The organism is Streptomyces diastaticus subsp. diastaticus (assembly GCF_011170125.1).
GTDB classification, from domain to species: Bacteria; Actinomycetota; Actinomycetes; order Streptomycetales; family Streptomycetaceae; genus Streptomyces; species Streptomyces diastaticus.
The window spans coordinates 57,672-173,014 of sequence record NZ_BLLN01000003.1; the positions used below are offsets into that span (position 1 = coordinate 57,672).

84 protein-coding genes, 4 tRNA genes and 3 pseudogenes (2 of these 91 cut by a window edge) are annotated in these 115,343 nt (G+C 72.0%); 64 read left to right on the forward strand and 27 right to left on the reverse strand.

Annotation, left to right across the window (positions count from 1 at the left end; translation table 11 throughout):
- Positions 1-2,289 carry the 5' portion of an FG-GAP-like repeat-containing protein gene (locus tag Sdia_RS08765; protein ID WP_229831544.1) on the reverse strand. The gene continues 720 nt to the left of window position 1, outside the view, so only the first 2,289 of its 3,009 coding nucleotides appear in the window; the start codon lies at positions 2,287-2,289; the stop codon falls past the left edge of the window.
- 212 nt (positions 2,290-2,501) lie between these two features.
- Between Sdia_RS08765 and Sdia_RS08770 the strand changes: the two genes are divergently transcribed.
- Both Sdia_RS08770 and Sdia_RS08775 read left to right on the forward strand, forming a co-directional pair.
- Positions 2,502-9,515: an RHS repeat-associated core domain-containing protein gene (locus tag Sdia_RS08770; protein ID WP_258057168.1), complete on the forward strand. Its 7,014-nt coding sequence runs from the start codon at positions 2,502-2,504 to the stop codon at positions 9,513-9,515.
- Complete coding sequence (locus tag Sdia_RS08775) at positions 9,512-9,772, forward strand: hypothetical protein (RefSeq protein ID WP_124287166.1); 261 nt, start codon at positions 9,512-9,514, stop codon at positions 9,770-9,772. Before Sdia_RS08770 ends, Sdia_RS08775 begins: the two co-directional genes overlap by 4 nt.
- A 103-nt stretch (positions 9,773-9,875) precedes the next feature.
- On the opposite strand, the gene Sdia_RS08780 is transcribed toward Sdia_RS08775, so the two are convergent.
- From Sdia_RS08780 to Sdia_RS08800, 5 genes and pseudogenes are all read right to left on the reverse strand, one after another.
- On the reverse strand, positions 9,876-11,144 hold the full coding sequence (locus tag Sdia_RS08780; RefSeq protein WP_100452701.1) for a tyrosine-type recombinase/integrase: 1,269 nt from the start codon (positions 11,142-11,144) through the stop codon (positions 9,876-9,878).
- Positions 11,141-11,326 (reverse strand): helix-turn-helix domain-containing protein, encoded by a 186-nt coding sequence (locus Sdia_RS08785; RefSeq protein WP_100452702.1) that lies wholly within the window; start codon positions 11,324-11,326, stop codon positions 11,141-11,143. The genes Sdia_RS08780 and Sdia_RS08785 overlap by 4 nt, the downstream gene beginning before the upstream one ends.
- Positions 11,319-12,666 (reverse strand): annotated as a pseudogene (locus Sdia_RS08790) (replication initiator). The gene Sdia_RS08785 and the pseudogene Sdia_RS08790 overlap by 8 nt, the downstream one beginning before the upstream one ends.
- Positions 12,667-12,803: 137 nt before the next feature.
- Complete coding sequence (locus Sdia_RS08795) at positions 12,804-14,132, reverse strand: FtsK/SpoIIIE domain-containing protein (protein ID WP_115069893.1); 1,329 nt, start codon at positions 14,130-14,132, stop codon at positions 12,804-12,806.
- Complete coding sequence (locus Sdia_RS08800; protein ID WP_223282222.1) at positions 14,132-14,458, reverse strand: SCO3933 family regulatory protein; 327 nt, start codon at positions 14,456-14,458, stop codon at positions 14,132-14,134. Before Sdia_RS08800 ends, Sdia_RS08795 begins: the two co-directional genes overlap by 1 nt.
- Positions 14,459-14,717: 259 nt before the next feature.
- Here Sdia_RS08800 and Sdia_RS08805 point away from each other — a divergent pair, with 259 nt between their 5' ends.
- Positions 14,718-15,563, forward strand: a complete 846-nt coding sequence (locus tag Sdia_RS08805; RefSeq protein ID WP_101280491.1) for a GntR family transcriptional regulator — start codon at positions 14,718-14,720, stop codon at positions 15,561-15,563.
- A 70-nt stretch (positions 15,564-15,633) separates the two neighbouring features.
- Here Sdia_RS08805 and Sdia_RS08810 read toward each other — a convergent pair whose 3' ends face one another.
- Entirely contained in the window at positions 15,634-16,356 is a 723-nt protein-coding gene (locus Sdia_RS08810) for a GntR family transcriptional regulator (RefSeq protein WP_115069894.1), read from the reverse strand.
- 156 nt (positions 16,357-16,512) lie between these two features.
- Here Sdia_RS08810 and Sdia_RS08815 point away from each other — a divergent pair, with 156 nt between their 5' ends.
- From Sdia_RS08815 to Sdia_RS08825, 3 genes are all read left to right on the forward strand, one after another.
- A complete protein-coding gene (locus tag Sdia_RS08815; protein WP_115069895.1) occupies positions 16,513-16,710 on the forward strand; it encodes a hypothetical protein in 198 nt (65 codons plus the stop codon).
- The gene (locus Sdia_RS08820) at positions 16,707-16,937 is read left to right on the forward strand and encodes a DUF7848 domain-containing protein (RefSeq protein WP_100452708.1); all 231 of its coding nucleotides are present in this window, start codon (positions 16,707-16,709) and stop codon (positions 16,935-16,937) included. Before Sdia_RS08815 ends, Sdia_RS08820 begins: the two co-directional genes overlap by 4 nt.
- Positions 16,938-18,031: 1,094 nt before the next feature.
- On the forward strand, positions 18,032-18,280 hold the full coding sequence (locus Sdia_RS08825; RefSeq protein WP_143676540.1) for a hypothetical protein: 249 nt from the start codon (positions 18,032-18,034) through the stop codon (positions 18,278-18,280).
- Between the two features lie 88 nt (positions 18,281-18,368).
- Here Sdia_RS08825 and Sdia_RS08830 read toward each other — a convergent pair.
- A pseudogene (locus tag Sdia_RS08830) lies at positions 18,369-19,255 on the reverse strand (tyrosine-type recombinase/integrase); the annotation flags it as partial.
- 628 nt (positions 19,256-19,883) lie between these two features.
- Between Sdia_RS08830 and Sdia_RS30715 the strand changes: the two are divergent.
- From Sdia_RS30715 to alc, 7 genes are all read left to right on the forward strand, one after another.
- Complete coding sequence (locus Sdia_RS30715; protein WP_371874261.1) at positions 19,884-20,240, forward strand: deaminase; 357 nt, start codon at positions 19,884-19,886, stop codon at positions 20,238-20,240.
- Positions 20,241-20,243: 3 nt separating this feature from the next.
- Positions 20,244-20,636 (forward strand): hypothetical protein, encoded by a 393-nt coding sequence (locus Sdia_RS29995; RefSeq protein WP_223282219.1) that lies wholly within the window; start codon positions 20,244-20,246, stop codon positions 20,634-20,636.
- Positions 20,637-20,879: 243 nt separating this feature from the next.
- Positions 20,880-21,359 carry a hypothetical protein gene (locus Sdia_RS08845; RefSeq protein ID WP_100452710.1) on the forward strand — a complete coding sequence of 160 codons (480 nt, stop codon included), beginning with the start codon at positions 20,880-20,882 and terminating at the stop codon, positions 21,357-21,359.
- A gap of 140 nt (positions 21,360-21,499) precedes the next feature.
- Positions 21,500-22,030: a HEAT repeat domain-containing protein gene (locus tag Sdia_RS08850; RefSeq protein WP_100452711.1), complete on the forward strand. Its 531-nt coding sequence runs from the start codon at positions 21,500-21,502 to the stop codon at positions 22,028-22,030.
- Entirely contained in the window at positions 22,027-22,410 is a 384-nt protein-coding gene (locus tag Sdia_RS08855; RefSeq protein ID WP_262417686.1) for a hypothetical protein, read from the forward strand. The genes Sdia_RS08850 and Sdia_RS08855 overlap by 4 nt, the downstream gene beginning before the upstream one ends.
- A 123-nt stretch (positions 22,411-22,533) precedes the next feature.
- Complete coding sequence (locus tag Sdia_RS08860; RefSeq protein WP_229831508.1) at positions 22,534-22,935, forward strand: hypothetical protein; 402 nt, start codon at positions 22,534-22,536, stop codon at positions 22,933-22,935.
- A 135-nt stretch (positions 22,936-23,070) separates the two neighbouring features.
- Positions 23,071-24,231 carry an allantoicase gene (gene alc / locus Sdia_RS08865; protein WP_100452713.1) on the forward strand — a complete coding sequence of 387 codons (1,161 nt, stop codon included), beginning with the start codon at positions 23,071-23,073 and terminating at the stop codon, positions 24,229-24,231.
- A gap of 95 nt (positions 24,232-24,326) precedes the next feature.
- On the opposite strand, the gene pepN (Sdia_RS08870) is transcribed toward alc, so the two are convergent.
- The 4 genes from pepN (Sdia_RS08870) to pepN (Sdia_RS08885) all read right to left on the reverse strand — a co-directional run bounded on the left by pepN (Sdia_RS08870) (position 24,327) and on the right by pepN (Sdia_RS08885) (position 35,092).
- Positions 24,327-26,903 (reverse strand): aminopeptidase N, encoded by a 2,577-nt coding sequence (gene pepN / locus Sdia_RS08870; protein WP_189500395.1) that lies wholly within the window; start codon positions 26,901-26,903, stop codon positions 24,327-24,329.
- A 150-nt stretch (positions 26,904-27,053) separates the two neighbouring features.
- Positions 27,054-28,082, reverse strand: a complete 1,029-nt coding sequence (locus Sdia_RS08875; protein ID WP_100452715.1) for an aspartate-semialdehyde dehydrogenase — start codon at positions 28,080-28,082, stop codon at positions 27,054-27,056.
- A 339-nt stretch (positions 28,083-28,421) separates the two neighbouring features.
- Complete coding sequence (locus tag Sdia_RS08880; RefSeq protein WP_124287163.1) at positions 28,422-31,745, reverse strand: S8 family serine peptidase; 3,324 nt, start codon at positions 31,743-31,745, stop codon at positions 28,422-28,424.
- Between the two features lie 770 nt (positions 31,746-32,515).
- Positions 32,516-35,092: an aminopeptidase N gene (gene pepN, locus Sdia_RS08885; RefSeq protein ID WP_185392980.1), complete on the reverse strand. Its 2,577-nt coding sequence runs from the start codon at positions 35,090-35,092 to the stop codon at positions 32,516-32,518.
- A gap of 151 nt (positions 35,093-35,243) precedes the next feature.
- Between pepN (Sdia_RS08885) and Sdia_RS08890 the strand changes: the two genes are divergently transcribed.
- Positions 35,244-35,888, forward strand: a complete 645-nt coding sequence (locus Sdia_RS08890; protein ID WP_100452717.1) for a mycothiol-dependent nitroreductase Rv2466c family protein — start codon at positions 35,244-35,246, stop codon at positions 35,886-35,888.
- Positions 35,889-36,080: 192 nt separating this feature from the next.
- Here the strand turns inward: Sdia_RS08890 and Sdia_RS08895 are convergent, their stop codons facing one another.
- The 3 genes from Sdia_RS08895 to Sdia_RS08905 form a co-directional block, all read right to left on the reverse strand.
- Positions 36,081-36,719: a superoxide dismutase gene (locus Sdia_RS08895; protein WP_100452718.1), complete on the reverse strand. Its 639-nt coding sequence runs from the start codon at positions 36,717-36,719 to the stop codon at positions 36,081-36,083.
- Between the two features lie 157 nt (positions 36,720-36,876).
- A complete protein-coding gene (locus Sdia_RS08900) occupies positions 36,877-38,325 on the reverse strand; it encodes an amino acid permease (RefSeq protein ID WP_100452719.1) in 1,449 nt (482 codons plus the stop codon).
- A 158-nt stretch (positions 38,326-38,483) separates the two neighbouring features.
- Positions 38,484-39,953 (reverse strand): amino acid permease, encoded by a 1,470-nt coding sequence (locus tag Sdia_RS08905; RefSeq protein WP_100452720.1) that lies wholly within the window; start codon positions 39,951-39,953, stop codon positions 38,484-38,486.
- A gap of 326 nt (positions 39,954-40,279) precedes the next feature.
- Between Sdia_RS08905 and Sdia_RS08910 the strand changes: the two genes are divergently transcribed.
- Positions 40,280-40,873, forward strand: coding sequence for a biotin transporter BioY (locus Sdia_RS08910; RefSeq protein ID WP_100452721.1), 594 nt, complete (start codon positions 40,280-40,282; stop codon positions 40,871-40,873).
- 311 nt (positions 40,874-41,184) lie between these two features.
- Here Sdia_RS08910 and Sdia_RS08915 read toward each other — a convergent pair whose 3' ends face one another.
- Positions 41,185-42,624 (reverse strand): amino acid permease, encoded by a 1,440-nt coding sequence (locus Sdia_RS08915; protein ID WP_124287160.1) that lies wholly within the window; start codon positions 42,622-42,624, stop codon positions 41,185-41,187.
- Positions 42,625-42,914: 290 nt separating this feature from the next.
- Between Sdia_RS08915 and Sdia_RS08920 the strand changes: the two genes are divergently transcribed.
- Together Sdia_RS08920 and Sdia_RS08925 are read left to right on the forward strand one after the other, a co-directional pair.
- Entirely contained in the window at positions 42,915-43,406 is a 492-nt protein-coding gene (locus Sdia_RS08920) for a ribose-5-phosphate isomerase (protein WP_100452722.1), read from the forward strand.
- Complete coding sequence (locus Sdia_RS08925) at positions 43,406-44,287, forward strand: Fpg/Nei family DNA glycosylase (RefSeq protein WP_100452723.1); 882 nt, start codon at positions 43,406-43,408, stop codon at positions 44,285-44,287. The genes Sdia_RS08920 and Sdia_RS08925 overlap by 1 nt, the downstream gene beginning before the upstream one ends.
- Here Sdia_RS08925 and Sdia_RS08930 read toward each other — a convergent pair.
- A complete protein-coding gene (locus Sdia_RS08930; RefSeq protein WP_115069902.1) occupies positions 44,230-45,462 on the reverse strand; it encodes a GNAT family N-acetyltransferase in 1,233 nt (410 codons plus the stop codon). The genes Sdia_RS08925 and Sdia_RS08930 overlap by 58 nt on opposite strands.
- Before the next feature lie 159 nt (positions 45,463-45,621).
- Between Sdia_RS08930 and Sdia_RS08935 the strand changes: the two genes are divergently transcribed.
- Positions 45,622-46,737, forward strand: coding sequence for a PP2C family protein-serine/threonine phosphatase (locus tag Sdia_RS08935; protein WP_100452725.1), 1,116 nt, complete (start codon positions 45,622-45,624; stop codon positions 46,735-46,737).
- A 119-nt stretch (positions 46,738-46,856) separates the two neighbouring features.
- On the opposite strand, the gene Sdia_RS08940 is transcribed toward Sdia_RS08935, so the two are convergent.
- Both Sdia_RS08940 and Sdia_RS08945 read right to left on the reverse strand, forming a co-directional pair.
- On the reverse strand, positions 46,857-48,068 hold the full coding sequence (locus Sdia_RS08940) for a cation:proton antiporter (protein ID WP_100452726.1): 1,212 nt from the start codon (positions 48,066-48,068) through the stop codon (positions 46,857-46,859).
- A 349-nt stretch (positions 48,069-48,417) separates the two neighbouring features.
- A complete protein-coding gene (locus Sdia_RS08945; RefSeq protein ID WP_100452727.1) occupies positions 48,418-49,620 on the reverse strand; it encodes an acyltransferase family protein in 1,203 nt (400 codons plus the stop codon).
- A 771-nt stretch (positions 49,621-50,391) separates the two neighbouring features.
- On the opposite strand from Sdia_RS08945, the gene Sdia_RS08950 reads away from it, so the two are divergent.
- A complete protein-coding gene (locus Sdia_RS08950) occupies positions 50,392-50,586 on the forward strand; it encodes a hypothetical protein (RefSeq protein WP_003948050.1) in 195 nt (64 codons plus the stop codon).
- A gap of 167 nt (positions 50,587-50,753) precedes the next feature.
- On the opposite strand, the gene Sdia_RS08955 is transcribed toward Sdia_RS08950, so the two are convergent.
- Positions 50,754-50,827: transfer RNA gene (locus Sdia_RS08955), tRNA-Gly, on the reverse strand.
- Between the two features lie 149 nt (positions 50,828-50,976).
- Here Sdia_RS08955 and Sdia_RS08960 point away from each other — a divergent pair.
- The 5 genes from Sdia_RS08960 to clpX all read left to right on the forward strand — a co-directional run bounded on the left by Sdia_RS08960 (position 50,977) and on the right by clpX (position 55,800).
- Positions 50,977-51,053 (forward strand) — tRNA-Pro (locus Sdia_RS08960).
- A gap of 183 nt (positions 51,054-51,236) precedes the next feature.
- The gene (gene tig / locus Sdia_RS08965; RefSeq protein WP_100452728.1) at positions 51,237-52,646 is read left to right on the forward strand and encodes a trigger factor; all 1,410 of its coding nucleotides are present in this window, start codon (positions 51,237-51,239) and stop codon (positions 52,644-52,646) included.
- A gap of 354 nt (positions 52,647-53,000) precedes the next feature.
- Positions 53,001-53,618, forward strand: coding sequence for an ATP-dependent Clp protease proteolytic subunit (locus Sdia_RS08970; RefSeq protein WP_008411883.1), 618 nt, complete (start codon positions 53,001-53,003; stop codon positions 53,616-53,618).
- 67 nt (positions 53,619-53,685) lie between these two features.
- Complete coding sequence (locus tag Sdia_RS08975) at positions 53,686-54,357, forward strand: ATP-dependent Clp protease proteolytic subunit (RefSeq protein ID WP_100452729.1); 672 nt, start codon at positions 53,686-53,688, stop codon at positions 54,355-54,357.
- A 156-nt stretch (positions 54,358-54,513) separates the two neighbouring features.
- Positions 54,514-55,800 (forward strand): ATP-dependent Clp protease ATP-binding subunit ClpX, encoded by a 1,287-nt coding sequence (clpX, locus tag Sdia_RS08980; protein ID WP_100452730.1) that lies wholly within the window; start codon positions 54,514-54,516, stop codon positions 55,798-55,800.
- An 89-nt stretch (positions 55,801-55,889) separates the two neighbouring features.
- On the opposite strand, the gene Sdia_RS08985 is transcribed toward clpX, so the two are convergent.
- The gene (locus Sdia_RS08985; RefSeq protein WP_115069903.1) at positions 55,890-56,879 is read right to left on the reverse strand and encodes a hypothetical protein; all 990 of its coding nucleotides are present in this window, start codon (positions 56,877-56,879) and stop codon (positions 55,890-55,892) included.
- A 137-nt stretch (positions 56,880-57,016) separates the two neighbouring features.
- Between Sdia_RS08985 and Sdia_RS08990 the strand changes: the two genes are divergently transcribed.
- The 16 genes from Sdia_RS08990 to obgE all read left to right on the forward strand — a co-directional run bounded on the left by Sdia_RS08990 (position 57,017) and on the right by obgE (position 80,739).
- Positions 57,017-59,638 carry a valine--tRNA ligase gene (locus Sdia_RS08990; RefSeq protein WP_100452732.1) on the forward strand — a complete coding sequence of 874 codons (2,622 nt, stop codon included), beginning with the start codon at positions 57,017-57,019 and terminating at the stop codon, positions 59,636-59,638.
- A gap of 114 nt (positions 59,639-59,752) precedes the next feature.
- A complete protein-coding gene (folC, locus tag Sdia_RS08995) occupies positions 59,753-61,279 on the forward strand; it encodes a bifunctional tetrahydrofolate synthase/dihydrofolate synthase (RefSeq protein ID WP_100452733.1) in 1,527 nt (508 codons plus the stop codon).
- 8 nt (positions 61,280-61,287) lie between these two features.
- On the forward strand, positions 61,288-61,638 hold the full coding sequence (locus Sdia_RS09000) for a DUF4233 domain-containing protein (protein WP_100452734.1): 351 nt from the start codon (positions 61,288-61,290) through the stop codon (positions 61,636-61,638).
- Positions 61,639-62,146: 508 nt separating this feature from the next.
- Positions 62,147-62,560, forward strand: a complete 414-nt coding sequence (ndk, locus tag Sdia_RS09005) for a nucleoside-diphosphate kinase (protein ID WP_189500396.1) — start codon at positions 62,147-62,149, stop codon at positions 62,558-62,560.
- A 395-nt stretch (positions 62,561-62,955) separates the two neighbouring features.
- Positions 62,956-63,975, forward strand: coding sequence for a rod shape-determining protein (locus Sdia_RS09010; RefSeq protein ID WP_100452736.1), 1,020 nt, complete (start codon positions 62,956-62,958; stop codon positions 63,973-63,975).
- A 165-nt stretch (positions 63,976-64,140) separates the two neighbouring features.
- Positions 64,141-65,130, forward strand: coding sequence for a rod shape-determining protein MreC (mreC, locus tag Sdia_RS09015; protein WP_100452737.1), 990 nt, complete (start codon positions 64,141-64,143; stop codon positions 65,128-65,130).
- Between the two features lie 10 nt (positions 65,131-65,140).
- A complete protein-coding gene (gene mreD, locus Sdia_RS09020; protein ID WP_100452738.1) occupies positions 65,141-65,815 on the forward strand; it encodes a rod shape-determining protein MreD in 675 nt (224 codons plus the stop codon).
- Positions 65,816-65,855: 40 nt separating this feature from the next.
- Positions 65,856-68,036, forward strand: a complete 2,181-nt coding sequence (mrdA, locus tag Sdia_RS09025; RefSeq protein ID WP_100452739.1) for a penicillin-binding protein 2 — start codon at positions 65,856-65,858, stop codon at positions 68,034-68,036.
- Positions 68,036-69,226, forward strand: a complete 1,191-nt coding sequence (rodA, locus tag Sdia_RS09030) for a rod shape-determining protein RodA (protein WP_100452740.1) — start codon at positions 68,036-68,038, stop codon at positions 69,224-69,226. Before mrdA ends, rodA begins: the two co-directional genes overlap by 1 nt.
- 164 nt (positions 69,227-69,390) lie before the next feature.
- Entirely contained in the window at positions 69,391-71,337 is a 1,947-nt protein-coding gene (locus Sdia_RS09035; protein WP_100452741.1) for a TIGR03960 family B12-binding radical SAM protein, read from the forward strand.
- 131 nt (positions 71,338-71,468) lie between these two features.
- Positions 71,469-72,458, forward strand: a complete 990-nt coding sequence (locus Sdia_RS09040; RefSeq protein ID WP_207205697.1) for a tellurite resistance/C4-dicarboxylate transporter family protein — start codon at positions 71,469-71,471, stop codon at positions 72,456-72,458.
- Positions 72,459-72,700: 242 nt separating this feature from the next.
- Positions 72,701-73,492 (forward strand): TIGR03936 family radical SAM-associated protein, encoded by a 792-nt coding sequence (locus Sdia_RS09045; RefSeq protein ID WP_100453334.1) that lies wholly within the window; start codon positions 72,701-72,703, stop codon positions 73,490-73,492.
- 237 nt (positions 73,493-73,729) lie between these two features.
- Positions 73,730-78,223: an Rne/Rng family ribonuclease gene (locus Sdia_RS09050; RefSeq protein ID WP_189500397.1), complete on the forward strand. Its 4,494-nt coding sequence runs from the start codon at positions 73,730-73,732 to the stop codon at positions 78,221-78,223.
- Between the two features lie 271 nt (positions 78,224-78,494).
- A complete protein-coding gene (rplU, locus tag Sdia_RS09055; protein ID WP_003948029.1) occupies positions 78,495-78,815 on the forward strand; it encodes a 50S ribosomal protein L21 in 321 nt (106 codons plus the stop codon).
- Positions 78,816-78,829: 14 nt separating this feature from the next.
- Positions 78,830-79,084, forward strand: a complete 255-nt coding sequence (gene rpmA, locus Sdia_RS09060) for a 50S ribosomal protein L27 (protein WP_003948028.1) — start codon at positions 78,830-78,832, stop codon at positions 79,082-79,084.
- A 209-nt stretch (positions 79,085-79,293) separates the two neighbouring features.
- A complete protein-coding gene (gene obgE, locus Sdia_RS09065) occupies positions 79,294-80,739 on the forward strand; it encodes a GTPase ObgE (RefSeq protein WP_115069906.1) in 1,446 nt (481 codons plus the stop codon).
- Positions 80,740-80,873: 134 nt separating this feature from the next.
- On the opposite strand, the gene Sdia_RS09070 is transcribed toward obgE, so the two are convergent.
- The 3 genes from Sdia_RS09070 to Sdia_RS09080 form a co-directional block, all read right to left on the reverse strand.
- Complete coding sequence (locus tag Sdia_RS09070; RefSeq protein WP_100452744.1) at positions 80,874-81,956, reverse strand: CDP-alcohol phosphatidyltransferase family protein; 1,083 nt, start codon at positions 81,954-81,956, stop codon at positions 80,874-80,876.
- Positions 81,957-82,236: 280 nt separating this feature from the next.
- Positions 82,237-83,397, reverse strand: a complete 1,161-nt coding sequence (locus Sdia_RS09075) for an acyltransferase family protein (RefSeq protein WP_115069907.1) — start codon at positions 83,395-83,397, stop codon at positions 82,237-82,239.
- Positions 83,398-83,611: 214 nt separating this feature from the next.
- The gene (locus tag Sdia_RS09080) at positions 83,612-85,627 is read right to left on the reverse strand and encodes a hypothetical protein (protein WP_100452746.1); all 2,016 of its coding nucleotides are present in this window, start codon (positions 85,625-85,627) and stop codon (positions 83,612-83,614) included.
- A gap of 688 nt (positions 85,628-86,315) precedes the next feature.
- Here Sdia_RS09080 and proB point away from each other — a divergent pair.
- From proB to Sdia_RS09105, 5 genes are all read left to right on the forward strand, one after another.
- Positions 86,316-87,443, forward strand: a complete 1,128-nt coding sequence (gene proB, locus Sdia_RS09085) for a glutamate 5-kinase (RefSeq protein WP_185392974.1) — start codon at positions 86,316-86,318, stop codon at positions 87,441-87,443.
- A 232-nt stretch (positions 87,444-87,675) separates the two neighbouring features.
- Entirely contained in the window at positions 87,676-88,179 is a 504-nt protein-coding gene (locus Sdia_RS09090) for a DUF8830 family protein (RefSeq protein WP_100452748.1), read from the forward strand.
- A 90-nt stretch (positions 88,180-88,269) separates the two neighbouring features.
- Positions 88,270-89,547 (forward strand): glutamate-5-semialdehyde dehydrogenase, encoded by a 1,278-nt coding sequence (locus tag Sdia_RS09095; protein WP_124287154.1) that lies wholly within the window; start codon positions 88,270-88,272, stop codon positions 89,545-89,547.
- A gap of 57 nt (positions 89,548-89,604) precedes the next feature.
- Positions 89,605-90,129, forward strand: coding sequence for an SCO2584 family spore wall biosynthesis protein (locus Sdia_RS09100; protein WP_100452750.1), 525 nt, complete (start codon positions 89,605-89,607; stop codon positions 90,127-90,129).
- 73 nt (positions 90,130-90,202) lie between these two features.
- Positions 90,203-91,348, forward strand: coding sequence for an SCO2583 family membrane protein (locus Sdia_RS09105; protein WP_100452751.1), 1,146 nt, complete (start codon positions 90,203-90,205; stop codon positions 91,346-91,348).
- A gap of 266 nt (positions 91,349-91,614) precedes the next feature.
- Here Sdia_RS09105 and Sdia_RS09110 read toward each other — a convergent pair whose 3' ends face one another.
- On the reverse strand, positions 91,615-92,736 hold the full coding sequence (locus Sdia_RS09110) for a M48 family metallopeptidase (RefSeq protein ID WP_100452752.1): 1,122 nt from the start codon (positions 92,734-92,736) through the stop codon (positions 91,615-91,617).
- 192 nt (positions 92,737-92,928) lie between these two features.
- Between Sdia_RS09110 and Sdia_RS09115 the strand changes: the two genes are divergently transcribed.
- The 8 genes from Sdia_RS09115 to Sdia_RS09150 all read left to right on the forward strand — a co-directional run bounded on the left by Sdia_RS09115 (position 92,929) and on the right by Sdia_RS09150 (position 97,884).
- On the forward strand, positions 92,929-93,078 hold the full coding sequence (locus Sdia_RS09115; RefSeq protein ID WP_181844155.1) for a hypothetical protein: 150 nt from the start codon (positions 92,929-92,931) through the stop codon (positions 93,076-93,078).
- Between the two features lie 126 nt (positions 93,079-93,204).
- Positions 93,205-93,366 (forward strand): hypothetical protein, encoded by a 162-nt coding sequence (locus Sdia_RS09120; RefSeq protein WP_003948016.1) that lies wholly within the window; start codon positions 93,205-93,207, stop codon positions 93,364-93,366.
- 86 nt (positions 93,367-93,452) lie between these two features.
- Positions 93,453-94,094 carry a nicotinate-nucleotide adenylyltransferase gene (nadD, locus tag Sdia_RS09125; RefSeq protein WP_100452753.1) on the forward strand — a complete coding sequence of 214 codons (642 nt, stop codon included), beginning with the start codon at positions 93,453-93,455 and terminating at the stop codon, positions 94,092-94,094.
- 16 nt (positions 94,095-94,110) lie between these two features.
- Positions 94,111-95,886, forward strand: coding sequence for a LytR C-terminal domain-containing protein (locus tag Sdia_RS09130; RefSeq protein ID WP_185392972.1), 1,776 nt, complete (start codon positions 94,111-94,113; stop codon positions 95,884-95,886).
- Positions 95,887-96,036: 150 nt separating this feature from the next.
- A complete protein-coding gene (rsfS, locus tag Sdia_RS09135; RefSeq protein WP_100452755.1) occupies positions 96,037-96,468 on the forward strand; it encodes a ribosome silencing factor in 432 nt (143 codons plus the stop codon).
- A complete protein-coding gene (locus Sdia_RS09140) occupies positions 96,465-97,112 on the forward strand; it encodes a histidine phosphatase family protein (RefSeq protein ID WP_100452756.1) in 648 nt (215 codons plus the stop codon). The genes rsfS and Sdia_RS09140 overlap by 4 nt, the downstream gene beginning before the upstream one ends.
- A gap of 93 nt (positions 97,113-97,205) precedes the next feature.
- A tRNA-Ala gene (locus tag Sdia_RS09145) sits at positions 97,206-97,278 on the forward strand.
- A gap of 372 nt (positions 97,279-97,650) precedes the next feature.
- Positions 97,651-97,884, forward strand: a complete 234-nt coding sequence (locus Sdia_RS09150; protein WP_100452757.1) for a hypothetical protein — start codon at positions 97,651-97,653, stop codon at positions 97,882-97,884.
- Here the strand turns inward: Sdia_RS09150 and Sdia_RS09155 are convergent.
- The gene (locus tag Sdia_RS09155) at positions 97,863-99,221 is read right to left on the reverse strand and encodes a glycosyltransferase 87 family protein (protein WP_189399612.1); all 1,359 of its coding nucleotides are present in this window, start codon (positions 99,219-99,221) and stop codon (positions 97,863-97,865) included. The two genes, Sdia_RS09150 and Sdia_RS09155, sit on opposite strands and share 22 nt — an antisense overlap.
- A gap of 129 nt (positions 99,222-99,350) precedes the next feature.
- Here Sdia_RS09155 and Sdia_RS09160 point away from each other — a divergent pair.
- The 10 genes and pseudogenes from Sdia_RS09160 to holA all read left to right on the forward strand — a co-directional run bounded on the left by Sdia_RS09160 (position 99,351) and on the right by holA (position 113,866).
- Positions 99,351-99,423: transfer RNA gene (locus Sdia_RS09160), tRNA-Ala, on the forward strand.
- A 348-nt stretch (positions 99,424-99,771) separates the two neighbouring features.
- Positions 99,772-102,669 (forward strand): leucine--tRNA ligase, encoded by a 2,898-nt coding sequence (gene leuS, locus Sdia_RS09165; protein ID WP_189500398.1) that lies wholly within the window; start codon positions 99,772-99,774, stop codon positions 102,667-102,669.
- A 212-nt stretch (positions 102,670-102,881) separates the two neighbouring features.
- Positions 102,882-103,634: a hypothetical protein gene (locus Sdia_RS09170; RefSeq protein ID WP_189500399.1), complete on the forward strand. Its 753-nt coding sequence runs from the start codon at positions 102,882-102,884 to the stop codon at positions 103,632-103,634.
- A gap of 151 nt (positions 103,635-103,785) precedes the next feature.
- Positions 103,786-104,634, forward strand: coding sequence for a DegV family protein (locus Sdia_RS09175; RefSeq protein WP_100452761.1), 849 nt, complete (start codon positions 103,786-103,788; stop codon positions 104,632-104,634).
- 804 nt (positions 104,635-105,438) lie between these two features.
- Positions 105,439-106,068: a ComEA family DNA-binding protein gene (locus tag Sdia_RS30600; RefSeq protein WP_258565740.1), complete on the forward strand. Its 630-nt coding sequence runs from the start codon at positions 105,439-105,441 to the stop codon at positions 106,066-106,068.
- Positions 106,069-106,247: 179 nt separating this feature from the next.
- A pseudogene (locus Sdia_RS09185) lies at positions 106,248-108,854 on the forward strand (ComEC/Rec2 family competence protein); the annotation flags it as partial.
- 232 nt (positions 108,855-109,086) lie between these two features.
- A complete protein-coding gene (locus Sdia_RS30000) occupies positions 109,087-109,908 on the forward strand; it encodes an arylamine N-acetyltransferase family protein (protein ID WP_229831510.1) in 822 nt (273 codons plus the stop codon).
- Between the two features lie 994 nt (positions 109,909-110,902).
- Entirely contained in the window at positions 110,903-111,790 is an 888-nt protein-coding gene (locus tag Sdia_RS09190; protein ID WP_115069912.1) for a YceI family protein, read from the forward strand.
- Between the two features lie 119 nt (positions 111,791-111,909).
- Positions 111,910-112,137: a hypothetical protein gene (locus Sdia_RS09195; protein ID WP_115069951.1), complete on the forward strand. Its 228-nt coding sequence runs from the start codon at positions 111,910-111,912 to the stop codon at positions 112,135-112,137.
- Positions 112,138-112,876: 739 nt separating this feature from the next.
- A complete protein-coding gene (holA, locus tag Sdia_RS09200) occupies positions 112,877-113,866 on the forward strand; it encodes a DNA polymerase III subunit delta (RefSeq protein ID WP_100452764.1) in 990 nt (329 codons plus the stop codon).
- A gap of 459 nt (positions 113,867-114,325) precedes the next feature.
- Here the strand turns inward: holA and rpsT are convergent, their stop codons facing one another.
- Positions 114,326-114,592 (reverse strand): 30S ribosomal protein S20, encoded by a 267-nt coding sequence (rpsT, locus tag Sdia_RS09205; protein WP_100452765.1) that lies wholly within the window; start codon positions 114,590-114,592, stop codon positions 114,326-114,328.
- A 304-nt stretch (positions 114,593-114,896) separates the two neighbouring features.
- Between rpsT and lepA the strand changes: the two genes are divergently transcribed.
- Positions 114,897-115,343, forward strand: the 5' end (the start) of a protein-coding gene (gene lepA, locus Sdia_RS09210; RefSeq protein ID WP_100452766.1) for a translation elongation factor 4. 1,425 nt of this gene lie beyond the right edge of the window; 447 of the gene's 1,872 nt are visible here — the first part of the coding sequence; it begins with the start codon at positions 114,897-114,899; its stop codon lies off the right edge, out of view.

Below are 115,343 nucleotides of genomic sequence, written 5' to 3' on the forward strand. Positions count from 1 at the left end.
CGCGGGCAGGGCCGCCGCGGTGCCGACGGTGCCGCCGCTGCCGGCACCGGGGTGCAGCCGCAGCCCGCCGGAGGCGTCGAGCGAGTACAGGTCGGGGAAGCCGTCGCCGTTGGCGTCGCCGGGCTTGTCGGGTGTGCCGGGACTGTCCGCGTAGAAGGAGTACGCCTGGGTGTCGGACTTGTTGCCGGCGCGGTCGGTGCTGAAGACGTACAGGGTGTGCGGTCCCGCGTAACCGGGGGTCAGCCGGACGGTGACCGGGCCGCCGGCGGTGGCGGGTTCCGCCTTGGTGGTGGGCGGGGAGACGTTCAGGCCGTAGGTGTAGGAGACGACGTCGGGGACGCCGCCGGAGGTGATGGTGAAGGAGCCGGGGGTACGTGCGGGCGCGCCGACCGAGCCGTCACCGCTGCCGGGGAACTCCGTGGAGCTGACCTGGGGGAGGGCGGAGGGCCGGGCCGAGTCGAAGCCGAACTGGCAGCCGGGTGCGCCCTTGGTGGGCAGCCAGTCCGAGGCGCTGTGCGCGTCCCGTGCCTGCACCTTCCAGGAGAAGCGGCCGCCGCTGCCGAACCCCTCGTACTTCTTCAGGGTGTCCTTGCTGACGATGTGCTCGGCCCAGCCGCCACTGGTGATGTTGGTCTTGTCGACGTTGACGACGAGGACGCCGTCGGCCGCGTCGTTGGGGTGCTTGCCGGTGGGCCAGAGGTGGAAGCGGGCGGTGACCTTGTCGCCGTCGGGGTCGCTGACGCGGGCCCGCAGGGTCACGTCGGTGTTGCCGACGAAGACGTAAGGGGCCACGGCGCAGGCGGTGTCGTTGGCCGTGCTGGGCCGGGTCTCCATCGCCAGGGCGGTGTTGGGGGTGCGGTTGTAGCTGACGATGATCTTCGGGTTGGAGTTGAACCGCTTCCAGGTGAAGGTGTCCGTCTCCGAGCTGGCGCGCAGGCCCACGGTGATGTTGGCCCAGCCGTTGGCGGCGGAGCGCTTGGCGGCCTCGGTGGCGTTGAAGTCGACGGACTTCGCGCCGCAGCCGGTGTAGCCGTGGGCGAAGGACTTGGTCTGGAGGTGGGTCGCCCAGGAGGGCTGGTTGCTCCAGGTGGTGGAGGCGGAGATGCCGCCGGTCAGCCAGAGTTCGACGTTGCGGGCCTGGCAGGACCACGAGTAGGTGTTGGTGATCTGGAACTGGGCGGAGAGCACCGTGGCCCCCGCCAGCTCCTTGGAGTTGAGGCGGAAGAAGGCCCGCGAGGTGCCCTTGGTGTCGCTCTCGTAGCCGACCCGGGCCTCGTTGGCGTAACTCCCCGTCCAGTTGGTGCCGTTCCAGAAGGACGAGCTCTTGTGGCGGTCGTAGGCGATCGTCCAGGCCAGCTTGGAACCGCTGAAGTTGGGGTCGATGTAGACCGGGTAGCTGGTCTCCTCGCCGCGGAGCAGCTCCGGGTCCGGGGTGAGGGTCAGGGTGGACGCGGAGGTCTCCATGCCGACCTCGGCGGAGCGGACGTCGGGGGCGAGCGGGTCGACGGGGGAGAGCGTGTCGGCGGACCGGGCCCCCTGGGACCGCTGGGCCGGGGCGTCGCCCGAGTCCCACATGCGGGGTGTGGCGGTGGCGAAGAGCTCCTGGCCGGCCGGGTTGACGGCGCGCAGCGTGTTGGACTCCGCATCGCGCTCGACGGTGACGCCCTTGCCCTTCAGGCCGTAGGAGATCTCCTTCAGCGCGGGGTCGGCGGCCGCCTCGGCGCTGTGCACGACGAGGACGTGCGAGAAGCCGTCGACCTGGGCGGTGACCGCGAGGTCGACGCCGTCGAGGACGTTCCGGTACGTGGCGGTGTTGCCCTGGAGGACCGGCGCGGGGAGTGTTTTCGGCCAACTCAGCTCGACACTGCGGCCCTGGTCGGTGAGGACGGCGAGCGGTCCGTCACCGCCGCCGGAGAAGCTCACGTCGCCGGCGGCCGAGCGGGGGGCGACGCGGCCGTCCTGGGTGGAGAGGGTGGTGTCGATGTCCTTCCACACGCCGTCCCGCTGGGTGCGGACCGGGGCCGCGTGCTGGGTGAGACGCAGGGTGCCGTCCGGCATGGCGTGCACCTCGCCGGTCTCGGTGCGGGCGGAGGCCACCTCCACCGGTGTCCCGGAGTCCTGGGCCCGGACCATCGCCCGTGACTCCTCGGTGAGTTCGCCTCCGGTGCTCGGCGGGGGCGCGGTGGGCGGGGCCGCCTGGGCGGGGGCGGCGGTGATCAGGCAGGCGAGCGCGGCGACGGCGGCTGGTATCGCGAGCCGTCCGCGGCGCGGCGCGCCGGGTCTCTTCATGACCGGCATGGCACGTCTCTCTGTTCGGAAGGAGCCGGACCCCGGGCGGGCACGCCCGGGGCGGAGCGGTACGGAAACGAGCTGAAGTGACTGACGTGTGGTCAAGTTTTAGCCAAGCATGACCATTTGATGAAGCTGATCACACCTTGCCATTACACAATCATCACTCTTAAGGTGCGTCCGTTCCGGTCGGATCGAACAAGGGCGCACCCGTGTACGTGGACCACACCCTTCCGAAGCTCAAGCACGTCGCGAGAGTGCTGGTCTCCGTGGCGGTCCTCACCGCCGTGGCGCTCCTGGTCGCCCTCATCCCGTCCACCGACGTCGCGTACGCGGCCTCGCTGAAGGACGAGCGGCCCGAACTGGTCGACGACAAGTCCGTGCCCGGCACCGACCACGTCCCGAAGAAGCGCTCCAGACCCGACGACGCCGCGCGCCCCCACACCCCCGGCGCCACCAGCTGGCCCGCCGGCCGCACCGTCACCCCCGTCACCCCGGCGGGCGAGACCCCCGCGAAGGAGCAGGCGCCGCTCCTCGGCGAGAAGGCCGACCGCGTCCCCGGCCTCCGCACCGACCTGCCCGTCGCCGCCCGTCCCGCCGGCAAGGCCGCCGCCCGCGCCGCCGCCGAGGGCCCCGCCGCCCACGTCGCCGTCGAGATCGCCGACCGCGCCGCCGCCCGCAAGGCCGGGGTCCCCGACGGCCTGCTGCTGACCGTCGCCCCCGCCGAGCCCGGCCTCCTGGCCCGCTCCGCCGACCCCGAGGCCACGCCCGCCGAGGGCAAGGTCCGCCTCGAACTCGACTACTCCGCCTACGAGAAGAACTTCGGCGCCGACTGGGGCAGCCGCCTGGGCCTGGTCGACCTCGCCACCGGCGAAGAGGTCACCACCGCCAACGACACCGCCGACCGCACCCTGACCGGCGAGATCACCCTCCCCAAGTCCGCCTCGGCCGCCCCCGCCACCCTCGCCGCCGTCGCCTCGGCCGGCGGCGCGGGCGGCAACTACGGCGCCACCTCCCTGTCACCCTCCGGCTCCTGGATGGCCGGCAGCTCCTCCGGCGGCTTCTCCTGGAGCTACCCGGTCGACGTCCCCGAGACCCCGGGCGGCCCGGCCCCCGACATCGAGATCGGCTACTCCTCGCAGGCCGTCGACGGCCGCACCGCCTCCACCAACTCCCAGTCCTCCTGGATCGCCGAGGGCTGGGACTGGGAGCCCGGCTTCATCGAGCGCCGCTACCGCCCCTGCGCCGACGACCAGGGCAGCGGCGCCAACAACCCCGGCGAGAGCGGCAAGACCGGCGACCTGTGCTGGGGCACCGAGCAGATGGTCATGTCCCTCGACGGCTCCAGCAACGAGCTGGTCAAGGACGACAAGACCGGCGTCTGGCGCCCCGCCGACGACGACGGCACCCGGCTGGAGCGCAAGACCGGCGCCGACAACGGCGCGTACAAGGGCGAGTACTGGGTCCTCACCACCACCGACGGCACCCAGTACCACTTCGGCCTGAACAAGCTGCCCGGCGCCGGGAGCCAGCGCACCGACTCCGTGCTCACCGTCCCCGTCGCGGGCAACCACCCCGGCGAGGACTGCCACGCCTCCGCCTTCGCCTCGTCCTTCTGCACCCAGGGCTGGCGCTGGATGCTCGACCAGGTCGTCGACCCGCTCGGCGACGCCATGACGGTCTGGTGGACCAAGGAGACCAACCGCTACGGGCAGAACGACAAGCCCGCCGGCGTCACCTACGACCGGGCCGCGTACCCCCACCGCATCGACTACGGCCAGCGCGCCGACAAGCTCTTCACCAGCGACCCGGCCGCCCGCGTCGAGTTCGGCGTCACCGAACGGTGCGTGCCCACCGAGGCGTTCGCCTGTGCCGAGGCAGACCGCAAGGCCGCCAACGCCAAGCACTGGCCCGACACCCCGCTGGACCAGCAGTGCCTGCCCGGCGAGGAGTGCAAGAACAAGAACACCCCGACCTTCTGGTCCACCAAGCGGCTCGCCAAGATCACCACCAAGGTGCTGGCCGGCTCCACCCTCCGCCCGGTCGACACCTTCACCCTCGACCAGAACTTCCCCGCCACCGGCGACGGCACCTCGCCCGCCCTCTGGCTCAAGTCCATCGGCCGCACCGGCCACGCGGCCGACGGCGCCACCGCCGACATGCCGAAGGTCACCTTCCGTGGCCAGCAGCTGGACAACCGCGTCGACGGCTTCGAAGGGCTGGAGCCCTTCTCCCGGCTGCGCGTCCAGGCGGTCGACACCGAGACCGGCGGCACCATCGGGGTCACCTACTCCGACGCCGAGTGCAGCGCCCGCGCCCCCGTGAAGCTCCCGGCCTCGCCGCACACCAACACGATGCGCTGCTACCCGCAGTTCTGGACCCCGAAGGGCGCCACCGACCCGGTCCAGGACTGGTTCCATAAGTACGTCGTCACCAAGGTCCGCGAGGAGGACAACGTCGCGGGCGCCCGCGCCACCGTCACCTCCTACGAGTACCTGGGCGGCGCCGCCTGGGCGTACGACGACAGCGAGCACACCGCGGCCAAGGAGCGCACCTGGTCCCAGTACCGGGGCTACGAGCGGGTCCGCACCCGCGTCGGCGACGCCAGTGACGGCGACCCCCAGCAGCTCACCGAGCACCGCTACTTCCGCGGTATGCACGGCGACAAGCTGCCCTCGGGCACCCGCACCGCCTCCGTCACCGACTCCGAGGGCGGCACCCACCCCGACCGCACCGAGTTCCAGGGCCAGCTGCGCGAGGAGATCACCTACGACGCCGTCGGCGGCTCCGTCGACTCCGCCGTCAAGGTGACCCCCTCCGCCGTGAAGACGGCTTCCCGGGCCCGTACCGGCACCACCGCGCTGGAGGCGTGGATGGTCCACCCGGTCACCTCCGAGACCCGCGAACTGGTAAAGGGCGACACGTACCGCCGCTCCACCGAGACCACCGCCTACGACAGCTACGGCATGCCCACCGAGGTCGAGGAGAAGACCGCGGGCGGCCGTCTGGTCTGCACCCTGACCAGCTACGTCCGCGACACCGACGCGTACATCGTGGACACCGAGTCGCGCGAGGTGACCAGGAACGGCGCCTGCGACGACGCCTCGGCCACCGTCATCGACGACACCCGCTCCCTCTACGACGGCGGCGCCTTCGGCGACAAGCCCACCAAGGGCCTGGTCACCGAGGTCCAGGAACTGGACGTCGACGGCAAGAGCTACACCACCACCGACCGCACCTCCTACGACCTGCACGGCCGCGAGACCGCCACCTGGGACGCCGAGGGCAACAAGACCACCGTCGCCTTCACCCCGGCCACCGTCGCCGTCCCGCACACCCAGGTCACCACCGACCCGCTCGGCCACACCGAGACCACCGAGTTCGACGTCCAGCGCGGCCTGAGCACCGCCGACATCGGGCCCAACGGCGAGCGCGTCGACATGGAGTACGACCCGCTGGGCCGCCTGCTCAAGGTCTGGGACATCGATCGCGACAAGACCAAGGCGCCCAACGCCCGCTACCAGTACGCCATCACCAAGACCAAGCCCACCGTCGTCACCAACGAGACCCTCAAGGACGACGGCAGCTACGCCGTCAGCCACGAGATCCTCGACGGCCACCTGCGCGTCCGCCAGACCCAGGACCCCGCCGTCGGCGGCGAGGGCCGCATCGTCAACGACACCTTCTACGACTCCGCCGGCCGCGAGGTCGTCACCAACGACGGCTACTACAACGACCAGCCCGTCAGCACGACCATCCTGGTCGTCGGCGACAACGTCGTCCCCAGCCAGAATCGCGTCACCTACGACGGCTCCGGCGAGGCGGTCCGCGAGGTCTCGTACGCCTACGGCGAGGAGACCACCCGCACCACCCTGGAGAAGGACGGCGACGCCTCCACCGTCGTCCCGCCCGACGGCGACACGGTGACCACCACCTACACCGACGCCGAGGGCCGCCAGTCCCGCCTGCGCGAGTACACCAAGAAGGACCGCAGCGCCTGGCGCGACACCACGTACCACTACGACGCCCTCGACCAGCTCACCAGGATCGTCGAGCCCGGCGGCGCCGAGTACACCTTCAGTTACGACGCGCGGGGCCGCCAGACCGCCACCACCGACCCCGACGGCGGGCGCACCACCTACGAGTTCGACGCGACCGACAACCTCGTCGCCACCACCAACCCCAACGGCGAACGCCTCGTCACCACCTACGACAAGGCCGGCCGCCCCACCTCCCTGCGCGAGGACTCCGCCGACGGCAAGAAGCGCCTGGAGTGGACCTACGACACCCTCGGCAAGGGCCTGCCCACCGCGGCGATCCGCTACGACGACGAGGGCAACGCCTACCGCGAGGAGATCACCTCCTACGACAAGGCCAACCGTCCCCTCGCCACCCGCACCACCGTCTCGGCGGCGGCGGGCAAGGTCGCCGGCACGTACGACTACCGGTACGACTACACCGACACCGGCAACCTCGCCTGGGTCCAGCTCCCCAAGGCCGGCAACCTCGCCTCCGAGCGCCTGGTCTTCCGCTACACCACCACCGACGACCTGCCGCTCTCCATCACCGGCAACACCACCTACGTCGCGAACGTCACCTACTCCCGCTTCGGCGAGGTCCTGCGCACCGAGGCCGGCCCGGCCGGCCGCAAGCTCTTCTCCTCGTACTACTACGACGAGTTCAGCCGCCAGCTCACCCGCACCGTGCACGACCGCGGCGTCCAGCCCGCCCTCATCGACGACACCGGCTACACCTACGACGACGCGGGCAACCTCACCTCCATCAAGCGCACCCCCGGCCAGGGCATGCCCGACGGCCAGGCCGGCCCCGACACCCAGTGCTTCGTCTACGACCAGCTCCGCCGGATGACCTCCGCCTGGACCGCCGCCGACGACACCTGCACCGGCGGCCCCAGCAAGGCGACGGTCGGCGGAGACCAGCCGTACTGGCACAGCTACACCTTCGACGACTCCGGCAACCGCACCGCCCTCACCGAGCACGACCCCGCCGGGGACACCGCCAAGGACATCAAGCGCACCTACTCCTACGGCGGCGAGGCCGGCGGCCCCAACCGCCTGGCCGAGGTCGCCTCCGAGGGCCCGGGCGGCACCACCCGCTCCGTCTACGGCTACGACAAGGCCGGCAACACCACTACCCGCCAGCACAAGGGCACCACCCAGACCCTCAAGTGGGACCCCGAGGGCGCTCTCACCGAGGTCAGTGAGCCCGTCGAGGGCGGCGGCACCAAGACCACCAAGTACCTCAACGACGCGAGCGGCGAACGCCTCCTGCGCCACGGCCCCGACGGCTCCACCACGCTCTACCTCGGCGAGACCGAGCTGACCGCCAAGCCCGACGGCACCACCACGACGGAACGCTTCTACTCCCACCCGGACGGCTCGACCACGGTCCGCAGCAGCGACGGCGGACTCCAGGTCCTCCTCGCCGACCACCACGGCTCCACCCAGACCTCCGTCGACATGACGCAGGCGTCCATGCCGGTCACCCGCCGCCAGCTCACGCCGTTCGGCGAGGACCGGGGCGAGGCGCCGTCCCGGTGGCCCGGCGGACGCGGGTTCGTCGGCGGTCTGAAGGACGAGGACACCGGCCTCACTCAGCTCGGAGCCCGCCCCTACGACCCGGCCACCGGCCGCTTCCTCTCCGTCGACCCCATGGTCGACTTCACCGACCCGGCCACCATCAACCCCTACGCCTACGCCAACAACGCGCCGGCCACCTTCTCCGACCCCGACGGCCTGTTCTTCCCGATCCTGGTCGGCATCGCCGCCCGCATCGCGATCCGCGCCGCCATCCGTGCTGCCGCCCGCGCCGCCGCCAAGCGCGCCGCCCGCATCGCCGCCCGCAAGGCGGCCCAGCGCCGCGCCCGCGCCCTGGCCAAGGCCCGCGCCCGGGCCGCCGCCAAGGCCCGGGCGAAGGCCCGCGCCAAGGCCCGCCGTGAGGCGGCCCGCAAGCGCGCGGCAGCCGCCCGCGCCGCGGCCAAGCGGGCAGCGGCCCGCGCGGCGGCCAAGCGGGCAGCGGCGAAGCGTGCCGCCGCGGCGGCACGCCAGCGGGCCCAGCGCGCCGCCGCCAAGCGCGCCCAGGCGGCCCGCGCCGCCGCCCGCAAGGCCCGCGCCAACAAGGCCCCCAAGGCCAAGGCCAAGCCCAAGTCCCAGCCGAAACCGAAGTCGAAGCCCTCCCAGAAGTCCAAGCCGACCCAGCGCAAGACCAACAAGGTCAAGGAGGAGGCCCGAGAGCAGGCCAAGGACGCGGTCGGTGAGGAGGCACAGGCACAGAGCTGCGAGGTCAACAGCTTCGTCCCCGGCACCAAGGTCCTGATGGCCGACGGCTCGAAGAAGCCCATCGAGGACGTCAGGACGGGCGACAAGGTCCTCGCCACCGACCCGAAGACCGGCGAGACCAAGCCACAGCCGGTCGCGGCCACCATCATCGGCAAGGGCGACAAGACCCTCGTCACCGTCACCATCCGCACCTCCACCGAGCGCGCCCCGACCACCCTCACCACCCCACCGCCCGACAGCTCGGTCCCGGTCGACGCCACCCAGCTCGCCCCCGACGAGGACGGCGAAGCCACCTCGACCATCGTCGCCACCGACGGCCACCCGTTCTGGGTCCCGGAACTGAACACTTGGCTCGACGCCGGCCAACTCCAGCCGGGCCAGTGGCTCCACACCTCGGCGGGCACCTGGGTCCAGATCACCGCGGTCTCCAGCACCACCCAGCGCGCGACCGTCCACAACCTGACGGTGGCGGACGTCCATACGTACTATGCGGTGGCGGGGGCTACGCCGGTTCTGGTCCACAACTGCGGAGTTACGCGTGGTGGTAACGAAAGCACATACTCTATCTCGCATGATGCGAGTGGAAGTGGCGTGATTGCCGACCTCGATAGTGACGGCATTCTGACCATGATGATGCACAACAATCCCGACAAGGGTTCGCCGTTGCGGGGTAAGGCAATGTTCGACGAAGTTATGGGCCACTTCGGGGGCCGAGTTCAGGGCATCCAGGGGATCTGGGTCTACGGAGATAACCTTGGAGGCTTCAATGAAGCTGTCCGGGGTGGCGCGGGCCTTGTGTCGGCAGCCAAGGGAACCTGGACTGGAAGACAGGCAGCCAGATATGGCTTCACTCGCGCGAGGATCGATGAAGCAGTTCCGAGGCTCGACGGGGACTTCCAGCAAGTTCTTGCCACATTTCGAAGATGAGAGAACTGATGGACGAGGAAATTGAACGATTGGCGCGCTTGGCCGTCGAATACCACGGAATTGGGTGCAGCGTCGCAGAGATCGCTGATCTCCTAATCGATAAGCATCCGAACTTGAGGCTGGCGCCGTTCCGGCTGGCCCAAGTGCTTCGATCGGCCTTCGGTCTTTCGGTTCATGACCTGCAATACGTCACGGCATGGGTGCAAGGTGAGATTTCACTGGAAACACTGGAAGAGCGCCTTCAGGTGACTCGGTAAGTCAGCCTCAGCCCCTAACATGCTGTGCAAATTTCGAGAGGCCCCACCGAATGGATATTCGGTGGGGCCTCTCGGGCGTTTGACGGCAACGCTGACGGCAACGTCAGCGGCCGCCTGCCGCGGCGGGTGGGTCGTCGGGGTTGTCGTTGACGGGGCCGAGGGCGCCGTCCAGGGTGTCGATGGCTTGCCGTTGGAGGCGGAGCCTTACGTGGGCGTACACGCCAGCGGTGACACCGATGTGTGCGTGGCCCAACAGCTCCTTGATCACGACGAGGTCCACGCCTTGCTCCAGGAGTAGCGTCGCGGTCGAGTGGCGGAGGTCGTGGAAGCGGATGCGGCGGAGTCCGGTTCGGTCGAGGAAGCTGCGGAAGCGGCGGGTGAGGTTGGCCGGGTCGAGCGGGCCGCCAGTCGGGGTGGTGAAGACGAGGCCGCTGCCTCTCCAGTCCGGTCCTGCCGTCTCACGCTCCTTGCCCTGCCGCTTCTTGTGTTCCTTGAGGGAGTGGAGGCATTCGGTGGGGAGGGCGATGCGGCGTTCGGAGGCGCGGGTCTTGGTGGGCAGGTGGGTGAGGCCACCGCTGCGGGTGCGCTGGAGCGAGCGGCGGATGCTGGCGGTCCCACTGTTGAGGTCAAGGTCTTCCCAGCGGAGGCCGAGTAGTTCGCCTTTGCGGAGGCAGGTGCGCAGAGCGAGTTCGTACAGCGCGTGGAGCCGGTCGCCGCGGGCTGCGTCGAGGAACCGGCGGGCTTCTGTCGCGGTGAGGGGCCGGAAGCGCCTGGGCCGGGGTGCGGTGGCCTTGACGTTCCGGGCGATGTTGCGGGGCAGTTCGTCTTCGCGGACAGCGTGTTCGAGGGCGGACTTGAGGACCGAGTGCACGTACGTCACCGTCGAAGGGGACAACTGCTTCTGGCAGCATTCGCCGATGGCGCAGCACTGCTTCCATTCGGTGTCGAGTCCCTGGGTGCAGCACTGGCAGGTGGTGCGGAGCCGGTCGAGGAAGGTGCGGATGTCCTTGGCGGTGAGCCGCGCGATCTTCTTGGTGCCGAGGCCGGGGATGAGGTGGAGGCGGATGCAGGCGGCGTAGCGGGTGTGGGTGTTCTCGCGGAGCTGGTGGACCGCGACACTGCTGAGCCAGTACGTCAGGTAGTCACCGAGCGTGCTGTCGGCGGTGGCGACCGGCAGCCCGCGGTTGCTGTCGGCGATCTTCTCGGTGAGCTTGTCAGCCGCGTTCTTGCGCGTGGTGCCGTAGACACGGACACGCTTTCGTCTGCCGTCGGCGGCGAGGACATAGCCGGCGGCTTCCCAGCGGCCGTCCCTTCGCTGGTAGATGGTGCCTTCGCCGTTGGCGCGAGCCTTCTTTCGCTTGGGGGCGGTCATCGGGCGGCTTCTTCCAGGTGGCGCTGGCCGTAGTCGTCCAGGGCGTGGGCGGGGATGCGGCGGGCGCGGCCGATGGTCAGCGAGGCCAGGCGGCGGGTTCGTAGGAGGTCGTAGAGGGCGGAGCGGCCGATTTTGAGGCGGGCCATTGCCTCGGGGACGGTGAGGAGTTCGTCGTCACGCATCGGCTGTCACCGCCTCTGCTCGTGTCAGGCCGCCGTTGATGAGGGCGGAGAGGCGTTCGAGGTCGGGGGTGAGGCCGGTGCCGTCGTATGCCCAGTGGGCGAGGACGAGGGTGGTCGGGGAGGGCGGAGGTGTGTGGGGGCGGTGCCAGGCGGCGCGGGCGGCCCGGAGGGCGCTGAGGGTGGTGGAGTAGGCGCGGGTCTTGGTGGAGAAGTGGCCGCGGAAGCCGAGCATGTGGGCCCACTTGCGCAGGTTCAGGTGCTTGAGGTCGTCGCGGGCGCCGAGGGCCCAAGCGGTGCGGATCATCTGGGCGGCGTGCTCGGGTACGGACTCGAACCAGAGGTCGGTGATCCTCTTCAGTCGGTGGTAGAGGCTGCCGGTGGCGGCTTCGGTGCCCTTGGTGGCGTACTTGGCGACGTATCCGGCGACCTTGCCCTCGGTGATCGTGGTCCCGCCCTGGAAGGCGGAGGACCGGATGATCCTGGTGTCGATCTGCTCGCCGAAGGCGAAGGAGCGGGCGCAGCCGTTGATTTCGGGCCCGTCGATGTGGGCGCGGGTGGCCGCGATCCGGATGGCATCGGCGAGGAGTTCGGGGGTGGCCCAGGCGGGCGGTGGGGTGTAGGGGCCCGCGCGGCCGTCGAGGCGGATCACGGCGTGGAAGTGGATCATTCCGCGCTGCTGGTACTCGGCGACCTTGGCGTACGAGACCCGGACGACCTTGGAGAACAGTCGTTGCGGGAGACCGGCTGCCGCGGCGATGGTGCGGCGCAGGTGGAGCATGAAGCGGGCCCACAGGGCCGGGGGCGTGGGCGTTCCACAGGACGGCGCCGGTGTAGTCGTAGCGCTCGGGGTCGAGCGGGGTGCCGAGGCGCGGGTCGCCCTTGGTGTGGGTGCGCCCGCAACGGCAGCGCGCGGTCCCGCCCACGCGTCGCCCGTGGACGGGGCCGTATGAGGGTGCGGTGAGGGTGGCGAAGACGCGGGGGTGGGTGGCGACCTGTTCGGGGATGTTCTTGCCGCCGCGCAGGCCGGCGGCGATGAGGTGGTAGGTGTCCTGGCGGTAGAGCTCGGCGCAGGAGGGGCAGCGGGTGGTGCGGCGGTTGCCGCAGCGCACCAGGAGATGTCCGGCGGGCAGTTCCTTGGATTTCAGTTCGCGCAGGATCTCGCCGGTGAAGGCGTCGATCTCGGTGCGCTGGCCTTCGAGCCGGATCGGCTGGGCGCAGCCACCAAGGGAGGACAGTTGCCGTACCAGGCCGAGCAGGTTCCGGTACCCGGTGAACGTGGGCAGCGCGGCCGTGGCGGGTTCGGGGCGGGGGATTGTGGTGGCGGGGTCGTGCGGTGGCATGCTGGCGGGACCTCTCTGCGCTGCGGCACACGCGTGTGTCGTGGATGGATTGGGGAGGGAGGCCCCGGCAGGGCGAGGGTTTGGCGACTACACGCCCTTGCCGGGGATTACTGCGAAGCGGGACCAGGAGGCGGCGGTCACGCGGCCTTGTCCAGGTCGATGTGGTCGGGCAGGTCGCGGACCTTGAGCCCTTCGGCGCACATGAGGTCGTTGATCTGCCAGCAGGCTTCGGTGGGCAGGTAGACCGAGCGCAGCCGGACGGGGGTGCGCATGTCGCCGACGGAGGCGATGGACACGCCTTGGGGCATGGTGCGGTCGGCGGCGGTGATGTCGAGTTCCCGGCCGTCGGGGAAGAGGTGCAGGAAGTCCTCGACGGTGTCGACGCGGTGGCAGATCCGGGCGGAAAGGTTGGTGCGTACGGCGGTGGTGAGCACGTCGGCGGAGGGTTTCTGGGTGAGGAGCCACAGGCGTATGCCGAACTTGGCGCCCTGGCTGGCGATGGCGAGCAGTTCGGCCTCGAAGCGTTCGCGGGCCTTGCGGTCGGGGTGGCGGGTGTAGTTCGCCACCTCGTCGATCACCACGAGCAGCAGCGGCAGCTTGGGGCTGAATTCGGTGATGCGGTCGGTACGGCCGGACCAGAACAGCCGTTCCCGGCGTTGCATCTCCTCGCGGACCCAGCGCAGGATCTCGGTCGGCTCGTCGGGGTGGGTGGCGTCGGAGACCTTGTAGGCGGTACGCCACCAGGGCGCGACCGCACCGAGGTTGGGGTCGATCACGATCAGACGCACGTCCCGCATGAGGGAGGCGTAGGCGAGGAGGGTGTTGACGGTGATCGACTTACCGGAGCGGGTGAGGCCGGCGACCAGGGCGTGCGCGGAGTAGGCGAGGTTGAGCACGACGGGGGTGCCGTCCTCGTCCCAGCCGAGCAGCACATCATCGGTGGAGACGAACTGACCCGGTCGGCACACCGGGGAGCCGTCCGGGCCGAGCAGTGCTGAGCGGATCACCGCCTCCAGCGGCTCACGGCGGAAGCCGCGCGCGACGATCACTCCAGGCTTGGGCTGGCTGATCCGGATGCGACGCATACCCCAGGCGTCGCACAGGCCCTCGTTGGCGTCCTGCCAGGCGCTGAGCCCTACCTGCGGCAGGGCATCGGCGGTGACGGTGACGCCGAAGGCGTCGGTGCGGGTGCGCAGTCGCGGGACCAGCACGCGCGGCTTGGCCGGTTGCTCCTGGGGGCCGTACTGCTGGAGCACGGTGGGAGTGGCGTCCTTGACTGCCAGGCCGAGCATCGGGGCGAGCCGGTTCCAGCCCCACCGCAGCCGCCGCGCCTGCCGCAGGCTGATCCGGGTCTCGGCGTCGGCCCGGTACCAGCGGGTGAAGCAGAACGAGGCCCAGCCCAGCAGTCCGAGCAGGCCGAGGCCGACCACGGCGAGGAACGCGAGCCCGAGGGGGTTGCCGGTCATCAGGCGCCTGCCTTGGCGGTGACGGCGTCGGCGCGCAGGGAGATGCCGTGCCGGTCCTTGCCGTTGATCTCGTTCTCCCAGGCCGTGGCGACCAGGCCGGTGAAGACGACGGGCATGCCGACCTTCAGGCCCTTGCCGAGACCCGGCTCGGGGACGTTCACGGTGATCACTTCTGCGCGGCCGTTGAAGGCGAACATCACGTCCACCAGGTGCAGGTGGGCGCCGGTGGCCCGGTCGATCGCGGGCTGCTGGCCGTCGCGGTCCTTGAACCGCTGGCGGGACTCGGAGGCCAGGATCACCAGGGCCGGGGCCTGGTCGATGGGCATGGTCTTCACGGCAAACCTCCAGGTAGAGGGGTGCGAGTCACCCGTGTGGGCGATCGTGTGCCGCAACCATACATTCATTCCATCCGAAGTCCATCCCTATTGAGTTCCATCCGATCCTGCGGTGGTCCATCCATCCGGCGGCTACGCTGACCCCGTGAGGCCGCTGAGCTGGTGAAACACGACAGGCAGCGGGCGGCCTGCGGCGGATGGAATCGGACTCGAACTGGGGATGGGCATGGCTGCTGCTGACGAAGCGCGCTTGACGTTCGAGCGCATCGCGGACGACCTGCGGCAGCAGATCCGGGACGGCGAACTACGGCCCGGCCAGCTCCTGCCGACACAGAGCCAGCTCATGCAGACCTACAAGGCATCGAGCCTGACCGTGCAGAAGGCGATCCGGCTGCTCAGGAACGAGGGCTGGGTCATCGCCCGCCAGGGGCGCGGCACATTCGTCACGCGCTCGGCCGACTTCGAGGACGCCTTCGAGAAGGTCGCCGGCGATCTCACACAGCAGATCTACTCCGGCACCCTGGCACCCGGGGCCAGGCTCCCGGCCCGCGAGGTCCTGGCGGAGCACTACGCGGTGCCGCTCAACGTGGTCACCAACGCCATCTCTCTGCTTGCCGGCAACTTCCTCCTGCGCTACCCCGGCGAGCTGCCCGGCGACGAGGTCTACGTACGCGACTGGGACGACCACGGCTTCGCCACCCAGCTCACACACGGCCGCCTGGTCCACAAGATCAGGGACGGATCACTCGCCAGGGGAGCCACGGTCACCGTGGACGACGTGGTCGACACGATCGGCGGCGACCCGGAATCCGCAGACCAGGCCCTGACCTTCCTCACTCTGGAGGGCAGGATGAAGAAGGCCCACCAGCGCAACGGGTCGATGGCGTATGTCGTCGTGGGAGGCGAGTTCGGTACGGAGGTACCGGTAGCGGTGCAGCCGGTGGACGAGCCGGACGAAGGGCCGACTGCCCCGCAGAAGGAGTTCCCGGCGGTGGCCGGAGTGGCGGATCTGGCCTACAGGCTGGAACGAGCCCTGGAGCGGATCGAGGAGCTTGAGGAGCGTGTCGAACGCCTCGAAGGCCGCGGCGCTAACTGAGGCAGATACGTGAACGACGGCGTCCCCGAAGGCCGCAGGCTGGCATTCGGGGACGCTTCGCGTGGATCGGTCAGGGCTGGTACTCGTAGCCGATCGTGAACCGGGGCGGCAGGCACCACTCCCCGTACTCGATGATCCCCTCCGCGTCCGACCAGCGATGGGCGCCGGCCAGGGCCGGAGAGCCGACCGGCAGACCCAAGGCGCTCGCCTCTCGGGCGTCAGCGGGGCGGGCGTGCATGTCGTCGCGAGCGTGGGTGATCGTGCGACCCGTGGCTTCCAGAACCCGGGCGGACAGTCCGTGATTGCGGCCCGGGGCGGTGTTCAGCAGGTCCGGCACGAGTGCGGCGAACGGGGCCGGGTACCAGGTCACCGCGAACACGGTCCGGGTCTTGCCCCGTCCGGCCAGCCACTCGCGCCGCACCACCTGGTCCCCGGCCTCCAGGTCGAAGATCTCCGCCACATACAGCGGCGGCGTGATCAGTTCGGCAGCCGTCACACGGCTCGTCTCACCCTCGGCCAGGAACGACTTCACCCGCTGGACCCGGGCCAGCCGGTCCCGCGCCGACAGCGTCCAGCGCGGGTCGTCAGCGACGTAGGTGCCGCGCGGGGTGGTGCGGATGAAGTTCTCCACCTGGAGAGCCTGCAAGGCGCGGGAGACGGTGGCGGCCGCGGCCTGCCACTGCCCGGCGATCTCCCGGTTCGTCGGCAGCTTGGCGCCCGGCTCAAGCTCTCCCGACAGGATGCGCTCCCGGAAGTGATCCGCGATCTTCGTGAACGTCTTGGGACTGGGCATAAGGCGTGCCCCTCCGTTGAGTTGACGTGATGTCAGTGAAAGCACACTAGTGCACTGCGAACCGAAGCGGGAGTGCTTCGGCCACTCGAATACTGAACTAGAGCACCGACCTGTCAAGAGGTCGACCATGTGACGTTCGAGAGGTGGCGATGTGCAGTGACGGAGCCGACCAGGTACTCGACCCCGCCAGTTGAACTCCCCTTGCGCCTGGAGCTGGAGCCGGTACCCGTTGAGGGCTGTGCGGGGTGCGCGGAGCTGGCCAACGTACGTGACCGGGCCCGCACGGTCGGCGACATGACCACCGTCAGCGACTGCAACGTCTACATGCGACGCCACCCGGAGGGCCACCAGTGAGCTCCCGCACCGTCTACCGGCACGTCACCCACACCATCCGCCACGCACCCGAAGGCGGCATCGCCTACGAGGCGTTCTGTGTCACTGTCGGCTGCGGAGCTGAATCCGGCGCCCATGACGAGCAGGAAGCCGCGCAGGACTGGGCACTCCGCCACACCGGACGCACCGGCCACGACCTCTTCAGACGGGTCTTCACCGACCACGCCAAGGTCACCCGAGCCGAGTAGAAGCACCACCGCCAGCCGGAACAGGACCCACACTCCACAGGCCATTCGCACCAGGCCAGCAGCCCAGCCAGGGCGCTCAACCGACAGTCAGGGCGTACCGCCGAAGCGGGATGCGTCCAAACTTTCTCTACGTCTTCAAGGCGACCCGTTGACGCGGGTCGCGCGCGGCACGGCCGCCCACCCGGCCCGCTCTCGGCTCCGCCACCGCGGGCCGGCCAGCGATCAGGCCGCGCAGAAACGGCGCAGCGGACTACCGGAAGCGCGAAGGAAGCCGGACGCGCCCGCACGACGGGCGCCAGGCCGACGGCGAGGCGACGGCGGAGAGTTGGTCGGGACGGAGGCCCGGGGATGGGGCCGGTCGGCTCCGTGGGCTTTACCCACCTCCCCGGGCCGGGGCCCGCGTCGGGCAAGGCCAGGGGGCCACTCGTTCAAATTCCGGGCAGGATCACGACCTGCCCGAGTTGCCGGGCCAGCGTACGGCCCCCTGACCATGCCCGACCCCAACCCGGGCAGGACACCGGCCAAACCCCACTCCACCGCCCTCAGGCGCGCAGCCGTCTGACGTCAACGCCGACGGCAACACGGGCGCACAGCACGGCACTTCCACGCACATCCACGAACAGGCCGGAATTCGCTGACCAGCGAAAATGCAGGTGACGACCGCCCGGCGAGCACACGTACTATGTGCTGGCGGGCGCTACTCCGGTTCTTGTTCACAATTGCGGAAATGCGTCCGTGGACGAGCTGGCTGAGGCGGCGACTGGGCCGTACAAGAAGGCCAAAATCGACACGCGTACCGGTAAGATTGCTCGCGGTCAAAGCAATGCAGGACGGGCGTTGCAAAAGCATGCAGACCCCAGCCGAGGGCCAGTTCATGCGAGCAAGTTCCCGACCCTCGCGTCGGATGCAGAGCGTACGGAAATTGGCGACAATATGGTCCTTGAGTTGCTGACCAATCCAGGTAGTACAGACACCCTGGGTTCCGCCTCGGCGCACTATGGGGGAACTGTTCGCGACATATGGCATCCAAGCGGAAGCTATGGTGCACGCTGGAGTATGCGCGGAGGCAGACTCACGTTCGAAGGGTTCCTCGGGTGAAGATTGCGGAGATTTCCGGGCGTCAATATCGCATCTTCATGGTGGCCAGCATTCACGAAGATGCCAGCTATGTTGAATGCCGTGCCATGGATAATGGAGATTGCGTATGCGAGATCCGTATCGATTCTCCAGAGGGGCTCTATCTGATGCCCATGGCGAGGGAGGCTGATGTCGATGTGGTCGCCGAGACGATCGCTTACGCGAAAGAAGTAGCGCGCCCTTCAGCGGGTGCGGCGAGCAATTAGAATTCATTCGCCGAATGATCGCAAAGCCCCACCGGCAGTGGTGCCGGTGGGGCTTTCGGGTGCCTTGACGGCAACGGTGACGGCAACGTCAGCGGACGACGGCTGTAACGGATGGGTTGTCGGGGTTGTCGTCGGTTGATGCGAGGACGACTCCGAGGGTGTCGATGGCTTGGCGTTGGAGGCGGAGTCGGACGTGGGCGTAGACGCCGGCGGTGACGCCGATGTGGGTGTGTCCGAGGAGTTCCTTGATGACGACGAGGTCGACGCCTTGTTCGAGGAGCAAGGTGGCGGTCGAGTGCCGGAGGTCGTGGAAGCGGATGCGTCGGAGTCCGGCCCGGTCGAGGAAGTTGCGGAAGCGGCGGGTGAGGTTGGCCGGGTCGAGAGGCCGGCCGGTAGGGATGGTGAAGACGAGGCCGCTGTCCTGCCAGGCTGACCCTGCCGTCCCGCGCTCCTTGTCCTGCTGCTGTTTGTGCTCCTTGAGGGAGTGGAGGCATTCGGTCGGGAGCGCGATACGGCGCTCAGATGCCCGGGTCTTGGTGGGCAGATGCGTGAGGCCGCCGGTGCGGGTGCGCTGGAGCGAGCGGCGGATGCTGGCCGTTCCGGTTGTGAGGTCGAGGTCTTCCCAGAGGAGGCCCAGGAGTTCGCCTTGCGGAGTCCGGTGCGCAGCGCGAGTTCGTACAGCGCGTGGAGCCGGTCCGTGCGGGCGGCATCGAGGAACTGACGAGCCTCCGTCGCAGTCAGGGGCCGGAAGTGCCTGGGCCGGGGCGTGGCGGCTTTGACGTTCCGGGCGACGTTGCGCGGCAGCTCGTCCTCGCGGACAGCGTGTTCCAGAGCCGACTTGAGCACCGAGTGCACGTAGGTCACGGTCAAGGGGGACAGCCGTTTCTGGCAGCACTTGCCGATCGTGCAGCACTTCTTTCGTTCGGTGTCCAGGCCCTGGGTGCAGCACTGGCAGGTGGTGCGGAGCCGGTCAAGGCGACCCGCTGGCGCGGGTCGCGCGCGGCACGGCCGCCCACCCGGCCCGCTCTCGGCTCCGCCACCGCGGGCCGGCCAGCGATCAGGCCGCGCAGAAACGGCGCAGCGGACTACCGGAAGCGCGAAGGAAGCCGGACGCGCCCGCACGACGGGCGCCAGGCCGACGGCGAGGCGACGGCGGAGAGTTGGTCGGGACGGAGGCCCGGGGATGGGGCCGGTCGGCTCCGTGGGCTTTACCCACCTCCCCGGGCCGGGGCCCGCGTCGGGCAAGGCCAGGGGGCCACTCGTTCAAATTCCGGGCAGGATCACGACCTGCCCGAGTTGCCGGGCCAGCGTACGGCCCCCTGACCATGCCCGACCCCAACCCGGGCAGGACGCCGGCCAAACCCCACTCCACCGCCCTCAGGCGCGCAGCCGTCTGACGGCAACACGGTCGCACAACAGGGCACTTCCACGCACACCCACGGATAGGCCGGAATTCGCTGACCAGCAAAAACGCAGATGACGACCGACCGGCGCGCACACGTACTATGCGGTGGCGGGGGCTGCGCCGGTACTGACGCACAACTGCGGCAACGCTGCTGCGGATGCTCAGGCCGATCTGGCCAGCATGCGAAACCAATTGAATATGGATCAGGTCGGCACGAGTACTCCCAAGAAGGAAGGTACTCTCGCCAGGCTCGATTATCAGGGGCAGACTTTCTACGGAATGAATGCGCCTGGAGTGCAGCACAGCAATCCGGGAGGTGTGATGAACATGCACCTCCTGCATGCCGAAGGTGATGCGCTCGCCCAGGCCCACCGGGCGGGCTTGAGAGGTGGTGTCGCCACCTTGCATACGGACCGTGCGCCCTGCCCCTTCTGCCGGAACAATTTCGCAGGAATGTCACGTGCGCTGAACCTGAACGCCCTGATGGTTTATGGGCCGAATGGTTTGGCCGGAATGTACAGTCGGCAGGCGGGCAGATATATTAGGTTGAGGTAGATCGTGGCGAGTAAGAATTCGATCGGATGCGAAATCTGGTCAGTTGATGGCGATTTCTTCGAGCAGGTGCTCCCTGTTGATCGGGGTGCGGTTGATGAACTTCTGGCCTCGACGAGTCCGGATGACTCCGTCAATATGGTCTGGAACGACGGAGAAGATCCGTGCCTGATGATTGCTCTCTCTGAGGGCCGAGGCGTCGTCACCCTGATCATCGATGCGGCATTCCATACCCTGGTTGGTTCGGCCGAGGTGGGTGACGTAGAGATGATGGTGGGCGGACAATCCATCGTCCAGCCGAAGCGGCTTACGGTTTCTGCCGATGAGGTGGCCAGGCTGATCGGTGAGCTTCCTGACGTGGAGGGAATGCTTCGAAGGTATTCCTGGCACAGGGAGTAGGTGCTTACGAACCGCAGCAGTGGGTGGAGCGCCGCGAGGTGGCCCACCCACTGTTGGATTCTTGATCCGTGTGGGTGAGTGGGGTGCGTCCCGGCTAGCGGCTCCGTTGGGAAGCGGAAACTCCCGGTCGCCATCGAAACCGACGGCAACCAAGGCGACGTGCCACCTCGGAGACCGCGACGGATGTCCATCCGTTCTGGGTCCCGGAACTGAATACCCCGGCGTTGGCGGGAGTATTTCGACGTGGTCGAGGTGGAACGCATGACCGACGGTAGTTCGTACGGGAGTCGTCCGGAATACCTTCCGGACTTCATGAACGATCCTCGTGATGATGACGGCCGGCAGGTGGTGAAACTGGATCTCGCCGAGAACCGCGCGCTGGCGGCAGCGACGCTGAGCAGATTTCCGGCTGCGACCGGCGATGTGATCGACTTCGAGTCCACGCCGTTCGGAGACCGCCTCTGGTGGGACGACGAGGAGCACTGGACGAGGATGGCGGCGGATCTCCTCTCCTCGCACGTACAGCGGGGCGAGCGGATCGCCGTCATCTGGGGCAACTATCTGATGCCGGTCGTGACGATGCCTGTGGATGTCGCGGTGCGACGTGCGAGGGACATCCTGGACGCCGGGCCGCACTTCTGGATCCACCCGCTCGGCGGTTCGGTGCTCATCGAATGCCTGATGGATGGGCAAGTCACAGTTGCGACGATTCCGTCAAGCTAAGTGCAGGACCAGCGATTGTTCGCAGCTGGCCGGCAAGATAAGGAATTGCCTGAGTGGGTAACGCGGGCCCGAGTATGGGAAGCTAGGTTCTCCATTGAGTTCGGTAATTCAGGCGTCGTGAAATGGGAGGTGGTGCGGCGGTGAAGCCCGAAGATCAAAGGGTGATCCTGGACCTTGTCACCTACCCCGGATCCGCGCCCCGTGGGACACCTGAGGAAGTGCTGCGGCATTTCGGTGCTGATGACGGACGGGCCCTGGGGCTGGAACTGCTCAGGGGGGCTGTGGCCGAACGGGACGGTGATCAGGTGGAGATGGCCCTGATCGTCGCTGACCGGTTCGGCTTGTCCCCGGCCTGCCTCGAACCGTTGATCACCTTGTGCTCCGCCGACTGGCATCATGCGCACGAGGGGGTCGTCAGCGCGCTGGGTACGTTGCGCAGCCCGGCGGCTGTCCCCGCTCTCCAGTGCCTGGCTGACTGGGTACCTGACTACCTTGACTACGACGACAGCAGGGCCATGGGCGTCAAGGCGGTCTGGGCCCTGCGCCGTACGCCTGGTCCGGAAGCCGACGAGGCCTTGCGGGGCTTGCTCGCCTCGGGCAGTGGCATCGTTCGGGAAGCTGCTGCGAAAGGGCTTCGGAGCCGCGGCGTGTCCGAGTCCGAGGGAATGTGAGAGGCGGGAGAGCGGTCGAACTGCCGGTGCGTGAAGAAGAACTCCAGGAGATCGAGGAGCTGTGCTCCGCCGCCACCCCGGGATCTTGGCATGTCAGGGCTCTGGACGATGACTCCGCCATGAATCTCGTCGCGGTCAGCACGGTCCCGGGGGCCGGTGCCGGCGAGCGTTGGCCGGACTTCGATCACCGGGATCTGGTCGCGGCGACGCTCGTCCAGCACCCGCGCTACGTCGATGTCGGCGATGAACGCTGGGACGAGAACGCGGCCTTCATCGCCATGGCGCGGGAAGCCGTGCCGCGCCTGGTCGAAGAGGTGAGGCGTCTGAGAGCCCTGCTCGCGGACGAGGGCGAGGACGAGGGCGAGGGGGCGAGCGCGTGACGGGCCGGTCGCCGGCGATGCGCTTCGGGACGCGGGGGCGTCTGCGCTCGGGTTTCTACGCGGGCCCACTTCGTGGAAGCGTCGCCATGGGAGTCGAGTGGCCCGAGCGAAGGGGCAAGGCCGATGGAGCACCCCTCCATGCAGGTGGCGGCTGAGGAGTTCGGGGTGCGGGTCGCCTCGTACGGGCAGCTTCTGGAGGTGCGGGACGACCCGTCCCATACGCGGGCCCGGGCGGGCGTGGGTCCGCTGATCGACTCCGGCAGGCTTGACCGAGAAGGGCTGCACCTGGTCATGCCGATGGTGCGGAACGGTGTTCCGCAGGCGGGAGAGGAGCCTTCGTACCGGTGCTACCTGTGGTTTCTCGAACGAGGGCGCGGCGAGCGCACGTTGGTGCTGGTCGATGTCTCCGAGCGGCGGCTCAAGGCGCTGGCGAGGCTGGACCGCAGGGTGCTGGAGCGGGTGGTGCTGAATCTGCTCGGTGAGTTGCCCATCGGCATGCTTCCAGGAGGCGGGCAAGCGAAGTGACCCGCATCTGTCGCTCTCCGACCAGTACCACGGGCTCACCCTCGCCGACGGCGGCACCACCGTTCACCCCACCCGAACATTCCCATCGGAAAGTTTCGATGGACGCGAGCATTCGCCCCCTGCCACAGTCGATCCATGACCACACACCCCGCCACCCCGGACAGCCAGGACGCCCACGCCGACGACCCGCACGCCAACGACGCCGCGCCGTACCCGGGCGGTGACCCGTACGGCGACTACCGGACCCACGGAGTCGACTTCTCCGCCACCGATCTGGTCGACCTCGCCGACCGGCGGCTGGGGGCCGGGGTGATCGCGGCCAACGACGAGTTCTTCGCGCAGCGGGAGAACCTGCTGGTGCGCGAGCGGGCCGTCTTCGACCCGGAGCACTTCGGGCACAAGGGCAAGGTCATGGACGGGTGGGAGACCCGGCGACGGCGCGGCGCGGGTCCCGAGACGCCGTTCCCGGCGCCGGAGGAGCACGACTGGGCGCTCATCCGGCTCGGCGCGCCCGGCGTCGTCAAGGGTGTGGTGGTCGACACCGCGCACTTCCGCGGCAACTACCCGCAGCGCGTCTCGCTCCAGGCCACCGCCGTCGAGGGCAACCCCGGCCCCGAGGAGCTGCTCGCCTCCGACGTGAAGTGGGAGGAGCTGCTGCCGCCCACCCCGGTCCTCGGCCACGCCGCCAACGGCTTCGCCTTCGACGTGGAGCGGCGCTTCACCCACCTCCGCCTCTGCCAGCACCCCGACGGCGGCATCGCCCGCCTGCGGGTCTACGGCGAGGTCGTCCCCGACCCGGAGTGGCTCGGCCTGCTCGGCACCGTCGACCTCGCCTCCGTACTCAACGGCGGCGTGTACGAGGACGCCTCCGACCGCTTCTACTCCTCGCCCACGCAGATCATCCTCCCCGGCACCTCGCGGAAGATGGACGACGGCTGGGAGAACCGGCGCCGCCGGGTCCGCGACACCAACGACTGGGTGCGGTTCCGGCTCGCCGCGCAGGGCGTGATCCGTGCCGTGGAGATCGACACCGCCTACCTCAAGGGGAACTCGGCCGGCTGGGTCGCGCTCAGCGCCCGCGACGGCGAGGACGGCGAGTGGTACGAGATCCTGCCGCGCACCCGGCTCCAGCCCGACACCCCGCACCGCTTCCGCCTGGCCACCCCGGCCACCGCGACCCACGTCCGCCTCGACGCCTTCCCGGACGGCGGCGTCGCCCGGATGCGGCTGCACGGCGAGCTGACCGAGGCCGGGGCCGCCGCCCTCGCCGACCGGTTCCGCCGCCTGGCCGGCTGACCGGCTGAGGGAGCACCCCGTACGTACGACGGTCCCGCCCGCCCCCTGCGACAAGGGGCGGGCGGGACCGTTCGTGTCCGGCGGGGGAGGGGCGGTCAGGCGCGCCCGGCCGCCGCGTCCGCCTCGCGGGCGCGCAGGGCGCGTTCGACGCCCGCCCGGCACTCGGTGATCATGCGGCGCAGGCCCGGGGTGGGCGCGTTCGCCTCCAGCCAGGCGTCCGTGGCGTCCAGGGTCTCCTGGGAGATCTGGAGCGCCGGGTAGAGCCCCACCACGATCTGCTGGACCATCTCGTGGCTGCGGCTGGCGGCCACGTCCTTGACGGCCGCGAAGTACTTCGCCGTGTACGGCGCCAGCAGCTCGCGCTGGTCGAACTGGACGAAGCCGCCGATGACGGCCTCCTGGACCGCGTTGGCCAGCTTGTCCGACTCGACCACCGAGGCCCACGCGGCGGCCTTGGCCTCCTCGGTCGGCATGGCCGAGCGGGCCGAGGCGGCGTGCCGCTCACCGGCGGCCGTGCGGTCCCGGGCCAGCTCGGCGTCGACGGCGCCCTCGTCGGCGCGGCCGGTCGCGGCCAGGCGGTGCAGCAGGGCCCAGCGCAGCTCGGTGTCGACGGCCAGGCCCTCGACGGTCTCGCCGCCGTCCAGCAGTGCCTCCAGCAGGTCGAGCTGGGTGTCGGTGCGGGCGGTGTCGGCGAAGGCGCGGGCCCAGGCCAGCTGGTGGTCGCTGCCGGGGGCGGCGGCGCGCAGCTGCTCCAGGGCGAACTCCGTCCAGCGGGCCAGGCCCTCGGGACGCCAGGCGGGGTCGGCGTACTGCTCGATCGCCATGTGCACCTGCCGCTGGAGCGACTGGACCACGCCGATGTCGCTCTCCTTGACGATGCCGGAGACCACCAGGTCGAGGTAGTCGCGGGTGGCCAGCTCGCCGTCGCGGGTCATGTCCCAGGCGGAGGCCCAGGACAGGGCGCGCGGCAGCGACTCGGCGAAGTCGCCCAGGTGCGCGGTGACGACGGCGAGCGAGTCGTCGTCCATGCGGACCTTGGCGTACGACAGGTCGTCGTCGTTGAGGAGGAAGACGGCCGGGCGGGCGGTGCCGACCAGCTTAGGGACCTCGGTCAGCTCCCCGTCGACGTCCAGCTCGATGCGGCCGGTGCGCACCAGGCGGCCCGACTCGTCCAGGTCGTAGGAGCCGATGGCGATGCGGTGCGGGCGCAGCACGGCGGTGCCCTTGGCTCCGGCGGGCAGCGCGGGCGCGGTCTGGCGGACCGCGAAGGAGGTGACGACGCCGTCCGCGTCGGTGGCGATCTCCGGGCGCAGCACGTTGATCCCGGCCGTCTGGAGCCACTTCTCGGCCCAGGTGGTCAGATCGCGGCCGGAGGTCTTCTCCAGGGCCCCGAGCAGGTCCGTCAGCTTGGTGTTGCCGAAGGCGTGCTCCTTGAAGTAGGCCTGCACGCCCGCGAAGAACTCGTCCTCGCCCACGTAGGCGACGAGCTGCTTGAGGACGGACGCGCCCTTGGCGTACGTGATGCCGTCGAAGTTGACGAGCACGTCGTCGAGATCGTTGATCTCGGCCATGATCGGGTGCGTCGAGGGAAGCTGGTCCTGCCGGTACGCCCAGGTCTTCTCGGCGTTGGCGAAGGTGGTCCAGGAGTGGGGCCAGCGCGAGCCGGGCGCGGCGGCCTGGCAGGCGACCGAGGTGAAGGTGGCGAACGACTCGTTCAGCCACAGGTCGTTCCACCACTCCATGGTGACCAGGTCGCCGAACCACATGTGGGCCAGCTCGTGCAGGATGGTCTCCGCGCGCCGCTCGTAGGCCGCGTCGGTCACCTTGGAGCGGAAGACGTACTGGTCGCGGATGGTGACCGCGCCCGCGTTCTCCATCGCGCCCGCGTTGAACTCCGGGACGAAGAGCTGGTCGTACTTGGCGAACGGGTAGGCGTAGTCGAACTTCTCCTGGAACCAGTCGAAGCCCTGCCGGGTGACGTCGAAGATGTGCTCGGCGTCGAGGTGCTCGGCGAGCGAGGGCCGGCAGTAGATGCCGAGCGGCACCCGCCGGCCGTCCTTCTCGTAGACCGAGTGGACCGCGTGGTACGGGCCGGCGATCAGTGCGGTGATGTACGAGGAGATGCGCGGGGTCGGCTCGAACCGCCAGACGTCGCCGTCGGGCTCGGGCGTCGGCGAGTTGGAGATCACCGTCCAGCCGGTGGGCGCCGTCACGGTGAAGGTGAAGGTGCCCTTGAGGTCGGGCTGCTCGAAGACGGCGAAGACCCGCCGCGAGTCCGGCACCTCGAACTGGGTGTAGAGGTAGGCCTGCTCGTCGACGGGGTCGACGAAGCGGTGCAGGCCCTCTCCGGTGTTGGTGTAGGCGCAGTCGGCGACGACCCGCAGCTCGTTGCGGCCCTGGAGCAGGCCGTCGAGGGCGATCCGGGAGTCGCGGAAGACGGCGGCGGCGTCGAGCGCGGTGCCGTTGAGGACGACCTCGCGCACGGCCGGGGCGATCAGGTCGACGAAGGTCGAGGCACCGGCCTCGGCGCTGTCGAAGCGCACCGAGGTCACCGAGCGGAACGTGCCGCCCTCCTGGGCGCCGGAGAGGTCCAGCTCGATGTCGTACGCGTCCACGGTCAGCAGGCGCGCCCGCTCCTGCGCCTCTTCACGGGTCAGATTCGTGCCAGGCACGGGGTCATCTCCTTCGATGGGTACGCCGGTGGTGACGTTCCGGTCATCCTTCCACGGTGAGCGGCGCCACGAGGAAGGGCGGGCACCGGATATCGGTGCCCGCCCTCCGCCGAGCGGTACGCGGCGCGCGGCGCGGGCCGCGCGGCGGTGTCAGCCCTTCAGCTCGGCGGCGACCAGTTCGGCGATCTGGACGGTGTTGAGGGCCGCGCCCTTGCGCAGGTTGTCGTTGGAGACGAAGAGGGAGAGGCCGTTCTCGACGGTCTCGTCCACCCGGACGCGGCCCACGTACGACGGGTCCCGGCCGGCGGCCTGGAGCGGGGTGGGGATCTCGGACAGCTCGACGCCCTCGGCGTCCCCCAGCAGCTCGGTGGCGCGCTCGACGCTCAGCGGGCGGGCGAAGCGGGCGTTGATCTGGAGGGAGTGGCCGGAGAAGACCGGTACGCGCACGCAGGTGCCGGAGACCTTCAGTTCGGGGATCTCCAGGATCTTGCGGGACTCGTTGCGGAGCTTCTGCTCCTCGTCGGTCTCGTGGGAGCCGTCGTCCACGATCGAGCCGGCCAGCGGCAGCACGTTGAAGGCGATGGGGCGGGCGTAGACACCGGGCTCGGGGAAGTCCACGGCGGCACCGTCGTGGGTGAGCTGGTCGGCCTCGGCCACGGTCTTCCGGGTCTGGTCGTGCAGCTCGGCGACGCCGGCCAGGCCCGAGCCGGAGACGGCCTGGTAGGTGGCGACGACGAGGGCTTCGAGGCCCGCCTCGTCGTGGAGCGGGCGCAGCACCGGCATGGCCGCCATGGTGGTGCAGTTCGGGTTGGCGATGATGCCCTTGGGGCGGTCCGCGATCGCGTGCGGGTTGACCTCGGAGACGACCAGGGGGACCTCCGGGTCGCGGCGCCAGGCGGAGGAGTTGTCGATGACGACCGGGCCCTGGGCGGCGACCTTCTCGGCGAGCGCCTTGGAGGTGGCGCCGCCGGCCGAGAAGAGCACGATGTCCAGGCCGGAGTAGTCGGCGGTGGAGGCGTCCTCGACGGTGACCCCGCTGCCCTGCCACTCGATCGTGGACCCGGCGGAGCGGGCCGAGGCGAAGAGGCGCAGCTCGGCGACGGGGAAGTTCCGCTCGGCGAGGATTCTGCGCATGACCGTGCCCACCTGACCGGTGGCTCCGACGATTCCGACCCGCACTGTGACTCCTTCAGTCTGGCTCACCGGCGGGCGTCCGCCGGACGTACGAAATGGGCAGCCTGCCCATGATGCGACAGCCTGCCCATGATGCTTATGACCAGCGCCTTCCTGTCCAATCCTTTGTCCGGAGGATGGGACGTGATCGTCCGCCTGATGAGCGGCGGGGCCGGGCCGATCTGCCGTCCTGCCCGCTTTCGTCCCGATTTTCTGTGACGCACGTCCCACCGTGGAAGGGGCCGGGCAGGCGGAAGGGGCGGGCCCCCGGAGGAACCCGCCCCGAACCCGGTGGCCGTACGCGGCGGCCCGGGGTGGGTGTGGGCTACCGCGTACGGCCGGGGGTCACTCGGTGACCTTGCCGATCTCGACGCTGCCGCTGCCCGCGGCGGTGCCCCTGCCGTTCAGCACCTGCACCTCGCCGAAGAACTTCCGCCCCTCGGGCGCCGGAGCGGCGACCACGACGTCGGCGGCGATCTTCGCCGAGGCGCCGGTGGCGAGCTTCACCGTCTTCGACGTGTCGACCTTCACCTCGCCGAGGGCGGCGGAGAAGTACACGTCGCGGTAGTCGTACGCGGTGGTCCCGGAGGGGACGGAGTAGGCGTAGACCTCGACGGTGTACGTGCCCGGCTTCGGCTTGGCGACCGACAGGGCCTCCTCGGAGTCGCCGTCGGCGGTCTGGGCGACCTGGTTGCCCTGCTCGTCGTAGAGGGTCAGGTCCAGGTCGGACGCGACGTCGGAGACGTTGCCGATGGCGACGTCGAGCCGCTCGACGCCCTCACCGACGGTGATCTCGGTGGTGTGCGCCTCGCCGTTCTTGATCTCCGGGCGCTTGCTCAGCGAGGAGCCCAGCGGGCCGCCCTTGAGCTTGCCCTCCAGCGCGGCGTTGTTGTTGGTGATCTTCCACTCGACCGGGGCCGGGGTGCCGACCTCGGCCTCGGGGACGGTCTGGACCGCCGGGTCGAAGGCGACGCCGAGCAGCGAGACCTCCAGCTGGTACGGGTTGCGCAGCAGCGGCGAGGTGCGGCGCGCCTCGACCTCGATCTCCCAGACGCCGGGGGCCGGGTCGGTGTAGGAGCGCAGGTCGGGGCGGCAGCCGTTGCCGTCGTTGTAGTTGTTGTAGCAGTTCGGGGTCGAGGTCGAGTCGACCGGGACGCCGTACGGGTGGATGGCGATGAACCGGACCTGGCTCTTGCCGAACAGGCCGCCGAGGGAGACCTCCAGCGACTTGGCGCCCTCGGGCACGTCGACGAAGTAGGAGCGGGTCTCGTTGCGGTCGACCTCGCCCGACTTCTTCACCGTGTAGGAGGGCTTGGCCAGCTCGTCCGCGGCGACCACGGTCGTCATGATCTGCTTGTCGACGCCCTTGGTGGACGGGTCGTCCACGGTCAGGATCGCGCTGTGCAGGCCCTTGGCGGCCGCCTTGGCGGAGACCGTCACGGTGACCGGCTTGTTCAGCTTGAGGTCGACCTTCTTGCCGCCGACCAGCTTGAACGTGTCGTCGTGGTTGTTGACCAGGCCCAGCTTGTGGGTGACGGCCTTCTTCGGGCCGGTGGTGCGGGTCACCGTGATGTCGTACAGCCGCTTCTCGCCGACCTTCAGGCCGCCTTCGCGGTCGTAGACGCCGGTGCCGTGGCCCGGGTCCTTCAGCAGCTCGTCGATGGCCGTGTCCACCGGGGCGCGCACGGTGAACTCGTGCACGTCGCCCTGCTGCTTCTTGATCTGCTTCCAGGCGTCGACGATGTCGATCAGGCCGGCGCCCTGCTCGTACGCCTGGACGCCGTCGATCCGGGTCGCGGTCGAGGTGAGCGCGGAGCGCAGCTTCGCCGGGGTCAGGTCGATCCCCTTCTGCTTCGCCTTGGAGAGCAGCAGCGCGGCGGCACCGGTCGCCTGCGGGGAGGCCATCGAGGTGCCCTGGAGCATCGAGTAGCCGGCGGGCAGGTCGTAACCGGCCTCCGGCGTCGGGCCGCCCGGGACCCAGGTCTGGGTGGTGTTGATGGCCGCGCCGGGCGCGGAGAGGGTCGGCGTGAAGCCGCCGTCCTCACGCGGGCCGCGCGAGGAGAAGGGCATCATCGCGTACGGCTTGCGGACCTCGGAGCCGTAGTTGGCGAGCCAGGTCTCCTTGGAGATGGTCGCGCCGACCGAGATGACCTTGTCGGCGAGGCCGGGGTCGCCGATGGTGTTGGCACCGGGGCCGCTGTTGCCCGCCGAGATGACGAGCTGGACACCGAACGCGTCGATGATGCGGGTGTACAGCTCGGCACGGGCGTTGTTGCCGTCGTTGAGCGCCGGGAGGCCGCCGATGGACATGTTGATGATGTCCACGCCGCGGTTGGCGGCGAGGTCGATCATGCCCTCGGTCAGCGCGACCGCGGTGCAGCCGCCGCTCCAGGTGCAGGCGCGCGAGGAGACCAGCTTGGCGCCGGGCGCCGCGCCGTTCATCCTGCCGCCGAACAGCGAGTTGGCGGCGGTGATGCCCGCGACGTGGGTGCCGTGGGAGCCCTCGATGATGCCGATGTTGACGAAGTCGGCCTTCTTGCCGACCCAGCTCCCCCCGTACGGGTCCATGGGGACGCCCTTGCGGACCTCCACCACGAAGGGGACCTGCTCGACCACGTCGGTCTTCGGGTCGTCCTTGCCGAAGTAGCCGACCTGGAACTTGTCCTTGTACGGCCGCAGCACCTCGTCGTCGGTGAAGTCGCCGTTGTCGTTCAGGTCGACGCGCACCGTGCCGTTCTTGGCGTCGTAGAGCACGCCCCAGGTGTCGGTGGTGTCCCCGTCACGGTTCAGGTCGCCGTCGGCGTCGCCGCCCTTGGAGGCCGCCTCCGCGAAGGTGCTGACGGTGTACGTGCCGGCCGGGGCCTTGTACGTACGGCCCTTGTAGGTGAACGTCGGCCCGGAGACCGTGTCCACCATCGGGCGCCAGGTCTGGTCGCCGTCGACGATCGGGTCGGTCGCGGTCACCCAGTCGGTGATCTTGCGCTCGCCCGTGGTGGTCTTCTGGAGCGCCGGGTGGCCCAGGTCGATGCCCGAGTCGAGGATGCCGATGGTGATGCCCCGGCCGTCCGCCTTCGGGTTCTTCTCGACGAACTCGACCGCGCCCGTCTCGAAGGACGGGTTGAACGGGTTCTTCGCCGGGGTCTTCGCGCCGGGCGCGCCGTGGAAGTCCTCGGCGTCGGCGCTCCTGGCCGTCTTGACGCCCTTGGCCCGGTCGGCCGCCGGTGTCGGGTCGTCCAGCTGGATCTCCTGGTTCAGGTCGATCCCGTGGACGGCGGAGAGCTTGGCCGCGGCCTTGATGGCGGCGTCGGCCTGGCCGGTGGGGACGGTCGCCCGGACGTAGCCGAGCTTGTCGTGGGTCTTGCCCACCGACCCGCCCTTGACCGCCTTCAGCTTCCCGGCGACCTCGGCGGTCTTCCCCGGCTGGGTGGCGATCATCATGGTGACGTGCTTGTCGCCGTCGGCCTTGGCCTCGGCGAGGCGTTCGGCGTCGGCGGAGCCGAGCTTCTCGGCGGCGCTCTTGACGGTCGGCGCGGGGGCCGGCTCGTCGGCGGCGAAGGCCATGGGCAGCGGTGCGCCGGCGCAGAGGGCGGCCACCAGACCGGCCGCGACCGCGACGCGGGCGGCCCGTCTGGCGCCCGATATGGGCGCCTGCGGGGATTCGGAGGTCATCAGCATCCCTGTATGTGGAAGAAAGGGTCCGGATTTCGGTGCCGGATGACCGGTCAGCTTTGCGTAAGTGGCCGTTGTTTGGGGAGAGTTGCCCGAGGCTGAGAGCGAAGCTGGCGGGATTCCGCCATACGTCAACGGCGCCTTACCCGTCCATAGTTGGACAGGTCCACGTCAGCTGGAACGGCGCCTTCCGCTCCCTCGGTCCGTCCACTCGGCCCGAATGTGCTTCTTCCGTGAGGGGAGTGGAGGGGTCGCGGGAAACCGCTGGGCCCCCGTGCCCGGCCGTGTTGTCATGCCCCCTGCGAGAACACCCCGCCAAGGCCGAAAACCGCCCCTCCCACCCCGGAGTTCCCGCCACCCCCGGCCCGCCACCCCCGGCCCGCCTCACCCCGGCCCGCCTCACCCCGGCGCCCCCGGCCCCGACACGCCCCAGTCCCGGAACGGCCCGCGCCCCCCTCGGCCCAGCACACCCCGGCCCCGGCGACCCTGTGCCCACCCGGCCTCAGCCTGGAAGAGCCCCGGCCGGGAACCACCCGGCCCGGCGGACGAGGGCCCGGCAGATGTCAACCCCGCGGATGTCGGCCCGGCCGGCGCCTGAGGCCGTCGGTGACCGTCACCTCGGAGGCGGCCGGACCACGACCGCCGGCCCGGCCGCCACCGCCGGCCCGGCCGGCGCTTGAGGCCACCCCCACCCGAGGAGGGCCCCCGGCCCGGAAGCCGGAAGCGGGTCCCCACCCGAGGGAGGGGACCCGCGCCAGGAACCCGTCGGCTCAGCCGGCATCCCTGGCTCGCGCCCGCAGCGCCCGAGCCAGATCGTCCCGCGACTCCAGCACCAGGCGCCGCAGCGCGGGCGGCGCCCCCTCGTGGGCGGTCAGCCACGCGTCGGCCGCCTTCAGCGGCTCCTCTCCGTCGAGCAGCGAGGGGAACAGCCCCCGCACGACGAGCACCCCGATCTGGATGGACCGCTCCTCCCAGACCCGCCCGATCGCCTCGAAGTACCTCGCGCCGTACGGCGCGATCAGCTCGCGCTGCGAGGGCTGCGCGAACCCGGCGATGGTCGCCTCGACGAGCGCGTTGGACAGCGCGTCGGACTCGACCACCTGCTCCCACGCCCGGGCCTTGACCGCCTCGGAGGGCCGCGCCGCCAGGCACCGCACCTGGTGCCGCTTGCCCGAGGCGGTGTCGTCCCGGGCCAGTTCGGCCGCGATCCGCTCCTCGTCGGCCACGCCGTACGCGGCCAGCGGCTCCAGGAACGTCCAGCGCAGCTCCTGGTCCATGTCGAGTCCGTCGATCCGTGCCGGGCCGTCGAGCAGTGCCCCCAGCAGTTGCAGGTCGGCCTCGTCGGCGGCGACCGAGGCGAAGAACCGCGCCCAGGTCAGCTGGGCGGGGCCGCCCGGCTCGGCCGCCCGCAGCTCGGCCAGTGCGCCTTGTGCCAGCGCCCGTCCGGCCTCCTCGCGGTGGGCCGGATCGACGTAGTGCGTCAGCGCCGTGCCGGCCCAGGCGTGCAGCATCTGGAGGACGCCGATGTCGCTCTCGCGCCCCGCGTGCTCCAGGACCAGGCCGAGGAAGTCGCGGGCCGGCAGCAGCGCGTCGCGAGTCATGTTCCACAGCGCCGACCAGCACAGCGCGCGGGCCAGCGGGTCGGCGATGTCGCCGAGCCGGGCCCGGAGGGTGGCCAGCGAGTCGGTGTCGAACCGCACCTTGCAGAAGGTCAGGTCGTCGTCGTTGACGAGGACCAGGTCGGGCGCCTGGGCCCCGGCCAGCTCGGTGACGACGGTGCGAGGCCCGGTCACGTCCAGCTCGGCGCGGGCGTACCGCACCAGCCTGCCCTCGACGCCGTCCCTCCGGTACAGGCCCACCGCGACCCGGTGCGGCCGCAGCTCCGGGTGGGAGGCGGCGGCCTCCTGGGCGACGGCCAGCTCGGTGATCCGGTTCTCCGCGTCCAGGGTCAGCTCGGGGGTGAGCGCGTTGACCCCGGCGGTCTGGAGCCAGGCGCGCGACCAGTCGGCGAGGTCGCGACCGGAGGTCTCCTCCAGCACCGCCAGCAGGTCGGCGAGGGTGGTGTTGCCGAAGGCGTGGCGCTGGAAGTACCGGCGGCTGCCCTCCAGGAAGGCGTCCCGTCCGACGTAGGCGACGAGCTGCTTGAGGACGGAGGCGCCCTTGGCGTAGGTGATGCCGTCGAAGTTGAGCTTCGCGTCCTGGAGGTCGCGGATGTCGGCGGTGATCGGGTGGGTGGAGGGCAGCTGGTCGGCGCGGTAGGCCCATGCCTTGCGGTTGTTGGCGAAGGTGGTCCAGCCGTTGGTGAAGCGGGTCGCCTCGACCAGCGCGAAGCTGCCCATGAAGTCGGCGAAGGACTCCTTCAGCCACAGGTCGTCCCACCACTTCATGGTGACCAGGTCGCCGAACCACATGTGTGCCATCTCGTGCAGGATCGTGGTGGCACGCCGTTCGTAGGAGGCGGCGGTGACCTTGCCCCGGTAGATGTACTCCTCGCGGAAGGTCACCATCCCCGGGTTCTCCATCGCGCCGAGGTTGTACTCGGGCACGAACGCCTGGTCGTACTTGCCGAACGGGTACGGGTAGTCGAAGTGGTCGTGGAAGAAGTCCAGGCCCTGCTTGGTCACGAGGAGGATGTCGTCCGCGTCGAAGTACGGTGCCAGCCCCTTGCGGCACATCGCGCCGAGCGGAATCCGCAGCTCGGAACCGTCGGGCAGGGTCCGCCGGTAGTCGTCCGTGACGTAGTGGTAGGGCCCGGCGACCACGCAGGTGATGTACGTGGAGATGGGCTCGGTCTCGGCGAACCGCCACACCCCCTCGGCGTCCCGCTCGCCCGCGCCGTTGGACCAGACCCCCCACGCCTCGGGCGCGGTCACCGAGAAGCGGTAGCGGCCCTTCAGGTCGGGCTGCTCGAAGTTGGCGTAGACCCGGCGGGAGTCGGCCGGCTCGTACTGCGTGTAGAGGTAGACCTCGCCGTCCTCCGGGTCGACGAAGCGGTGCATCCCCTCGCCGGTCCGGCTGTAGGCGCACTGGGCGTCGACCACCAGGGTGTTCTCGGCGTCCAGGCGGTCCAGGGCGATCCGGGAGCCGTCGAAGACCTCCGCCGGGTCCAGGCTCCGCCCGTTGAGCGTCACCGAGGTCACCGAGGGGGCGATCAGGTCCACGAAGGTGGCGGCGCCCGGCTCCAGCCCGGCGAACCGGATGGTGGTCACCGAGCGGAAGGTGCGCGGGCCGTCCCCGGCCACCTCCCCGAGCGCCGAACGCAGGTCGAGCGCGACGTCGTAGGACTCGACGGCGACCAGGGCGGCCCGCTCGCGGGCCTCGTCTCGGGTCAGGTTCTCTCCGGGCACTGCGCTACTCCTTCGTGGCACGTTTCGACAGGGAGATCCTGTCACGGGCGCCTCGCGGCGCTCCCCGGGACGCCGGGAATGCACCCGGCCCGCGTGAGGTTGCCGCTCGCGTACGCGCAGTGGGCCCCGCCCGACCATCTGAGGGAGAGACATGACCGATCAGCAGCAGGACTCCGAGGTCACCGCCGACTTCTGGTTCGACCCGCTGTGCCCCTGGGCCTGGATGACCTCCCGCTGGATGCTGGAGGTGGAGAAGCTCCGCCCGGTCCGCGTCCGGTGGAACGTCATGAGCCTCGCCGTCCTCAACGAGGACCGGCTCGACGAACTCAGCGAGAGCTACCGCGAACTGCTGAAGCACGCCTGGGGCCCGGTGCGCGTGGTCATCGCCGCCCAGCAGCTGCACGGCGCCGAGGTCGCGGGGCCGCTCTACACCGCGCTCGGCACCCGCTACCACAACCAGGGCCTGCCCAAGGACCGCGCCACCCTGGTGGCCGCCCTCGAGGAGGCCGGCCTCCCCGCCGGCCTCGCCGACCACGCCGACAAGGACACCTACGACGCCGAGCTGCGCGCCTCGCACGCGGCCGGTATCAGCAAGGTCGGCCAGGAGGTCGGCACGCCCGTCATCGCGGTCCCCGGCGCCGACGGCCAGGAGGTCGCCTTCTTCGGCCCCGTCGTCACCCCCGCACCCAGGGGCGACCAGGCGGCCGCCCTCTGGGACGGCACCCTGCTGGTCGCCTCGGTCCCCGGTTTCTACGAGCTGAAGCGCACCCGCACCGCCGAGCCGAGCTTCGGCTGAACCCCGCCGACGAGGCCCCGTCCCCTGCCCGGGGGGCGCCACCCCGCCGGGTCCGGCCGTGTCCGGCGCCACGCGGTACCGGCAGGCACGGAAAGGCCCCCGTGAGTCACGTCCTCACGGGGGCCTCCCCTTCATCCGCCCGCCCGGCGAAGGTTGAGAAGACGATCACGAGGCGGGACGCTCAAAGAGGGCTCAGGGAGCCAGCAGCACGTTCTCCCGCGCCTTGGCCGCGGCGTAGCGCCGGGCGACGTCCTGCCAGTTGACGACGCGCCACATCGCCTCGATGAAGTCCACCTTCTGGTTCTTGTACTGGAGATAGAAGGCGTGCTCCCAGGCGTCGAAGACCAGGACCGGCGTGGAGCCCTGCCCCACGTTCCCCTGGTGGTCGTAGATCTGCTCGACGATCAGGCGCCCGGAGAGCGGCTCGTAGGCGAGTACGCCCCAGCCGGAGCCCTGGGTGGTCGCGGCCGCCTTGGTCAGCTGCGCCTTGAACCCGGCGAAGGAGCCGAAGGACTCCCGGATCGCGTCGGCGAGGTCGCCCACACCGTCCGCGGCCAGCGGTTCGCCGCCGCCGTCGCCCGTCATGTTGTGCCAGTAGATCGAGTGCAGGATGTGGCCGGAGAGGTTGAAGGCGAGGCTCTTCTCCAGTCCGGTCACCGCCCCCCACCGGTCCTTGTCCCGGGCCTCCGCGAGCTGCTCCAGCGTGTCGTTGGCGCCCTTGACGTAGGCCGCGTGGTGCTTGTCGTGGTGCAGCTCGATGATCGCGGGGCTGATGACGGGTTCGAGCGCCGCGTAGTCGTAAGGGAGTTCAGGAAGCGTGTAGACGGACAAGGCGTATTCCCTCCGGACTGCAATTGCGACTGACTTGCAGGAGCACGCTACCAACAACAGGCCGGGGTCGCGCGTCCACACGGGCGCCTACGACGAAAGAACCCCCGCCCCTGGGTCCCTGGGCGGGGGTTCCGAGGCGCCCCGGGGGGCGGCGGGGTCAGTCCTCGCGGATCTTCGCGGTCGCGGTCGCGCGGCTGCGCTGGAGGAGGTACCCGGCGAGGGCGAGGGCGAGCGTCAGCCCGCCGGTCGACAGCAGCTGGACGCGGGTGTCCGGTTCCGTCGCCATCAGGATGAAGACCCCCACCATCGCGGCGAGCGCCACCCAGGTCAGCCCGGGGAACAGCCACATCCGCACCACCAGCCGCTCCGGGGCCTCCCGCTCGGTGCGGCGGCGCAGCACCAGTTGCGAGGCGGCGACGAAGAACCAGACGACCAGGATGGCCGCGCCGATCATGTTGAGCAGCCACGCGAAGACGTCGTCCGGTCGCCAATAGCTGAGCAGCACGCAGACGAAGCCGAAGAACGAGGAGGCCAGGACCGCGATCCGCGGCACCCCGCCGTACACCTGGCCGAGTTTCCTCGGGCCCTGGCCGCGGGCCACCAGCGAACAGGCCATCCGGGAGGCGCCGTAGACGTTGGCGTTCATCGCGGAGAGCAGGGCGATCAGCACCACCACGTTCATGATCTGGCCCGAGCCCGGGATGCCCAGGTGGTCCAGGGTCGCCACGTACGGGCCCTTCGCGGCGACCGCCGGGTCGTCCCACGGAACCAGGGTGACGATCACGGCCATCGAGCCGACGTAGAAGACACCGATGCGCCACATGGCCGTCCGCACGGCCTTCGCGACGCCCCGCACCGGCTGCTCCGACTCGGCGGCCGCGATGGTGACCGTCTCCAGCCCGCCGTAGGCGAAGACCGAGGCGAGCAGGCCGATGATCAGGCCCTCGGTGCCGTTGGGCAGGAAGCCGCCCTCGCCGGTCAGGTTGGCGGTGCCGGGCGCCTCGCTGCCCGGCAGGAGGCCGAGGATCGCCAGTACGCCGATGACCAGGAAGGCGATGATCGCCACCACCTTCAGCGTGGCGAACCAGAACTCGAACTCGCCGAAGTTCTTCACCGCCGCCAGGTTGGTGCCGCAGAAGACCACCATGAACAGTGCCACCCAGGCCCACTCCGGGGTACCCGGCAGCCAGCCCGTCATGATCTCCGCCGCGCCGATCCCCTCCAGGCCCACCGCCACGCAGAGCAGGAACCAGAAGGCCCAGCCCGAGGTGAACCCGGCCCACGGGCCGATCGCCCGCTCGGCGTGGACGGAGAACGAGCCGGAGGCCGGGTTGGCGGCCGACATCTCCCCGAGCATCCGCATCACCAGCATCACCAGCAGGCCGGAGGCGGCGTAGGCGACGACGATCGACGGCCCGGCGGCGGCGATGCCCGCGCCCGAGCCGACGAAGAGGCCGGCGCCGATCACGCCGCCGAGGGCGATCATCGACAGGTGGCGCTGCTTCAGCCCGTTCGACAGGGCGGAACCGGTGTCGGACGCCTGGACGCCGTCGGGGCGCCGATCGGCGTCCGACGTGTCCCCGGGAGTGAGGGTTGTCCGAGTCATGGTCGTATCGGTCCAGTACGTGAGACGACGAAGAAGTCCCTCAGTCTGCGCGCACCATCCGGTGGGGCAAAGGCGTCGCCCGATATCCGGACACTTTCCTCACCTGGCGTGAACACCCGCGCACAGCGGCCCCGCGCCTCGCCCACACCCGCGCGCCCTCAGCCTGCCCCGGGCGGCCGTGCGCCTCGTCCGGCGGCCGCGTCCGCGCGGCGCCGCAGCCGCCACTCCCGCACCCCGGCGACCAGCAGCACCAGCGCCGTCGCCCCCGAGGACCAGAGCAGTTGAGGCCGGGCCGTGCCGTCGGACAGCATCAGCGCGAACACCGCCGCCATCGCCACCAGGGCCGCCCAGGTCAGCCACGGGTACGCCCACATCCGCAGTACGAGCCGCTCCGGGGCCTCCCGTTCGATCAGCCGCCGCAGCCGCAACTGCGACACCGCGATCAGCGCCCACACGAAGATCAGGACGGCGCCCACCGCGTTGAGCATGTACAGGAAGACCGAGTCCGGCCACCTCAGATTGAGCAGCACCGAGACGAAGCCGAACGCCACCGACGCCAGCACCGCCCGTCGCGGCACCCCGCCCGGCGCCACCTTCAGCAGCGCGCGCGGCGCCTCACCGCGCTCCGCCAGGGAGAAGACCATCCGCGAGGAGCCGTACAGGTTGGCGTTGAGCGCCGACAGCAGCGCCACGAAGACCACGATGTTCATGATCTGGCCCGCCGAGGGGATGCCGATCCCGTCCAGCACCGCCACGTACGGGCTCAGCCCCGGCCGCATCGCCGTCCACGGCAGCAGCGTCACGATGACCAGCATCGAGCCGACGTAGAAGAAGAGGATGCGGTAGACGGCGCTGCGCACCGCGCGCGCCACCGAACGGGCCGGGTCGTCCGACTCGGCCGCCGCGATCGTCACGACCTCCAGGCCGCCGAAGGCGAAGACCACGGCCAGCACCCCGGAGACCACCCCCGACCAGCCATGGGGCAGGAAACCGCCGTCGCCCGAGAGGTGGGTGAGCCCCACCGGCTCCGTGTCGGGCAGCCACCCGGTGATCGCCAGCACGCCCAGCACCAGGAAGAGCACGATCGCACCCACCTTCAGGGCCGCGAACCAGAACTCGAACTCACCGAAGTGCTTCACCGCCGCCAGGTTGGCCCCCGTGAAGACCAGCATGAAGGCGAGCACCCACGCCCACTGCGGCACCGAGGGCGCCCAGCCGTGGGCGATCTGCGCCGCCCCCGTCGCCTCCACCGCCAGCACCACCACCAGCAGGAACCAGTACAGCCACCCCGCGCTGAACCCGGCCCACCGACCCAGTGCCCGCTCGGCGTGCACCGAGAACGACCCCGAGGCCGGCATCGCCGCCGACATCTCCCCGAGCATCCGCATCACCAGCATCGCCAGTGCCCCCGCGATCAGGTACGAGACCACGATCCCCGGCCCCGCCACGGCGATGCCCGCGCCGGAGCCGACGAACAGGCCCGCCCCGATCACTCCGCCCAGCCCCAGCATCGTCAGGTGACGCTGCTTCAGTCCGTGGCCGAGCGGCTCGGCGGCGTCGAAGGGATCCCGGGCCGTGGTGGCGCTGGTGGCCCCGGGATCGGCGGGGTCTGCGGGGGAGTCGTGCATGGCGGTGCTCGCTGTCTCGTCGGGTCCGCGCGGGGCGGATCGGCGCCCGTGTGCGGGAAGTGGGGGGCGTCCCCCGAATTGGCGGGACCCTACAGTCTCCCCATCCGGAACCTCGGGCGGCAACGCGGTAAAGCCGCCGCACCGGGCCGAGTGAGCAGCATCACGCCCCCACGGGTGTACAAGCGGACCTTTGTGCGGAGTCCACCAACCGGCCAACCGCCGCTTTGTCGGCGGCTGCTGGTGATCGCGGCGGCGCGCTGGGATAGCGTCGGCCTGTCCTCAGCTGTCCCATGAGCTGTCCCACCCTTCACCCCCGGGGAGCCCCGATGAGCACTGCCGCCGCCTCCACCCGCCCGGGCCAGGTCCTCGCCGACCTGCTGCCCGCCTCCACCGTTCCGCGGGCCCGGCTGCGTGACGCCGCCCTCGTCACCGGCGGTGCCGTTCTCACCGGGCTGGCGGCGCAGGTCGTCCTGCCCGTGCCCGGCTCGCCCGTTCCCGTCACCGGGCAGACCTTCGCCGCCCTGCTGGTCGGCACCGCGCTCGGCGCCGGGCGCGGCTTCGCCTCCCTCGCCCTGTACGCGCTGGTCGGCATGGCCGGGGTGCCGTGGTTCGCCGAGGGGGCCTCGGGCGTGTCGGCGCCGTCCTTCGGGTACGTCCTCGGGATGCTCCTCGCGGCCACCGTCGTCGGCGCCCTCGCCCGGCGCGGGGCCGACCGCTCGGTGCCGCGCACGGCCGGGCTGATGGTGCTGGGCTCCGCCGTCATCTACGCCGTCGGCGTCCCGTACCTCGCCCTCTCCACCGGCATGTCCCTCACCTCCGCGGTGGCGGCCGGCCTGGTCCCCTTCCTCATCGGCGACGCCCTCAAGGCGGCCCTCGCCATGGGTGCCCTCCCCGCGGCCTGGCGCCTCAGCCGCGACTGACGCCCCCGTCGGCGTGCGCGGTTCGTCCGAAGCGGGCGGTGTCTTCGCACCGCCCGCTTCGCCATGTCACGCGACGCCCCGGACTACGCGCGAGGCCGGCCCGCCCCGGCCGGCCGCCCGCGAGGCCGCGGGGCGGAGCCGTGCCGGGCGGCCCCGCGGCAGGCCGACGCGCTCGGCCGCCCCGCGGCGACCGGCCCCGCTCCCGGCCGGCCGCGAGGCGGTGCCCCGGACGGCCCCGTCCCGCCCACGCGCCGGAGCGACCGCGCGTCGCCGGCCCGGAGCGAGGTCCCGGGGCCGAAGGCGCCGCAGGCTCACCCCCGCGCCGCCCCCCGGTGCCTCACGAGGGAGACGGCCACGACCAGTACGGCCACGAGCAACGACAAGGCCATCTGGGTCCGCCCGGCCTCGTCGAAGAGCATGTACCCGATGACGAAGACGATCCCGGCGACGGTCGCCCAGGTCAGGTACGGGAAGAGCCACATCCGCACCACTAGCTGCTCGGGGGTCTCCCGGGAGATGACCCCCCGCAGCCGCAACTGCGAGAAGCAGATGACGAGCCAGACGAACAGGGCCACCGCTCCGGAGGAGTTGAGCAGGAACTGGAACACCGTCTCGGGCCACTGGTAGTTGAACCACACCGCGGCGAAGCCGAAGACGACCGACCCGAGGATCGCCGCCCGCGGCACCCCGCGCGCGCTGACCCGGGCGAAGGAGGCGGGCGCGTCCCCCCGCCTCCCGAGCGAGAACGCCATCCGGGAGGCCGTGTACAGCCCGGAGTTGAGACAGGACAGCACCGCGGTGAGCACGATGACGTTCATGATCTGCCCGGCGTGCGGAATGCCGATCGAGTTGAGCGCGGCCACGTACGACCCCTCGTCGACGATCGAGGCGGAGTCCCAGGGCAGCAGCGCGACGACGACGAAGATCGAGCCGAGGTAGAAGACGGCGATCCGCCAGATCACGCTGTTGGTCGCCTTGCGCACCGCCCGCTGCGGGTCGGCCGACTCGCCGGCGGCCAGCGTGACGATCTCGCTCCCCATGAAGGAGAAGACGACCATCAGCACGCCGGTGAGGATCGACCCGGCCCCGTTGGGCAGGAACCCGCCGTGCGCGGTGAGGTTGGCGAAGCCGGTGCCCGGGTTGTCCGAGCCGGGCAGCACCCCGAAGACGGCCAGGACGCCGATGAGGACGAAGGCGGCGATGGCCACGACCTTGATCCCGGCGAACCAGAACTCGAACTCCCCGTAGGAGCCGACGGAGGCGAGGTTGGTCCCGGTGAGGACCACCATCACGATCAGCGCCCATCCCCACTGGGGCACGGCCGGAACCCACCCGTTGAGGATCACGGCCCCGGCGGTCGCCTCCACTGCGAGCACCACGACCCAGAAGAACCAGTAGAGCCATCCGATGGAGAACCCGGCCCAGCGGCCGAGCGCCATGTCGGCGTAGGCGGAGAAGGAGCCCGAGGAGGGGCGTGCGGCGGCCATCTCGCCGAGCATCCGCATCACCAGGACCACGATGAGGCCGACGAGGGCGTACGAGACGAGGATGGCCGGTCCGGCGGCGGCGATGCCCGCGCCGGAGCCGACGAAGAGGCCGGCGCCGATGACGCCGCCGATCGCGATCATCGACAGATGACGGTTCTTGAGTCCGGCCTGGAGGCCGTCGCTCCCCTGTCCGCCGGCCGGGGTGGGGCCCGCCGGTCCGTCGGGGAGGTCTTCCACCTTCGCAAGTGGGGGCTGCGAGGTCATGCGGCTCGTTCCTTTGCTCTCGGGTTCCGAGGTGAGCCAATGAATCCACAAGAGCCCACAGTTCGGAACCCCTGATTCCGTTCTGTTCCGCCGGGCGGCGCCGCCCGGCGTCCGGACCGGAGGACGCGGGCCCAGTTCCCCCAGGGGCTTCCGGCGCCGGTCGCACGAGGTGTGAAACAGGTCACGTCGAGCGGGATCCCGGAACGCCTCACCACCTGTGGACATCGCCCGCACCCGCTCTCACCGACCCGGAATCCGTTCCCCGGCCCCGGGCATGCCACACTCCCCTCATGCGCGTGTACCTCGGCTCCGACCATGCCGGCTACGAACTGAAGAACCACCTCGTCGACTGGCTGAAGACGAACGGCCACGACCCGGTGGACTGCGGTCCCCACATCTACGACGCCGCCGACGACTACCCGCCGTTCTGCCTGCGGGCGGCCGAGCGGACCGCGGCCGACCCCGACTCGCTCGGCATCGTCATCGGCGGCTCCGGCAACGGCGAGCAGATCGCCGCCAACAAGGTCGAGGGCATCCGCTGCGCCCTCGCCTGGAGCAAGGAGACGGCCGCCCTCGGCCGCGAGCACAACAACGCCAACGTCGTCTCCGTCGGCGCCCGGATGCACACCCAGGACGAGGCCACCGCCTTCGTCGCCGCCTTCCTGGCGACCCCGTACTCCGGCGACGAGCGCCACACCCGCCGGATCGACATGCTCTCCGCCTACGAGACCACCGGTGAGCTGCCCCCGATCCCGGCCCACCACCCCCAGCAGACCGCCTGATGCCCGAAGGGCACACCCTGCACCGGCTGGCCGCCGACCACCAGGAGTGGTTCGGCGGCCGGCCGGTGCGCGCCTCCAGCCCCCAGGGCCGCTTCGCCGCCTCCGCGGCCCTGCTGGACGGCCAGGTGCTCGCCGGCGCCGAGGCGCACGGCAAACACCTCTTCCTCGACTTCGCCGACCACGGCTGGGTCCACATCCACCTCGGCCTGTTCGGCAAGGTCGCCCGCGGCACCGGCGCCCCGCCGCCGCCCACCGACACCATCCGGCTCCGGCTCACCGCCGACAACGCCTGGTCGGACCTGCGCGGTCCCACCGCCTGCACGCTCCTGACCGACGAGGGCAAGCAGGCCGTCCACGACCGCCTGGGCCCCGACCCGCTGCGTGCCGAGGACGGCCCCGACGCCGCCTGGCGGCGGATATCCCGCTCCCGCACCACCGTGGCCGCCCTGCTCATGGACCAGAAGGTGGTCGCGGGCGTCGGCAACGTCTACCGGGCCGAGGTCCTCTTCCGCCACGGCATCGACCCGTACACCCCCGGCAACCGCCTCTCCCGGGCCACCTGGGAGGTCCTGTGGGACGACCTGGCGGCGCTGATGCGCGAAGGGGTGCGGCACGACCGGATCGACACCGTCCGCCCCGAGCACACCCCCGAGGCGATGGGCCGCCCGCCCCGCGTCGACGACCACGGCGGCGAGGTGTACGTCTACCGCCGCGACGGGCGTCCCTGCCTGGTCTGCGGCGAGCGGATCCGCACCGCCTCCCTCGCCGCCCGCAACCTCTTCTGGTGTCCGCGCTGCCAGACGGACGCGACCTGCCGGGAACCTCAGAAGCCGTGCGGCAGCCAGGGCGCCACGTCGGAGCCGAACGCCGTCGACGCCTGAGCCAGCGCCCCGCGCCGCAGCTCGCGCACCCGCCCGGCCGCCGCCAGCCCGCTCAGCGGCACCCCGCCGAGATAGGCGGCGCCCAGCTCCCGTACCGACAGCGCGAGGTCCGGCCCGGCCCCGGTGCGTTCGCACGCGGCGCCACCGGCATCGGCGGACAGTCGCCAACGCCCCTCGTTCCAGGGGCAGAACGCGTCGCTCACCTCGAACACCACGTCCAGCGGCGCCCGGTAGGAACGCTGCCGGAGCGCGGCCCCCACCTCGACCAGCCGGACCTGGAGTTCGTCCCGCAGCCGGGGTTCGCAGCGCCGGAGGTCGCTCACCAGGTACTGCCAGGCGTCGTCCACCGGCCGGTTCGGCAGCTTCACCGTCCGCATCAGGTCGATCCCGCACAGGTAGCGCAGCAGCGCCGCGTAGACCGCCGGGTCCGGTGCCTCCAGGTCCTGGACCACCACCGACCCGTCCGGCACGCCCGACGCCCAGGCGGGGCGGGTGCGGTAGCGGGTGTAGCCCACCACCTCGCCGTCCCGCTCGGCCAGTACGCACTGGAGCGGCGAGGCGCCCTCACGTCCGCTCGGCGGGTCGAGCACCCCCAGCTCCTCCCACCCCGGCGCCGCCCGCGCGAGCATCCCCGGTCGCCCGGCCACCTGCCGCCCGTACAGCTCCTCGCAGACTCCGAGCGCCGCCCGTGGCTCGGCCCGTCGCAGCGTCACCTCCTCCGTCCCCGCCGGGACGGTGAGCCGCACGAGGGCGGTGTCGATCTCGGCGCTCAGCCTCAACGACGCGAGGCCGTAGCCGAACCGCCCGTAGATCTCCGGTTCGGAGGCGGTCAGCACCGCCAGCGCCTCGCCGCGTGCCCGCACGTCGTCGAGTTGCCGGCGCATCATCGTGGTGAGGACGGAGCGGCGCCGGTGGGTGGGGGCCACCCCGACCATCGTCACCCCGGCCGCCGCGGCCGGCCGGCCGCCGGGGACCGAGACGCGGAAGGTGAACGCCCCCGCGGTCCCCACGACCTCCGCCTCGTCCCACACCGCCAACGACCGCTCCGGCTCGGTCAGCCGCCGGTACAACTCCCGTTCCTCCGGTGCCGCGGGCACACCGCCGAACGCCAGCTCCAGCAAGCCGTACCACTGGTCCCAGTCCTCGGCCCGCAATACCTCCGCACCAGATGTCATACGCCATCCCTACCAGCGAGGACGGGACGAGGCGAGGCGTTTTCACTCCGCCCGGAGCAGGGGACAAGAGGGACCTCCCGTGCGAAGTGACGGCCCGGCTCGGTAAGGTCCCGAACAATGGCACAAGCAAGGGCGGCAGCAGAGACGACCCGGGCCCGGATGCGCAAGCGCTGGCACCGGGCCCGCACCGGGCTGCGCAGGTCCGCCGTCGATTACTTCCGCGGCGACGGCTCCGACTGGGCGGCCTTCGCCGGCCTCTTCCTCACCGTCCCCGCCATCGCCGCCGGAACCATCCTCGGCCCGCAGTGGTGCGACCCCGCCGCGCTGGTCCTCCCGGTCATCGCGGGCGGCCTCGTCCTGCGCCCCGCCACCCTCCTGCTCCTCTACGCCTCGGCCACCGCCGCCCTGGTCGTGGAGTCGCTGGTGCTCGGCAGCGGCCCGGTCTCCGCGGCGCCGGCCGGCGTCACCCCGGGCACCGTGCTGACGGTGGCCGCGGCCGGGCTCTTCGGCCTGCTCATCGCCCAGTTCCGCAGCCGGGTCGGGGTGCCCTGGCGGCGCGGCGGCACCATGCTCTTCGACCTGCGCGAGCGCATCCGCGTCCAGAGCCGCCTGCCGCACCTGCCCTCGGGCTGGCACCACGAGATGGCCCTGCGCCCGGCGGGCGGCCAGTCGTTCTCCGGCGACTTCGTCGTCGCCGCCCGCACGCACGGCGGCCGCACCCTGGAAGTGGTCCTGACCGACGTCTCCGGCAAGGGCATGGACGCCGGTTCGCGCGCCCTGCTCCTCTCCGGCGCCTTCGGCGGCCTCCTCGGCTCCCTGCCGCCGCACGCCTTCCTCCCCGCCGCCAACGGCTACCTCCTGCGGCAGGACTGGGACGAGGGTTTCGCCACCTCGATCCACCTCGTGCTCGACCTGGAGTCGGGAGACTACGAGCTGTTCTCCGCCGGGCACCTCCCGGCCGTCCAACTCCACGCCGGCACCGGCCAGTGGGAGGAGAAGGCCGCCGAAGGGCCCCTCCTCGGCGTCTACGACGGCTGCCAGTTCGACCCGGTCAAGGGCTCCCTGGCCGCCGGGGACGTCCTCATGCTCTACACCGACGGCCTGGTGGAGGCGGCCGGCCGCGACCTCTCCGAGGGCATCGACCGCCTCACCGGCGAGGCCGACCGCTACGTCCCCGGCGGCTTCGAGGGCGCCGCCTGGCACCTCATAGAAGCCGTCGCCAAGGACGTCAACGACGACCGGGCCCTGCTCCTGCTCTGCCGCACCGGCGGCTGAGCGCGGCCGGCCCAGCGGCCGGCGCCCGGGGCACACCGTCCCGGAACACCCGCCCCGATACGCCGCGGGCCCGCCTCCCCGGAGGGAGGCGGGCCGGTGAGGACGGGCCGACGGAAGCGTCAGACGGAGGTGCGCTCAGGCACCGAGGACTCCGACGCCCCCGCGTCGTCCCCGTCGGGCTTCGCCGATTTCGGCTCGCTCATGGGCAGCAGCCGGGCCAGCCATTGACTGCGGCCGGCCGCCAGCGGTGCCAGGACGGCCAGGATCAGGACGTAGCCGGCGATGAACGGCTGGAGCCGCCCGTCCAGTCCGGCCCCGGCCGCCATGGTGGCGAGGATCAGGGCGAACTCACCGCGGCCCAGCAGCGTGGTGGCGATGTTGGCGGCGGGCCCCGACCCGAAGCGGTAGATGCGGGCGGCCAGGATGCCGGAGACCGCGTTCATGAAGAACGTGATCGTGACGGCGATGAGCACCGGCCACACGACGCCCGGCAGGTCCCCCGGGTTGATGGAGAGACCGAAGGCGAAGAAGAAGATGGCGCCGAACGCGTCCCGGAGCGGGTGGACCAGCTTCAGGATGCGCTTGCCGGAGGTGGTGGACCCCAGCATCAGGCCGACCATGAAGGCGCCGATGGCGTCGGCCACGCCGAACCACTCGGACACACCCGCCACCAGGACCGCCGCACCGAGGAAGGAGATGGTGAGGATCTCGTCGTCGGGGGTGTTGATGATCCGTCCGACCAGGCGCGTGCCGTACCGGGCGACCAGCGCCAGCGCGAACAGGAATCCGAACGCTTTGGCACCGTCGGCCACCGCGCTGCCCAGGCTGTCCGCGCCGGACAGGATGGGCTGGAGGGCCGCCAGGTAGAGCGCGAGGAAGACGTCCTCCACCACGGTGATGCCGAGGATGGGCTTGGTCTCCGGATTGCCCAGGCGGCCCGTCTCGACCAGGATCTTGGTGACGATGGCCGAGGAGGAGAAGCCGAGGACACCGGCGAGCACCAGTGCCTCCGCCAGCCCCCAGCCGAGGGCGAAGCCGAACGCCAGGCCGGCGCCCACGTTCAGCGCGAGGTAGATCCCTCCGGCGATGGCCATGTTGCGGCCACCCGCTTTGAGATCGTCGATGTGGAATTCGAGGCCCAGGTAGAACAGCAGCAGCACCAGGCCGAGGGCGGAGAGCATCCCCAGGTCGTGGGGGTCGGAGACGAGTACGACTCCGGGAGTGTGGGGGCCGAGCAGGATGCCGGCCAGGATGAAGAGCGGAATGGTCGGCAAGCCGATACGGCGGCCGATGCGTGCCAGCACGGCGGCGGCGACAAAGGCACCGCCCATGGCTATCAGCGTCTCTGCGTGTCCGATGAGCCCATCCTCCTTCTTGAGTCAAGGGGGCGTCAAGGAATCGTCAATACTTAGCTTACCAAAGCATTACCCGTGCTCGGGGCGGACTGTGAGCAGTGCGACACGGGTCGTCAACTCCGCGTCACCAGAGGGGAGTTGACCCTTCCGAAGGGCCCTGCGGGGGAGGGGTGGGCGGGCGCGCGGGCGGGTCGCCCCTGGACGGGCGGACGGGGCTCCGTCCCTGGAAAGACGGGAGCCCGGCCGGGGAGTGGAAACTCCCCGGCCGGGCTCCCGAAGGTCCCGTCACCGTCCCCGGCCGGCCGTGAGGCGACCGTACGGCGCGTCAGCGGATGGCCGTCCCCGACTTGGCGCGCTCGCGCGCCAGCTCGGTCGCGTCCCGCTTGAAGGCCCAGCTCATCCTCGGCTCCATCGCGAAGCGGAAGAGGCGCTGCACCGGAGGGGTGCAGAGCACGGTCACGAGCGCACCGGCGATGAGCGTCACGCCGATCATCCCGAGCGGCGTGCGCACCCAGTCGTACGTCTCGTACCAGCCCCAGAAGCGCGACCCCTTGGCGAGGAAGCCGTGCAGCAGGTAGCCGTAGAGCGTGCCGGCGCCCAGCGCGGTGAACCACATGTGGCGGCGCGGCACCCAGGCGAAGAAGCAGGCGGTCAGCACCATGGAGCAGCCGAAGAGGGCCAGCGTCATGACGATCCCCACCCACCAGGCGAAGCCCATCTCCTGGGCGCTGTCGCGGTGGTAGAACCACGCCGACGACATCCGCGGCGCGGCCCAGTAGCCGACCAGCAGCGCGGCGGCGAAGACCGGCAGCGCCAGCAGCCGGACCTCGCGGCGGCGCACCATCTGGAAGTGCTCCGGCTTGAGGACCAGGCCGACCACGAAGAACGGCAGGAACTGCAGGACCCGCTGGAGGTCCAGGTCGTCGCCGATGTCGGGGGAGACGGAGGCGAGCAGCGCCAGCGCCAGCGCCAGCGGCACGGGCCAGCGGACGATCTTCCACAGCGGTGTGGTGAGCCGCCAGATGAAGAGCGCGATCAGGAACCAGGTGAGGTACCAGGGGTCGAGCAGGCTGATCGGATGGGTCGGGTCGTCGTCGGCCCAGCGCTTGAAGAGGCTGTACGCGGTCTCGAAGAGGATGTACGGGACGGCGACGCCCGTGACGAGGCGCTGGAGCCGGTCCTTGCGCATGTCGAAGCTGCGCGAGAAGTAGCCGGAGATGACGATGAACGCCGGCATGTGGAAGGCGTAGACGACCATGTACAGGGCTTCGGCGGCCCGGCTGTCGCTGGTCAGCGGCTGCCAGGCGTGGCCCATCGCGACCAGCACGATGGCGAGGTACTTGGCGTTGTCGAAGAAGGGGTCCCGCGACTTGGCGGGTGGGGAGGCTGCGGCGGGGGGTCTCTCAGGACCGGGAGGGCGCTCCTGTGACGTGCGGGAGGGCCGTGGAGCCGTCATGCCGTCCGCCGGTCCCTGGACCGGGGGCAGCGGCTGGCTGTGGTGGCCGTGCGGACGCAGCGAGTTCGTCACCAGGCGCCCTGCCCGAGTTCGGGGGAGACGCGCCATGACCTCACTGCACGGGTGGGGGTCGGGGCGGTGGGGAACATTTTCAGCACCCTAGCGTCGGGGGAACGGGTTCGTAAAACCACGTGGTTCATTCGTGGTGTGGCCCTCGTGTACCCCGGATACGGCGAAGTCTGCCTCCGCGTCCTGATACCGCACACCGGGGCACAGGACAAGGTGAAAGGTGCCGGAGTGTCCAGATGTAAAGGGCCGGTTCACCCCGAGGTGAGGGGGCGTTCACCCGCCTGACCTGCGAGGGGCGTGGTGGCGCGGGGGCGGGCCGGTGCGGTGCGAGCGGAGGCCGGCGCCGGCCGCGGGTGAGGGGCGGCACCGGGTGCCGCAATGCCGCAATTCGTTGCGGGGGTCCGCCACTATCTGTCGGCTATTTCACAGGGTGTGTGCGCCGCGTGAGCGGTCGGGGCCGTAATTCGAATTCCTTGCGGAGAGGTCGTGTGCGTTCGTGGCGGCAGGGAAACGATCAGGCCGAATTCGGTGTCCGCGTAATGCCCTGGGCACCCGGCACCGGTACGCCGGTCAGCGGGGGCGCCGCCCCCTCGTCGGCGCACTCTCCGCACAGGCCGCCTCGGCCGCCCGCCCGATGTGGTCCAGGCCATGGCCGACGTGATGTCACCAGCCGCATGAAGAAGGGCTGTTGGTGGCACGATGGTCCTGGCGAGGGGTGCGCGAGGTGTGTCACCCGGGCCGGGAGAGCGGACCGACGCGAAGGTGTGATCAGTTGTGGCCATTTCACTGTCCGTGGTGGTGCTGTTGGCGATCGTCATGGTCGTCCTCATCCGGGGCGGCTCACTCAAGGCGGGTCCCGCCGTGGTGGCCATCCTGTTCGGCTTCTTCCTCGCCTCCAGTGGCATGGCCCCGGCGATCCAGCGCGTCCTCGACTCGATAGCGCAGACCGTCAGCGGCATCAGCTTCTGAGGCGCGAGCCCCGCACGCGTCCGGCCGCCCCGCTCGCGGGACCGCCCCTTCGTGGGCTCCCGCGCCCTCGCACGCCTCCGGCGGCCGGGCGTGTGCGCGCGCCCGGCACGGGACGCGAGGACGCCGAAGGGCCCGGCAGGTCGACCTGCCGGGCCCTTCGGCCTCGCTGGAGCGGGCGACGGGAATCGAACCCGCGTAGCTAGTTTGGAAGACTAGGGCTCTACCATTGAGCTACGCCCGCACATCACGCGCCGCCGGTCACCGACCGGGGCACGCAGAGCATGTTAGCCGGTCGGGCGGCCCGCGCGCACACTCCGCCGCCGAGCCCCGTCCGCCCGCGTTCCCGGGCGCCGACGGGCCACGGGGCATGTACCCTACGTGTCGCACCGACGGGGTGTGGCGCAGCTTGGTAGCGCGTCCGCTTTGGGAGCGGAAGGTCGTCGGTTCGAATCCGGCCACCCCGACCACCTGCAAGATCGCGTTGGGGGTCTCCTCCGCCACACGGTTACTATGCAAAGTGCGAGCCCGTGTGTCCGCGTGCCTCTGTGCGTGTCCGCGGCGGGCTCGATCCGCCGGTGTCCCGCCGCCACCCCTGTGTGCGCGGTGATCCGGCAGAACCCCCAGAAGTCAGCCATCAAGGAGACCGAACCGTGAAGAGCGCCGTGGAGACCCTGAACCCGACCCGGGTTCGGCTCACTGTCGAGGTGCCCTTCGAGGAGCTCAAGGACAGCCTCGACGCGGCGTACAAGAAGATCAACCAGCAGGTCACGGTGAAGGGCTTCCGCAAGGGCAAGATCCCGGCCCGAGTCATCGACCAGCGGTTCGGACGCGGCGCCGTGCTCGAGGAGGCCGTCAACGACGCGCTCCCGAAGTTCTACACCGAAGCGGTCAACGAGGGTGAGCTGAACGTCCTCGGACAGCCCGAGGTCGACATCACCGAGCTGAAGGATGGCGAGCTGCTGGCCTTCACCGCCGAGGTCGACATCCGCCCCGAGATCGAGATCCCGGACTACTCGGGCATCGAGGTCGAGGTGGACCCGGTCGAGGTCAGCGACGAGGACGTCGACAAGGCCGTGGAGGAGCTGCGTGAGCGCTTCGCCTCCACCGCCCCGGTCGAGCGCCCGGCCGAGGACGGCGACGTCCTCACCCTCGACCTGGAGGCCAAGGTCGACGGAGAGGTGCTGGAGGACGGGCTCGCGTCCGACGTCTCCTACACCATCGGCTCCGGCGAGCTGCTCGACGGCATCGACGAGGCCGTGAAGGGCCTGGAGGCCGGTGGCGAGGCCACCTTCACCTCCGAGCTCAAGGGCGGCTCGGCGGCCGGCAAGGAGGCCGAGATCACGGTCAAGGTCTCCAAGGTCGCCAAGCGTGAACTCCCCGAGCTGGACGACGACTTCGCCCAGCTCGCCAGCGAGTTCGACACGCTGGAGGAGGTGCGCGCGGACAGCCGCAAGCGCCTGGAGAACATGAAGCAGTACGACCAGGCCACCCAGGCCCAGGAGCGCGTCCTGGACGCCCTGCTGGAGCTGGCGGAGGTCCCGATCCCCGAGAAGCTCCTCGAGGACGAGGTCAACACCCGCAAGCACAACCTGGAGCACCACCAGCTCGGCCAGATGGGCCTCGACCTCGCGAAGTACCTGGAGATCCAGGGCAAGACCGCCGAGGAGTTCGACGCCGAGACCCGCGAGCAGGCGATCAAGGGCATCAAGACCCAGTTCATCCTCGACGAGCTGGTCAACAAGGAGAAGCTCAACGTCGACCAGGAGGAGCTCACCGAGCACCTCATGCGGCGTGCCGCCTCCTCCGGCATGTCCCCCGACCAGTTCGCCCAGGCCGTCGTCGAAGGCGGCCAGGTCCCGATGCTGGTCGGCGAGGTCGCCCGCGGCAAGGCGCTGGCCGTCGTCGTCGAGGCCGTCACGGTCAAGGACACCAACGGCGAGGTCGTCGACCTCTCGGACGAGGAGGACGAGGCGGCCGAGGCCACCGAGACCACCGAGGCCGCCGCCGAGCAGGCCGAGGGCGACGCCGCCGCCGAGGCCAAGGCCGACAGCGACAAGTAAGCACCTTCGGGCCGGACGGCCCCGCACCGCCGTCCCCGAGCGCCGGGCCTGCTGATCGTCTCAGCCGGTCCGGCGCTCGCGTTCCGGGACCCGTGCGGCGCGGGAAGGGCCGACGGGCCCGCCGTGCGGCCTCCGCCCGTACGGGTGAAGAGGGTCCCGGCGCACCGGACCTGCGCTCACAGCGAACAGTTCCGAATGCGGGATGGCCCGTGACGGCCCGCGCGTTAGGGTCCATGAATAACGAGGGCCGGGGAGTCCCCTCATATCGCCGCCCAAACGGCGGGCGCGGACCCCCGCGCCCCGTCAGAAGACGTGAGACGGCCCGGCGCCGTCGTAAGACGAGCAGGTGGATACGTGACGAATCTGATGCCCTCCGCCGCCGGCGACCCCTCCATCGGTGGTGGCCTCGGCGACCAGGTCTACAACCGGCTGCTCGGTGAGCGGATCATCTTCCTCGGCCAGCCCGTGGACGACGACATCGCCAACAAGATCACCGCGCAGCTGCTGCTCCTTGCCAGCGACCCTGACAAGGACATCAACCTCTACATCAACAGCCCCGGCGGTTCGATCAGCGCCGGCATGGCGATCTACGACACCATGCAGTTCATCAAGAACGACGTGGTCACCATCGCCATGGGGCTGGCCGCCTCGATGGGCCAGTTCCTGCTGAGCGCCGGCACCCCGGGCAAGCGCTTCGCCCTGCCGAACGCCGAAATCCTGATCCACCAGCCGTCCGCCGGTCTGGCCGGTTCCGCCTCGGACATCAAGATCCACGCGGAGCGGCTGCTGCACACCAAGAAGCGGATGGCCGAGCTGACCGCGTTCCACACCGGCCAGAGCGTCGAGCAGATCACCCGGGACTCGGACCGCGACCGCTGGTTCTCCGCGGACGAGGCCAAGGAGTACGGCCTGATCGACGAGGTCATCGCCTCCGCGGCCAACGTGCCCGGTGGCGGCGGCACCGGCGCCTGATCAGACCTTTACCGGTACCCAGGCCGATCCCAGACCACTGCTCATCACCAGGACGGTGAACACCCAGATGAACAACCTCTCCGGCAGCGGCGCCCTCGGCGCCGACGGCGAATACGCGGGCCCTCGTGCCGAATCCCGTTACATCGTTCCGCGGTTCGTCGAGCGCACCTCGCAGGGCGTGCGGGAGTACGACCCGTACGCGAAGCTCTTCGAGGAGCGCGTGATCTTCCTCGGCGTGCAGATCGACGACGCGTCGGCCAACGACGTGATGGCACAGCTGCTGTGCCTGGAGTCGATCGACCCCGACCGGGACATCTCGATCTACATCAACAGCCCCGGCGGCTCCTTCACGGCGCTCACCGCGATCTACGACACGATGCAGTTCGTGAAGCCCGACATCCAGACGGTCTGCATGGGCCAGGCGGCCTCCGCCGCGGCCGTGCTGCTGGCTGCCGGGTCGCCCGGCAAGCGCATGGCCCTCCCCAACGCACGCGTGCTGATCCACCAGCCGTACAGTGAGACGGGTCGCGGCCAGGTCTCCGACCTGGAGATCGCGGCCAACGAAATCCTCCGTATGCGTTCGCAGTTGGAGGAGATGCTGGCCAAGCACTCGACGACGCCGCTGGACAAGATCCGCGACGACATCGAGCGCGACAAGATCCTCACGGCCGAGGACGCCCTCGCCTACGGTCTGATCGACCAGATCGTGTCGACCCGGAAGCTCAACGCCGGAGTCTGACCGACCAGGCAGCGGTTTTGTCTCCCCTTGGCGGGTTCGCCCCACAGCGGACCCTGCCAAGGGGGGCCCGGACGAGGGCCCCGGCAAGGTACCGTCGAATATGAGGCACCAGGAGGGGCTCGCACGAGCGCCTCCCAGGCGAAGGGGAAGTACCTCGTGGCACGCATCGGTGACGGCGGCGATCTGCTCAAGTGCTCGTTCTGCGGCAAGAGTCAGAAGCAGGTCAAGAAGCTCATCGCAGGCCCCGGTGTGTACATCTGCGACGAGTGCATCGACCTCTGCAACGAGATCATCGAGGAGGAGCTCGCCGAGACCTCGGAAGTGCGCTGGGACGAACTGCCCAAGCCGCGCGAGATCTACGAGTTCCTGGAGAGCTACGTCGTGGGCCAGGAGCCCGCGAAGAAGGCGCTCTCCGTCGCGGTGTACAACCACTACAAGCGCGTGCAGGCGGGGCAGAACGGCGCACCCGGCGGGCGTGAGGACGCCATCGAGCTGGGCAAGTCCAACATCCTGCTGCTGGGGCCGACCGGTTCCGGCAAGACCCTGCTCGCGCAGACGCTGGCCCGGATGCTCAACGTGCCGTTCGCCATCGCGGACGCCACGGCGCTGACCGAGGCCGGCTACGTCGGCGAGGATGTCGAGAACATCCTCCTCAAGCTCATCCAGGCCGCCGACTACGACGTCAAGAAGGCCGAGACCGGGATCATCTACATCGACGAGATCGACAAGGTCGCCCGCAAGAGCGAGAACCCGTCGATCACCCGTGACGTCTCCGGCGAGGGCGTGCAGCAGGCGCTGCTGAAGATCCTGGAGGGCACCACCGCCTCGGTGCCGCCGCAGGGCGGGCGGAAACACCCCCACCAGGAGTTCATCCAGATCGACACGACGAACGTGCTGTTCATCGTGGGCGGTGCCTTCTCCGGCCTGGAGAAGATCATCGAGGCGCGGGCGGGTGCCAAGGGAATCGGGTTCGGCGCCACGATCCGCTCCAAGCGGGAGATCGAGGAGAAGGACCAGTTCCAGGAGGTCATGCCGGAGGACCTGGTGAAGTTCGGGATGATCCCCGAGTTCATCGGCCGCCTGCCGGTCATCACCTCGGTCCACAACCTCGACCGCGAGGCGCTCCTGCAGATCCTCATCGAGCCGCGCAACGCGCTGGTCAAGCAGTACCAGCGCCTCTTCGAACTCGACGGTGTGGAGCTGGACTTCGAGCGTGAGGCGCTGGAGGCCATCGCCGACCAGGCGATCCTGCGCCAGACCGGCGCCCGCGGCCTGCGCGCCATCATGGAGGAGGTCCTCATGTCGGTGATGTACGAGGTGCCGTCCCGCAAGGACGTCGCCCGTGTCGTCATCACCGCCGAGGTCGTCCAGTCCAACGTCAACCCGACCCTGATCCCCCGGGACGCCCGGGGGCGGGGGAGCGGGGAGCAGAAGTCGGCCTGAGGGCCGGCAGGCGTACGCGTAGGGGCCCCACCGCCGTGGTGGGGGCCCCTACGCCGTGTCCGTACCGGTACGTCGCCGTACCGGCCCGACTACTGCGGCACCCGCACCTCCGCGCGGAGCTTCGCGGCGATCTCCGCGGCCTCGTCCATGGTGGTGCCGGTGGCGCCCTGCACCGGCTCGACCAGGCCGATGGTGCTGTAATCCGCCCACATGCACATGTTGGTCTTCTGCTGGAGACCGGTGGTCGGGTTCTTGGTCTCGGCGCCCTGGCACTTCATGACCGCCCCGTCGAGTCCGTCCGGAGTGACCGCCTCGGCCTCGCCGGAGAGCGTCGTGCCGTTCTGCTCGGCGGTCTTGGTGAACTCCGCGAAGGTCTTGTCCAGCGTGGTCTGCGGGTCCGCCACCTTGCCGAACACCCCGAAGAACGTGACGTTCTTGGCGGCCGCGACCTTCTGGGCCGTCTGCGGGTCGTTCGGGTCCAGCGTCGTCAGGTCGATCGTCGAGTAGATCGTGCCGAGGCCCTTGGCGTCGGTGATGCCCGCCGTGGCCAGCGACTTGGCGTCCGAGGACGAGGCGTCCTTGGCCGGGGTGTCGGGCGTACCACGGGTGTACTGGTCGTCGAGGATCTTGGCCGGGGTGGTCAGCTTGTGCGCGCCGTCGTCCTTCAGGCCGTCGGAGGCGACGTTGCCACCGCCACCGCCACCGCCCGAGGGCTTGTCGTCGCCGCCCGACGTCAGCAGCCAGGCACCGCCCGCGAGGACGGCCACCGCGACCACGCCGGCCGCGACGATCAGGCCGGTCTTCTTCCCGCCGCCTCCCGAGGGCGGCGGGGGGACCTGGCCGTAGGGCCCGCCGGGACCGCCGGGCTGGCCGGGCTGCTGCGGCACCTGTCCGTAGGGCCCCGGCTGCTGGCCCTGCTGCGGGTACCCGTACCCGGGCTGCTGCTGGGGCGCCCCGCCCTGCTGGGGGTAGCCGTACCCGGGCTGCCCGCCGGGGGGCGGGCCCTGGGGCGGCTGCTGGCCGTAGGGGCCGGGCTGCTGCGGCTGGCCTCCGTACGGGCCGGGCTGGTTGTAGCTCATGGGCGTGGTTCCCCTCCGTCGTACATGCGTTGGGCTCATCCTGACGGACATGGCCGCGTCATGGGGAAACCGGGGCGCCACCGTTACCGAAGAATCCGGTTTCGGGACGGGGCGGTGACGCCCGTAAACTGTCCCTCGTGACCGACAACACTCAGCATCAGCAAGCAGCCACCCCCGAACTGCCGACCCAGTACGTGCCGGCCGACGTAGAGGGGAAGCTGTATGAGCGCTGGGTGGAGCGGGGCTACTTCGAGGCCGACGAGCACAGCGAGAAGCCCCCGTACACCATCGTCATCCCGCCGCCGAACGTCACCGGCTCGCTCCACCTGGGCCACGCCTTCGAGCACACGCTGATCGACGCCCTCACCCGCCGCAAGCGGATGCAGGGGTACGAGACGCTGTGGCAGCCCGGCATGGACCACGCCGGCATCGCCACGCAGAACGTCGTCGAGCGTGAGCTGGCCAAGGAGGGCAAGTCCCGCCACGACCTCGGCCGCGAGGCGTTCATCGAGCGCGTCTGGAAGTGGAAGAACGAGTCGGGCGGCCAGATCTCCGGCCAGATGCGCCGTCTGGGCGACGGCGTCGCCTGGTCCCGCGAGCGGTTCACCATGGACGACGGGCTCTCCCGCGCCGTGCAGACCGTCTTCAAGAAGATGTACGAGGACGAGCTGATCTACCGCGCCGAGCGCATCATCAACTGGTGCCCGCGCTGTCTGACGGCCATCTCCGACATCGAGGTCGAGTACAGCGACGACGACGGCGAACTCGTCTCGATGAAGTACGGCGAGGGCGAGGACAGCCTCGTCGTCGCCACCACCCGCGCCGAGACGATGCTCGGGGACACCGCGGTCGCCGTCCACCCGGACGACGAGCGCTACCGGCACCTCGTGGGCAAGCGGATCAAGCTGCCGCTGACCGACCGGACCATCCCGGTCGTCGCCGACACCCACGTCGACCCGGAGTTCGGCACCGGCGCGGTCAAGGTCACCCCGGCCCACGACCCGAACGACTTCGAGATCGGCCGCCGCCACGACCTGCCCTCGCTCACCGTCATGGACGAGCGCGCGGTCATCACCGTCCCCGGCCCCTTCGAGGGCCTGGACCGGCTGGAGGCCCGTTCGGCGATCGTCGCCGCGCTGCGCGCGGAGGGCCGGATCGTCGCCGAGAAGCGCCCGTACGTCCACTCGGTCGGCCACTGCTCGCGGTGCAAGACCACCGTCGAGCCGCGGCTGTCGATGCAGTGGTGGGTCAAGGTCGGCCCGCTGGCCCAGGCCGCCGGTGACGCGGTCCGCGACGGCCAGGTCAAGATCCACCCGCAGGAGATGGAGAAGCGCTACTTCGACTGGGTCGACGACCTGCGCGACTGGTGCATCTCCCGGCAGCTGTGGTGGGGCCACCGCATCCCCATCTGGTACGGCCCCGAGGGCGAGATCGTCTGCGTCGGCCCCGACGAGGAGCCGCCGAGCGGCGAGGGCTGGCACCAGGAGACCGACGTCCTCGACACCTGGTTCTCCTCGGGCCTGTGGCCCTTCTCCACCCTCGGCTGGCCCGAGCGGACCGACAGCCTCGCGAAGTTCTACCCGAACTCCGTCCTGGTGACCGGCTACGACATCCTCTTCTTCTGGGTCGCCCGGATGATGATGTTCGGCCTCTACGCGATGGACGGCACCCCGCCGTTCCACACCATCGCGCTGCACGGCATGGTCCGTGACCAGTTCGGCAAGAAGATGTCCAAGTCCTTCGGCAACGCGGTCAACCCGCTCGACTGGATGGACGCGTACGGCTCCGACGCCCTGCGCTTCACCCTGGCGCGCGGTGCCAACCCGGGCGTCGACGTGCCGATCGGCGAGGACTGGGTCCAGGGCTCGCGGAACTTCGCCAACAAGATCTGGAACGCCACCCGCTTCGCCCTGATGAACGGCGCCACGGTCGAGGGCGGACTCCCCGCCCCCGAGGAACTGTCGGCCACCGACCGGTGGATCCTCTCCCGCCTCGACACGGTGGTCGCCGAGGTCGACGCGTACTACGAGGACTACCAGTTCGCGAAGGTCTCCGACGCCCTCTTCCACTTCGCGTGGGACGAGGTCTTCGACTGGTACGTCGAGCTGTCCAAGACCACCTTCATGGGCGGCGGACGCCCCGCCGAGGTCTCCGCGCGCGTCCTCGGCGAGGTCCTCGACACGACGCTGCGGCTGCTCCACCCGGTCATGCCGTTCGTCACCGAGACCCTGTGGACCACCCTCACCGGCCAGGAGTCGCTGGTCATCGCCGACTGGCCGGCCGGCAGCGGCTTCCGCGACAAGGCCGCCGAGGCCGAGATCGAGCAGGTCCAGCAGGTCATCACCGAGGTCCGCAGGTTCCGCTCCGACCAGGGGCTCCAGCCCGGCCAGAAGGTGCCCGCCCGCCTCGGCCTGGAGGGCACCGCCTTCGCCCCGCACGAGGCGGCCATCCGCCAGCTGCTCCGCCTCACCCCGGAGGGCGACGCCTTCCAGGCCACCGCGAGCCTCCCGGTCTCCGGCGCCACCGTCGCCCTCGACCTCTCCGGCACCATCGATGTCGAGGCCGAGCGCAAGCGCCTGACCAAGGACCTGGCCAACGCCGAGAAGGAGAAGGCCGCCGCCGAGGGCAAGCTCGGCAACGAGGCGTTCCTCGCCAAGGCCCCGGACAAGGTCGTGGACAAGATCCGCGGCCGCCTCGCCAAGGCCGAGGCCGACATCGAGCGCATCACCGCGCAACTGGCGGCGCTGCCCGCCGCCTGATCCTCCCGGCACGTCCGGCCGGATCCCCGAGGGGCCCCACCGACCCGGTGGGGCCCCTCGCGACATACCCGGGCCCTGCGGGAGCTTCGGCGCGCCCTCCGTAGACTGGGGCGCGTGAGTGACCACCCCCCGCACGACAGCGGCGAGCCCGAGCAGCCCGGACCCGATGACGAGGCCTTCCAGGAGATCGTCGACGCAGAACAGGACCGCGACCCCGACCTCGCCGTGATCGAGGCGGGCAGCCGCACCCTGCGCACCCAGACCGCTCCGCCGCAGGACGATCCGGTCCGCCCCGCCGACCCGGAGACCGCCGCGGCCCTGCGCGAGGTCGAGACGGAGCTGGCCGGACGCTGGGGCGAGACCAAGCTGGAGCCCTCCGTCACCCGCATCCAGGGGCTGATGGACGTGCTGGGCGACCCGCAGCGGGCGTACCCCTCGATCCACATCACCGGGACCAACGGCAAGACCTCCACGGCCCGCATGATCGAGGCGCTGCTCGGCGCCTTCGAGCTGCGCACCGGGCGGTACACCTCGCCGCACGTCCAGTCGATCACCGAGCGGATCAGCCTGGACGGCGCGCCGATCGCCCCCGACCGGTTCGTCGAGACCTACCAGGACCTCAAGCCCTACGTCGAGATGATCGACAACCAGGGCGCGTACCGGCTCTCCTTCTTCGAGGTGCTCACCGGGATGGCCTACGCGGCCTTCGCGGACGCGCCGGTGGACGTCGCCGTGGTCGAGGTCGGCATGGGCGGCAGCTGGGACGCCACCAACGTCATCGACGGCCAGGTCGCCGTGATCACCCCGATCGACCTGGACCACACCGACCGGCTCGGCACCACGCCCGGCGCCATCGCCGGGGAGAAGGCCGGGATCATCAAACCCGACGCCACCGTGATCATGGCCCAGCAGCCCGTCGACGCCGCCCAGGTCATCCTCAAGAAGGCCGTCGAGGCCGACGCGACGGTGGCCCGTGAGGGCATGGAGTTCGGCGTGGTCTCCCGGCAGGTCGCCGTCGACGGCCAACTGGTCACCCTGCGCGGCCTCGGCGGCGAGTACGAGGACATCTACCTGCCGCTGCACGGCCCCTACCAGGCGCACAACGCCGCCGTCGCGCTCGCCGCCGTCGAGGCGTTCTTCGGCGTCGGCTCCGAGCACGCCCGCGAGCTGGACGTCGACACCCTGCGCAAGGGGTTCGCCTCGGTGACCGCGCCGGGTCGCCTGGAGATCGTCCGCAAGTCGCCGACGGTCGTCCTGGACGCCGCCCACAACCCCTCCGGAGCCCGCGCCACCGCGACCGCCGTCAGCGAGGCGTTCGACTTCAGCCGTCTGATCGGCGTCGTCGGGGTCAGCGACGGCAAGGACGCCAAGGGGCTGCTCGAAGCCTTCGAGCCGCTCCTCGCCGAGGTCGTCGTCACCCGCAACTCCAGCGAGCGGGCCATGGACGTGGACGAGCTGGCGGGCCTGGCCGTCGAGGTCTTCGGCGAGGACCGGGTCCAGGTCGAGCCGCGGCTCGACGACGCCCTGGAGGCGGCGGTCACCCTCGCCGAGGAAGAGGGCGAGTACTCCGGCGGTGGCGTCCTCGTCACCGGCTCCGTCATCACGGTCGGCGAGGCCCGGCTGCTTCTGGGAAGGGGCTGAGCGGCGCCATGCGGATGCTCTGCGCTTCGACGCTCATCGGCGAGTTCTTCGTCATCGGCTTCGCCGGCCTGGTGGCGATGAAGGACCCCGACCTCGCCATGGGCACCGTCTGGACGGTCTGCGGCGTGCTGATGGCCGTCAGCCTCCTGCTCTGCGGCCTGCTCTCCCGGCCGGCCGGCGTCCGGCTCGGCTGGGCGCTCCAGGGCGCGCTGGTCCTCAGCGGCTTCTTCGTGCCCATGATGTTCCTGCTCGGCGCCTGCTTCGCCGGCCTGTGGTGGGCCTCGATCCACTTCGGCCGCAAGATCGACGAGGCCAAGGCGCGCTGGGCCGAGCAGGCGGCCGAGCCCGAGGCGGCCTAGGTTCTGTCCGGCGGGACGTCGTGGGCCCGCGACGCCTGGCACGCACCCTCGCCGCACGCCCGCAACACCCGAGTACGTCCGGTACGAGGGAGATCCGGGCGCACGCCGGGAGCACGCACCGGACGCCGCGGGCTGTGCCACGAGGATCCGCCGGGCCGGCCCCAGGCGTCCTCAACTCCCGCACGGCGCCCGGCACGCACTCCCACCGCACGGGCCGAAGGCCCGAGCGGCTCCGGTGCGGGGACCCTCACGAGGCCCTTCGCCCGGAACGCAGGGGGCGCGCACCGACCCCGCGGACACCGCACCGGAGGTGAGGAGCCTCCCTGGCGGGGGACACCGCGGGGCGTGCCTCACCGGGTGGGAGCGTCCCCGCCGGGGGCCACGCAGAGCGCCCGCGCCATCGCCCCCGGTGCGGGGTGCTGCCCGGCGGGGGTCCGGCTGCGGGCCCGCCGATCACACCCGGTAACCTCGCCCCAACCGCACACCCCCGGCCGCCAAGGAGCCGTACATGACCGAGCGCACTCTCGTCCTGCTCAAGCCCGATGCCCACCGCCGTGGCCTGATCGGCGAGATCATCGGCCGCATCGAGCGCAAGGCGGGCTGGGAGATCACCGCGCTGGAGCTGCGCACGCTGGACGCCGGGACGCTGGAACAGCACTACGGCGAGCACCAGGGCAAGCCCTTCTACGAGCCGCTGATGGGTTTCATGCAGTCCGGCCCGGTCGTCGCCCTGATCGTCGAGGGCGAGCGGGTCGTCGAGGGCGTGCGCCGGCTGGCCGGCCCGACGGACCCGATCGCCGCCGCGCCCGGCTCCATCCGCGGCGACTTCGGCACCATCGTCCGCGAGAACCTCATCCACGCCTCCGACTCGCCCGAGTCGGCCGAGCGCGAGGTCGCCCTCTTCTTCCCGGGGTGCGTCTGAGTCCTCCCCGTGACCGGGGAGTAAGACATTCCGATGCGTGGATTGCGCGGCGGGCCCGTCCGCACCAGACTGTGCGGACGGCCGCGCGGCGCGCCGGGGTCCGCCTCGGCCGGTGACGTCGGGTCAGCACGACGACGTGCCGACGCGCGGCGGTCGGCAGGAGCCGGCCGCCTTCCGCGTATGCGGGCTGTTCGGGGGAACCCATGGCCCGGATGGCACGTCTCCCAGGGCGAGGCGGCCCGTCATCTGCTGACAATGGCGAAGACCCTTGCGCCGTGCCCGTGCGGGCGAGACTACGATGGAAGCCTTCACGCCACAGCACCCACCCTCGCCCTCCTGAAAAGCCGTCAACGCTTCGCTTCGGGAAGGCCAGACGAATCCTGATGGGGAACACAATGTCGTTCATCGGCCGTGACATGGCTGTCGACCTCGGGACCGCCAACACGCTGGTGTACGTCAGGGGCCGAGGGATCGTTCTCAACGAACCGTCCGTCGTCGCCATCAACACCAACACCGGCGGCATCCTCGCGGTAGGTGCCGAAGCCAAGAAGATGATCGGCCGCACCCCCGGCAACATCGTCGCCGTGCGGCCGCTGAAGGACGGTGTCATCGCCGACTTCGAGATCACCGAGCGGATGCTCCGCTACTTCATCCTCAAGATCCACAAGCGGCGCTACCTCGCCCGCCCCCGGGTCGTCGTCTGCGTCCCCTCCGGCATCACGGGGGTCGAGCGCCGCGCGGTCATCGAGGCGTCCACCCAGGCCGGCGCCCGCCAGGTGCACATCATCGAGGAGCCCATGGCCGCCGCCATCGGCTCCGGCCTGCCCGTCCACGAGGCCACCGGCAACATGGTCGTGGACATCGGCGGCGGCACCACCGAGGTCGCCGTGATCTCGCTCGGCGGCATCGTCACCGCCCAGTCCATCCGGGTGGCCGGCGACGAGCTGGACAACGCGATCATCCAGCACGTCAAGAAGGAGTACAGCCTCCTGCTCGGCGAGCGCACCGCCGAGCAGATCAAGCTCACCATCGGCTCGGCCTTCGACCTCGACACCGACGAACACACCGAGATCCGCGGCCGCGACCTGGTCAGCGGCCTCCCCAAGACCGTCGTCATCTCGGCCGGCGAGGTCCGCAAGGCGATCGAGGAGCCGGTCAACGCCATCGTCGACGCGGTCAAGACCACCCTCGACAAGTGCCCGCCCGAGCTGTCCGGCGACGTCATGGACCGCGGCATCGTCCTCACCGGCGGCGGCGCCCTGCTCCGCGGCCTGGACGAGCGGCTCCGCCACGAGACCGGTATGCCCATCCACATCGCCGAGGACCCGCTCGACTCCGTCGCGCTCGGCTCCGGCAAGTGCGTCGAGGAGTTCGAGGCCCTCCAGCAGGTGCTGGACGCCTCCCCCCGCAGGTGACCGCTCCGGGCGGGCCCGCGCGGGCCCGCCCGGAGACGGCGGCCGGAGCACCGGCGGACCCCGGTCCGCAGCGCTCCCTCCCCGGCACCGCCCGGGACCGGACCCGCCGCCCCGCACGACCCGAAGCCCGAAACCATTCCTACGAGGAAGGCACGGCCGCCGCACGTGAGGGACACACGAGAGAGCCGGCTGCTCCTGGTGCTGCTGATCGCCATCGCGTTCGCACTGATCACGGTGGACATCCGCGGCGGTGAGGGCTCGCCGATCGACGGCGCCCGCAAGGCCGCGGCCACCGTCCTCGGACCGGTGGAGAGCGGCGTCGCCGGAGCGGTCGACCCGATCGGCAACGCCGTCGGAGCCGTCCGCGACTCCGGCGGCCGCCACGACCGCATCGCCGCCCTGGAGCGCGAGAACGCCGCACTGAAGACCCGCCTCGGCAGCGACGCGCGCAACCAGAGCCGCGTCCGCCAGCTCGACGCCATGCTGAAGAAGGCCGGCGCCGGCCAGTACGGCATCCGCGGCGCCGAGGTCGTCGCCATCGGCGCCGCCCAGGGTTTCTCCTGGACCGTCACCATCGACGCGGGCAGCAAGGACGGCATCGCCCGCGACATGACCGTCATCAACGGCGACGGCCTCGTCGGCCGCATCACCACCGTCGGCCCGCACACCTCCACCGTGCTGCTCGCCAGCGACCCCGACTTCACCGTCGGCACCCGCATGGAGGGCTCCGACGAACTCGGCTTCGCCACCGGCCAGGGCGACCGCCCGCTCGCCGTCCAGCTGCTCAACGGCAAGTCCAAGGTCAAGAAGGGCGACCGGATGGTCACCTTCGGCTCCCACGCCGACAAGCCCTTCGTGCCCGGGGTCCCCATCGGCGAGGTGGTCCGCGTCGACCCGCTCGGCGGCGACCTGACCCGTACCGTCCACATCAAGCCGTACGTCGGCTTCACCAAGCTCGACATCGTCGGCATCGTCGTCCAGGCCCCCCGTGAGGACCCCCGCGACACCGTGCTGCCGCCCAAGTCGAAGCCGGCCCCCACCCCCACCGTGACGGTCACCGCCCCGCCTCCCGGCGAGGGCGAGGCCCCCGAGGGCGAGGCCGACGAGGCCGGCGCCGCGGCGGGGCAGCCCCAGCCCGGAACCGACCAGGAGTAGAGCTGCTGCCATGCGTCTCAACCGGATTCTGCTCTCCGCCGCGCTGACCGTGGTCGCCCTCGTCGTCCAGGTCAGCATCCTCGCCCGGCTCCAGCTGCCCGGCGCCGTCCCCGACCTGCTGCTGCTCACCGTGCTCGCGCTGGCCATGGTCTACGGGCCCACCGGCGGCAGCCTCGTCGGCTTCGGCGCCGGACTCCTCGCCGACCTCGCGCCCCCGGCCGACCACGCCGTGGGCCGGTACGCCCTGGTCCTCTGCGTCGTCGGCTATCTCGCCGGACTCGCCAAGCCCGAGGGCGGCAAGCTGCGCTCGGCCACCGGCCCGCTGGTCGTCGTGGTCGGCGCCGCCATCGGCTCCACCCTGCTCTACGCGGGCGTCGGCGCCCTCGTCGGCGACACCGCCGCCCGCGACGTCGGCCTCGGCGGACTGCTGTTCACGGCGAGCCTGTACGACCTGATCCTGGCGCCGTTCACCGTGCCGCTGATCATGGCGCTGGCCCGCCGCGGCGAGCACGACCCGGTCGCCGACGCCTCCGGCGGCCCCTCCGGGGGCGACGTCGCCGCGGGCTGGCTCTCCGCCGGCGGCACCGGCCTCGCCATCGGCCGTCAGCGCGGCGGTCTGCGGGCCAGAGCCATGAAGTCCCGGGTGGCCCGGGCCGGACGCATCAAGGGGGTCAAGCGCCTGTGACCGCAACTCCCGCCGCACCTCGCGCGAGGAGGCCCCGCCCGTGAGCAACATCCCCGAGACCGGCCGCACCCCCCGCGTGCAGATCCGGCTCATCGTCATCCAGGTCCTGGTCGTCTCCCTGCTGCTGACCCTGGGCGGGCGGCTGTGGTACCTCCAGATCCGCCAGGGCGACGAGTACGCCGCCAAGGCCTCCGGCAACCACGTGCAGCAGGTCGTCAAGCCCGCCGTGCGCGGGGCCATCCTCGACGCGCGCGGCGTGCCCATCGCCGACAACGAGACCCGCCTCGTCGTCTCCGCCTCGCGCACCGAGCTGATGAAGATGAAGGACGACGGGAAGGCCGTCCTCGGCCGCCTCGCCGAGGTCCTCGGCATGACGCCGAAGGAGGTCGCCGAGAAGGTCCGCCTCTGCGACGCCGAGACCCCCCAGCCCTGCTGGAACGGCTCCCCGTACCAGCCCATCCCCATCACCGACGAGGCCACCGCCAAGCAGGCGCTCCAGATCCGCGAGCGGACCGAGGAGTTCCCCGGCATCTCCGCCGAGCCGACCGCGGTGCGCCGCTACCCGGCCCCCGGCAAGGCCCACACCTCCCAGGTCCTCGGCTACCTCTCCCCGGTCACCGACGAGGAGATCAAGAAGGCCGAGGACAGCGACTCGCCCTACCTCCGCTCCGACCAGGTCGGCCGCTCCGGCCTGGAGCGCACCTACGACAAGGAACTGCGCGGCAAGGCCGGCGTCACCCGCTACGAGGTCGACAACCTCGGCCGCGTCATCGGCGAGGCCGAGTCCGATCCCGCCGAGGCCGGAGCCAACGTCGTCACCAGCATCGACTCCCGCGTCCAGGCGGTCACCGAGTACGAGCTGAACGAGGCGATGAAGGCCGCCCGCAAGGAGATGGACCGCAACACCAACCGGCTCTACGAGGCCGACGCGGGCGCCGCCGTCGTCATGGAGAACAAGACCGGCCGCGTCGTCGCCATGGCCTCGCTGCCCGACTACGACCCCAACTCCTGGGTCGGCGGCATCTCCGGCAAGGACTACGCCAAGTTCACCAGCAAGAAGTCGAACTACCCGCTGCTCAACCGGGCCATCCAGGGCCAGGCCGCGCCGGGCTCGATCTTCAAGGTGATCTCCTCCACCGCCGCCGTCAACGCCGGGTACGACTTCAACGGCAACTACCCCTGCCCCAGCTCGTACTCGATCGGCGGGCAGGTCTTCAAGAACTTCGAGTCCCAGGGATACGGCTCCATCAACCTCGGCCGAGCCCTGGAGGTCTCCTGCGACACCGTCTTCTACCACCTCGCCCATGAGCAGTGGAAGAAGGACGGCGGCAACAACCCCAAGAAGCCCAAGGACTGGTTCTACAAGACCGCCCACCAGTTCGGCCTCGGCAAGGAGACCGGCATCGACCTCCCCAACGAGGTCACCGGCCGCGTCCCCGACCGCCAGTGGAAGAAGGACTACTGGGAGGCCAACAAGGACGGCTGGTGCAAGACCGGCAAGAAGGGCGGCGAGTACGCCGAGCAGATCGCCTACGAGAACTGCCTCGAAGGCATGCGTATGCGCGCCGGTGACTCGGTCAACTACTCCATCGGCCAGGGCGACACCCTCGTCACCCCCATCCAGATGGCCACCATCTACGCGGCCATCGCCAACGGCGGCACCCTCTACGACCCGACCGTCGGCAAGGCCGTCATCAGCGCCGACGGCAAGAAGACCACCGAGATCGAGCCCACGGCCCACGGCAAGCTGCCGATGAACCCGAAGACCAGGAAGCAGATAGAGCAGGCACTCGCGGGCGTCGCGACCACCGGCTCCGCCGCCTGGCGCTTCGGCGGCTGGCCGCAGGACAAGATCCCGATGCACGCCAAGACCGGCACCGCCGAGGTCTACGGCAAGCAGACGACCTCCTGGTTCGCCAGCTACACCCCCGACTACACGATCGTCATGACGATCTCCCAGGGCGGCACCGGCTCCGGCGCCTCCGGCCCGGCGGTCCGCAAGATCTACGAGGCGATGTACGGGCTGACCGAGGACGGCGAGCAGGACGTCAAGAAGGCCCTGCTGCCCGAACCGCAGTCGGCGCTGCCCAAGGTCGAGCCGGACGGGTCGATCCACGCCCCGGCCGTCAAGCCCTACCTGCCCGTCAAGCCGACGCCCCCCGCCGACACCCAGGACCTCGCCACCGCCCCCGGCGGACCCCTTCTCTGGAGGCGCGACTGATGGCCGGCTTCTCCGTCCCCGGCTACGGGCCCGAACGCGCCTCGTGGACCCGGGCCTTCGCCCGCGACTCCGTGGTGCGCCGGCTCGACTGGCCGATGCTGCTGAGCGCGCTCGCCCTCTCCCTGGTCGGTGTCGTCCTGGTCTACTCCGCAACCCGCAACCGGATGGGGCTCAACCAGGGCGACCCGTACTTCTTCTTCGTGCGGCACCTGCTCAACACCGGCATCGGGCTCGCCCTGATGGCGGGCACCATCTGGCTGGGCCACCGCACCCTGCGGACCGCCGTCCCCGTCCTCTACGGCATCTCGGTGCTGCTGATCCTGCTGGTGCTCACCCCGCTGGGCGCCACGATCAACGGCGCCCACGCCTGGCTGGTGATCGGCGGCTTCAGCCTCCAGCCCTCCGAGTTCGTCAAGATCACCATCATCCTCGGCATGGCGATGCTGCTGGCCGCCCGCGTCGACGCCGGGGACCGGGAGCATCCCGACCACCGCACCGTCGTCCTCGCCCTGGCCCTGGCGACCGTGCCGATGCTCATCGTCATGCTGATGCCGGACCTCGGCTCCGTCATGGTCATGGTGATGATCGTGCTCGGCGTCCTGCTCTCCTCCGGTGCCTCCAACCGCTGGATCCTCGGCCTGATCGGGGCCGGAGCCGCCGGGGCGGTCCTGGTGTGGCAGCTCGGTGTCCTGGACGAGTACCAGATCAACCGGTTCGCCGCCTTCGCCAACCCGCAGCTCGACCCGGCGGGCGTCGGCTACAACACCAACCAGGCCCGCATCGCCATCGGCTCCGGCGGCCTCACCGGCACCGGCCTCTTCCAGGGCACGCAGACCACCGGCCAGTTCGTCCCCGAGCAGCAGACCGACTTCGTCTTCACCGTCGCCGGTGAGGAACTCGGCTTCCTCGGCGCGGGTCTCATCATCGCCCTGCTCGGGGTCGTCCTCTGGCGGGCCTGCCGCATCGCCCGCGCCACCACCGAGCTGTACGGCACCATCGTCGCCGGCGGCATCATCGCCTGGTTCGCCTTCCAGTCCTTCGAGAACATCGGCATGACCCTGGGCATCATGCCCGTCGCAGGCCTCCCGCTGCCCTTCGTCAGTTACGGCGGCACCGCCATGTTCGCGGCGTGGATCGCCATAGGACTCCTCCAGTCGATCAAGCTGCAACGGCCCCTCTCCGCGAGCTGACCCGGGCTCCGGCACCGGTACGGGCGCCGGGACGGTACCCGCACCGGGACCGCCCCGGCGCCCGTTCGCCGTCACCGGCGGGAGCGGGCGCCGCGCGGTGTCAAGGGCCGGCCCGTACCACGCTAGGCTGGAGAATCAGCCCTGCCCGCTCACGAAGGTTCCCGATGACTGACCAGTCGACTGCGGAGTCGGTCTTCCCTCAGCTCGAAGCGCTGCTCCCGCACGTACAGAAGCCCATCCAGTACGTCGGCGGTGAGCTGAACTCCACCGTCAAGCCGTGGGAGTCCTGCGACGTCCGCTGGGCCCTGATGTACCCCGACGCCTACGAGGTCGGCCTGCCCAACCAGGGCGTCATGATCCTCTACGAGGTGCTCAACGAGCGCGAGGGCGTCCTCGCCGAACGCACCTACAGCGTCTGGCCCGACCTCGAAGAGCTGATGCGCGAGCACCGCGTCCCGCAGTTCACCGTGGACAGCCACCGGCCCGTCGGCGCCTTCGACGTCTTCGGACTCAGCTTCTCCACCGAGCTGGGCTACACCAACATGCTCACCGCGCTCGACCTCGCGGGCATCCCGCTGAACGCCGCCGACCGCACCGAGGACGACCCGATCGTCCTCGCCGGCGGCCACGCGGCCTTCAACCCGGAGCCGATCGCCGAGTTCATCGACTGCGCCGTCGTCGGCGACGGCGAGCAGGCCGTCCTGGAGATCACCGACATCATCCGGGCCTGGAAGGCCGAGGGCCGCCCCGGCGGCCGCGAGGAGGTCCTCTTCCGCCTCGCCCGCACCGGCGGCGTCTACGTCCCCGCCTTCTACGACGTCGAGTACCTGCCCGACGGCCGCATCGCCCGCGTCGTGCCCAACCGCTCCGGCGTCCCGTGGCGCGTCTCCAAGCACACCGTCATGGACCTCGACGAGTGGCCCTACCCGAAGCAGCCGCTGGTCCCGCTCGCCGAGACCGTCCACGAGCGGATGTCGGTGGAGATCTTCCGCGGCTGCACCCGCGGCTGCCGCTTCTGCCAGGCGGGCATGATCACCCGCCCGGTCCGCGAGCGCTCCATCACCGGCATCGGCGAGATGGTGGACAAGGGCCTGAAGGCCACCGGGTTCGAGGAGGTCGGCCTGCTCTCCCTCTCCTCCGCCGACCACAGCGAGATCGGCGACATCGCCAAGGGCCTCGCCGACCGGTACGAGGAGGACAAGATCGGCCTGTCCCTCCCCTCGACCCGCGTCGACGCCTTCAACGTCGACCTGGCCAACGAGCTGACCCGCAACGGCCGCCGCTCCGGCCTCACCTTCGCCCCCGAGGGCGGCTCCGAACGGATGCGGAAGGTCATCAACAAGATGGTCTCCGAGGAGGACCTGATCCGCACCGTCGCCACCGCCTACGGCAACGGCTGGCGGCAGGTGAAGCTGTACTTCATGTGCGGCCTGCCCACCGAGACCGACGAGGACGTCCTCCAGATCGCCGACATGGCGACCAGCGTCATCGCCAAGGGCCGCCAGGTCTCCGGCTCCCAGGACATCCGCTGCACCGTCTCCATCGGCGGCTTCGTCCCCAAGCCGCACACCCCCTTCCAGTGGGCCCCGCAGCTCTCCGCCGAGCAGACCGACGCCCGCCTGGAGAAGCTCCGCGACAAGATCCGAGGCGACAAGAAGTACGGCCGCTCCATCGGCTTCCGCTACCACGACGGCAAGCCCGGCATCGTCGAGGGCCTCCTCTCCCGCGGCGACCGCCGCATCGGAGCGGTCATCCGCGCCGTCTACGAGGACGGCGGCCGATTCGACGGCTGGCGCGAGTACTTCAGCTACGACCGCTGGATGGCCTGCGCCGAGAAGACCCTCCCCGAGCAGGGCGTCGACGTCGACTGGTACACCACCCGCGAGCGCGGCTACGAGGAGGTCCTCCCCTGGGACCACCTCGACTCCGGCCTCGACAAGGAATGGCTCTGGGAGGACTGGCAGGACGCCCTCGACGAGACCGAGGTCGAGGACTGCCGCTGGACGCCCTGCTTCGACTGCGGGGTGTGCCCGCAGATGGACACCAGCATCCAGGTGGGCCCCACCGGCAAGAAGCTGCTGCCGCTGAGCGTGGTGGGCCAGGGCGGGTAGCGACCGCAACGCGCGTACGACTCGTGCCGGGGACCGTTCGGGCGGTCCCCGGCACTGTCGTGTCCGAGGCCGGGACGGCTGTCCGGCGCGCCGCGGTGGCAGGGCGCGACGGGGGCGCCGAAGGTGGCCTCATGGAATCCCGCACATCTCCGGCCGGCCGCCCCGGAGCCCGGAGGGCGACGTTCGGGCCGGTGGCCGGGGCCGCGGTGATGGCCACCGGGATCGTGTCGACCGGGTGTCACCTGGTGGGGGCCGAGGTGGTGTCCCTGGTGCTGCTCGGGGTGGGCGGGGCCGGTTGGGCGCTGCTGGTGGGGATCTTTCTCCAGCACTTCCTCGGGGCGCGGGAGCAGTGGCGGCGGGAGTCGCGGACGGCGGCCTCGCTGACCGGGGTGGCGGCCACCTCGGTGCTGGGGACGCGGGTGGTGCTGCTGGGGTGGGCGGCGGCCGGGTGGGTGCTGCTGGCGGTGGCCGCCGCGGGTTGGGTGGTGCTGCTGCCGCAGGTGGTGCGGAGCCTGGGGCGGCGGGTGCCGGGGTCGGCGTATCTGACCTGTGTCGCGACGCAGTCGCTCGGGGTGCTCGGGGCGACGCTGGCCCCGGCCACCGGGGTGGCCTGGCCGCTGCCGGTCGCCGTGGTGCTGCTGGTCGCGGGGTTCGGGCTGTACGTGCTGGTGCTGCTGCACTTCGACTTCCGCCAGCTCCAGGAGGGGGCGGGGGACCACTGGGTGGCGTGCGGGGCGCTGGCCATCTCGGCGCTGGCCGCGGGCAAGCTGACGGCGGCGAGCGGGGAGCCGCTGGGGTGGGCCGAACCGCTGCGGTCCTGGCTGTCGGCGGTCACCTTCGTGCTGCTGCTGGCCGCCCTCGCCTGGTACGCGGTGATCGCCGCGGCCGAGCTGCGCCGGCCGCGGCCGGGGTACGACCCCAGGCGGTGGGCCACCGTCTTCCCGCTCGGGATGACGGCGGTGGCCGCGCTGACCGCCGCCGGGGAGGCCGGGCCCGCCACCTCCGGCTGGCTCGACCCCCTCGGGCGGGCCCTGCTGTGGGTGGCCGTGGCGGTCTGGGCGCTGGTGGCGGTGGGGTCGGCGAAGCGGCTGGCGGGGCGGGCGTTGCGCCGAACGCCGTAACCGGAGGAGCGGGGGACGGGGACGGGGCCGAGCATGAGGGGGAGCGGGCGGTCCGGCGCTCCCGACGACGCCATCCGCTGGAGCGGACCGCCCGCTTGCCCCCGCCGAGGCCGGACGGTGCCCGGGTGCGGGAACCTCCGGGCGGCGCGGCGCGTACCCTAGGCAGGGGTACGACCGCACTCACGAGGGACTGAACGACACTGGGTAAGCGACAGCCCGTAGGGCCTCCGCCCGCGCCGACGGTGCAGCGGATCCGTCTGTGCTACACCAAGCGCGGCCGCCTGCGGTTCACCAGCCACCGAGACTTCCAGCGCGCCTTCGAGCGGGCCCTGCGCCGCGCCGAGGTGCCGATGGCCTACTCGGCGGGCTTCACGCCCCACCCGAAGGTGAGTTACGCCAACGCCGCGCCCACCGGTACGGGCAGCGAGGCGGAGTACCTGGAGATCGGGCTCACCGCGCCGCGCGACCCCGCCACACTGCGGGAACTGCTCGACGCCTCGATGCCCGCGGGGCTCGACATCACCGACGCCGTCGAGGCGCGTACCTCCGGTCTCGCCGACCGGCTCCAGGCCTCGCTCTGGGAGCTGCGGCTCGACCAGGTCGAGCCGGACGAGGCCCGGGCGGCCGTCGCCGCCTTCGAGGCGGCGGAGACGGTCGAGGTCCAGCGGCGCACCAAGAACGGCGTGCGGACCTTCGACGCCCGCGCCGCCGTGGCCTCGCTCGACGTGGTCGTACCCACCGGCGAGCCGGGTGATAGGCCGTCGGCACGGCCCTGTGCGATACTGCGGCTGGTTGTGCGGCACGAGACACCCGCCGTACGACCCGACGACGTCCTGTCCGGTCTCCGAGTAGTGGCCGACCTGGCGCCGCCGGTCCCCGCTGCGGTGACCAGGCTGGCGCAGGGGCCTTTCGACGACGAGACCGGCTCGGTGACCGATCCGCTCGCGCCCGACCGCGAGGCGGTCGAGGCCGCCCCCTCCGAGGGCGCCCCGCCCGCCGCCGCGCAGGCCACCACGGCGGTAAGTCCCGCGTAGGGACGCTCGCCGCAGCGCCGCCCTCGAATCCGGGAGCCACCTGGGTCGGGCAGCGCACCGACCAGAAGACTTTCGCCAGGCCGCCCGCGAGACGCGTACGGAACCGGCGAGAACAGGACAGAGAAGCTCCCGTGCGGCGCCCGCGCCCCGGAGGACGGTCCCGCGCACACTTCGCGCGAAGGCGACCGCCACCGGATTCGACGCGGCGCCCGGGAGCGTGACGGGAGATACCCCCGCATGCTCGGATCGAACGACCCCGCCGAAGGCGTGGACGTGGACAACGACAGCCCCAGCGACACCCTGCCGCCGCGCAGGCGACGGCGGGCCGCCTCCCGGCCCGCCGGACCGCCCGCGGCGGCGGAGGCCGCGGCCGTGGCCATACCGGCTCCGGTACCGGCGGAGGCCGAGGCGCCCGCCGCCGAGGCGCCGTCCGGTGACGAACCGGCGCCGCGTCCGCGCCGCCGCGCCACCCGCCGGGCCTCCGCCCCGGCCGGTACGCCCGCCGCCGAGGCGGCGACCACCGAGGCCCCCCCGGCGCAGCCGCAGCCGGCCGCCGCGCAGGCCGAGTCCGGCGCCCAGGCCGAGGAGGCCGCACCGGCCCGCCCGCGCCGCCGCGCGACCCGCCGCGCCGTCGCACCGGCCGGTACGCCGGACACGCCCGTGGCGGAGGAGGCCGCGACGGCCGAGCCGCAGGCCGCGCCGGCGCCCGCCGAGACCACCGAGGCCGCCCCCGCGCGGCCCCGTCGCCGTGCCACGCGGCGCGCCACCGCGCCGGCCGGCGCTCCCACCGCCGAGGCGGAGACCACCGAGGAAGCCCCGGCGCAGCCGCAGCCGGCCGCCGCGCAGGCCGAGTCCGCCGCGCAGGCGGAGGCCGGCGCTCAGACCGAGGAGGCCGCACCGGACCGCCCGCGCCGCCGCGCCGCCCGCCGCGCCTCCGCCCCGGCCGGTGCGCCGGAGACGCCCGAGGCCGCCGGTGCCACCGGCCAGGAACCGGACCCCGAGGCCGCCTCCGCGGAGGAGAGCGCCGCCCCGGCCCGCCGGCGCCGCCGCGCCACCCGGCCCGCCGAGGCCGCCGCGTCCGCGTCCGCGCCCGTCGAGGAGCGGGCGGCCGAGGAGCCCGCCGCCGTGGCGGAGCCCGACGCGCAGGCCGAGGAGGCCGCCCCCACCCGTACGCGCCGCCGTGCCACTCGTCGCGTTTCCGCACCCGTCTCCAGCCCCGCGGCTGCCGAGGCCGAAGGCACGCCGGAGGAGACCACCGTGGCCGAGGACAGCACCAGCGAAGCGAGCACCGGCGACACCGCCGAGGAGAGCGCGCCGCGCCGCGCCCGCCGCAAGCCGGTCCGCAAGGGCGGGCTGTTCAGCGAGCCCGACCAGCCGAAGGCCGCCCGCGAGGAGCGCCAGGAGCAGGAGCCGGGCGGGCGCGGTTCGCGTCGCCGTCCGGCCGTCGCCGTCTTCCAGGCACCGGTCTTCTCGGAGCCCATGTTCCAGACGCCGGAGCGCGCCGCCGCCGAGGCCGCCTCGTCGGCCGCCGCCGACACCTCCGCGCCCGAGCCGGAGGCCGAGGAGCAGGCACCGCGCAAGCGCCGTCGCCGCCGTGGGGAGGACGCTCCGGCGCAGGAGGCCGCGCCGGTCCGCGAGAAGCCGGTGGAGCGGGCCCCCGAGCCCGAGCCCGCCGAGGACGACTCCGAGGCCGAGGCCGAGGACGAGACCCGCACGCGGGACGACGACGAGCACGACAACGGCGACCGGCCCTCGCGCCGACGCCGCCGGGGCGGCCGCCGCCGCCGTCGCGGTGAGTCCGGCGACGCCGACCACGAGCAGGACGAGCAGCAGGAGCAGGGCGCCGGCACCGACGCGCGTACCGGCAGCCAGGAGAGTGCCGCCGAGGACGAGCAGGACGACCACGCGGACGAGCACGAGGGCCGCGAGGAGCGCGACGAGTCCGACCACGACAACGACGCCGACAACGGCTCGGGCTCCAGCAGCAGCCGCCGTCGCCGCCGTCGCCGCCGCCGCGCCGGGGACAGCGGGGGCGAGCAGGAGCAGAGCGCCTCGGGCGACGACCCGGAGCGCACCGTCGTCAAGGTCCGCGAGCCGCGCGAGCGGAAGAGGGACGAGCCCGGCACCGGTCCCGACGAGGTCCAGTCGATCAAGGGCTCGACCCGCCTGGAGGCGAAGAAGCAGCGCCGCCGGGAGGGCCGCGAGCAGGGCCGCCGCCGGGTGCCGATCATCACCGAGGCGGAGTTCCTGGCGCGCCGCGAGGCCGTGGAGCGGGTGATGGTCGTCCGCCAGAGCGGCGAGCGCACCCAGATCGGCGTGCTCGAGGACGACGTGCTCGTCGAGCACTACGTCAACAAGGAGCAGGCCACCTCCTACGTCGGCAACGTCTACCTCGGCAAGGTGCAGAACGTCCTGCCGTCGATGGAGGCCGCCTTCATCGACATCGGCAAGGGCCGCAACGCCGTGCTGTACGCCGGTGAGGTCAACTTCGCCGCGCTGGGCATGGCCCACGGCCCGCGCCGCATCGAGTCGGCGCTCAAGTCCGGCCAGTCGGTCCTGGTGCAGGTCACCAAGGACCCGATCGGCCACAAGGGCGCCCGCCTCACCAGCCAGGTCTCGCTGCCCGGCCGCTACCTCGTCTACGTCCCCGAGGGGTCGATGACGGGCATCAGCCGCAAGCTGCCCGACACCGAGCGGGCCCGCCTCAAGGGCATCCTCAAGAAGATCGTCCCCGAGGACGCGGGCGTCATCGTGCGCACCGCCGCCGAGGGCGCGAGCGAGGAGGAACTGCGCCGCGACGTGGAGCGGCTGCACGGCCAGTGGCAGGAGATCCAGAAGAAGGCGAACGCGAGCAACGCCAGCTCGCCGAGCCTGCTCTACGGCGAGCCCGACATGACGGTCCGGGTCGTCCGCGACATCTTCAACGAGGACTTCTCCAAGGTCATCGTCAGCGGTGACGAGGCATGGAAGACCATCCACGGCTACGTCGGCAAGGTCGCCCCCGACCTGGTCGACCGGCTCCAGCGGTGGACCTCGGAGACCGACGTCTTCGCGACGTACCGGATCGACGAGGGGCTCGCCAAGGCGCTGGACCGCAAGGTGTGGCTGCCGTCGGGCGGTTCGCTGGTGATCGACAAGACCGAGGCGATGATCGTCGTCGACGTCAACACCGGGAAGTTCACCGGCCAGGGCGGCAACCTGGAGGAGACCGTCACCAGGAACAACCTGGAGGCGGCCGAGGAGATCGTGCGCCAGCTGCGGCTGCGCGACCTCGGTGGGATCGTCGTCATCGACTTCATCGACATGGTCCTGGAGTCCAACCGCGACCTGGTCCTGCGCCGCCTGCTGGAGTGCCTGGGCCGGGACCGGACCAAGCACCAGGTGGCCGAGGTGACGTCGCTGGGCCTGGTCCAGATGACGCGTAAGCGGGTCGGTCAGGGGCTGCTGGAGTCGTTCTCGGAGACCTGCGTCCACTGCAACGGCCGGGGTGTCATCGTCCACCTCGACCAGCCGGCCGTCTCCGGCAACGGCGGCAAGCGCAAGAAGCGCGGCAAGGGCGGGCAGGAGGACAGCACCCACACGCACGACCACGGTCACGACACGGAGCCGGAGAGCTTCGAGGCCGAGACGGAGGCCGAGGTCGCCGCCGAGACGGCTGAGCCCGCCGCGCTGCCGTCGCCGGAGTTCGTCCCGGACGAGGAGCTGTACAGCAGCGCCGCCGAGGCCGAGGCGGCCGCCGGCGGGGGCCGCCGCAATCGTCGCCGGGCCACCCGCCGTGCCTCCGCGCCCGCCGGTGCCCCGCGCCGGCCGGAGGAGTCGGGCCGCGAGCAGGCCCCGGTTGCCCGGCAGGAGCAGGCGGCGCCCGTCGCCGAGGCCCCGGCCGCCGCGCCGGAGCCGGTCGTCGAGGCGCCTGCCGCCGAGCCCGCGCCCGCCGCCGAGGCTCAGGCCGCCGAGGCCCCGGCCACCGGGGCTCCGGCCGAGGAGGCGCCGAAGAGGGGCCGTCGCCGGGCCACCCGCCGTGCCTCCGCGCCCGCCGGTGCGCCGGCCGCGTCGGAGCCGGTGAGCGAGCCGGTCGCCGAGGCGCCGGTCGCCGAGGTCGCGGAGGCCCCGCAGGCCACGCCGGTGGCTCCGGAGCCCGAGGCCGAGCCGCAGCCGGAGCCCGCTCCGGCCACCGCGGCCCCGGCCCGGCCGCGCCGGCGCGCCGTCCGCAAGGCGTCGGCGCCGACCGCGTCGGAGGAGGCGGCCGTGGTGGTCGTCGCCGCCGACCGTCCGGAGCCCTCGCCCGAGGCGGCGCCGGAGCAGCCCGCGGCTGCCGCCGAGGCTGCGGCCGAGACCCCCGTGAGCGAGGAGGCCGAGGCGGCGCCCGCCAAGAAGACGGCGCGCAAGACGGCGAAGAAGGCCACCACCAAGAAGGCCGCCGCCACCAAGAAGACGGCGACGGCGAAGAAGGCGACGGCCAAGAAGGCGACGGCCAAGTCGACGGCCAAGGAGGCGACGGCCGAGGAGGCGGCCACCGAGCCGGCTCCGGAGGCGGCCCCCGGGACGGCGCCCCAGGAGGCGGCCCCCGAGGGGACCGCGGCCAAGAAGACGACGGCCAGGAAGACGGCGGCCAAGAAGGCCCCGGCGAAGAAGGCCGCCGCCACCAAGAAGACGGCGACGGCGAAGAAGGCCACGACCAAGAAGGCGACGGCCAAGAAGACGGCCGCCACCGCTCAGCCCGACGAGGACTGAGCACCGTGGCCACGCGGGCCGGCCGGGGCGGACCCGGCCGGCCCGCGCCCGCCGGGTGACCCGGTTTGACCCTCGGGACAGCGGTCCCGTAGCCTTTACCCTCGGCGTTTGTGCGCCACCCTCTGAGCACCTTCCTCCCGCGATGCGGCGCTCGCAGCGCCTGTCAGGGAGAGGCCGCTCGTCCCTCCCAGGATTTCCCGGGCCCTTCGCGGGCTCGTGTGGGCGGCTGGCTTCAGAGGTCCGTTTCTGAGTGACAGAGAGTGAGATCCGCGTGTACGCCATCGTGCGCAGCGGTGGCCGCCAGCACAAGGTTGCTGTCGGTGACATCGTTGAGGTTGACAAGATTTCCACCGCCAAGGTCGGCGACACGGTCGAGCTCTCGACCCTGCTGCTCGTGGACGGCGAGTCGGTCACCAGCGACCCGTGGGTGCTGGACGGCATCAAGGTCCAGGCCGAGGTCGTCGACCACCACAAGGGTGCGAAGATCGACATCCTTCGCTACAAGAACAAGACCGGTTACCGCCGTCGCCAGGGCCACCGCCAGCAGTACACGGCGGTCAAGGTCACCGGCATCCCCACGGCTGCGAAGTAAGGGACTGAGGAGACATGGCACACAAGAAGGGCGCATCGTCCACTCGGAACGGTCGCGATTCCAATGCTCAGCGGCTCGGCGTGAAGCGCTTCGGCGGTCAGGTCGTCAACGCCGGTGAGATCCTGGTCCGCCAGCGCGGCACCCACTTCCACCCCGGCGCCGGCGTCGGCCGTGGCAAGGACGACACGCTGTTCGCGCTGAACGCCGGCGCGGTGGAGTTCGGTACCCACCGCGGCCGCAAGGTCGTGAACATCGTTCCGGCCGCCTGATCTTCTTCGCAGGTAGCTGACAGCGGTTTTTCGCGAGGGCGGACCTCACTTCCCGGACGGGAAGGGGGTCCGCCCTTCGCTTGTTGTGGACAATTGAAGAGGAGGGCGGCTCTCCGCCGTGCTCCGTGCGGGACGCGCGCCGCGCCGTGCGAGGCCCGCACCACCAGTAACCCCCAGTTTTTCCCCTGTGCGTATCGGAGGCACCTTCCATGACCACCTTCGTGGACCGCGTCGAACTGCATGTCGCCGCGGGTAACGGAGGCCACGGCTGTGCCTCCGTCCACCGTGAGAAGTTCAAGCCGCTCGGCGGCCCGGACGGCGGCAACGGCGGCCGGGGTGGGGACGTCGTCCTCGTCGTCGACCAGTCCGTGACCACCCTTCTCGACTACCACTACAGCCCGCACCGCAAGGCCACCAACGGCAAGCCCGGTGAGGGCGGCCACCGCTCCGGCAAGGACGGCCAGGACCTGGTCCTGCCGGTGCCGGACGGCACCGTGGTCCTCGGCCGGAACGGCGAGGTCATCGCCGACCTGATCGGCGAGGGCACCACCTTCGTCGCCGCGAGCGGCGGTCGCGGCGGTCTCGGCAACGCCGCGCTGGCCTCGGCCCGCCGCAAGGCGCCCGGCTTCGCGCTGCTCGGCGAGCCCGGCGACGCCGGTGACGTGGTCCTGGAGCTGAAGACCGTCGCCGACGTGGCGCTGGTCGGCTACCCGAGCGCGGGCAAGTCCTCGCTGATCTCGGTGCTCTCCGCCGCCCGCCCGAAGATCGCGGACTACCCCTTCACCACCCTGGTCCCGAACCTCGGCGTGGTCACCGCCGGTTCGACCGTCTACACGGTGGCGGACGTGCCCGGCCTCATCCCGGGCGCCAGCCAGGGCAAGGGCCTCGGCCTGGAGTTCCTGCGCCACGTCGAGCGCTGCTCGGTGCTGGTGCACGTACTGGACACCGCGACGCTGGAGTCGGACCGTGATCCGGTCTCCGACCTCGACGTGATCGAGGAGGAGCTGAAGAGTTACGGCGGTCTCGACGACCGTCCGCGCATCGTCGTCCTGAACAAGATCGACGTGACCGACGGCCAGGAGCTCGCCGACATGGTCCGCCCGGACCTGGAGGAGCGCGGCTATCGCGTCTTCGAGGTCTCCGCCGTCGCCCACAAGGGGCTCAAGGAGCTCTCCTTCGCCCTGGCCGAGCTGGTCGCCGAGGCCCGTGCCGCCCGGCCGAAGGAGGAGGCGACCCGGGTCGTCATCCGTCCGAAGGCCGTGGACGACTCGGGCTTCACCGTGACCCGCGAGGAGGAGTCGCTGTACCGGGTGCGGGGCGAGAAGCCCGAGCGCTGGGTGCGGCAGACCGACTTCAACAACGACGAGGCGGTGGGCTACCTCGCCGACCGGCTCAACCGCCTCGGCGTGGAGGAGGAGCTGATGAAGGCCGGTGCCCGCGCGGGCGACGGAGTCGCCATCGGACCCGAGGACAACGCCGTGGTCTTCGACTGGGAGCCGACCATGCTGGCCGGCGCCGAGATGCTCGGCCGCCGCGGTGAGGACCACCGGCTGGAGGGCGAGCGCCCCGCCGCCCAGCGCCGCCGCGACCGGCAGGCCGCGCGCGACGAGGCGCAGGACGAGTACGAGGGCTTCCACCCCTTCGCCGGGGGCTGAGGCCGGCCCGGGCCGCCGGGGAGACCTGGCGGCCCGGAGGCGGGTACGGCCGCTCGCCGCGGAGGCGGGCGTACGCCGAAGGGGCGGACCCGGCCGGGTCCGCCCCTTCGGCGTACGTACCGCGGTGTCGCGGGTCAGAGGCGGGCGTCGTCGCCCTTGTTCTGTTCGGCCGCGGGGGCCTCGGCCTGGGCCGGGACAGTGGCCTCGGCGGGTGCCTCGACCGGCTCGGGCTCCGGGTACTTGGCCAGGGTGCGCTCGAAGTCCCGGGTGGAGAGCAGCAGCTTGTAGATGATGGCGAGCTCGAAGACCATCAGCAGGACACCGCTGCCGATGGTGATGGGCAGGACGGCGCCGAAGAGCGGGCCGACGATGAAGACGCCCATCTGGAACTCGATGCCGCTGATGAGGTGGGCGCGGATGCGGTGGCGCAGCAGCAGGCTGCGGAACTTGCCGTACCAGGGGAAGCGGCTCTTGAACTCCTGGTGGAGGTCGACGACGACCTTCTCGCCGGTCCCGCTCTCCGGCTCGTCCGCCGTGGCCTCGGCCTTGCCGGTGGTGACCTGCTGGGCCAGCTCGTCGTGGGTGTTGTCGATGTCGGCGGACGGGTTGTCGCGGAGGAGGTCCTCCATGAAGTGCAGCTCGTCGCGCTGGTCCTGGCCCACGGCGTCGGGGTGCTGGCTCTCCATGCTGCGGCGGGCGGCGCGGGCGCGGGCCTTGATCTTCTTGCGCATGCTGTGGCGCACCTTGAAGATCTGGAGCGCGTCGATGTAGCGCAGCATGTCGAGGAAGACCACGACCAGGGCGAGCCACACGTAGACGACGTCACCGGTCCTGGAGTACTGGCCGCCCATCAGCGCGACGGCGCAGGCCAGCACGCGGATGCGGTCGAAGACGTAGTCGAGCCAGCCGCCGAACTCCGAGCCCCGGCCGGTGAGCCGGGCCAGCTTTCCGTCCATGCAGTCGAGGATGAAGCTGACGTGGTACAGGACGGCGCCGATGATCAGCCACATCCAGTCGGCCTGCGCGAAGCACGCCGCCGCACCGAGTCCCAGGAAGAGGGCCGCCCAGGTGATCTGATTGGGCGTCACCCAGCGGGCGTACTTGGCCGTCCAGCGGACCAGCGGGGTGGCGACCGGGTCCACCAGTAGCACCGTCCACCAGGCGTCACGCTTCTTCTCGGTCAGGCGACGCACTTCGGAGAGCGGAGGTATTTCCATGGAGTCAGCAATCTTCCCGTGGGGTGGGTGAGACGTGGCCGTCGGCCGAAGGTGATGCCGGAGGCCGTGCGGCTGCGGCGGACGGCGGCAGGGGCATCGGGACCGGCGGCGTTCAGTGCAGAAGGCCGCCGAAAGACTAGCCCAGCCGTGATCGCCTCCCACGGCGTCCGGTTGACGCCCTCGGACCGCGTTGGATCACCGCTGCCGATTTATGCGTCTCTTTGTCCTGAATGGACTATTGGCTTCCGCTCAGGTTGTGTTTGAGCCGACGTGACATAAGTCATAGGGGTGATTGTTCACCGTCCCGTCGCCGAGCGGAAGTGGACGGTTCGCTACCGCCTGGGGTATGGGGAGCATCGGAGGGGCGCGCGGGCTCGTGGAAGAGCCAGTCGAGCCTCGGTTCCATCACGTACCGGAAGACGTGGCGGACCGGGGCCGTGGTGAGCGCGACGGCGAGGGCGGCCGCCAGCGCGCTGATGGTGACCGCGCCGAGCGCGGTGCGGGAGAAGTCGTTGTCGTACCAGCCCCAGAAGTGCGCGCCCTTGGCCAGGAAGCCGTGCAGGAGGTACGCGTAGAGGGTGCCCGCGCCGAGCGCGGTGAACCAGGTGCGACGGCCGGGGACCAGGGCGAGGAAGGCGAAGCTGAGCACCAGGGAGCAGACGAGCATCCCGACCGTCATCGAGACCCCCGCCCACCAGGGGGCGTTGAGGTCCTGCGCCGCGTCGCGGCGGTAGAACCAGTCGGGGTTCATGCGCAGCACCGCCCAGTACGCGACCAGCGCGCCGCCCACCAGGACGGGGCCGGCGGCGATCCGCACCCGCCGTTCCCGCAGCAGCGCGAAGTGTTCGGGGCGCATCTTCAGGCCGAGCACGAAGAACGGCAGGAACTGAAGGACCCGCTGGAGTCCGAGGTCAGGACCGATGCCGGGGTCGATCGAGGCGAGCGCGGCGATGGCGGTGGAGAGCAGGATCGGGTGGCGGACCAGTTGCCACAGCGGTGCGGTCAGCCGCCAGACGAACAGGGCCATCAGGAACCAGGTCAGGTACCAGGGGTGGAGCAGGCTGATCTTCAGCTCCTCGCCGTCGGCCCAGGCCCGGAAGACGTTGAGGGCGATCTCGAAGACCGCGTACGGCACGAGCACGCTGGAGACCAGGCGTTTGATCTGGCGCGGTTCGTGGCGGAAGCTGCGCGAGAAGTAGCCGGATATGAGGGTGAAGGCCGGCATGTGGAAGGCGTACAGCAGGAGGTAGCCGGCGGCCAGGACGCGGTTGTCGTCGCGCAGCGCCTCCCAGGAGTGGCCGACCACGACCAGGACGATGGCGAGGAACTTCGCGTTGTCGAAGAAGGGATCGCGGGGGGTGGCGGAGCGCTTCGGCGTGGGACCGGTGTCGTCGGCCGGGGTGGTGCCTCCGGGGGCCGTGCCGAGGGAGGTGGGGGGCACGGGGCTCCCTCCGTTCCGTTGTCGTGGGCCCGGCGCCGGGTGCGCCGTCCGTGGGGACGTCAGTGTGGGCAAAGGTGCCGGGCCCCCGCAAATACGTCTGCCCCGCCCGGGGCGGTCCGAAGTGCCCCTGGACGGCACGGATCTGGCCGAAAACGCCCGCAGGGGCCCGGTGTCCACCGGGCCCCTGCGGGGCAGCGTGCTGTACGGCCTCGGCTCAGGTCGGCGAGGGGGCGGCGTCCGCGGTGTCGGCCGCGTCGGCGGCCGCGGTGTGGTCGCGCTGGGTGGGGATGCCGGGGGCCGTGGCCTCCGGGCGCCCCGCGCCGCGCAGCAGCGTCTTCTGCTCCAGCGCCTTCGCCGCGTCCCGCAGGCGGCTGACCGACGGCGGGTCGGACGGCCCGAGCAGGTGCAGCTTCAGCTCCGCCCGGTCCTTCGCCAGGGTGTCCAGGGCGGGGTCGCGCACCGCGGCGAGCAGCCCCGGGACGCCCTCGGCGGACGGGTCGAGGATGGTCGCCGCGCGCACTGTGGTGAAGGCGGCGCGGAACTCCTCCTCGGTCATCCCGCTGGTGTTGGCCACGGCGTACGGCTTCTCGCCGGCGAGCCAGTCGGAGACGACCGAGGAGACGTCGCTGACGAGTACGTCGGCCTGGTTGAAGCAGGAGAAGATGCCGGGCCGGGCGGCCGTGATGATCTGGTGCTCGGCCTCGTCGAAGGAGCCCCAGTAGGCGGCGTCCCAGGCGTCGGTGGCCCGCGCGACCTCGGCGGCCTGGCCGGAGTCCGGCTCGGCCTGGGCGAGCATGCGTTCCACGTCGTCGGCGGCGGCCCGGAAGGCGGAGCTGGTGGCCCGCTCCAGCTCGGCGGTGCGGCGCTCCAGCTCGGCGCTGCTGACCGCTGCCGCGGTGGCCGGCCGGCGGCGGTTGGCCTCGCGGATCATGGCCTGGATGCGCTCGTTGGCCGCGCCGGCGCGAGGGTCGACCGAACCGGTCATCGGGTGCGGCTTGTAGAGCAGCCGGACCGCGGGGTCGGCGAGCAGCGCGCGGACGATGTTCTCACCGGCCAGGACCACCGAGGTGTTGCCGGGGTTGCCGTCCCAGCCCTCCCAGGTGGGGGCGTACAGCACGGTGGTGTACGTACCGGTGGGCGGACCCGCGTAGGGCAGGACCGGGTCGAGCTGGGGGCGGCCCACCTCCACGACGTCCCGGTCGTCCACCCCGACGTCGGCGAGGGCGTACCGCTCGCGCGCGGCCGGGCCCGCCACCCAGACCTCGTCGTACGCCTTGGCGTAGGGGTTGCAGGAGGAGAGCTTGTCGCTCTCGCCGTGGTTGACGAAGGCGTGCTTGATGGTGGGCACGCGCAGGATCTGCGAGGTCTTCCCGGAGTTGGCCGGGTGGATCATCATGCGCAGGGTGGAGTGCTCCAGCCGCATCAGGGTGGCCACCTTGGGCAGGCAGATCACCGGGATGTCGGTGGCGGCGATCTTCTGCACCATGAAGCGCTCGCGCAGCACGATCACCGGGCGCCCGTCCAGCGCGGCCAGCGGTTCCAGCCACATGTTGGCCTGGTACGCCGAGGTGGTGCCGCCGGAGAAGTACATGCCGACGGTGGGCCGGTACTCCGCGAGCCAGGTGTCCAGCCACGCCAGTGCCTCCTGCTCGGAGACCGGGCGGCGGGAGGGCAGCAGCCGCAGCACCAGGCTGACCAGTCCGGCGGCCATCAGCGCCACCGAGACGGCGACACCGGCCGCGGCGGGAATGCCGTCGTCGACGACGGCGGTCACCAGCAGGCCGAGGGTGGCCGGGGCGCCGAAGGCCAGCAGCCGGTGGCCCGCGCGGCGGGTCAGCAGGCTCGGCGGGGCGGAGCTGAGGCGCAGCGCCGAGGCGTCGATGTTGCGGGTGACGAACGGCAGGGTGCGGCTCCGGCGGACCTTGACCGACACCGCCTGGACGGTGAAGTGGAGGGCGTAGAGGACCAGCAGGCCGATCACCACCGGCAGGAAGACCGACTCCTGGCTCTGCTGCTCTATCCGCAGCAGGCCGACCACCAGGAGCAGGTCGCGCAGCAGCTGGCGGACGGTGACGTCGGCGTGGGCCTTCGCCATCAGGGTCACCGTGCGGCGCTGCCAGCGGTGCAGGGCGGCGTCGGTGGCCAGGCCGATCGCGGTGGCGACGGCGAGCAGCAGGGTGTCGGGGAGCAGCGCTCCGACGACCTGGGCGACGAAGGCGCCGGCCAGCACGGCGGGCGGCAGCAGCCGGGCCGACTTCCGCAGAGCGGCGGACGCGCGCGGGGCGGCAGGGGGGATCGTAGACAAGGTGCACTCTCTCCAGTCAGGTCCGGCACGCGACGGCGGGAGTGGGGGATGTCGGCGTGGCCCGGGCTTGCTGGTCAACGGCGAGGGTGAGTCCTCGGTAATGGGCTCGGATCAGACCACGCTACGGCCCGCGTGCGGCATACCTGTGCGTTATACGTGAAGGAGAAGTGAGAGAAAGCTGACTGTTCGTGGTGGGTGTCGTGATCGGAACGTGTGGACGGCGTGGTGTGCTCACGCTCGGTCACGTGTGAAGGGATCGGTGAGGCGGGTTCTCATGGGGTGCTATGTCGCGGTTTCGGGGCTTCCGCCTGTGGCTCCGGTCACCGCGCCACCTGCGGTGGAGTGAAGGGAGTGTGATGACCGGGCGGGGAGGGGTGGTTCCCGATGGTGACGGAGGGTGGTGATGGAGGTTTGATGAAGATCACACGGCGAGACCCTCCCGGCGGGGACGCCCGCGGGTCCGTGCGCGCGTCCACGCGCGCGTTCCGGCGGCCGCTCCGCCCGGCCGCCCCCGCGGTCCCGGCCCTCGGAACACGGAGGCGGCCGCCCGCCGGTCTCGCGTAGATTGCGCACCGTCCGGGTACCGGGCAGGCCAAGATCATTGGGGAAGCGCGTGTCAGCGGCAAGGCAGGGTGTGGCTCAGGCCCACAGAATCGTGGTGAAGGTCGGCTCCTCCTCGCTGACCACCGCCTCAGGCGGGCTCGACGCCGACCGCGTCGACGCCCTGGTCGACGTCCTCGCCAGGGCCCGCTCCGGCGGCGCCCGCGAGATCGTCCTCGTCTCCTCCGGTGCCATCGCCGCCGGCCTCGCCCCCCTCGGCTTCCCCCGCCGCCCCCGCGACCTCGCCCGCCAGCAGGCCGCCGCCAGCGTGGGGCAGGGCCTCCTGGTCGCCCGCTACACCGCCTCCTTCGCGCGGTACGGCGTCCGCGTCGGCCAGGTGCTGCTGACCGGCGACGACACCAGCCGCCGTGCCCACTACCGCAACGCCTACCGCACCCTCGACCAGTTGCTGACCCTCGGCGCGCTTCCCGTCGTCAACGAGAACGACACCGTCGCCACCGACGAGATCCGCTTCGGCGACAACGACCGGCTCGCCGCCCTCGTCGCCCACCTGGTCCGCGCCGACCTGCTCGTCCTCCTCTCCGACGTGGACGGCCTCTACGACGGCGACCCCGCCCGCCCCACCAGCTCCCGCATCCAGGACGTGTACGGCCCCGAGGACCTCGAAGGCGTCGAGATCGGCAGCGCGGGCAAGGCGGGCGTCGGCACCGGTGGCATGGTCACCAAGGTCGAGGCGGCCCAGATCGCCGCCAACGCGGGCATCGACGTGGTCCTCACCTCCGCCAGCCAGGCCGCCGACGCCCTCGCCGGACACCCCACCGGTACCCACTTCCACCAGCGCGGGCGCCGCTTCGCGGGACGGCTCCTCTGGCTCCAGCACGCCTCCACCCCCAAGGGCGCCCTCACCCTGGACGACGGGGCCGTCCGCGCCGTCGTCGAGCGGCGCACCTCGTTGCTGCCCGCCGGCATCCAGGCGGTCGAGGGGGAGTTCACCGCCGGCGACCCGGTCGAACTGCGTGACAGCGCCGGCCGCGCCGTCGCCCGCGGCCTCGTCAACTTCGACGCCACCGAGATCCCCCGTCTGCTCGGCCGCTCCACCCGCGACCTCGCCCGCGAACTGGGGCCCGCCTACGAGCGCGAGATCGTCCACCGCGACGACCTCGTCCTGCTCCAGCCCTGACGCCCTGACCTCCACCGCCGCCCCGCGCGCCGGGGTGCGCCCCCGCCCAGCACGTACGGCCCGCGCGCCCGGCCGTACGGCGGACGAGGGCGACCGAAACGTGTGCCCGCGCGCGGGGAGCTTCCGCAAAACGGCCACACGGGGCCACGGCGCCTGTTCCACTTTGAAGCGGACAGACTCCGCGGCGGGCCGACACCGCCCCGGAGGGGGAGCGGAGACCGTCGGGACGTCGATGTGGCAGGAGGCCGCCGTGAGACGAGGGCGCCCGGGGCCGGGGTCCCGCGCGAACAGCACCTCCCCGCCCCGCCGGGGAGCCGGGGACCAGCGCGCGCTCAGCAGCGTCCGGCCCGGCGACCGCGCCGTGCCCGGCGCCGCCGGGCAGGACGGCCGGCCGTCGCCCCGGCTCTGGCACGTCACCCTCAGCGCCGCCGGGGAGAGCACCCCGCTGGCCGAGGTGCGGGCCGGGCTCGAACAGCTCGCCCACGACCACCCCTTCCTGCTCACCAGCCGCTACGCCGAGGACCACGCCGAGATCCGGTACTGGGAGGAGGCCCGCGACCTCCACGACGCGGCCGCCGTCGCCCTGCGCCTGTGGGGCGAGCACCGGCAGACGGCGAAACTGCCGCCCTGGGAGATCGTCGGCCTGGAGGTCATCGACCGGGAGACCTACCACCAGCGGATCGCGGAGGGGTACGGCCCGCCGCCCGCCCGGCCGATCGGCGTCCACCCCTACTGAGCCCCGCCCCGCCCGCGCGCCGTCCAGGACGCCTCTCGCATCCTGGGACGAGCCGTGGGGCGGGCCGCGCGGCGACGTAGGCTCGCGGCCATGACGACGTATGACGACGCCACCAGCCCCGTCACGCTCGCGGGGCGCCGCGCCCAGGAGGCCGCCGCCGGCCTCGCCACGCTGCCGCGCGCGGTCAAGGACGACGCCCTGCGCGCCGTCGCGGACGCCCTGGAGGCACGCACCGCCGAGATCGTGGCGGCCAACGCGGGCGACGTCCGGCGCGCCGAGGAGGCCGGCACCGCCGCCTCCGTCGTGGACCGGCTCACCCTCACCGCCGACCGGGTCCGGGCCATCGCGGCCGACGTACGGCACGTCGTCACCCTGCCGGACCCGGTCGGCGAGGTGGTCCGCGGCTCCACCCTCCCGAACGGCATCGACCTGCGCCAGGTGCGTGTCCCCCTGGGAGTGGTCGGCATCGTCTACGAGGCCCGGCCCAACGTCACCGTCGACGCCGCCGCCCTCTGCCTGAAGTCCGGCAACGCCGTCCTGCTGCGCGGCTCCTCCTCCGCCAAGGAGTCCAACACCGCGCTCGTCGCCGTCCTGCGCGACGCCGTCGCCGCCGCCGGACTGCCCGCCGACGCCGTGCAGCTCGTCCCCGGCGACACCCACGACTCGGTCCGCGAGCTGATGCGCGCCCGGGGCCTGGTCGACGTGCTGATCCCGCGCGGCGGCGCAGCCCTGATCCGCCGCACCGTCGAGGAGTCCACCGTCCCGGTCATCGAGACCGGCACCGGCAACTGCCACGTCTACGTGGACGCCGACGCCGACCTGGACGCGGCCGTCGACATCCTGGTCAACGCCAAGGCCCAGCGGCCCAGCGTCTGCAACAGCGCCGAGACCGTCCTGGTCCACCGCGACATCGCCGCCGCCTTCCTGCCGCGCGCCCTCGACGCCCTCGCCGAGGCGCAGGTCACCGTGCACGGCGACGCGCGCGTCCGGGCGCTCGCCGAGGACACCAAGGCCACCGTGGTCGAGGCGACCGACGAGGACTGGGCCACCGAGTACCTCAGCTACGACCTGGCCGCCGCCGTCGTCGACAGCCTCGACGACGCCGTCGCCCACATCCGCCGCTGGAGCTCCGGCCACACCGAGGCGATCATCACCACCTCGCAGGCCGCGGCCCGCCGGTTCACCCAGAGGGTGGATTCCACCACCGTCGCCGTGAACGCCTCCACCCGCTTCACCGACGGGGGCGCATTCGGCTTCGGCGCCGAGATCGGCATCTCCACGCAGAAGCTGCACGCCCGGGGCCCGATGGGCCTGCCGGAGCTGACCAGCACCAAGTACGTCCTCACCGGGGACGGGCACATCCGCTGATGCCCTGACTTGCCCCATGGTCTGCCCAAAAGAGCCCCCCAGGTCTACTCTGGTCCCGTGCCGGAGGACGTGGGGGGCTCGCCGTTTCCGGACGGCCGACAGCCCGACGACGACCACGACCGCGGAGGCGCGGACGACGCGTTCGCCTCCGTGGTCTTCGACGAGGACTTCATCAGGGCCGCCGAGTTCCACGAAGCCAGCGCCGTGGAGCGGCTGGTGGCCGCCGCCCACGCCCGGGCGGAGGCCGAGGCGCGCCGCGCCCGCACCAGGACCCGCGACGCCTACTACGAAGCGGCCCAGCCCTTCGGCCCCGACCCGGCCGTGAACGAGGACTACGACCCGAGCGAGGCCGATGACGCCGCGCTGCACCCCACCCGGGTCGGCTGGCACCGGCCCATCGCCTGGCTCCTCGCCCTGCTGATGGGCGTCAGCATGATCGCGCTCGCCTTCAGTGCCGTCTACCGGGGCTCCTCCGCCTCCGGCGAGGGCACCGCCCCGCCGCCCGCCACCACCGGCGCCGACCCCTCGCCCGACACCGGCCTCACCCGTCCGGCGGCCTCCGGGGCACCCCTGGACCCGTGATGCGGGGGCCCCGGCTCGCCGGTTGCCCCAACGGGGGCGTTTACGGCCGGCCCCCGCGACCCAACCTGAAGATATGAACAGGCCGGGCCAGCCGCCCGACGGGCCCCCCGACAACCCCGGGGACGGCCCGTCCGGCGACGACGACTACGGGTACGTCTTCGACGACTCCTTCGTCCGCGCCGCCCCGATCCAGGAGTTCTCGGCCAGCGAGCGCACCGCCACCGAGCACGCCCCCGCCGTGCGCGACCGGCCACCGCCCGCCGCCGGACGCACCGGCCCCCGCCTCACCCGGCAGGTACTGATCCTCGCGGCCCTGCTGACCGTCGCGTTCCTGGTCGCCGTCTACCTCGGCGTCAGCCCGCCCGGCCAGACCCAGGCAGGGCCGCCCCCGCGCCCCGCCCGGATGAGCCTGGTCCCGCTCGTCCCCCCGCAGGCGGTCCGCCCCACCGACCCCGACCGGCCTTTCGACGCCACCCCCGCCGCGCAGTACGCCACCGGCGCGGCCGGGATCAACCTGCCCGGCGCGCACGCCACCGCCCACTTCGACGAGGCGCAGGTCATCGCCGCCCTCAGCACCGCCAAGGAGTACCTCGTCCACTCCTCGCTCTCCCCGGAGGTCCTGGCCGGACGGGAGGAGCGCTCTGTCCGGCTCCTGGTCGACCCCGCCCAGGCCGACCAGTTCGACGCCGCTCTGCGCCGCCCCGCCGCCGACGGCCTGCACGCAGCCACCGGCTGGCTGGTCCGCCTCGATCCCCGGCACGCCGTGCTCGCCGGCCCCGACATCCGCGTCCAGGGCGTCCTGGAGTACACCGAGACCGGCCCCGGCACCCTGGAGGTCACCACCGACCACACCTTCGTCTACGCGGTCCGGCCCGCCGCCGACCCCGGGTCCGACCCGTCCCTGCTGGTGGTGCGCCGGGCCCTGCGGCTCAGCTTCGACCGCGACGCCCTCCGCGCCCGCCAGCTCGAACTGCTCAGCTCCCGCACCCAGGCCGGCCCCCTCCCGTGCGGCGAGCCGGCCGCCGCCCACCTGCGCCCCCTCCTGGCCGGCCAGAAGCCGCCGGCCGGCCGCCCGCCCGCCACCGACCCCTACGCCCGCGAGGGCGGCGGAGCCGTCTGCGGCACCCTCGCCGAACCCCGCCCCCTCGGGAACGGGGGGACGGGGCGCCGCGCCGACGCCTCGGGCGTGAGCCCGGGCGATGCGGGCGCCGTGCGCTGAACGCGGCGCCCGCGGCTGCGAGGGTTCAGCCGTACCGGTCGGACAGGGTCACCGGATACTGCTCCGGCCGCCGGGCGGGCACCTCGGTCACCCGGGCCGGCGCGGCCCGGCCGGCACCGGGGAACAGCGCTTCTCGGCGTCCGGGCCGAAGCCGGCGCGTCAGTGGCGGCCGGCCGAGATGGGCGGTGCCGTCCTCGGCCGGGCTTCCTCCGCCCGGCAAGGTCCACGTCGACGCCCTCGGCCCCGCCCGCGCGGAGCAGCCGGGGTCATCCCCGGTCGCCACTTCCCGCCGGGCCGCCCGTGCCGGTCTCCCCGTCCGGTCCGCGCCCGGCGCCCCCGTCCGGGCGTGACCCGCCCGTGAAGCGGTCCCGCAGCTTTCCACCGAGGTCGCCGGCGCCGCCGGCCAGGTCCGTGACCAGCTTCATCAGCGGGTCCTTGCTGGAGCGGACGTCCTCGGCGTAGCCGGAGGCGGACTGGCGGAAGGACTCGCCGACCGAGGTGTCCTTGTCCTCGTCGCGCCGGGGGTAGTGGCCGTCCATCAGGCGCTGGTGGTCGCGGCTCTCGGACCACCGCTTCAGCTCGGCGGCCCGCACCGTGGTGAACGGGTGGGTGCGCGGCAGCACGTTGAGGATCTTCAGCACCGAGTCGCGCAGGTCGCCCCCGGCCTCGTACTCCTCCGCCTGGGCGAGGAAGGCGTCGGTGTTCATCTCGTGCAGATGGTTGCCGCCCGCCATCTTCATCAGGCCGCGCATCGAGGCCGAGAGGTCCTGTCCGACCAGCAGCCCGGCCCGGTCGGCGGACAGCTCCGACTTGCGGAACCACTCGCGCAGCGCCGTCACGATCGCCATGATCGCCACGTTCCCCAGCGGGATCCAGGCGACCTTGACGGCCAGGCTGGTCAGGAAGAGGAGCACCGTGCGGTAGACGGAGTGGCCGGAGAGGGCGTGGCCCACCTCGTGGCCGACGACCGCCCGCATCTCCTCCTCGTCCAGCAGCTCCACCAGGCCGGTGGTGACCACGATGACCGGCTCGTCCAGGCCCACGCACATCGCGTTGGGAACCGGGTTCTGCGTGACGTACATCGGCGGGACCTTCTCCAGGTCCAGGATGTAGCAGGCGTCCAGCAGCATCGTGTGCAGGTGGGGGAACTGCGCCTCGGACACCCGCACCGAGTCCGAGAGGAAGAGCAGCCGCAGGCTCCGCTCGGGCAGCAGTCCGCTGAGCGCCTTGAAGACCGTGTCGAACCCGCTGAGCTTGCGCAGCGCCACCAGCGCCGAGCGGTCCGCCGGGTGTTCGTACGCCCGGGAGGAGATGCCCGGGAAGCGCCGCCGGCTGCGTGCCGGCTGCTTCTCGGTCCCGTGCGTGCCGTCCCTGCCGTGGTCGGTCATCCGATCCTCCGCCTCGCCTCGTACCGGCCGTCCCCCGGGGACGGTGCGCGCTGGCCGCGATGGGGCCACCCTACGGCCGCCCCTCTGCAACAGGACCGCGAGCCGGGCGTGTTGGTTGCGTGGCCCGGCACGTCCCGTCGCCGCGGCCGCGGCGGGCCTACAGTGGGACGGCACCGCACGCAAGGAGCCCCCATGGATCACGCCGCCCGTCTCGCCCTGCTGCTGGCCGCGGACCAGCCGCCCGCCAACGGCTTCCCGTTCAGGGTGTTCATCGTCGTCTCGGTCGTCGGCGGCGGCCTGCTCGCCTGGTTCCTGCTGCGCGGCTACCGCGACAACGGCTGACCCGCGCCGCCTCCCCGCACCACCCGGCACCCGAACACCGAGTCGGCGTGGGCCTCTCGCGCGCCCCCGCATACGATGGTCGGCAGATCACCCGCCCGCCCCACCACCGGATAGGTCCTGCCGACGATGAGCCTCCACAGCACTGCTGCCCAGCTGGTCACCCTCGCCTCCGAGGGCGGCGAGCACGGCGGGCACGAAAGCCTCAACCCGTATCTCACCGGAGGCGGCGCGCTCGTCGTGCTGCTGCTGCTGTTGTGGATCACCACCCGCTTCAACCGCGACCGCTGAGTGCCCCGCCCCACCGCCGCGCGGCGGTGAGCAGCCCCGCAGGGGGTGTCCGGAGCGGGCCCGCCGGGCCAGTAGGCTCTGCTCGCATGGGAGAGCAGGACATGCCTACGGGCCCGGCCGCCGCGGCGGCACCCGAGCGACCGCGCAGGCGTCTCGGCGTCATGGGCGGCACGTTCGACCCGATCCACCACGGCCACCTCGTCGCCGCCAGTGAGGTCGCCGCGCAGTTCCACCTCGACGAGGTGGTCTTCGTGCCGACCGGTGAGCCCTGGCAGAAGAGCCACAAAGAGGTCACCCCGGCCGAGGACCGCTATCTGATGACGGTCATCGCGACCGCCGAGAACCCGCAGTTCTCCGTCAGCCGCATCGACATCGACCGCGGCGGGCCCACGTACACCACCGACACGCTGCGCGACCTGGCCGCGCTCAACCCCGGGACGGACCTGTTTTTCATCACCGGCGCCGACGCGCTCGGACAGATCCTCACCTGGCGCCACACGGACGAACTCTTCTCCCTCGCCCACTTCATCGGCGTGACCCGGCCCGGCCACACCCTGGCCGACCCGGGACTTCCCGAAGGCCAGGTCTCCCTGGTCGAGGTCCCGGCGCTGGCCATCTCCTCCACGGACTGCCGCGCCCGGGTCGCCGAGGGAAACCCCGTCTGGTACCTGGTGCCCGACGGCGTGGTGCGTTACATCGACAAGCGCGAGCTGTACCGCGGCGACTGAGCCGAGAGGGGCACCGGTGAACGACCGACGACACGCGTCCGACCCGTACGGCGGGGAGTACGCGTCCGAGCAGTACGGGCCCGTCAGCTACGACGAGTACGGCCGTCCCATCCCCCAGCAGCCCCCGCAGGGCCACGACCCCTACGCCGGCCAGCAGCAGGGCTACGGCTACGACCCGTACCAGCCGAACGACCCCGGCACGGGGCAGCAACCGCCGGTCCCGGCCGACCCCTACGCCGGTCAGCAGCAGGACTACGGCCACCAGTACCAGCAGGGCTACGACCCCTACGGCCAGGGCGGTCCCGGCACGGGGCAGCAGCCGCCGGTCCCGGCCGACCCCTACGCCGGTCAGCAGCAGGACTACGGCTACCAGTACCAGCAGGGCTACGACCCGTACGGTCAGGGCGGGGGCACGGGTCAGCAGCCGCGCGTGCCCGAGCAGCAGCCGCGGCACGACGACGCCGGCCGCGACGGACACGAGGGCCACGGCGACCCGGGCCGGGGCGGCGCCGACGACGTGGGCGCGCCGGACTACCGGACCGAGCAGTTCTCGTTCATCGAGGAGCCGGACGAGGAGTCCGAGGACGTCATCGACTGGCTCGCCTTCACCGAGAGCCGCACCGAGCGCCGCGAGGAGGCCAAGCGGCGCGGCCGCAGCCGGATGATCGCGCTGGTCGTCGTGGCCGCCCTGGTCCTGGCCGGCGGCGTCGGCTACCTCTGGTACGCGGGGAAGCTGCCCGGCACCTCCTCCGCCGGCTCCCCCGGCGGGGCGGCGGACACAGCCGGGCCCCAGAAGCGCGACGTGATCATGGTCCATCTGCACGACACCCGGACCGAGAAGACCTCCACCGTGCTGCTGGTCGACAACACCACCAGTGCCCGCGGCGCGACCGTGCTGCTGCCCAACTCCCTCGCGCTGACCGGTGAGGACGGCAGCCCCACCACGCTTGAGGAATCCGTGGACGACGACGGCTCCACCGGTACCCGCGAGGCCGTCGACCAGCTCCTGGGCACCAGCGTCGAGGGCACCTGGCGGCTCGACACCCCTTACCTCAACAACCTCGTCGAGCTGGTCGGCAACATCGAGCTGGACGCCGACGCCACCGTGCCCGCCGCCAAGAAGGGCGAGTCGCCGCTGGTCACCCAGGGCGCCGACCGCACCCTCGGCGGACCCGCGGCCGTCGCCTACGCCACCTACCGGGCCAAGGGCGAACCGCAGACCGCCCAGTTGGACCGGTTCGGCCAGGTCTTCCACGCCGTGCTGCGCAAGCTCTCCTCCGACCCGCAGGCGGCCACCGTCACCGTCGAGACGCTCGCCCAGATCCTCGACCCCTCGCTGAAGGAGAAGGACCTCGGCGCCTTCCTCGCCCGGCTCGCCGACCGCGCCAAGGGCGGCGACCACACCACCGAACTGCTCCCGGTCGGGCAGGACGGACGGCCCGCCCAGGAGGCCACCGACAAGATCGTCAAGCAGATCCTCGGCGGCTCCGTGAGCGAGGGCGCCCAGGGTGACGCGGCCCGCGTCGGCGTCCAGGACGCCACCGGCACCGAGGGGAGCGCCGAGCGGGCGCGCGCCTCGCTGGTCAACGGCGGCTACGCCTACGTCGGCCGGGGCGGCGACACCGCCCGGGCCACCTCCGCGGTGACGTACGAGAAGGCCGCTGGCAAGGCGGAGGCCGTCGAGGTGGCGCGCACCCTGGGGCTGCCGGAGAGCGCCGTCACCAAGGGCAGCACGCCGGGGAACGTCGACGTCTCGGTGGTGCTCGGCGCGGACTACCGGCCGGGCGACTGAGCCGGGCCGGGCCGGTGCGGCACCCACGGGCGCCGCACCGGCCCGCACGGGTCAGGACGTCCCACCGGCGCGGCGGTCGGCGGCGCGGTCCGTGAGACCCTGGGGACAGCCCCCACCGGGGGTTCTCGACCGCCTACCGAAAGCCCCGCAGTGACCGCGACCGACCGTTCCACCGAGCTGATCACCGTCGCCGCCCAGGCGGCCGCCGACAAGCTCGCCCACGACATCATCGCCTACGACGTGAGCGATGTGCTGTCGATCACCGACGCCTTCCTGCTCGCGTCGGCCCCCAACGACCGCCAGGTCAAGTCCATCGTGGACGAGATCGAGGAGCGGCTGAACAAGCAGTTCGGCGCCAAGCCCGTCCGCCGCGAGGGCGACCGCGACGCGCGCTGGATCCTCCTCGACTACGTCGACATCGTCGTCCACGTCCAGCACAGTGAGGAGCGCGTCTTCTACGCGCTGGAGCGCCTGTGGAAGGACTGCCCCGAGATCGAGCTGCCCGAGGAGGCGAAGGCCACCCGCGGCAAGGCGGAGGCCCACGCCCAGCAGCAGGCCGACGAGGCCGGTGAGGCGATGTGAACAGCCCGCGGCAGGGCCGTCGCCTCATCCTGTGGCGGCACGGCCAGACCTCCTGGAACCTGGAGCGCCGGTTCCAGGGCACCACGGACATCGACCTGACCGAGGCCGGCCTCGGCCAGGCCCGCCGGGCCGCACGTCTCCTCGCCTCGCTCCAGCCGGACGCGATCATCGCCTCCGACCTGCGGCGGGCGCGGGACACCGCGGCCGAACTCTCCGCCCTCACCGGCCTGCGGGTCCACCACGACCCGGCGCTGCGCGAGACGTACGCGGGGGACTGGCAGGGCCTGACCCACGAGGAGATCATCGCGGCCCACGGCGAGCAGTACGCGGCGTGGAAGCGCGGCGAGCCGGTGCGCCGCGGCGGTGGCGAACTGGAGACCGATGTCGCCGACCGGGCAGCCCCGGTCGTCCTCGCGCACGCCGAGAAGCTGCCGGAGAACGGCACCCTGGTCGTCGCCTCGCACGGCGGCACCATCCGCACCACCATCGGACGCCTGCTCGGCCTCGACTCCCGCCACTGGGAGAGCCTGGGCGGCCTCAGCAACTGCTGCTGGTCGATCCTGGGTGAGGGAGCGCGCGGCTGGCGGCTCATGGAGCACAACGCCGGCACCCTGCCGGAGCCGGTCCTCGGCGACGACGACTGACGGCAGGCCGGGGCCCCGGGCCGGATTTCACTTTCCGGCTGGTCACGGGCTAGAGTTCTTCTTGTTCGCACCGCGGGAGCGGGAAGAACACCAGGGGCTATAGCTCAGTTGGTAGAGCGCCTGCATGGCATGCAGGAGGTCAGGAGTTCAATTCTCCTTAGCTCCACAGTCCGGAAGATCCCATCCCCACAGGGGGTGGGATCTTTCGTATGCCCGGCCGTCGCCTCTCCCCGCGGCCCGCGAGACGCGCCGGGCCGTCGGCGCGAAGGCCCGTACCCGCAGGTGACCGCCCGTCACCTGCGGGAGCGGAGACCGTTCCGGTACCTTCGCGCCGCTGACCGGCGGCCCGCTCCGTGGCAGAATCGGACGGCCGGAAGGGGGACGCGGCCCGACGGGAGGGAGAGGGATGCCTGCGCGCATCGTCGAGGAGGCGGACCACCTGCTCGGCCAGGTGCCGGACCAGCCCGGGAGGGCCCGCGTGGCCCCCGCCGCCCCGCGTGCGGCCCCAACCTTCTCTTCGAACGACGGGGGCTGAGCGATGGGTGCGCACAGGAGGAAGTGCGACTGGTGCCGCGGCGGTACGCCCATCGTCCGCGACATGGAGCCGGTGAACCCGCGTTACCAGTACTGGTGCGAGGAGTGCGCCAGGGCGCTGATTATAAAAGGCGACCCGATCGAGACCTACCGCGAACTGGAGGGCGAACCCATCTACGGGCGGCTCCTCGACGAGCACTGCACCCTCAAGCGCTTCTACTCCTTCGCCAGGGCCTGACGCCCCGCCCGGTCCGCCTCGGCCCCTGCCGGATCCCGCTGCTCCGGCACCGGCCGGCCGGCCGGCTCCGCGTCGGGTCCCTGGGCGCCGCCGGGCCGCGAGGCCACCCGCGCCGCCGCCGCGAGGAAGCCGAGAGCCGCCAGCGGATAGAGCGCCGACAGTACGAACTCGACGGGTCCCTGGTGGAGTTCGGGCCGCTCGACACCGTGCGGCACCCACCACAGGGCGTACGTGAGGAAGACCGTGGTCAGCCCGGCCGCGCCCGCCCGGTGCCACCGGCCGCCGAGGCGCACCGCCTCGGACAGCACCAGCACCGCCATGGGCACGCACCACACCCAGTGGTGCGACCAGGAGACCGGGCTGATCAGCAGTGCCGTCGCACCGCACGTGGTGGCCGCCCAGGCGGGCCGGCCGCGCAGCGCGGCCCCCACCGCGACACCGAGGCCGGCCGCCCCGACCAGCAGCGCCGCCGCCAGCCACCACAGGCCCGGGTCGGCGGTGTGCAGGAGGCGGGCGAGTATGCCGCGCAGTGACTGGTTGGCGGTCTGCTCGGGGTGGCCCGCACGGTCCGCCGCCAGGAAGGTGCCGGACCAGAACTGCCACGAGTCGCGCGGCAGCACGGCCGCCGCCAGAGCGGTGGCCCCCAGGAACCAGAGCACCGCGTTCCGCGCGAGCACCGACCAGGGCCGTGCCGCGCCACCGCGTACCGCCGCCACCACGCCGGTGAGCAGCAGGAACGCGATGAACAGCGCCGGCGTCAGCTTGATCGCCGCCGCCAGCCCGATGCCCGCGCCCGCCCACCGGCGTCCCCGCGCGAGCCCGCCGCCGGGCAGGTACCGCGCGTCCCACAGCACGAGGACCGTGATCAGCAGGTTGATCTGGCCGTACCTGAGTGTCGTCCAGACCGGCTCGGACCAGACCGCGAGGGCGGCCAGCGCCGGTGCGCCGAGCCAGGCCAGGCCGGGCGGCAGCGGGCGTCCGCCGGTCCGGTCGGTGACCAGGCGGAGGGTCAGCAGGGCGAGCGCGAGCAGCAGCAGGAGGTTGCCCGCGGTGGCCAGCGTCCGCATGAGGCCGGTACCCAGCAGCGGCAGCGGGGTGAACAGCAGCGCGGCGAACGGGGGGTAGGTGGCCGGCAGGTCGTTCTCGGTGGCCCGCAGGGCGTACAGGTCGGCACCGTCCAGGACCGCCCGGCCCTCGGCGCGGTAGACCATCAGGTCCACCATCGTGACCCCGGCCAGGCGCTGCGCCACCCAGAACGCGGCGAAGGAGACGAGGCAGAGCGCGGTGGCCCGGACCGGGAAGGTGCGCCGGAGGCGGGAGGGCGAGGCGGCAGTCACGCTCGGCGAGGCTACCCGCCGGGGACCTCCGGGAAGAGAGGGCGGGCGCCGCCGGGAACGGATTTGGTGGAAACCCCGGGGGGCCGCTAAAGTTGTCGACGTCGCCGGGGGAACCGGGGACAGCGGCAAGGGGCTATAGCTCAGTTGGTAGAGCGCCTGCATGGCATGCAGGAGGTCAGGAGTTCAATTCTCCTTAGCTCCACAGGAGAGAGACCAGGAATCGGACTCTCATCCACCGAAGTAGAGCGGGTCACCCGGACAGGGTGGCCCGCTTCTTCGTGCGCGCCCCCACCGCACGAGCCGTGCGGCCCCGGTGACCGCTGCGGTACCCTGACGCCATGCGTGCTGTACGCCTTCTGCTTACCGAGCCGCGCTGATCAAGAGCCGGACCCCCGACGAAGGGGCCGGAACCAGCGCGGCCACCCCCTCCTGTGCGAGGGGTTTTTTCATTGGGCGGCGGCTCCGGTTCCGGGGCACGACCGCCGGGCGGAGCCCCGGGGCCCGCCCCGCCGGAAGCGTGAGCAGAGACGACCGATGGAGCTTGAGGATCATGAGCGAGACGAATTCCGCCGCGTCCCCCGCGGAGGGCGCCACCGCGCCCCACCGCTACACGGCGGCGATGGCCGCCGAGATCGAGGCACGCTGGCAGGACTTCTGGGACGCCGAGGGGACCTACGAGGCGCCCAACCCCACCGGTGACCTGGCCGGGGACCCGGAGCTGGCCGCCCGCCCCAAGAAGTTCATCATGGACATGTTCCCCTACCCCTCCGGCGCGGGGCTGCACGTGGGCCACCCGCTGGGCTACATCGCGACCGACGTCCACGCCCGCTTCCAGCGGATGACCGGCCACAACGTCCTGCACACCCTCGGCTTCGACGCCTTCGGCCTGCCCGCCGAGCAGTACGCGGTGCAGACCGGCACGCACCCGCGCCACTCCACCGAGGCCAACATGGTCAACATGCGCAGCCAGCTGCGCCGCCTGGGCCTGGGCCACGACAAACGCCGCTCGTTCGCCACGATCGACCCCGAGTACTACAAGTGGACGCAGTGGATCTTCCTGAAGATCTTCAACTCCTGGTACGACGAGGAGGCCGGCCGCGCCCGCCCGATCGAGGACCTGATCGCCCAGTTCGCCAACGGTGACCGCGTCGCCGTCGAGGGCCGCGACTGGGCCGGCCTGGACGCCCACGAGCGCGCCGAGGTGCTGGGCCGGTACCGGCTGGCGTACGCCTCCGACGCGCCGGTCAACTGGGCGCCGGGCCTCGGTACCGTGCTGGCCAACGAGGAGGTCACCTCCGAGGGCCGCTCCGAGCGCGGCAACTTCCCCGTCTTCAAGGCCAAGCTGCGCCAGTGGAACATGCGCATCACCGCCTACGCGGACCGCCTGCTGGACGACCTGGACGACCTGGACTGGCCCGAGGCGATCAAGCTCCAGCAGCGGAACTGGATCGGCCGCTCGGAGGGGGCCCGTGTCGACTTCCCCTTCGACGGGGAGCACACCGGCAAGGCCGTCACCGTCTTCACCACCCGCCAGGACACGCTGTTCGGTGCCACCTACATGGTGCTGGCGCCCGAGCACGAGCTGGTCGACGAGATCGTCCCGGCCGTCTGGCCCGACGGCACCCGAGAGAGCTGGACCGGCGGCCACGCCACCCCCGCCGAGGCCGTGGAGAAGTACCGCGCCTTCGCCGCCGGCAAGACCGACGTGGAGCGGCAGGCCGACGCCAAGGAGAAGACCGGCGTCTTCACCGGCGCCTACGCCGTCAACCCGGTCAGCGGTGAGCACGTCCCGGTCTTCATCGCCGACTACGTGCTGATGGGCTACGGCACCGGCGCGATCATGGCCGTCCCGGCCCACGACAGCCGCGACTTCGCCTTCGCCCGCGCCTTCGGCCTGCCGATCCGCTGCGTCGTCGAGCCCACGGACGGCCGCTCGGCCGACCCCGTCACCTGGGACGACGCCTTCAACTCCCACGACGCGACGCTGATGGCCTCCGCCAACGCCGAGGTCAGCCTGGACGGGCTGGACGTCGCTACCGCCAAGGCCCGCATCACCGGCTGGCTGCGCGAGCGCGGCATCGGCGAGGGCACCGTCAACTACCGCCTGCGCGACTGGCTGTTCAGCCGTCAGCGGTACTGGGGCGAGCCCTTCCCGATCGTCTACGACGAGGACGGCGTCGCCCACGCGCTGCCCGAGTCGATGCTGCCGCTGGAGCTGCCCGAGGTCGACGACTACAGCCCGCGCACCTTCGACCCGGACGACGCCGACACCCAGCCGGAGACCCCGCTCTCCCGCAACGAGGACTGGGTCAACGTCACCCTGGACCTGGGCGACGGGCCGAAGAAGTACCGCCGCGAGACCAACACCATGCCCAACTGGGCCGGTTCCTGCTGGTACGAGCTGCGCTACCTGGACCCGAACAACGACCGGCGGCTGGTCGACCCCGAGATCGAGAAGTACTGGATGGGCCCGCGCGAGGGCATGCCCGGCGGCGGCGTCGACCTGTACATCGGCGGCGCCGAGCACGCCGTGCTGCACCTGCTGTACGCCCGCTTCTGGTCCAAGGTGCTGTTCGACCTGGGGTACATCTCCTCCTCGGAGCCGTTCCACAAGCTGTTCAACCAGGGCATGATCCAGGCGTACGTCTACCGCGACAGCCGGGGCATCCCCGTCCCGGCCGCCGAGGTCGAGGAGCGGGACGGCACCTTCTGGTACGAGGGCGAGCAGGTCTCCCGGCTGCTCGGCAAGATGGGCAAGTCCCTGAAGAACGCCGTCACCCCGGACGAGATCTGCGCCGAGTACGGAGCGGACACGCTGCGGCTGTACGAGATGGCGATGGGGCCGCTGGACGTCTCCCGGCCGTGGGACCCCCGTGCCGTGGTGGGCCAGTACCGGCTGCTCCAGCGGCTGTGGCGGAACGTCGTGGACGAGTCGACCGGCGAGGTGTCGGTGGCCGACGTGCCCGAGCAGGAGGTGGGCACCGACACGCTGCGCGCCCTCAACAAGGCGATCGACGGCGTCACCCAGGACATGGCGGGGCTGCGGTTCAACACCGCCATCGCCAAGGTCACGGAGCTGAACAACTTCCTGACCAAGGCCGGCCGGCCGGTGCCGCGCCCGGTCGCGGAGAAGCTGGTGCTGCTGGTCGCGCCGCTCGCCCCGCACGTCGCCGAGGAGCTGTGGCGGCGCCTGGGCCACCAGGACTCCGTCGTCCACCAGGACCTGCCGGTCGCCGACCCGGAGTACCTGGTCGACGAGACGGTCACCTGCGTCGTCCAAATCAAGGGCAAGGTCAAGGCCCGTCTGGAGGTCTCCCCGGCGGTCTCCGACGCCGACCTGGAGCAGGCCGCCCTCGCCGACGAGCGGGTCCGGGCCGCGCTGGGAGGCGCCGGTGTCCGCAAGGTCATCGTCCGCGCCCCCAAGCTGGTCAACATCGTGCCCGCCTGAGGCACCGCCCGCCGGAGCCCGGCCCCTCCTCCCGCGAGGGGGCGCCGGGCTCCGGCGTCCCCGCCCCCGGGATCCCCCCTACGGGCAGGTTCGGGGGCCGGCGAGGAACCGCCGGGGGGCCGTCAGCGTTTACGGTGGGAGGGGGCGGCCGGTGCGGACGGCAGGCCGCGCGACCCCGCACCCGGCCCGCGCGTCCACTGGAGGACCACCCCATGGAGACGGCCATCACCATCATGGCGCTGATCTTCTTCCTGCTGGTCGTCGTCGCGGTGTACGCCGGCGTCAAGGCGGTCAAGGCGGTCAAGGCGGCCAAACGCGGCGTGGACCGCACCATCAGCCAGGCCCGCCGCTCCGTCGAGGACACCGCCCTGCGCGCCCGTAGCCTCGGCCGGCTCGGACCGGCGGCCGAGGTGGCCCAGCTCCGGCTCGCCCTGCGCACCTCGATGCGCGCCACCCAGGACGCCCTGGCCGCCCGGCGGGGCGAGGACGCCTCGCTGAAGGAGACGGCCGCGCTCTTCGACCGGCTCAGCGGCCACGGCCACCAGCTCGACGACGAACTGCGCCGTCTGGAACAGGACCCGGACCGCGAGGAGATCGCCCGCCGCCTGCCCGGTCTGCGCCGCCGCACCGAGCAGATCACCGAGGCCGCCACCTCGCTCCGGTCGGCCCTGCGCGACCGCCTCCACCACGACACCGAGGACGACCTCGGTGACCTGGCCGACCAGATCCGCGTCGAGTCGGACGCGCTGCGCCACTGGACCAGTGAACCGCCGCCCGCCGCACACCAGAAGCCCGAGCCCTGGCCCGAGCCGGAGCGGACCGAGGGCGGCACCCCCGTCCAGACCTGGCCGGAACGGCCCGCCTCGCAGCCGGGGCCGACGCCCACCGCCATCGACCCCGCCACACCGCCCGCCCCCCACCCCTGGGAGCGGCAGGGGCAGCGGGACGCCGGGCGGGAGCGGTGAGGTCGGCTTCGTTTCGCCGCTGAGCTGGGGGTACACGTGGCCGGGAGGCCGTCGCAGGACCCTGTGACGGTTCCGTGGCCGAGGTGGAGATGATCTTGAAGTGAGGTTCCCCGGCTGCCGGGGCGCGGCCGCGGCGGGTAATCTCCAGGCCATGTCCCGCCATGTCGCGATCGTCACCGATTCCACGGCCTACCTGCCCCACCGGGAGTCGGAGCGGCATCGGATCACCACCGTCCCGCTGACCGTCGTCCTCGGCGACGAGGCGCTGGAGGAGGGGACGGAGGTCTCCGCCCGCGCGCTGGAGCAGGCGATGCGCAAGCGGTTGCCGGTGACCACCTCCCGGCCCGCCCCCGAGCGGTTCGCCCGCACCTACGCGGCGCTCGCCGCCGAGGGGGCGGGGGAGATCGTCTCGCTCCATCTCTCGGCCGAGCTCTCCGGCACATACGACGCGGCGCTCCTCGCCGCCCGGGAGGCGCCTGTCCCGGTCCGGGTGGTCGACACCGGGATGGTCGCCATGGCGCTCGGCTTCTGCGCGCTGGCCGCCGCCGAGGCGACCGCTCGGGGGGCCGGTGCCGACGAGGCCGTGGCGGCGGTACGCCGGCGGGCCTCGGGCAGCACGGCCCTCTTCTGCGTCGACACCCTGGAGCACCTGCGGCGCGGCGGCCGCATCGGCGCCGCCCAGGCCCTGCTCGGCTCGGCCCTCGCGGTCAAGCCGATCCTGGAACTGGCGGACGGCGCGATCCAGCTGAAGGAGAAGGTGCGGACCTCGGGCAAGGCACTGGCCCGGCTGGAGGAGCTGGTCGCCGAACGGACGGCGCAGGCGGGCCCGGTCGACGTGGCCGTCCACCACCTGGCGGCCGAGGAGAAGGCCACGGCGCTCGCCGAGCGGCTGACGGAACGCCTCGGCGGCCGGGGCGAGCTGTACGTGAGCGAGGTCGGCGCGGTCATCGGCGCCCACACCGGGCCGGGGCTCGTGGGCGCCGTGGTCTCCCCCCGGTAGTCAGCGGTGGGCCGGCGGGCCCCGCGAAGAGGGGGCGGCGCGGTGGCCGGTGCGGCGGAGGCGCTGGGTGGGCCCTAAGGGGCCGGCGTGACCCCTGCGGGTGACGGAGTTGTCCACAAGCGCGGAGTTCTCCCCGGAAACTGACCAAGATCCACTTCTTCGGGCGGCTTTCCCTACGGTCGCCGCATGGTGCTGGGATCTTCGTTCTTCGGGGTGGGTGTTCGGAATGGGCAGGGCAACGGCGGCGAGCGCGCCGACGAGTCCGCCGACGCGGTACGGGAACGCGCGCGGGCCCTGCTCGGAGCGGGCGCCCCTGCCGACACGCGGGCAGGACCGGCCGGCGGTGGGGCGGCCGGTGCCGAGGCGGCCGACGCCGAACGGGAGGCGTGGGACGACGACCGGCGGATCCTGGGGCATCCGTGGTGGGCGGACGGGGAAGAACCGGGCGCGCCGAGCCCGGTGACGGGGCGCCCCGGCGCCGCGCGTCGCACGGCGGCCCCCGGCCGGGACGGAGGCGGGCCGGTCGCCGGTCCGGGAGGGGAGGAGCCCGAAGGCGCGGGGAGCGAGACCGGTGCCGGGCCCGTGCCCGAGCCCCCGTCGGCGTGGCGGCCGGAGGGCGGGCCCCCTGTCCCGGACGCACGGTCCGCTCTGCCGGACGAGGCTGTGGCACCGCACCGGCGGCGTCCCGCGGGCGGCGCCGCACGACCGCGCGGCGTGCCCGCGCGCCGCCGCTCGGTCCGGGGGGACCGGCCGGACCGGCCGGGCGGGGCCGGGGTGCCCGGGCTGTTGCGGGCACGGTGCGGGATGGAGTGGCGCAGCGTCGCGGCGCTGGTGGTCGTCGTGGCCGTGGCGGTGGTGTGGGCGGCGCAGCACTTCTGGACCGGGCGGCCGGAGGCGGTGCGGGCGCCCGAGACGGTCGCGCAAGGGGCGTCGCGGACACCGGGGACGGCCGACGGGCCTGCGGTCACGGGGCCGGCCCCGGCTTCGCCGCCGCCCTCACCGAGCGCCGGACCGCTGGTGGTGGACGTGAGCGGAAAGGTGGCACGGCCCGGGGTGCACCGGCTGCCGGCCGGTTCGCGGGTCGAGGACGCCCTGGAAGCGGCGGGCGGGGTCCGGCCGGGTACGGACACCTCGGGGCTCAACCGGGCCCGGCTCCTGACCGACGGGGAACAGGTGGCGGTCGGGGTCGACCCGGCCCCCGGCGCCGGCCCGGTGGCGGGGCCCGGGGCCGCCGGGGTGGCCGGGCCGGTCAGCCTCGGCACGGCCACGGCCGAGCAACTGGAGACGCTGCCCGGCGTGGGCCCCGTCCTGGCGGCGGCCATCATCGCCCACCGCACCGAGAGCGGCGGCTTCCAGTCGGTGGACCAGCTCCGCGACGTACGCGGCATCGGCGACCGGCGCTTCGAGGACCTGCGCGAGCTGGTGCGGCCGTGAGGGGCGTGGACGGGTGGAGGAGGGCGCCGAGGGCGGTGGACGGGACCGGCGACACCGGTGGGACGGGTGAGGGCGGTCGCCGTGAGTTCACCGGGCGACAGGCGCGGGGCGCCGCGGGCGGGGGGACCGGTCCGGCGGAGGGGGCCGGGCGGGCCGGGCCGGTTCGCCGCCGGGCGGGCGTGACCGAGGCTGCCGACGGCCGGGCCGGGACTGAGCGCGGACCCGTGGACCTGCGGCTGGCGGTGCCCGCCGTCGCCGCGTGGGGCGCTGCCGCGTCGCTGGTCGGCCAGGAGCCCGGTCGGGCCTGGCTCGCCGTGGCGGTGGGGGTGTGCGGCGCGGCGGGGGTGCCGGCCTGGGCGCGGCTCCGGCGAGGTGGGCGGGAGCGCGGTCTGTCCGGGGTACGGGCGGATCGTGTTCCGCGACACCGCGGACCGTCCGGAGCGCGAGGCACGCCCGGCGGGTCGGGGCGCGCGCGGTCCGGGGTGGAGCTGCCGGAGGTTCCCGGAGCACGGAGGGCGGCGCACCTGGCGGCCGGAAGGATGCCCGGCCCGCGACGGACCAGGCTCTGTGTCGCGGCGGCCCTGCTCTGCGCCGCCGCCGGCGCCGCCTCGGCGGGGCTGCACGGGGCCGACCACCACCGGGGGCCCGTACCGGAGTTGGCCGAGCGGCGCGCGCGGGTCACCGCCGAGGTGGAGGTGACGGGGGACGCCCGTCCGGTACGGCAGCCGGGCGGGACGGCCGGGGACGAGTCGGGGCGGCCGCCCTCCCTGCTGATCGACGGCCGGATCGTCGAAGTGGCGGCGGCCGGCGGCGGGGCGGTGAGGACGCGTACACCGGTGCTGCTGATCGTGCCCGTCCCGGACCGGGCGGACGGCGACCGGTGGCGCGAGCTGTTGCCGACGACGCGCCTGCGGCTGGCCGGACGGCTCGTGCCGCCGCTCGACGCGGGCGGGCCGAACGCCGCCGTCCTGCGACCGACCCGGGCGGGGCCGCCCGAGGTGACCGGCGGACCCAGCCGCCTCCAGCGGTTCGCCGGAAAGCTGCGCGCCGGTCTCCGTGCCGCCTCCGACGGTCTGGAACCGGACGCCCGGGCCCTGTTGCCCGCTCTGGTCGTCGGGGACACCGGGCGGGTACCGGACGACCTGCGGGAGGCGTTCCGGGCCACGGACCTCACCCACCTCATGGCGGTCAGCGGCTCCAACCTCACCATCGTGCTGGCCCTGCTCATCGGACCGCCCGGCCGCGCCCACCGCGCCGAACGCGGCGGACTCGCCCCGCTGATGGGGCTCGGGCTGCGCACCACGGCCGTGGCGGGCGGGGCGCTGACACTCGCCTTCGTCATCGTCTGCCGCCCGGAACCCAGCGTGGTGCGGGCCGCGGCGTGCGGAGCCGTCACCCTGCTGGCCGTGGCCACCGGCCGGCGCCGCAGCCTGGTCCCCGCGCTGGCCGCCGCCGTGCTGCTGCTCTCCCTCTGGGATCCGTGGCTGGCACGCGGTCACGGCTTCCTGCTGTCGGTCCTCGCCACCGGGGCGCTGCTGCTGCTCGCACCGCGCTGGAGCGAGGCGCTGCGCCGGCGAGGGGTGCCGGCCCGGATCGCCGAGGCGGTGGCGGCGGCCGCGGCGGCGCAGGCGGTCTGCGCGCCGGTCGTCGCGGTGCTGTCGGCCCGCGTCGGGCTGGTCGCGGTCCCCTGCAACCTCCTCGCCGAGTTCGCCGTGGCCCCGGCGACGGTGCTCGGCTTCGCCGCCCTGGCCCTGGCGCCCCTGCTGCCGGGCGCCGCCGAACTGGTCGCCACGGGCGCCGGATGGCCCGCCGGATGGATCGCCGAGGTGGCGCGTACGGGGGCGGCGCTGCCGGGCGCGGGGTTCGACTGGCCGGGCGGCTGGGGAGGCGGGCTGTTGCTGGCCGGTGTCACGGTGGCCGTCGTCCTCGTCTCCGGCCGCCTGCTCCGGAGGCGGCGTTGGCCCGTCCTGGCCGCGGCCGTGCTGCTGGTGCTGTTCGTGGTGCAGCCCCCCGCCGTGACCCGCGTCGTCACCGGGTGGCCGCCGCCGGGCTGGCGGATGGTCCTCTGCGACGTGGGACAGGGCGACGCGCTGGTCCTGGCCGCCGGCCCGGGCGCGGCCGTCCTCGTCGACACCGGCCCGGACCCGCTGGCGGTCGACCGCTGCCTGCGGGTACTCGGCGTCGACCGCGTGCCGCTCGTCGTGCTGACCCACTTCCACGCCGACCACACCGGTGGCCTGGCCGGGGTCCTGCGCGGCCGCCCGGTGGGTCTGGTGGAGACGACCGCCCTCGCCGATCCGCCGGCCCAGGCCGCGCTGGTCCACCGCACCGCGGCCGCGGCCGGAGTCCCGGTGCGGGTCGCGGCGGCGGGAGAGGCCCGCCGGGCGGACGGCGGACTCGGCTGGGAGGTCCTCTGGCCGCCCGGCCCGCCCGCCCGGCCGCCGGACGGCGCCAACGACGCGAGCCTCACCCTCCTGGTCCGCACCGCCGGGCTCACCCTGCTCCTCCTCGGTGACCTGGAGCCACCGGGCCAGCGGGCACTGGCCCGAACCGGACGGGTCCCGGCCGGCGTCGACGTGCTCAAGGTCGCGCACCACGGCTCCGCCCACCAGGACCCGGGGCTGCTGGCCGCCGCCGCGCCCCGCGTCGCCGTCGTCTCGGTCGGCGCGGACAACGGCTACGGCCATCCCGCGCCGAGCACTCTCGCCACCTTCCACGACCGAGGTGTCCCGGTCCACCGGACCGACCGGCAGGGAGACATCGCGGTACTGGGCGGCGACGGGGACGAGGCCGACCGGACAGGGCCCCGCCCCGCCGGAGAGGCACCGCCCCCGCGCGTCCTCACCCGCGCCGGGAGCGTCCCGCGGGAGCGGGCGGCGGGAGTCGACGCCGCTGTGGCGCGGGGCGTGCGGCCCGCCCCCACCCACTCGGAGCCGTCGGCCGGGGCCCGCGCACAGGCCCGCCGGGGGCGCCCCGGCACGGGCTCCGCCGCCCCGGCCGCCCTGGGACACTGGCGCCATGGACACCACCTCGACCGACGCCTACCTCCGTCGCCTGGGCGCCGACCGCCCCGCCCGCCCCGACGCGGACGCCCTGCGCGACCTGCACCTGCGTCACCTGCTCGCGGTGCCCTTCGAGAACCTCTCCGTCCACCTCGGCGAGGAGATCCCGCTCGACGGGAAGAGCCTCACCGAGAAGATCACCGCCCGCCACCGGGGAGGCTTCTGCTACGAGCTCAACGGCGCCTTCGGCACCCTGCTGGCCGCCCTCGGCTACCGGGTCGACTTCCTCCAGGCCAGAGTGATGGGCCCGGACGGGCTCCCGGGCGTCCCCTACGACCACATGGCCCTGCGGGTCGAGGACGCCGACGGCGGCCGCTGGCTGGCGGACGTCGGTTTCGGGGCGTACATCCACCGGCCGCTCGCCTACGACGCGCGGGGCGAACAGCGCGACGGGGGTGGCGTCTTCCGCGTCGAGGCGGCGGACGGCGGTGACCTGGTGGTGGTCCAGGACGGCGTCGCGCAGTATCTGTGGGAGGAGCGGCCCCGGGAGCTGGCGGACTTCCGCGCCGGCTCCTGGTGGCACCGGACGTCGCCCGACTCGCACTTCCGGCGCTCGCTGGTGTGCTCCCTGCTCACCGACGGCGGGGCCGGCCGCGTCACCCTCAGCGGCCGCACCCTCAAGGCGACCGGCGCCGCCGCGGGCGAGGGCGCGGACGCCGACGGCACCCGCCTTTGTGAGCTGGGCTCCGACGCCGAGGTGCTGGAGGCTTACCGGACGCTCTTCGGGGTGGAGCTCACCGCTGTCCCGGAGGTGGCGCCGGCCCCGGTGGCGGGCTGACGGCGGCCTGCCGGTCGTCCCGGGGCCGCCCCGCCCAGACGGCCGGGTGAGCAATCCGGAAGCGGCGGGTTGCGTCGCGCCCCGCACCTGCCGTCCCTTGGACGTGCGTGCGCCGCTGGACATGCGTGCGCCGCGCTCCGCCGGATGCGCGTGCCGCGTCGCCTTCCGCCGGATGCGCGTGCCGCGTCGCCATCCCTCGGACGTGCGGGCGCCGCCGTCTCGCGAGGCAGGAGTGGGCCCCCTCAGCTGCTCGGTGGGCCGGCTTCGCGAGGGCCTCCGCCCGCCGACCGGCCCCGAGCACCGCCGGGCCGCGGTGTCGCGGGATGCCGAAGACATGGTCCTCGGCCTCGTCCGTGAGGCCCGGCCGCGCCGCCACGAGCGGGGCCGCCCCGCGCGGCCTGCCGTAGCCGTCGCGCTGCCGTGAGCACCGCGAGGCGGCGGGTGTCCGGGTCGGGACAGCCGGTGAACCCGTCGCGGGCGCCTGCGCCTGGACGGGGGCAATCAACACTCCGGGGCGCGGCGTCAACCACCGCCGGCCCGTGCGCCGCAGTGGCACACGGCCTCCTCGCGCCCGGCGTCGCACCCGGCGTCGCACCCGGCGGCGGGGCGCGGTCTCGCCGAGTACCGCGATGCCATGGCCTCGAAGGCGCGGCCGCGCTTCCCCGCCGCCTCGGGACGTACCCCCGACAGCGTCGCCGGTGGCGTCCGTACGGAGGGTGGCGGGGGCGGGCCGGGGACGCGAGTCCCGCCCTGCTGCCCCGATGCCCGGGCAGGGCCGCACGGCGTCGTCCGGGAACAGTCCCGTCCTCACGCCTCCAGACCCTGCCCATGTGGGGGCGGGACCACAAGTAGCCCAGAAACCAGGGCACTTGGGCGTGAGGCGGCGGTTGAGGATGATTCGGCGGATCGGGGGCGAGTTGCCCCGAAAGCGGGCGCGGTGATCGAATGGATGCGCTACACGGTAGTTGGTCCGCGGTGTTGGAGGGTGGTCCCCATGTTCGGCTTCGGTGCGAAGCGTCGGGCGCGGCAGGCGGCGGGGCCGCTCTCCACCGTCGGGGTGCCGCCCACGGCCGGAGTGCTCAGCGGGCGGATCGTCGACGGCGAGCAGCCGGAGGAGCCGGTGCGGCACGCCGAGTTCACGCTCACCGACGCGCTGGGGCGGACGGTGATCGAGGGGGGACTCGACCCGTACGGCTCGTTCGTGGCGACCGTGCCGGCGGGGGAGTACCGGTTCGCGGTCTCCGCCGACGGGCACCGCCCCTACCGGGCCTCGGTCGCGGTGGACGAGGGTGGCCACACGGCCCTCGAAGACCTCGCGCTGGACCGTGTTCCGCCGCCCGTGCTGCCCGCCCCCGGGGACTGGGACGTGGAGCCGGCGCACTCCTCGATCGCCTTCACCGCCCGGCACATCGGCATGGCCCGGGTACACGGCCGGTTCAACGTCTTCGCGGGCGCGGTCCGGATAGCCGAGCGGATGGAGGAGTCGGCGTTGCACGTCGTCATCGACGCCGCCTCGATCGACACCAACGTCCCCGCCCGCGACAAGCACCTGCGCTCACCCGACTTCCTCGACGCGGCGCGCTTCCCGACGCTGGAGTTCTACGGCGACCGGTTCGCGCACCGGGGCGGCAACCACTGGGCCGTCACCGGTGCCCTCTCCCTGCACGGGGTCACCCGCACGGTCACGCTGGACACCGAGTACCTCGGGCTCGGCCACGGCATGGAGGGAGAGACCCGGGCCGCCTGCCGGGCCGTCACCGAACTCCACCGAGACGACTTCACGGTCAGCTGGCAGACGATGCTGGCCAAGGGGATCGCCGTCGTCGGCCCCAGTATCACCGTCGCACTGGACATCCAGATCGTGCCCAAGGCCGACGGCTGAGCCACCGTGCCCCGGACGTGCCCCGGGCCGGTTTCCCCGCCCGCGCGGGCTCCGGTGAGAATGGCCCGGTGAGCCAAGAGAACGACGTCGCCGCCCCCGCCGACGAGGAGCCCCGCCACATCCTGGTCCTCCCGGACCGCGACGCGGCCGAGGAGGCCGCCGCCGAGCTCGCCGTCCGCTTCGGCCTTCTGGAGGAACCTCAGCTCGTGCGCGACGCCCTGGCCGGCGAGGACGACGCCGAGGACGCCCAGTGGCTGCTGGTCCTGACGGCCGCCGCGGGCGACCTGGACCCGGCGGGACTGGACGCGTTCGCGGGGGAGTGGGACGGCTGGCGCGAGGAGCCGTAGCCCGGCCGGGACGGGCGTACGGCCGGCCTTCGCCGGGCGGGCCCCGGCGGAAGGGCTTCCGGCCGGCTCCCGTGAGCTGCCTCGGAGGAGGCGGGCGGCGTGCTGCCGCGGACTGCCCGGGTGCCACCGGCGCACGTCGTCCTCTTCGGCCTCTTCGGCACCCGTCTCCGGCGAGGCTCCTCGCAGGGCCGGAGACGGGGCGCCTTGCCCCCCGGTGGCCGCCCGGCCCGCGCGGGAGGGCCCCGGCGGACACCTCCCGCGCGGGAGGTGTCCGCCGGGGCGCGTCCGCGCTCCCTTCACCACCTGCGACTCAGCCGTTCCCGCACGGCCCCGTGGCCGAGCCCTCCACGAGCAGCCGCGCCCGCCGGGGCGCGGGATGCCGTACACCGCCCCGGCGGGGTGCTCGACCGGCCGACGGGAGCCGGGAGCCCGGCCGGGCAGTCAGCGATGCCGGTCCGGGCCCCGCCGGCCACCGTCGCCCGGCACGGCCTCCGACCACCCCGTCAGGGGCCGGGACGGCTCCATACCGAGCGTGTACCGAGAAGCCCGCCGCGAACCTCTTCCCCCTTCCGCCTCGCCCGCCGCGCACTCGGGGCGGCGGCACGGCCCTCGACGGCCGGCGGCCGGCGCGGCCGGTGGGAGCCCGGCGCCCGGAACCAACGCCGTTCACGGGGGCTCCGAGCCGTCCGGAGTGACGGCGGCGGCCCGGTGTCGGTGCGGCGTGGGATGCTGGACGGCGATGCCCAGGAAGACTGCCAACGACGATCCGCTCGCCCCGCTCACCCTCGCCGTGGGCCAGGAGGATCTGCTCCTCGACCGCGCCGTGCAGCAGGTGGTGGCCGCCGCCCGCGCCGCCGACGCGGACACCGACGTGCGCGACCTCACCTCGGACCAGCTCCAGCCCGGCACCCTCGCCGAACTGACCAGTCCCTCACTCTTCGCCGAGCGCAAGGTCGTGGTGGTGCGCGACGCCCAGGACCTGTCGGCGGACTCGGTCAAGGACGTCAAGGCGTACCTCGGGTCACCCGTCGAGGAGATCACCCTCGTCCTGCTGCACGCCGGGGGCGCCAAGGGGAAGGGACTGCTCGACGCGGCCCGCAAGGCGGGGGCCCGCGAGGTGGCCTGCCCGAAGATGACCAAGCCCGCCGACCGGCTGGCGTTCGTCAGGAGCGAGTTCCGGGCGCTGGGGCGGTCCGCGACCCCCGAGGCGTCGCAGACGCTGGTCGACGCCATCGGCAGCGACCTGCGGGAGCTGGCGAGCGCGGTCACGCAACTCGCCGCGGACGTCGAGGGGAACATCGACGAAGCGGTGGTCGGGCGGTACTACACGGGGCGTGCGGAGGCGTCGAGCTTCACCGTGGCCGACCGGGCCGTGGAGGGCCGGACGGCGGAGGCGCTGGAGGCGTTGCGCTGGTCGCTGTCGACCGGGGTGGCGCCCGTGCTCCTCACCAGCGCGCTGGCGCAGGGGGTGCGGGCGATCGGGAAGCTCTCCTCGGCGCGCGGGGGACGGCCCGCCGACCTCGCCCGGGAGCTGGGGATGCCGCCCTGGAAGATCGACCGGGTCCGGCAGCAGATGCGGGGCTGGAGCCCTGACGGGGTCGCCACCGCACTGCGGGCCGTCGCCGCGGCCGACGCGGGCGTCAAGGGCGGCGGGGACGACCCCGAGTACGCGCTGGAGAAGGCGGTCGTCGCCGTCGCCACGGCCGCCCGGAGCAGGCAGGGCCGTTAGGTCCCCCTCCCCGGGCGGGCGGCGAGGGACGGCGCCGGGCCTCCTGACCGGGGAGGCCTCGATCGCCGGCCGGGCCGGCCGATGCGCGAGCCCGGCCGGCGTTCGAGGCCGTTCCTGACCGGAGAGCCCACCGGCGGCCGGCCGAAGGCAGTACCCGGCGCCCTCCGGCCGGGAGGCGCCACCCCGGCCAGGACGGGCCCGGCCGAGAAATGGACTCCGCTCGCCAGGAAGCGGGCCCGGGACAGCGGCAGGACCCGGGGGGAGAACAGGCGGCCCGGGAAGCCGGGAACCCCCGCCCCGCCCTGGGGAAGGGCGGAACGGGGGTTCCGGTCACTGCTGTGCTGCTGGGTCCCGCACCCGCGTGGCGAACGCAGGCCGCGTGCGGGAACCGGGGTGCCGGCCGGGGAGCGGATGAGAGGGCCCGCTGTGGTCCCTGGCCGACGGTCGGATCAGATCCGGTCAGCCCTTGAGGGCGGCAGCCTGGGTGGCCAGCGCCGACTTCTTGTTGGCGGCCTGGTTCTTGTGGATGACTCCCTTGGAGACGGCCTTGTCGAGCTGGCGCGACGCGGCGCGCGTGTACTCGGCGGCCTTCTCCGCGTCACCCGCGGCCACGGCCTCGCGGGCCTTGCGGACAGCGGTCTTGAGCGACGACTTGACGGCCTTGTTGCGCAGGCGCGCCTTCTCGTTGGTCTTGTTCCGCTTGATCTGGGACTTGATGTTCGCCACGAAAGAGCCTTTACAGGTTCAGGTTGGGTGTTTCCGGTCGTGTCCCGATGCTGAGAGGGCTACGAGACACATCGGGCCAGGCTACCAGCGGCTCCACGGACGGCCCAAACCGGTCGCCGGTCCCCGCGCATGGGACGATGGGGGCCGCGGACCCTGGGGGCCGTGTGCCGAACAGGCCCTACCGGCCCGGTGGGCGCGCCCAGGCGGCGTGAGCCCACCCGAGGTGAGGCGCGTACGGTCCCCGTCCGGCTCCGCGCAGCCCGCCCGCCTCGACGTCTCGACGTCTCAAGAACCAGGACCATGCGTGCCCGCGACCCCTAGCCACGTTCCCGAGCCGAGTCGCACGGACCCGGCGCTGATCCGCAACTTCTGCATCATCGCTCACATCGACCACGGCAAGTCCACGCTGGCCGACCGGATGCTCCAGCTGACCGGCGTCGTCGAGCAGCGTGCGATGCGCGCGCAGTACCTCGACCGGATGGACATCGAGCGCGAGCGCGGCATCACGATCAAGTCGCAGGCCGTGCGTCTGCCGTGGGCCCCCACCGAGGGTTCCGGCCAGGGCAGCACGCACATCCTCAACATGATCGACACCCCGGGTCACGTCGACTTCACCTACGAGGTCTCCCGGTCGCTCGCCGCCTGCGAGGGCACCATCCTGCTGGTCGACGCGGCCCAGGGCATCGAGGCGCAGACGCTCGCCAACCTCTACCTGGCGATGGAGAACGACCTCGCGATCATCCCGGTCCTC

What these genes read in the sequence shown, in the direction of transcription:
- Sdia_RS08775 (WP_124287166.1), top strand. Translation starts at nt 9,512, where the DNA reads ATGAGAGAACTGATGGACGAGGAAATTGAACGATTGGCGCGCTTGGCC.
- Sdia_RS08780 (WP_100452701.1), bottom strand. Translation starts at nt 11,144, where the DNA reads ATGACCGCCCCCAAGCGAAAGAAGGCTCGCGCCAACGGCGAAGGCACC.
- Sdia_RS08785 (WP_100452702.1), bottom strand. Translation starts at nt 11,326, where the DNA reads ATGCGTGACGACGAACTCCTCACCGTCCCCGAGGCAATGGCCCGCCTC.
- Sdia_RS08795 (WP_115069893.1), bottom strand. Translation starts at nt 14,132, where the DNA reads ATGACCGGCAACCCCCTCGGGCTCGCGTTCCTCGCCGTGGTCGGCCTC.
- Sdia_RS08800 (WP_223282222.1), bottom strand. Translation starts at nt 14,458, where the DNA reads ATGCCCATCGACCAGGCCCCGGCCCTGGTGATCCTGGCCTCCGAGTCC.
- Sdia_RS08810 (WP_115069894.1), bottom strand. Translation starts at nt 16,356, where the DNA reads ATGCCCAGTCCCAAGACGTTCACGAAGATCGCGGATCACTTCCGGGAG.
- Sdia_RS30715 (WP_371874261.1), top strand. Translation starts at nt 19,884, where the DNA reads ATGGATCAGGTCGGCACGAGTACTCCCAAGAAGGAAGGTACTCTCGCC.
- Sdia_RS08860 (WP_229831508.1), top strand. Translation starts at nt 22,534, where the DNA reads ATGGAGCACCCCTCCATGCAGGTGGCGGCTGAGGAGTTCGGGGTGCGG.
- alc (WP_100452713.1), top strand. Translation starts at nt 23,071, where the DNA reads ATGACCACACACCCCGCCACCCCGGACAGCCAGGACGCCCACGCCGAC.
- Sdia_RS08880 (WP_124287163.1), bottom strand. Translation starts at nt 31,745, where the DNA reads ATGACCTCCGAATCCCCGCAGGCGCCCATATCGGGCGCCAGACGGGCC.
- Sdia_RS08890 (WP_100452717.1), top strand. Translation starts at nt 35,244, where the DNA reads ATGACCGATCAGCAGCAGGACTCCGAGGTCACCGCCGACTTCTGGTTC.
- Sdia_RS08900 (WP_100452719.1), bottom strand. Translation starts at nt 38,325, where the DNA reads ATGACTCGGACAACCCTCACTCCCGGGGACACGTCGGACGCCGATCGG.
- Sdia_RS08905 (WP_100452720.1), bottom strand. Translation starts at nt 39,953, where the DNA reads ATGCACGACTCCCCCGCAGACCCCGCCGATCCCGGGGCCACCAGCGCC.
- Sdia_RS08910 (WP_100452721.1), top strand. Translation starts at nt 40,280, where the DNA reads ATGAGCACTGCCGCCGCCTCCACCCGCCCGGGCCAGGTCCTCGCCGAC.
- Sdia_RS08915 (WP_124287160.1), bottom strand. Translation starts at nt 42,624, where the DNA reads ATGACCTCGCAGCCCCCACTTGCGAAGGTGGAAGACCTCCCCGACGGA.
- Sdia_RS08920 (WP_100452722.1), top strand. Translation starts at nt 42,915, where the DNA reads ATGCGCGTGTACCTCGGCTCCGACCATGCCGGCTACGAACTGAAGAAC.
- Sdia_RS08925 (WP_100452723.1), top strand. Translation starts at nt 43,406, where the DNA reads ATGCCCGAAGGGCACACCCTGCACCGGCTGGCCGCCGACCACCAGGAG.
- Sdia_RS08930 (WP_115069902.1), bottom strand. Translation starts at nt 45,462, where the DNA reads ATGACATCTGGTGCGGAGGTATTGCGGGCCGAGGACTGGGACCAGTGG.
- Sdia_RS08935 (WP_100452725.1), top strand. Translation starts at nt 45,622, where the DNA reads ATGCGCAAGCGCTGGCACCGGGCCCGCACCGGGCTGCGCAGGTCCGCC.
- Sdia_RS08940 (WP_100452726.1), bottom strand. Translation starts at nt 48,068, where the DNA reads ATGGGCGGTGCCTTTGTCGCCGCCGCCGTGCTGGCACGCATCGGCCGC.
- Sdia_RS08975 (WP_100452729.1), top strand. Translation starts at nt 53,686, where the DNA reads ATGAACAACCTCTCCGGCAGCGGCGCCCTCGGCGCCGACGGCGAATAC.
- Sdia_RS08985 (WP_115069903.1), bottom strand. Translation starts at nt 56,879, where the DNA reads ATGAGCTACAACCAGCCCGGCCCGTACGGAGGCCAGCCGCAGCAGCCC.
- Sdia_RS09000 (WP_100452734.1), top strand. Translation starts at nt 61,288, where the DNA reads ATGCGGATGCTCTGCGCTTCGACGCTCATCGGCGAGTTCTTCGTCATC.
- ndk (WP_189500396.1), top strand. Translation starts at nt 62,147, where the DNA reads ATGACCGAGCGCACTCTCGTCCTGCTCAAGCCCGATGCCCACCGCCGT.
- Sdia_RS09010 (WP_100452736.1), top strand. Translation starts at nt 62,956, where the DNA reads ATGTCGTTCATCGGCCGTGACATGGCTGTCGACCTCGGGACCGCCAAC.
- mreD (WP_100452738.1), top strand. Translation starts at nt 65,141, where the DNA reads ATGCGTCTCAACCGGATTCTGCTCTCCGCCGCGCTGACCGTGGTCGCC.
- rodA (WP_100452740.1), top strand. Translation starts at nt 68,036, where the DNA reads ATGGCCGGCTTCTCCGTCCCCGGCTACGGGCCCGAACGCGCCTCGTGG.
- Sdia_RS09035 (WP_100452741.1), top strand. Translation starts at nt 69,391, where the DNA reads ATGACTGACCAGTCGACTGCGGAGTCGGTCTTCCCTCAGCTCGAAGCG.
- Sdia_RS09040 (WP_207205697.1), top strand. Translation starts at nt 71,469, where the DNA reads ATGGAATCCCGCACATCTCCGGCCGGCCGCCCCGGAGCCCGGAGGGCG.
- Sdia_RS09050 (WP_189500397.1), top strand. Translation starts at nt 73,730, where the DNA reads ATGCTCGGATCGAACGACCCCGCCGAAGGCGTGGACGTGGACAACGAC.
- rpmA (WP_003948028.1), top strand. Translation starts at nt 78,830, where the DNA reads ATGGCACACAAGAAGGGCGCATCGTCCACTCGGAACGGTCGCGATTCC.
- obgE (WP_115069906.1), top strand. Translation starts at nt 79,294, where the DNA reads ATGACCACCTTCGTGGACCGCGTCGAACTGCATGTCGCCGCGGGTAAC.
- Sdia_RS09070 (WP_100452744.1), bottom strand. Translation starts at nt 81,956, where the DNA reads ATGGAAATACCTCCGCTCTCCGAAGTGCGTCGCCTGACCGAGAAGAAG.
- Sdia_RS09090 (WP_100452748.1), top strand. Translation starts at nt 87,676, where the DNA reads ATGTGGCAGGAGGCCGCCGTGAGACGAGGGCGCCCGGGGCCGGGGTCC.
- Sdia_RS09095 (WP_124287154.1), top strand. Translation starts at nt 88,270, where the DNA reads ATGACGACGTATGACGACGCCACCAGCCCCGTCACGCTCGCGGGGCGC.
- Sdia_RS09105 (WP_100452751.1), top strand. Translation starts at nt 90,203, where the DNA reads ATGAACAGGCCGGGCCAGCCGCCCGACGGGCCCCCCGACAACCCCGGG.
- Sdia_RS09110 (WP_100452752.1), bottom strand. Translation starts at nt 92,736, where the DNA reads ATGACCGACCACGGCAGGGACGGCACGCACGGGACCGAGAAGCAGCCG.
- Sdia_RS09115 (WP_181844155.1), top strand. Translation starts at nt 92,929, where the DNA reads ATGGATCACGCCGCCCGTCTCGCCCTGCTGCTGGCCGCGGACCAGCCG.
- Sdia_RS09120 (WP_003948016.1), top strand. Translation starts at nt 93,205, where the DNA reads ATGAGCCTCCACAGCACTGCTGCCCAGCTGGTCACCCTCGCCTCCGAG.
- nadD (WP_100452753.1), top strand. Translation starts at nt 93,453, where the DNA reads ATGGGAGAGCAGGACATGCCTACGGGCCCGGCCGCCGCGGCGGCACCC.
- Sdia_RS09150 (WP_100452757.1), top strand. Translation starts at nt 97,651, where the DNA reads ATGGGTGCGCACAGGAGGAAGTGCGACTGGTGCCGCGGCGGTACGCCC.
- leuS (WP_189500398.1), top strand. Translation starts at nt 99,772, where the DNA reads ATGAGCGAGACGAATTCCGCCGCGTCCCCCGCGGAGGGCGCCACCGCG.
- Sdia_RS09170 (WP_189500399.1), top strand. Translation starts at nt 102,882, where the DNA reads ATGGAGACGGCCATCACCATCATGGCGCTGATCTTCTTCCTGCTGGTC.
- Sdia_RS09175 (WP_100452761.1), top strand. Translation starts at nt 103,786, where the DNA reads ATGTCCCGCCATGTCGCGATCGTCACCGATTCCACGGCCTACCTGCCC.
- Sdia_RS30600 (WP_258565740.1), top strand. Translation starts at nt 105,439, where the DNA reads ATGGAGTGGCGCAGCGTCGCGGCGCTGGTGGTCGTCGTGGCCGTGGCG.
- Sdia_RS30000 (WP_229831510.1), top strand. Translation starts at nt 109,087, where the DNA reads ATGGACACCACCTCGACCGACGCCTACCTCCGTCGCCTGGGCGCCGAC.
- Sdia_RS09190 (WP_115069912.1), top strand. Translation starts at nt 110,903, where the DNA reads ATGTTCGGCTTCGGTGCGAAGCGTCGGGCGCGGCAGGCGGCGGGGCCG.
- holA (WP_100452764.1), top strand. Translation starts at nt 112,877, where the DNA reads ATGCCCAGGAAGACTGCCAACGACGATCCGCTCGCCCCGCTCACCCTC.